Here is a 113,623-nt window from a genome sequence, read left to right as displayed (position 1 = left end):
ATGTTCGGCCTGAGCATGCTGGCGCTGGGCCAGACGCTGTCCAACCGCCTGTCGGACCGCCCGCGTCCCGGGGCGGCGTGACCGAAGGCCGGGCTGATCGTTTCCTTGGGTGCCGTTGTGCCGTGCCGTGCCGTACCGGATTGGCCGTGGGGGGATAGGAATCTCCGTATCGATGCAGGGCATCTTGCCAGGAGGGCACAGCAGCGGCCTGGAAGTGAGTAGCATCCCGCAGCAACAACGCGCGGTACGAAGAAAGCGAGCCCGCAATGGCCAACGAGCCCGACACCACGACCATCCAGAACGTGTACGCGGAGCGGTTCGCCGCAGACCTTGAGACCAACCGCAAGGAACAGGACGTCGTTTCCTCGCAGATCGCGGAGCTCGGGGAACGCCTGAAGCAGCTGAAGACGGACGAGAGCTGGCTCTCCGGCATGCAGAGCGGGCTGCCCCCGAAGGCGGAGGACAACGCCGTTGCCGCCGACGGCGATGGCCAGGAGCCGGCGGAGGCGACGCAGGCGCAGGCACCGCAGGCGCAGACGCCGGCGGAGACGACCGGGACCGTCCCCCGGCCCCGGCGCGGCAGGAAGGCGCCGCAGGCCAAGAAGGCCGCGAGCGCCCCCACTTCCGGGACGAAGGCCAAGGCGGCCGTGCGCAAGCCCGCCGTGAAGACGGCCAAGAAGACCGCCGGGGCCGACGGGGACTCGAAGCCGAACGCGACTGCGAACGCGACTGCGAACGCGAAGGCGAGCGTCACGGAGCCCCCGCTGCGTGAGCTCGTCCTCGCCCTCCTGGTCGGCGCGTCCGAACCCCGTATGGTCAGCGAGGTCGCCACGGAACTCGCCCAGACCCACCCCGGCCGGACGCCCTCCACCCAGGTGGTGCGCAACACCCTCGAAAACCTCACCAAGAAGGGGGCGATCGAGAAGGAGCACAAGCAGGGCTCGGTGATGTACACCGCCCCTGTGACGGCGGCCGACCAGCCGGCCACCGCCGTCGCCGCGACTCCCGGGACCGCCCCCGCCGTCGAGAAGGCCACGGAAGTCTAGGACCCCGGCCGGGCGGCCCGTGGAGCACGTTCCCGATGCTGCCGTACCGCCCGGCGGCCGCTCGCGGCCTGCCGCTGATGCTGCCGGGCGGCGGCCGACCGAGGTGACTGCCGCCGCGCGCACATGACATGATCGACTTTCGAGTTACTAACGAGTAACACCTCCCCCCATCGAAAGTCACACCTCAGTGCGCACGTTCGCCACACGCCTCTTACTTCCCGGCCTGACCACACTGGCCCTCGCCGCCACCGGCTGCGCCTCGACAGCGCACACCAACGCCGCCGAACCGGGCAGCCCCGCGAGCCTGGCACCGACGGTCGAGGGCACGCAGCAGCTCGACGTGGCCGCCGCGCCGCAGGGGACGCCCACTCCCACCGCCGTCGCCCGGACCCGTACCGGCAAGGGCCCGGAGAAGTCCTCGCTGAAGGTCGCCTCCTACGACAAGGCCAACGGACGGGCCGTCATATCCTCGGCTCCGCAGAGCAGTTCGGCCGCAGCGAGCCCCTCCCCCACCGCCGGGCAACCCGTCGCGGTGGGTGACGTCATCGCCAGCGCACCGGCGCCCGGCGCCCCCGACGGCCTGCTCGCGAAGGTCACCGAGGTACTCGGCAAGACCGACCGCGGGACCGAGGTGAAGACCGCCTCCACCACGCTGACTTCCGTCCTCAACGACGACAAGGCCGACGGCAAGGTACCGGTCGACCCGGCCTCGGTCACCGTAGAGCCCCTGATGAAGGGCGTCACCTTCTCCTGGGCGAAGGGCCAGGGCGTCCAGTTCGGACCCAAGGGCGCGACCCTCCCCCTCGGCAACCTCCGGCTCGACGTGGACGCCTCGGTGGACACCGCCCAGGACGCCCCCGCGTCGGCAGGGGCGTCGGTGTCCGGCTTCGTCCAGCTGGCCCCCGAGGTGGAGTTCTCGTACGACGGCAGCTCGGGCGGCGGCCGCGGCCCGGGCTCCGCCTTCCTCGGCATGAGCGGGGACTGGTCCTCGCAGTGGGAGCTCAAGGGCCGCGCCGCCGCGAGCACCGGGGCGCCCAAGCGGATCCCGTTCGCCAAGCTGCACAGCGCCCCCGTCATCCAGGTGGGCCCGGTGCCCGTCGTCGTCAACCTCGACCTGACCTGCTACGTCCAGGTGGAGGCGGACGGCCGCGTGACCCTCGACGTCCAGCAGGACGTCAAGGGCGACTTCCGCGTCGGCGGCAGCTACACCTCGGGACAGGGCTGGACCCCCGTCAGCACGTCGGCCGTGCAGAGCTCCCCGGTGAAGGCGAGCGTCACCGCCGCCGGACGGGTCAAGGGCGCCCTCGGCGCCGAGGCCTCCGTCGGCCTGTACGGGGCCGTCGGCGTGACGGCCGACTTCGCCCCGTACCTGCGCGGCGAGGCCGACGCCAAGGCGAGCGCGTCGACCGACGGCAAGACCGCGGTGGACGGCTCCTGGGCGGTGCACGGCGGCTTCGACCTCAGCGGGCAGCTCCACTTCGAGCTGTCCCTGTTCGGCACTCCGGTCATCGAGCGCCGCATCCCGCTGGGCACCCTCAACCGCGAGTGGCTCCTCGCGAGCGGCCGCACCGCGCAGTAGCAGCACGTCATTTCCGCGTCTGCCGGAGGCCCTGGGACCGAGCGTCCCGGGGCCTCTACGCGTCCGTGGGCGGTTCGAGCCTGGTCAGCCAGGCGGCGAGCAGTGATTCGAGCTGAGCCGCCTCCTGCGCGGTGAGCAGGTCGAGCAGGTTGCGCTCGTTGCGCATGTGGTCGGCGAACGCCGCGTCGATGACCTCGCGCCCGGCCTCGGTGAGCGCGACCACCCTGCCCCGGCCGTCGGCGGTCGAGCGGCGGCGCGTGACCAGGCCGCCGCGTTCGAGCCGGTCGATCCGTTTCGTCATCGCGCCGGTCGTCACCATGGTGTGCTCAGCCAGCTCGCCGGGCGCACGCTCGAAGGGCTCGCCCGCACGGCGCAGTGCGCACAGGACATCGAACTCGCCCTCACCCAGTCCGTGCCGCCGGTACACGAGGCAGAGCCGCTCCGTCAGCAGCGGTGCGAGGCGGTGCAGCCGCCCGATCACGCCCTGGGGGCTCACGTCCACATCGGGGCGCTCCCGCTGCCACTCAGCCTGGATGCGAGCGACGTGGTCCATCGTCTGGTCCTGATCCTGGTGCTGATCCTGGTGGTTCGCCTTCACCGGTCCATTATATCTTCCCGGGAAGATATAATAGCTTCCATGGAAGCCAATCTCCGATGGTCGGTGGTCACGGCTGTCGCCCCGATAGCGTGGGGTGCGAACTACTACGTCACCCGCGAGTACCTGCCCGCCGAGTACCCGCTGTACGGCGGCGTGCTGCGGGCCCTGCCCGCCGGCCTGCTGCTCCTGGCCGGGTGCCGGAAGCTGCCCACCGGCTCCTGGTGGTGGAAGTCCCTGCTCCTCGGCGTGCTCAACATGGGCGGGTTCTTCGCCCTGGTCTACGTGGCCGCGCAGCGGCTCCCGACCAGCGTCGCCTCGATCGTGATGGCGACCGCCCCGCTGGTCCTGATGCTGATCGCCTGGGCGGTCCTGGCCGAGCGGCCGGGGGTACGGCACCTGGCCGGCGCCGTCGTCGGAGTCGGCGGGGTGAGCCTGATGCTGCTCACCGCGAGCGTGGAAGTCGACGGGTTGGGACTCCTCGCCTCCGCGGGCGCGATGCTCATGTCCTGCCTCGGCATGGTGCTCGCCAAGCGGTGGAGCGCGGAGGCCGGAGTGCTCGCCTCGACTTCCTGGCAGCTCGTGGGCGGCGGCCTGGTGCTGCTGCCGCTGGCCGTCGCCGTCGAGGGCGCACCGCCGGCCCTCGACCTCCCGGCCGTGCTGGCCTTCGGATACGTCGTCGTCGTGGCGACGGCACTGTCCTTCGCCGTCTGGTTCGCGGGCATGCAGCGACTGCCCGCGGCCACGGTGGGCCTGATCGGCCTCCTCAACCCCGTCACGGGCGTACTGCTGGGCACGGCCATCGCCGGCGAACCCCTCACACCCCAGCAGGCCTTCGGGCTCGTGCTCGCCCTGACCGGCATCCTCCTCGGCCGCCCGACCCCACCCCGCCCCGTACCCAAGGAGCCGACGACGCTGCCCGAACCGGCCGACGGACTTAAACCATTCCGATCGCTTCCTTAAGCGGAACCTAAGACTCACCCACGGGACCCCGAAACGAACGAATGTCCGTTTCGGGGCGGCTAGCGTGCTGCCGCACCCCAACCCCCGGCAATGCAGAGGCAGGCACGCGATGGGCAGCACGACCGGTCACCGGCGCAAGGCGAGTACGAAGGCGAAGGCCGCGGGCGGGCTCGTGGTGGCGGCGGTGATCGCCGGCACGGCCCTCGCCTTCACCGGCGCCGCGCAGGCCACCTCCGTCGGAGCGGTGTACACCAAGGCCAGCTCCTGGTCTGGCGGCTACACCGGCCAGTACGTGATCACCAACAACACCGCGCAGACACAGACGGGTTGGACCCTGGAGTTCGACCTGCCGGCGGGCACGGAGATCGACTCCCTGTGGAACGGCACCCACACGGCCGACGGCCGGCACGTCACCGTCAAGCCGGCGGAGTGGAACAAGGAACTGGCGCCCGGGGCCTCGGTCACGGTCGGCTTCGTCGCGAGCGGCACCGGCAGCCCCGGCGATCCGACGGCATGCCTCATCAACGGGGCCAAGTGCTCGGTGGACCAGGGCGCGACTCCCCCGCCCGGCGGCCGCCCCACCGCCACCCCGACCGCCGCGCCCGGTACGAGCGCTCCCGCGACGTCCTCGCCCACCGCGCAGCCGACCCGAACCGCATCACCGTCGGCTTCGGCGACGACTACGGTTTCGCCCGCGCCTCCCACCGCTCCGGCGGGCGCCGCGCGCTTCGCCCCGTACGTGGACACCTCGCTGTACCCCGCGTACGACCTGGTCGACACCGCGGACAAGACCGGCGTGAAGGAGTTCCACCTCGCCTTCATCACCTCCGGCGGCGGCTGCACCCCGATGTGGGGCGGCGTCACCGACCTCGCGAGCGACAAGGTCGCCTCGCAGATCGGGGCCCTTCGGGCCAAGGGCGGCGACGTACGGGTCTCCTTCGGCGGGGCCGCGGGGCACGAGCTGGCCCTCAACTGTGCGAACGCGGACCAACTGGCCGCCGCGTACGGCAAGGTCGTCGACCAGTACCGGCTCACCAAGGTCGACTTCGACATCGAGGGGGCGGCGCTGCCCGACACCGCGGCCAACACCCGCCGCGCGCAGGCCATAGCGGCGCTGCAGAAGTCGCACCCGGGCCTGGACGTGGCGTTCACCCTCCCGGTGATGCCCGAGGGTCTCACCCAGCCGGGCGTGGCCCTGCTGGCCGACGCGAAGCGGGCGGGGGTGCGGGTGGACGGCGTCAACATCATGGCGATGGACTACGGGCCCGCGTACAGCGGCGACATGGGCCAGTACGCCATCCAGGCGGCGACCGCCACGCAGGCACAGATCAAGGGGGTGCTCGGGCTCTCCGACGCGGCCGCCTGGAAGGCACTCGTCGTCACACCGATGATCGGCGTGAACGACGTCGTGAGCGAGATCTTCACCGTCGCCGACGCGTCCCAGCTCGTGGACTTCTCGAAGTCCAAAGGGATCGGCCGCCTGGCGATGTGGTCCGGCGCCCGTGACCGGCAGTGCCCGGCGGGCGCGGTGAACTACGCCGACGCGACGTGCAGTTCCGTACTCCAGCAGCCCCTGGCCTTCACCAAGGCGTTCGCCGCCCTCCGCTAGGGAGTGTCGTCAACGTGGCGTCGGCCGCCCGAAGGGCGGGGCAGGCCCCGCCGGCCAGAAGGGACTTTGACGACACGACCTAGCCGACGGGGCCGGTCACCGCCAGGCTGCCGTCGGGGGTGCGGTGCGCGCGGGCGCCCGTACGGAAGTGGCCCTCGGCGGTGAAGGAGCGTGCGTTGTGGCCGGGTGCCCGGTAGTAGCCGCGTACGGTGTGCGGACCGCGGGCGAGAAGTTCGCCGGCCTCCCCGTCGGGCACGTCCTTTCCGTCGGGGCCGATGATGCGGAACTCGTCGTCGGGCGAGAGCGGGCGGCCCTGCGTGGTGAGCACGGTCTCGTCCGGATCGGCGGGCCGGGTGAGGGTGAGCGGCCCCTCGGCCATGGCGAAGACCTGTTGCAGGCGACCTCCCAGTTCGGGCCCGATCCGTTCGGCGGTCGCCCTGTCCAGGGGCGCACCGCCGCCGATCTGCACGAGGCGCAGACTGGTCAAGTCGGCCTGGGACCCGGGAAGTGCGTCGAGCCAGAGCCGGGCGACGGCGGGCACCACCGAGGTGATGGTGACCCGCTCGCGCCCGATGGCCGCCAGGCATGCGGCGGGTCCCGGGTCCTCGGCCAGGACGACGGTGCCGCCCACGGAGAGGGTGCCGAGGATGCCGGGGCAGCCGAAGGTGAGGTTGGATTCGGCGGGCAGCGCGGCGAGATAGACGTCGTTCTCGGTGAGGGACACCAGCTCGGCGGCGGCCCGCGCCTGGTGGACGTAGTCGTTGTGGGTGCGCGGCACGAGCCTGGGACCCTCGGCGGCGTCGCCGGAGAGCAGGAAGAACGCCACCTGGTCGGCGCTCTGCGCGAGCGGCCGCTCGGGCGGGGCGTCGACGGAGCCCAACGGCCAGTGGTGGCAGCCCGACGGGTCGATCGTGAAGCCGCCGTACGGGGATGAGGTGCCCGGCGGCTCGTAGGTGAACACCTGCCGCAGGAAGGGCCCCCCGGCCGCGATGTCCGTGGCCATCGCCGTGTGGTCGAAGCCCTGGTACACGGAGGGGCCGACGTAGCCGACGGCCTGGGTGATCCGTACGAGTTCTGCCACCTCGGACGTGCGGTGCGAGACCGGGCAGAACACCGGGACCACGCCTGCGCGCATCAGCGCGAACGCGGTGATGACGAACTCGGGGACGTTCGGGAGCTGGAGGACGACGCGCTGTCCGGGCCGCAGGCCGCGAAGCCGGATCCCGGCGGCCGTGCGGTCCGCGCGCCGGTTCAGGGCCGCGTACGTGATGCGGGTGTCGCCGTGGACGAGGGCGGTCCGCGGTCCGTACTGCTGGGCCCAGCCCCGCAGCAGGTTGTCCAGGGTGTTGCCGCGCCAGTGTCCGGCCGACCAGTAGCGGTCGACGAACTCGTCGGGCCAGGGCGTGCAGCCGTCGAGCATGGGTGTCATTCGCTTCCTCCGGCCGCCGTGTGATCTTGGCAAGCCAATCCGCCGAGACCCCCATGTGCAATGTGTCTTCCCGACCATGGACGCCGAGTTCCCTCAGCAGAAAGCCCAATGGGCATCGCTGACCAGGGGAAACGGCCGGAGGTCTTGGCCCGGGGCACCTCAGCGGACATGATCCGTACTACCGGCCCTGGCCCCGGCCACCCGCTCCCGGCCACCCCGACGACGAAAGGTCACCGCGATGCCCCCTTCGGCCCCCGTCCCTTTCCCCTACGCCATCACCGGCGCCCACACCGAACTCGGCCCGGTCGTCACCATGGACGAATGGGCCAAGCGCGCCCGCGTCCCCCACCGCCACGATCCCGACGGCCACCTGGACGGCCCGGAGATCACCCGGCTCCTCGGTGTCGAGGGCAAGAGCTGGGGGCCGGAGCGGTTCGCCTCCCTCGACACGGTGGCCGGTGCGGCCCGCACGGCGCTCCTCGGCTCCGGAACCCGGTCGAGCGAGGTCGACGCCGTCATCGTCGTCACGTGCACCCCCTACCAGATCCTGATGGACCAGGACGCCTTCGCCCTGATGCGCGTCTTAGGCATACCGGACCACGTGCTGCCGCTCCAGCTCGGGGCCGGCTGCGGGGGCCTGGCCCGGGCCGCGGCGCTCGTCGCGCGGCTGGGCGCCGAGCGCGCCCTGGTCATCTCCTACAACATCGCGAGCCGCATCGTCGGCTTCGACGAGGACGGCGCCCTCCCGAAGGCCTACCGGGACAACTCCGTCCACCCGTACGGCAAGGGCGTGTGGGCCAGCCCCGCCCTCTTCTCCGACGCCGCGGCGGCGGTCGTCCTGGAACGCGACGAGGACGCCGCGGGCGTGCTGCTGTACTCGCGCGACAGTCAGTCCTTCGACGACGGTCCGGGAGTCACCGACCCGCTGATCCACATCCTGGGCGGCGGCAACGACCGTGCCGTGGGCCTCCCCGGCTCCGCGGAACTGACGTGCTTCGGCATGAACGCCCCCGAGATCACCCGCTATTACAGCCGGGGCATGACCCTCAACCACCGGGCCCTGAACGAGGCGCGCCCCGGTTACCTCGACGATGTGGCCCGCTTCTACACCCACCAGGCCAACCCCACCCTGGTCGACGCCTTCATCCAGGAGATGGGCCTGTCCCCGCAGACGGCACCGAGCAACGTCCGGCAACTGGGCAACACCGTCTCGCCCTCCACCCTGGCCCTGCTGCACGCCGACCACGCCGCCGGCAACCTCGCCTACGGCGACCGCGTCTGCTTCTCGGTCGTCGGAGCCGGACCCGAACGCGGTACGTTCATCGCCCCCGTACGCATCCCCGCCCTCTCCCGGCGCGCGGAGCCCCGGCGGCAGGGTGCCGGGGGCTAGCCCCACCTGGATCCGGCGGGTAGCACGATCGTTGCGGGCGGCCGTGTCCGGACAAGCTGGGACCGGCACAAACCACTGGTTTCCCAACGATTCTGCAGGAGTTGACTCGTGCGTCAGCAGACAGAGCGCAGGTTCCGTTCTTCCGGGCGGCAGGGCGTGCGGCGCGGTCGCAGAGCGGTGTCGGCCGCGGCTGCCGTGGTGGCCGTCGGCCTCGCCGCGGTGGGCGCCCTGGCTCCGCCGGCGGCGTCGGCGGCCGTCGGGCCGGACCCCGTCCGGCAGGGCCTGACTGCGCTGGTGGACACCGATGGCCTGCCGGCCGCACTGGCGAGCGTCAAGGGCCCTGATGGACGTACCCGCAACTACACCGCGGGGGTGGGCGACCTGGCCACGGGGTCGAAGGTGCCGACCGACGGTCAAGTGCGGATCGGGAGCAACACCAAGACGTTCACCGCGGTGGTCGTGCTGCAACTGGTCGCCGAAGGCAGGCTCAGCCTCGACGCCAAGGTCGACCACTACCTGCCGGGCCTCGTCCGCGGGGAGGGGATCGACGGAAACCGCATCAGCCTCCGCGAACTCCTCCAGCACACCAGCGGACTTCCCGATTACGAAGACCTCGTCACCGAGGACATGCTCCGGCAGCGGTACTTCGAACCCCGCGACCTCCTGGACATCGCCTTCCAGCGCAAGGCCGTCTTCGAGCCCGGCAAGAAGTGGGCGTACAGCAACACGAACTACGTGGTGGCCGGACTGATCGTGCAGAAGGTCACCGGCCGGCCCCTCGGCGAGGAGGTGGACCGGCGCGTCATCAAGCGCATCGGCCTGCGCCACACCTATTTCCCCACCCCCGGTGACATGACCATCCGGGAACGCCACCCGCGGGGCTACCACCGGGACGCGGCGGGCGCGCCGCTGCGCGACGTCACGGAGATCGACCCGTCCGCGGGCTGGGCGGCGGGTCAGATGATCTCCACCAACTCCGACCTCAACCGCTTCTTCACCGCGCTGCTGGCCGGCGATCTCCTCCCCCCGGCCCAGCTCGCCGAGATGCGCACCACCGTCCCCATCGGGGACTCCGGCGCCGGCTACGGACTGGGGCTCATGAGCCGGCCGCTGTCGTGCGGCGGCGTCTACTGGGGCCACGGCGGTGACATCACCGGATACGAGACCCGGGGCGGGGTCACCGACGACGGCCACGCCGTCAACATCGCGGTGACGAGCATCCCGGTCGGCGGGGCGGCCACGAAGCGGCTGGACGGCGTCGTGGACACGGCGCTGTGCAGGAGCCGGGCCGAGTAGCCGACGCGGGCCGGGGCTCGCCAGCCCCGGCCCGCGTCCACGGTGTCGGCGCCGGTCTACGGGCAGAGCCGGTTCGGGGTCGGGGTGCACTCGGGGTCCCCGGGGTCGCCGGGGCCCGTTCCGGGGTGGACGTTGGACCACCACAGCGGGGTCGAGCCGTAGTACACCACCAAGTTCCCGGAGTTCTGGATGGCCAGGTGGGCACCCGGGTGGTAGTGCGTGCCGCTCCACCACACCGGGCGCATGGCGGCGTCGTAGACCACCAGGTTGCCATCCGCCTGCATGTAGAGCGTGTTGCCGACGCCGTAGGTGCCGCGGGCCGTCCAGACGGCCGCGCCGTCGTGGTAGAGGACGGCGTGGCCGTCGGTCTGCATGGCGAGCATCGTCCGGCCGTCGGGCGAGTACCAGGCCTGGCCCCGCGTCAGTTCGCTGGTGCCGCGGATGATCGTCTCGCCGGTGTCGGCGGTGGTGCTCGCGGCGGAGGCCGGCGTGTGCGGGCCCGACGCGGCCGGACCGGCGTGTGCGGGTCCGGCCAGCAGGCCGACGGCCGCGAGCACCGCGCCGAAGGCGACACCTGCGCGCGGGACGAACGGGCGTAAGGACTTCATGACGGCGTCTCTTCTCATCTCGTCTAGGTGCGGCGTGCGGCGTGCGGTCGGCCGAGGCCGTGGCGTTCCCCCCTGCTCCCCCGTTCCAACGACCTCGGCCGGCCCAGTGTCACCGTGCGCGGAGGTGGTGGACAACGCCCTTCGACGTATCCCGAATCCGGACAGAACTCCGCGCCACGCGCAGCGTCCCGGCCAGATACGGGCTCGGCACCGCGGCCCCGGCAAGGCGGCGACTAGCGTGCTCCCGAGACCTGACACCCTGTCCGATCGCCGTACCGCCGGCGCGCGGCCGACCCTGGAGAAGAGACGGTGCTGCGCGTCCACTTCGCCCCCGACGACCTCGCACGCGTACGCATCGCCCGGTCCCCGGACCCGCTCGCGGAAACGATCCTGAGCCTGCCCGTACTCCAGGGCGGCGGGCCACACGGGGTCGCGCTGGCGGGCTGGCGCGCGCGGACGCGCGCAAGCCTTCGGCCCTCGATGCGGCCGTTGCTCGAACTGGCCCCCGCCGGGGCCGGGGAGTACGTACCGGAGGTGTTCACCCACGCCGCGACCGCCACGCTCCCGGACAGCCTGGACCACACCTGGTCGCTGCCGCGTCGGCAGTGGACGGCCGACTTCCTCGCCACCGAGCACTTGCGTCCGCACGCCCCGCGCTGGATCCACGCGCTCCACCACGGTGACCGGGAGTGGGGCGCTCTCGTCCGCAACGCCCTGCTCAAGTACCACGCCGTGGCCGTGGCCCCCTGCTGGGCCCAGATCCTGGCGGCCGCGCACGCCGATCGGACGCGGCGTGCGCTGGCCACGGCCGACTCGGGGGTCGACGGGCTCCTCGCCACCCTGCATCCCGAGGTGCGCTGGGCCTCGCCCGTGCTGCACGTCCCGTGCGACAACGACGCCGACCTGCGGCTCGCGGGACGCGGCCTCCTCCTCGTCCCGACGTTCTTCTGGCCCAAGCCCCTGGCCCTGCTCGACAACGCGGATCCCGGCCGGCCGCTGGTGCTCCGCTACCCGATCGCGCTCGACCTCGCCGACTACGCCTCGGTCTGGGCGGCGGCGCCTACGTCGCGCGCGCCGTCCGGCCCGGGCGGCGCCCTGGCCGCGCTGCTGGGCGCCACCCGCGCACGGGTCCTGCGGGCCGTCGAGACCCCGGCGAGCACGGGCGAGTTGGCCCGGCGCACCGGCACGTCCCCCGCGACCGCCAGCCACCACGCCACCGTGCTGCGCACCGCGGGCCTGCTGACGACGGAGCGAGAGGGCAGCGGGGTCCGCCACGCCCTCACCCCGCTGGGACGGGTGCTCCTGGGCGCAGCGGCAAGGTAAGCGCCTGCGCGAAAGGCGGTCGCGGAGGCGTGCGAGCGTGTGTGATCGTTCGGTCCATGGGCAACTCGAGGGCATATGCCGTTCTGCGGACCACCGACGCGGCCACCGTTTCGTAGCTGCCCTCGGCGGGGGCACGGCCGCCATGGACTGGCACGGCAGGTGGCCGGACGAGCTGGAGGCGGGCCGCTACGGGTCACCGAAGTACGACGGGGTGCAAGTCGTGTTCCACCGCGACAACGCCCAGTGGGACCACTGGGCCGAGCACCACACCGTCTTCGTCCACGTGGGCAGGGTCGGAGACCTGCCCCGGGCCCGGGAGCTCGCCGCGCACATCGGCGGCGAGGTCCTGGGCGAACCGCAGATCGGGTGGTGAGGCGCCGGACGGGGAGGCCGACGGGGAGCCGGACGGGTGCTACTCGGCTTCCAGTGCAGCCACCAGCTGGGGCAGGGCTCCGCCGGCCACGATGAGGGCGAGGTGGTCGTGGTAGTCGCGGCTGCTGACGATCAGGCCGTCGCGGACCCGCAGTACCTGGATGTTGGCGGCTTCGAAGGTCCGCCCGGTCGACCGGTGGAGCACGTGGTAGTCGAACTCGGCGATGACCACCTCCTCGTCGTCGGTTTCCCGGACCACCACGTTCGCCGGGGTCAGTTCCACGGGCGAACTCGTGGCGACCAGGGCGAACCGCTCCCTGAGTGCGGCCCGGCCCTCGATCCGGCGCGGACCGACCGGTTCGAAGACGGTCTCGACGACGGCGTCCTCGGCGTAGAGGTCGGCGAGCTCCGTGAACCGCCCCTTGCCGATGCCCTCGATGAGCTTCTGGAAGACCTCGCGCGGTGACAGCGTTTCGGGCATGACCAACCTCCAGTGGGATCCGGCGGATAGAATCGGACCAGGGACTCCGTTTAACGATACGGACTGGCAACTCCGGTTGTCCACAGGGTGGTTCGGCCATCGACGGCGAAAGGCGGAAAAGGATGGGTGGCGCTGGGGAGCGCCCGCTGCGGGCGGACGCGGCCCGCAACCGGGCCAGGCTGCTGGATGTCGCCACGGAGGTGTTCACCAGCCGTGGCGTCGGCGTGCCGACCGAGGAGATCGCCCGGACCGCCGGGGTCGGAGTCGGCACGCTCTTCCGGCACTTCCCGACCAAGGAAGCCCTGCTGGAGGCGGTGATGGTGCGCCGACTGGAGGAAATGGCGGCCCGTACGGCGCAGTTGGCCGCCGAGGCGGGTCCCGCCGAGGCCTTCTTCGCCTGCTTCCGCCTGGTGGTGGAGCAGTCGGAGGGGAAGAACGAGTTCGCCCAGGCCCTCGCCGCCGCCGGGGTGGACGTGCACGCGTCCTTGCAGGGGCCGGCCCTGGAGATCCAGGACCGGCTGGCCGGTCTGCTGTCCGGGGCCCAACGGGCCGGGGCGGTACGCCCGGAGCTGGGCCTGGCGGAGTTCATCGCCCTTCTCGCCGGTACCGGCCGGGCGTTGGAACAGCTCGGAACGGATCCGGCGCCCCGGGAGCGGATCTTCGAGGTGGTCTTCGACGGCCTGCGGCCGCGCTGACCCCGTCCGTTCAGGCAGCTGAACGGACGAGGTCCGGGGCAGTTCTACGGGTGTCCTGCGGGGGCTCTTCGCCGCCTCAGCGGGACTCCGCGTCCTCCCGGTGCACCTGGCTCAGCGCTGCCTTCAGGGCCTCTTCGAGCGCCTGATCGGCCGCTACCGGGACGTCCGGAACCACGCCCACGCCCTCCCAGTTGGTACCGGTGACGGTGTTGATGGAACGCGCCGCCGGCACGGTGACGAGGACGTGCTCGGCGACCGCGTGGCGGGCCGTCGGATGGGCACCGCCCCGCGTCGTCTCACCGACGGCGACGGCCCGGCCGTGCGCCTGCAAGGTGTACGCCACGTCCTCCCCGCCGGAGAAGGTGTCCCCGCTCGTGAGCACGTAGACCGGGCGGTCCGTGTAGCGCGGCGCGGGAAGGTGCCCGGCCGTCCAGTACTGGCGGGTCGTGTCCGACTTCCGGTCGTAGATGTCGTTCAGGTGCACCTGGTCGTCGCCGAAGAAGTAGCTGCACCACATCGCCGCCCCCTCCGGCGACCCGCCGCGGCACGCCCGCAGGTCCAGGACGAGCGCGGAGGTGTGCGCGACCAGTTGCATGGCCGCGCCGATCGCGGTCGCGCCCTCGACGGCGGTCGCGATGCGCCGGACGTCGATGAGCCCGACGTTCCCTTCCAGCCGCTCGACGCGGTGGATCCCCTGCCCCTCCGCCCTGAGCAGCGCGAGGAACGCGGCCTCCCCGCCGTCGTCCTCCACCGGCTCCAGCGACTGCGGCTCCTGCGACCAGAGCAGCCGCAAGTGCTTGTCCGGGCACGCCTCCTGGAGGTCCGCCGTCACCGTCTCGCAGAGCTGCCGGTCGTCCAGGCCCTCGTACGCACCCTCCGCGAGGCGGCCCCGTAGGGCGGCCTCGATGACAGCGACCTTCTCGGGGAAGACGTAACCCGCACGGATCCGGCCCAGGGCCTGCTCAACTATTTGTTCGTTTGTCAGCATGGCTGATCATGCTAGGGGGTCGACACCCTGATGACCAGCAAGTTTTCCCGGGGTCGCACCCGGTCCGGCTCAGCGCCAGATCGCCTGGAAGGAGTCGAGCTGGACCCAGGTGATCGGGTTGCCCGCGTTGCCGCCGTAGACCGACACCGCGCCGGACGTATTGACTTCCAGGCGGCAGGCGTTGATCCCCTGGCTGTTGTTGCGCGGGACGGCGGCGCGCACGTACCAGGTGGGCACGAGGCCGTTCGGGAGCGTACCGATCTTCGCGTCGGCGGTGAGGTTGCAGGTCACGGCGCCGCGCGCCTGCAGGAAGACGGTACCGGCGATGGTGATCAGACGGACCTGCGGGGTCAAGCCCGCCTGCACGGTGACGCCGGGGTCGAGCACGATGTCCGCCCAGGGCTGTACCTCCACGCCGCCCGCGCTCTCCGCAGCGGCGGCCGGGGCCGAGGTGAGGAGGTTGCCGGCGGCCAGCGCGGCGGGGAGGGTGAGGGCGGCACCGAGAATGCTGCGGCGGTTGCGGGACATGGCGGGAGCGTCTCCTTGACGGGGTGAAGGGGGCCGGGGGAAGGGGGAAGGAAGGGCGAGGGAGCCGGTCAGCGCCAGATCGCGCTGAAGCTGTCCAACTGGGCCCAGGTGATGGCGTTCGTGCTGCGGCCGCCGTAGAGCCAGAGTTCGCGGCTCGTATTGGCCTCGACCCTTGCCACGCAGTAGCCGCCGTTGTTGTTGCGCGGCACGTTCGCGCGGACCACCATGCTCGGTGCCAGTGCGTCGGGCAGGGTGCCGAGCTTGGCGTCAGCCGTGAAGGTTCCCTGGACCCCGCCGCTGAGCTGCAGCGTCGTCGCACCCCCGATGCTGATCAGGCGGCCGCGCGGGGCGTTGCCGTCCACGGCCACCCCGCTCGCGAGCTGGATCGGCTGCCAGTCGGTGAGCACCTTGACGCCATCTTCCTCCGGCGCCGCGGACAGCGACAGGATGGTGCACGTACGCGGAGCCGGATCCTCGCAGGCGAAGCCGAAGTGGAGGTGCGGTACGCCGCCGCGCACCGATACGGCCATGCCCTCCGGCTCCCGGTACTCCAGACCGGGCCCAGCCGTGACCAACCGCTGGTCGAGGACGGTGCCGGTAGGCCACTCGACCGAGGTCAGGTAGGTGTTGCCGGGCGCCGGATTGCCCGTGGCCGTGGCCTCTCCGGCCAGCATGTAGACGACCCCGCCGACGGCGGCGTATCCCTGGAAGACGCCCTTGGGGTCGGGCTGCGACATCCGGGCGAGCGGCTCCCACACCCCGGTGGCGGCCTTGGCCAGGTCGTACGCCTCGAATTTCATGCCCCCGCTCTTGAACCGGACGATGAGCCGGTTCGTCGTGGGGTCGATGGTGCACGTGACGTTGGTGGCACCGGCCACGGGCGTGTACGGCGCGGCGTGCAGCGGGGATCCGTAGTCGAGCACGGAGCCGTCGCGGAACTCGAAGTGCGTGACGGCCGTGCCGTATCCGTCGTTCTCGTCGCCGGTGGGGACGGAGGCGGTCTCCGTCCACAGGCGGGAGACGCCGGAGCGGTGCTCCACCCCCATGGATACGCCGTGGCCGAAGCCCCGCAGCTCCATGGACCCGGTGATGCCGCCCGCCCCGTTGAGGCGCGTGACCGTCAGATCGCCGCGGCCGGCGCCGCCCGGGAACACCTGGAGGACGAAGATCTCGCCGGTGACCGGGTCGATGCCGAAGGACTGCATGACGGTGGAGTTCTTCAACGGCCGCCGGTGGAGCAGTTTGCCCACCGGACCGGCGATGTCTATCTGCCCCTCAACACTGATTGCCAACGCTGCGCCCCTGTTGTCCGAAAACGGAGCCCTCGGCTCCGACCGGCGGCCAGTGTGGCATGCCGCGCGTACGTGACGGCAACTGCCCCAAGGAGTGGGCCAGGGCGTAACCCCGTCCGGGGTGAATCGTTTCTCTCTACGTCGCAGATATACAGACCCGCGTCCCCCGCGGCATCCGCGACTCGAGGGCCCGGGAGACCCATCACTCCCCGGGTCCTCGAACACCCCGGTCGGCGGGGCCGGACGCCTGGTTGGGCCCGCCCGGCCCTCGCCTCGACCGGCGTCAGGGCGTGGCCGTCGGCGGGGACTCCGACGTCCTTGGCCGGGGCGCCGCGCCCGTACGGCGCCAGCTTCACGGCGCAGCTCGACGAGGTGGCCAACTCGACGTACTTGCTGCCGAAGCTCTTCGCCACGGCCAGGCCCCGGTCCACGTAGGACCGCTTGCTCGCGGCCATGTCCGCGACTCCCAGCACTAGGTCCGGGACACCGTGAGCCCCAGGGCGAACCCGCGGAACCCGGCCGTGGGTTCTCCGAGGCCCGCAGGCGCACCTGGGTGCCCAGCCCGGGCGGCGGCGCCTCGGCGGACACGACTCCCCCGCGGCCCGCCGCCCGGTTGCGTACCGGGGCGCTGGGTCAGCAGCGCGGGCAGGCGTCGCGGATCACGCGCCAGGTGAAGGTGGTGCCTGCGGTGGCTCCGGCCGCGTCCCTGGCGGTGACGGTGACGGTACGGGTTCCGCTGCCGCGGAGCAGGCCCGTGATCAACCCGGTGGTGGGGTTGATCACGGCGCCCGTCGGCAGGTTGACGGCCGACCAGGTGTACGGGGTCGTGCCGCCGGTGGCGGACATCTGCAGGTGGGCGGCGTCGTACTGAAGGCTGACCTGATTGCCGGGGTTGGCCACGGCCAGGGCTGCGGCCGCCACGCTGTGGGATGCCGGGGCGGCGGCCGTTGTGGCGGCGACGGCCGGGACGACGGGGGCGGCCAGTAAGGCGGTCAGACCGAGGGCCAGTGCTGCCATGCGGCGCGGGGTGCGTGCGCTGCGCGGAATGCGCGGGAGTGTGCTCAATGGAACCTCCGAACTCAGCGGGGCGGCAGCGTTCCGGTACGGGTTCCGGAGACCGCCGATCCCCTGCGTGGGTATGTCCGTTCGAGGTGCTATGGGGCGTCGGAATCATAGGCTGCCGGGAGTTCCGCGTCGACGGCGCCGACGGCCCGGACGGCCGGTGTCGGAGGCCGCTGCTACGGTCCGGGCATGACGCACCGTGACCGCACCTTGCATCTGTTGCGCGCCCGCCCCGACCTCGCCGGCCTGGCCGCGTACCCGTTCGGCTTCGACATCGGGCGCACCGAGCACGTCGAGGAGGTCGAGCTGGCCTCCGGCGCGGCGCTGACGCCGATAGCGGGCACCGACACGGGCGGTACGTATTTCCTGTGCGCGGGCGGCGAGGTGCTGTTCGCCGGTTCCGAAGGCGAGTACGCGCTCTTCGGGGACAGCCTCGACGAGGCGCTGGAGAACATCGTGGGGCTGCCCGGCGGCCTGTGGTGCGAGGAGCTCGATCCGGCGCTGGACGGCCCCGCACTGGCCGCGCTCGTGGCCGCGGCCGACGAGGAGGAGCAGGAGTACTACGAGGGCTCGCTCGCGGCCGACCGCGCGGCGCTGCTCGCCGGGCTCGGGCTGCGGCAGCGGCCGGTCGCCGAGTTGGCGGCGCGGGTCCGCCGGGCCCTGTTGCGCACGGAGCCCGACTTCCTGCTGCTCAACTCGGCCGAGGGCGGGGTGTACCGGCTGCTGCACGAGCTGCCGCGGCCGCCGCTGTGGGAGACGGTGCTCGGTTCCGGCCGGTCGGACCTGGCCCGGATGCGGGCGGACGAGGGCTGCTGGGCGGAGGTCATGGCGGACGACCCGCGCCGGGCGACGGTGACGGGCGCCGCACGGTACGACCGGCGGGCCGCGGATCTGCCGCTGCTGCGCGCGCTGTTGCGGTACGAGGCGGCGAACGGCGGCACCTGGGACTTCCTGCAGGCCTGCGTGCTGGTCGGGGTGCACGGCGAGGCGGCGGACCACGCCCTGGTGGTCTCGCTGCTGGAGGCCGAACCGCACCAGCGCGCAGCGCTGGACGAGCAGGGGTTCCCGCAGTCCGCCGAGGGCTGGGGTGGATGGGCACGGGCGCTGGACGCGGCGGAGTTCGGGGACGACCCCGAGCGGGTTCCCGCCCTGGAGTGGGCGCAACTGGCCGCGTTCCAGGGCCGGGAGCAGCTGGCCCGCGCCACGTTCCTGAGGCTGCTGGACGGCGCCGGGCCCCGTGACGGGCGGCTGTTGGGCGCGCTGGCGTCGGAGCTGGCGGAGCTCGGGGACTTCCGCCACGCCACCAGGGCCCGTCGGCTGTACGCCTCCCTCCAGGACGAGCCGTACGACCGCGGCGCGGCCCTGGCCGACCTCGCCGCGCTGGAGCGGCGCGCGGGGGCGCCGGAGGCGGCCCGCCAGGCCCTGTACCAGGCCGTCTACGTGCTCGACGGCGGCCTCGGCCCGCAGTTCCCGCCGCCGTCCCGGCCGACGGCGGGCTGGCGGCGGGGCGCCCTCGGCGCGACGATCCGGGCGGAGCACGCGGAGCTGGCCCGGGCCGCGGAGACGGCCGGGCTGCCCGCCCTGGCCCGCGAGGTCCGCGCAGCCGCCGCCCTGCTCGGGCCGAGCGCCGACGCCGCGGCAGAAGCCGGCGCGGACGCTGACGCTGACGAGGAACCCGCCGAGCACCGGCGCTACGCCGACTGCCTCCGGGCTCTGGAAGCCGTCGCCGAGGCGGACGAGACCGCCCTGCTCGCCGCCGTGCTGCGCGACCCGGACACGGGGATGGCCGAGAGCGCGGTGTGCCACCATCTGGACCGCCGGGCCTCCGATCTCCTGGCCCGACCCGGCTTCCCGGCCTGGGCCGAGACCATGGCCGAGGTGATCGCGGACCGCGGCTTCCTCACCCGCCGCCTGCGCGAGTGGACGCTGCTCCGGACCCTCGTCCTGGGCGAGCCGTGGGCCGCCGAGGAACTGACCGGCGCGACCGACTGGTTCCAGCGCATGGTCGCGACCACGCAGATCGTGAGCTCACCCGAGGCCCTGGGGCTGCTCGCCGAACGCGGTCGAACCCGCCGCGTTCGAAACGCGGCCGACCGCCGGCTGCGGGACCTGCACCGGACCGACTGACGCGCTGCGCAGGGGCGCCACGGCGGATCAGAGCGGATCAGGTCCGATCACGGCCTCATCGACCGGTGGCGCTCCGCATGGCGGGCCACCCGGGCGCGGTTTCCGCAGGACGGCTTGCACCAGGCCTGACGGCCATGGCTCTGCACGAAGTAGCGTACGCAGCGCGGCGCTTGGCAGGAGCGCAGGTGCGCGCGCTGCGGGCCGGCGAGGAACTCCACCGCGGCCCGGGCCAGTGCGGCGAGCAGCCGCGCGCGGGTACCCGAGGAGGCGTCTTTGCCGTCGGGGCCTCCCACCGGTACGAGCCGGGCGGTGGGGCCCGCCTCCGGCAGCCAGGCCAGACGGGGGACGACGGGGTCGAGCGCGGCGGTGGCGTTCAGGAGGTCCAGCGCCTCGCCGACCGGCATGAGGCGGCCCGCGTCGGCCGGGCTGGGCGGGGCCGGGCTGACCGCGCGCGCGAACAGGGCCCTTACCGCCCGGCGCAGCTCCGCGACCGCCGTGCGCAGCTGTTCGTCGGCGGTGGCGCCGTGGGGGTCCAGGAGCTCGGCCGCCTCCATCTCCGCGAGCCAGTGGGCGAGCCCGTCGACCGTTTCGAGGTCGTCGGCGACGCCGCCCTCACCGTCGTGGCGGATGGTGCTCGCCAACTCCAGGGCCGGCCACCGCTCCATGGTCTGCCGCCTTTCCGCTCCCGCTCCGGTGCACGCGGGCACCGTCTTGCCCCCATCTGCGGAATCAGTCTATGGTCGGCAGCGCTAACGGTAAAGACGGAGTAACCATTAGGGGGAATCGTGACTCTGCTGCTCGCCCAGATCAGCGACCTGCACCTGGACGGAACCGACAGGTCCACCGAACGGGCCGCCCGGGTGATGGACCACCTGAAGTCCCTGCGCCGCCCCGTGGACGCCCTCCTCGTCACCGGCGACATCGCGGACCACGGCACCGAGGCCGAGTACGAGGAGGCCGCGCGCCTCCTTCAGGCCCCCTTCCCGGTACTGGCCTGCCCCGGCAACCACGACAGCCGGCCCGCGTACCGCAAGGCGCTGCTCGGCGAGGCGCCCGCGCAGGGTCCGGTGAACCGGGTGCACCTGATCGGCACCACGGCGGTACTCATGATCGACAGCACGGTCCCCGGCGAGGACCACGGCTTCCTCGACGACGAGACCGCCGCCTGGATCGACTCCACGCTCACCTCGCTCCCCGACGGCGACCCCGCACTGCTGGCCTTCCACCAGCCGCCCGTGGATCTCCACCACCCGCTGCCCGACTCCTTCCGCCTGCGGAACCCCGAGCGCCTGGCGGTGCTGCTCAGCGCGCACCCGCGGGTGGCGGCCGTCATCACCGGCCATGCGCACACCGCCGCGTCCACCACCTTCGCCGGACGCCCGCTGATCGTCGGCCCGGCCGTCACCTGGACCCTGCGGCTGCCCTGGGAGGGCGAGCAGGCCGCCGACCGGGGACAGCCCCCGGCCCTCGCGTTCCACGTGCTCGCCGACGACCACCGCCTGACCACGCACTTCCGTGTGATCCCGTGAACGCGGCGGGGGTGAGCCCCTACGCCGCGGCCGGATTCCTGGCGGCACTGCTGCCGCTGACCGCCACGCCCGGGGCCAGCCTGGCGCTGCTGATCCGGCACGTCGGGGAGCACGGCCGGCTACGGGCGCTCCCCGTGGTCCTCGGCACGGTCACCGGCCTGTACGGGCACGCGGCCCTGGCGATCGCAGGCCTGTCCGCGCTGGTGATGAGCTCCAGCCGGGCCTTCGCGCTGGTGCGGATCGCAGGCGCGGCCTACCTGGTCGGGCTCGGGCTGTGGACCTGGTACACCGCCCCCGGCCGGCCGCGCGCGGGGAGCCCTCCGCCGCGGATCGCCCCCGACTCCCCCTACCTCCAGGCGCTGCTGGCGAACCTGCTCAACCCCAAGGCGGCGTCCATCTACCTCACCCTCGTGCCGCAGTTCCTCGCCCCCGGACGCCCCCTCGGCGGCCAGATCACCGTGCTGGCCACCGCCCACGCCCTCCTGGTCACGGCATGGCTGCTCGCCTGGACCGCGGTCATCAGCCGCACGGCCCGGGTACTGCGCCCCGGCTTCAAGGTGGCCATGGCCAGGGGTACGGCGGTCGTCCTCGTCGCCCTCGGACTGCGCAGCGCGGTGGCCGCCGGCTGACCGGGGGTGCCGGAATTCGCTGCCGTGCCGCAGGGAAGGCGCCCTAATGTGGCGGCGTGACGACTCAGGTGATCATTCTCAACGGTGGTTCCAGCTCGGGGAAGTCCGGGATCGTACGGTGCCTGCAAGCCGTACTGCCCGATCCGTGGCTGGCGTTCGGGTGCGACTCGTTCGTGGACGCCATGCCCGCGAGGATGCAGGCCTCGGACGAGGGGATCGTCTTCGCCGCCGACGGCGGGGTGAGCGTCGGAGCGGAGTTCCGGGCGCTGGAGGCGGCCTGGATGGAAGGCGTCGCGGGGATGGCCCGCGCGGGCGCCGGCGTCATCATCGACGACGTCTTCCTCGGCGCAGCGGCGTCCCAGCAGCGGTGGCGCAAGGCCCTCGGCGACCTGGGCGTGCTGTGGGTCGGCGTCAGGTGCGAGGCCGCGGTCGCCTCGGGCCGTGAGGTCGCGCGGGGAGACCGGGTCCAGGGGATGGCCGCAGCGCAGGCGGAGGCGGTTCACGAGGGGGTGCTCTACGACCTGGAGGTGGACACGACGCACACCGAATCCCTGCTGTGCGCGCGGACGATCGCGGCCCGCGTCCAGACACCCCTAGGGAGTGTCGTCGAAGTGGCGTCGGCCGCCCGAAGGGCGGAGCCGGCGGGGCCTGGTGCGTGCGCTCGCAAGGCGGATGAGGGAATCGACGCGGAGCGTCGGTGACCGACGAAAACGCGGCGAGCGTGCGCACCAGGCCCCGCCGGCCAGACGGGACTTTGACCTAGGTGAGGCGCGGCGTGTCGTCCGTCGAGCCCGTGACCGCGGCGAGGGCTTGGTGGAGGGTGGAGTCGCCCGATGGGCGGTCGTGCCAGCGGGCGCCGATGTGGCCGTCGGGCCGGACGAGCAGCGCTCCGCGCGGGGAGAGGCCGCAGAGGTCGGCGTGCTCGTCGGCCAGGGGCTCGATGCGCAGCGGCCACGGGACAGCGGCCCGCGGCTGCCACCGGGTGGGGTCCGGGGTGAGCAGGGTGAACCATTCGCCGAAGGCGTCGAGTGTGGAGCGGTCGGGCGTGAGCCAGAGGTGTGGCATGCGGTGGCCCGGCTCCGCGGTGGGGACATAGTCCGTGGCTCCGTCGGACGGCTCGGGCGGGGCGCCGCCGTCGGCGAGGACGGCGGCGGACCTGTAGACGGCGCCGAGTACGAGGCCGAGCTGGGCGAAGTACCGGTCCGACCAGGGCAGTTCGACCTGCGCCGGCGCTTCCTCGGCTGTTCGGAGCTGTTCGCGGCGCAGGGTCTGCGCCTGGAGCATGAGCTGGGTGTTGGCCACCGCCTGCCGCAGGGTCCGGTGGGCGACGGGGTGCCGTTCCGTCTCGTAGGTGTCCAACAGGGCCGGTCCGGCCCATCCCTGGACGGCGCCCGCCAGTTTCCAGCACAGGTTGTGCACGTCGGCGATACCGGTGTTCATGCCCAGGCCGCCGGTGATGGGGATCGCGTGCGCGGCATCCCCGGCCAGCAGGATCCGGCCGTGGCCGAGGCGTTCGGCTACGAAGGCGTTCATCACCCAGTGCTGGACCCGCAGCACCTCGGCCCGTACGCGGGCGCCTTCACCGAGGGCGCGCGAGACGATCCCAGGCCAGTCGGCGCGCTCGGTGTCCTCCGGCGTGGGACCGAACCAGGCCCAGCCTCCTTCGGGGTAGAGCGGGAGGAACGACCCGTGCGCGGTGAAGTAGACCCCGGCGGGCTGGTCGGCGCACCAGCTGCCGAGGTCCGCGTCGAACACGACGGTGGTGATGGCAGCCATCGCTCCGGGGCCGGTCGTGCCGATGCCCAGCCGCTGCCGGACGGTGGAGTTCGCGCCGTCGGCGGCGAGTACGTACCGGGCGTGGACACGGCTCTGCACACCGCTTCCGCGGTCGACGAGCAGGGCCACGACGCCCTCGGGGCCTTCGTCCAGGCCGATGAGCTCGACCCCGAACCGCACCGGTGCGTCCGCTGCGCCGAGCAGGGTGGGCTCCAGGCGGTCCTGCGAGGTGACCACGCCGATCACAGGGCTCTCGGGGATCGGCGCGTTGACCCCGACCATGGCCGCCGTGGCGAAGTCGCGGTCGTACAGGGTGTCGCGGAAGCGGATGCGGCCGAACTCCGGCGGGAACGCGTTGGCCGCGATCTCGGCGGCGAGCCCGAGACGGCGGAAGATCTCCATCGAGCGCGCGTTGACCAGCCGGGACCGGGGGAAAGGGGACAGCTCGCGGCGCTTCTCGACCAGCAGGGTCCGCACACCCCAGCGTTCCAGCAGCGCCCGGGCGGTGAGCCCGACCGGGCCACCGCCGACGATCAATACCTCCACCTCGGCGTGTGCCACGGGCATGTCGGGTCCTCCTGCTCTGCGACGGACGGCCGGACGACCACGATAGGCATGTCACCGACCGGAGGGCCGACGCATCGTCAGGCGTCGAGGGTGAGGTCGGAAGTGGGGATCGACTGGCAGGTGAGGACGTCGGTGTCGGGGAGGTCGTCGGGCGGCGTGACGAGGTGGGCGGCGGTTCCCTTCAGGACGGTGCAGGCACAGCTTTCGCACTGGCCGAGGCGGCAGCCGCTGGGCATGGCGATGCCCGCGGCCTCGCCGAGTGCCAGGAGCGGCCCGCCGTCCTTGCGCCAGGTGGCCGTTCTTCCCGTACGGGCGAAGGTGACGGTGAAGGCGGCGTCCGCGGGGACGGACACGGCGCGCGGGACGGGACGGAACTTCTCGCTGAAGACTTCGAAACGCGGGACTCCCCGGGCCCTGAGGCCTCCGGTGAGGGCGTCGAGCATGGGCTGCGGCCCGCACAGGTAGAAGCGGGCACGGCGGTCGATGAGTCCGGGGTCGATGTCGTCCACGCCGATGCGGCCCGTGCGGTCGTGGTCGCGGCCGAGCCGGTCACCCGGAGAAGGGGCGGTGTAGTGGTCCACGATCCGAAGGACCGGGATACGGGCGGCCAGCTCGCGCAGGCGGCCTCGGAAGGGGTGCTCGGCGGAGTTGCCGTTTCCGTGGTGCAGGACGACCTCGGGGACGGTGCCGCCGGTGGCCGCGAGGGTCTCCAGGTAGCTGAGGAAGGGGGTGATGCCGATGCCACCGGCGAGGAGGACCACGGGGTGGTCGGTGTGGGTGGGGATACGGAACACGCCTGCGGGTGCCGAGAGGTGGAGGCGGTCGCCGGTCTGCAGCCGTTCGTGGACACCTGTGGAGAAGGCGCCGCCGGGGACGTGGCGTACGGCGAGTTCGTAGGCGGTGCGGCCGCTCTGCACGGCGGGGCCGGTGAGGGAGTAGCTGCGGCCCGCCGCCGGGTCCTGGAGCGTGCCGTCGGGGTGTTCGGCCCGGAGGGTGAGGTGCTGGCCGGGAAGGTGGTCGGGCAGGGCGCCGCCGTCGCAGGGCTCCAGTCGCAGGCCGCGGACCCCGGGGCTCACGTCGGTGAGGGCGGTGACGGTGAAGGCGCGGGTGCCGGTCCAGGAGCCGTCGGCGGGCGCGGGGCGGATCTGGCACACGGAGGAGCGCAGCGGCGCCGAGCCGCTGAGCGGATCGGTGCTGCTGTGGTCGACGAGCCGGTTGAAGTTGCTGCCGGTGGGGCCGGTCGGGTCGGCTCCGGGCAGGGCGAGGTCGGGGGCGTCCTGCCACCAGCCGTACTCGCCGACGACGACCGAAGGGTGCAGGGAGTCGTCGAAGCGGGCGCGCAGGCGGATGGAGCCGAGGCGGGTGGTGAGTTCGACCCACTGGCCCTCGCCGATCCCGCGGGCGGCCGCCGCCCGGGGGTGCAGGTCCACCGAGGGGTCGGCGGCGCGGCGGCGCAGTGAGGTCAGCGAGCGCTGCTGGCTGTGGACGAAGTAGCCGTGCTTGGCGCAGGTCAGCACGAGCGGGTACACCGCGTCGGTGGGGGCGGGGTCGTGGTGTTCGGGCACCGGCGGGTAGCCGTGGTCCAGCAGCCGCTCCGAGTAGAGCTCGACGCGCCGGGTGGGGGTGCCGAAGCCGGTCACCGCGGCTCCGGCTCCGCCGTCGGATGCGGGCGCCGCAGCGGGTGCGGCGTACTTGCGGTGGGCGAGCGGGCGGGGCACCCGTACCCCGCCGGGCCGGTCGCGCAGCGAGCGGACGGTCAGGCCGAGGGGTTCGAGCTGCCAGTTCCAGGCCGCTTCGATGTCCCCGCCGAAGAACTCCTCGCCCAGGCCCAGGCGGCAGGCGAGGTCGAAGACGAACTCGGTGTCGCTCCGGGACTCCCCCTGCGGTTCGACCATTCGGGGCCGGAGCTGGACGTGTTCCTGGGCGCGGTGGTCGATCTCGAAGCCGAAGCGCAGGGCCTCGTGCTCGTAGGCGCTGTTGACCGGCAGGACGATGTCGGCGCTGGCGCTGGTCGGGTTGTGGAACAGGTCGAGGTGGACCTGGAAGTCGAGCTGTCGCAGGGCGCGGGCGGTGCGGTCGGAGTCGGGCTGCGCGACGACGAGGTTGGAACCGAAGCCGATCAGGGCGCTGACCCGGTACGGGTGGCCCGTCTCGATGGCCGTGCACAGGTCGCCGGCGTTGATGTACCCGGAGGCGGGCGGGCCCAGGGGGTGCTTGTCGAGGCCGAGGGCCTTGGCGCGCTGTTCGGGGGCGAGCTGGGCGGAGGAACTGGCCGGGTTGAAGGGCGGGGCGGGGGCGACGTGGTTGCCGCCGGGGCTGTCGTAGGAGCCGGTCAGGGCGTAGAGGGTGGCCAGGGCGCGTTCGGTCTGGGTGGCGTTCGCGCTCTGTCCGACGCCGGTCCAGCCGTAGTACGTGACCGACGGCGCGGCGGCGATCTCCGCCGCCAGGGCGCGGATCTCGCGTTCGGGGATCCAGGTCGTTTCCGCCACGCGGGCGGGCGGCCAGGCGGCGCAGGCTTCGGCGTACCGCTCGAAGGCGGGCGCGCACGCCACGAGGGAGCCGTCCCGGAGGGTGACCTGTCGGGTGCCGCGCAGCGCGAACCGCTCCGGGCGGCGAGCGGCGCGCGTCGTGTCGTGGGCCTCGGCCCGGCCGGTCTCGTCGTCGAAGACGGCGAAGGCATCGGCGGTGGTGTCGGCGGTGGCGGCTGAGCCCCCGGAGCCGTCGTCTTCGGCGGGCAGTTCGTCGGCGCGCAGGAAGCGTCCGGTGTCGGTGCGCACCAGCAGGGGCCCGTTGGTCCAGGCCCGCACGAACGCCTCGTCGTAGCCGCCGGTCTCGATCAGCAGGTGGGCGAGTCCCAGCGCGAGCGCGGCATCGGTGCCGGGCCTCACCCGCAGCCAGTGATCGGCCCGCAGGGCGCTGGTGGAACGGCGCGGGTCCACGACGGCCAGCTTCGTGCCGTTCGCCTGGGCCTCGGACAGCGCGGCGGACTGGGCCAGCCAGGTCTTGGCCGGGTTGAAGCCCCACAGCAGTGCGAGCCCGGCGTGCGCGTAGTCGGGCGGCGGGATGGGCGATCCGAAGGTGAAGGCGTGCGCGAAGTCCTTGTGCCAGTTGCAGATCTCGGCGCTGTACACGGTGTTCGGGCTGCCGAAGCGGCGTACGAAGCGCTCGATCCACTCGGTGGCGTCCGAGACCATCGTCCCCGAGGGCGTGGCCACGCCGAAGGCGACGGCCTCGGGCCCTTGCTCCTCGGAGATCGTCCGGAGCTTGGCGGCGATCTCCGTCATCGCCTCGTCCCACGAGACGGCGACCCAGCCCGGATCGGGGTCCGACTTGGGATTCGTACGGCGCAGCGGGGTGGTCAGGCGCCGGGTGCTGTGCGCGATCTCCGGGGCTGAGCGGCCCTTGGGGCACATCGCCGCCCCGGTGGGGTGGTCGGGGTCGGGCCGCACCCCGGTGAGCCGCCGACCGTCCTCGATGGTGTAGATCGCGCCGCAGCGCGACTTGCAGAGGGTGCAGTACCCGCGCTTCTCCTCGACCGCCATCAGGACCTCCGCTCGCGCGCGGCTCCGTCGCCGCTCCCTCCATTGCACGCCCGTTCCATCGGCCGTCCCACCGCCATCGGTCCCCTTCTTGCAGGTCGGACGTCCCGGCCGTGGCAGGATCCGTGATCATGAGCATGAGCATTGATCGAGCGGATCGGCCCGTGGCCCTGGTCACCGGGTCGACGTCGGGCATCGGGGAGGCCGTCGCGCGCAGGCTCGCCGCGGACGGGGTGCGGGTGGTCGTGCACTCGCGGAGCAGCGTGGAGGCCGGCGAGGCGCTGGCGGCCGAGCTCGGCGGGGCGTACCTGCGGGCGGATCTGGAGGTGGAGGAGGAGGCCCGAGGGCTGGTCCGGGCGGCGCTCGGCCGGTACGGGCGGCTGGACGTGCTGGTGAACAATGCCGGCATCAGCTGGCCGATCCCCCACGACGACCTGGCCGCGGCCACGCCCGCGGACTGGCGCCGGCTGCTGGAGGTCAACCTGATCGCGCCCTGGGTGCTGTGCACGGAGGCACTCCCGGCGCTGCGCCGGTCCCCTGAGGGCGGCAGCATCGTGAACGTCACCAGCCATGCCGGGGTGCGGCCCAAGGGCTCGTCGGTGCCGTACGCGGCGAGCAAGGCCGCTCTGAACCACGTGACACGGCTCCTCGCGGCCGCGCTCGGTCCCGACGTACGGGTCAACGCCCTGGCTCCGGGGCTGGTGGACACGCCGATGACGAAGGACTGGGTACAGGCGCACGAGCTGTGGCGGGACCGCGCGCCCATGCGCCGACCGGCGCAGCCCGCCGACGTGGCCGAACTGGTGGCTTCGGTGATCGCCAGCAGCTACCTCACCGGCGAGGTCATCGTCTTCGACGGCGGGCTGAACCTGACCTGAGGCCCCGCCATCGGAAGAGGGCGGGGCCTGGCCGGCAGTCCTGTGGGGTCCGCTACTTGACGGTGACGGTCCCGGTCAGGATGCGGTGGTCGGAGCAGAGGCCTCCGGGTACGTCGGTGCAGCCGGCGGAGATGCCCAGCGAGTCCGCGCTGTACGGGCCGGCGAGGGCCGACTCACGGACGAAGATCATGTCGATCTTGGCATTCGGCCCACAGGGCGGGGTGTTGGATCCGGAACCCTCGACGGTCCACTCGCCGTACCCGAGGCACTGGCCCTCGTCGTTGTCGTCGAGCTCGCGGTACTCGCCGGTGTTGTTCGGGTTGTTGGCCGTATTCGCGCTCGCCGCGTAGAAGGTGTTCAGCCGGCCGTAGTCCGGCTGGGCGTTGAAGTCACCGGCGATCAGCACCGACTCGCTGCTGTGCGCCTCCAGCTCCGCGTGTACGGCGTTCAGCTGGGCGGTGCTGAAGGCGAGCTCCTTGGTGATGTGCGTGGTGCAAAAACGGGTGCCCGACCCGTCGATGAGCGCCGCGCACAGCATGTTCCGCTTCTCGGCGGTGCCGTCGTCCGGCAGCGCGATCCGGTCGGCGGCGCCCAGCGGCCGCTTGCTGAAGATCGCGTTGCCGTAGGCGCCGTTCTTGCAGATCGCCGGGTTGCCGCCCTGGCGGCTCGGCTCGAAGCGTGCGAAGTTGGTCGCCAGCTGCGGCCACTGCTTGTCGCGCAGCTTCGTGACGAGGTCGTTGTACTGGCTCTCGCAGAGTTCGTTGAAGGCCGCGAAGTCCGCATTGCGGTAGACGATCGAGCCGACCGCCGCGTCGACCATGCCGGTGTCGGTCCGGCCGTCGTGAATGGCGTCCCCGGCGACGTTCCACTGCCAGACGTTGTACGTCTTCGGGGTCACGGTGTCGGCCTGGGCCGTCGTGACGGGCAGCAGCAGCGCGCACAGCGCGCCGGCCAGCGAAAGCTTGTGGCGGAGTTTCATGAGCGGGTTCCCTCCCGAGAGTGTGCCGCCTCGGATCGGGCAGATCACCGGCGGAGATCGTATCGACCGAACCCCGGATTCATCAATTGGAGTTGATATCGGTTCAACTGTGATTAATCCCGCTGCTTCACTTGCCTCACCCGGCCACGGTGTCGCCCTGGCGATGGGCCACCTTCCACTCACCCTCCTCGCGGCGGTACACCTGGGTGGCCCGCAAGGTGTAGGTGCGCGGCTGTCCGTCGACGGAGGCGGAGGTGTGCTCAAGGCCTGCCGTAAAGGCCATGTCACCCACGACGTCGAACGCCCGCAGTTCGAAGACGTACGACGTGCAGTCGGAGAAGCTGTCGCCGAGGCCGGCGAAGAGTGCGTCGATCTCCCGCTGGCCGTTGGCGCTGCGCCATGCCCCGAGGACGCTCACGGGCTCGTTGCGCGACCAGAGCGCCCGGCGGGGGGCCGCGTCGCCGTTGTGGAGCGCCAGTTCTGCTTCGTACAGGGCCGTCTTCACCCACACCAGGAAATCGTCACGGTCGCTCATGCCCTCATGCTGCACCCGCCGTCGCCACGAACACCGGGCGGCGCGCCTGCGCTCCGGGCCCTGGCGGAGCCCGGAGCGCAGGTCTGCCATCGCCTTACGAGCCGGCTCGGTCGTTGTCTTCGCCGTCGCCGCCGCCGAGGAGGGCGCGCAGGTATCCGATCAGATCGTCGAGCGACTCGGTGACACGCGCGGTCCGCAGCTCACCGACCGTTGTGACCTGATAGCGGTGCTCCCCGAGGTGATCGACGACGAACTGCCGGCTTTCGAAGTCCATCGGGTCGACGCGGAGCCGGAGCTCGCCGTGCGTGAACGTCGGGAACAGCGTGCGCAGCCGGTCGTCCGCGTGAATGCGGCTCAACAGGCTCCGGTGGGCGGCATGGAAGTCGGATCCGAGCAGCTGGGACCACTGCTGGGGAGTGACGTCCCCGATTTCGACCGCCCGGGCGAACTCGTCGAGCCGCACGAAGGCGAAGTTCGCTTCGAACTCGTCGAGCGACATCCCGGAGCACCAGGCGGCGACCGCGTCCACGAGCAGCCCCAGCTCACCTGTCGAGCCGGTCGCCCAGGTGAAGCCCGGGGAGTGGATGCCCAGGAGGAACAGCCGCTCCTCGGGCGCGAGGCTGACGGTGACCGTTCCCCTGTCCGTTGCGATCCTGATGCCGTGGAGCGAGGCTGCCACCGGCCCGATGGGCAGGCCTCGCAGGTGCGCCAAGGTACTCATCGCGATCGCGAGGCCGCCTGCCGCGGAGATGTCCGGGTACAGGGGTTGAAGCTGTGGATCCATGCGTTCCCTCATCCGATGCAACTGCAGTGCGAGAAGATTCCGCCGACGACGGGGCCCAAGTCCCCCACCCGCCCCGACAGGTCCGGCATTTCGCCGAGGGGCAGCTGGATCACGCCGCCCGCACCGTCCGGCTCGTACCGGCGGATGGAGTCCCCTGCCCGCTGGCCGTTGCCGGCCTTCACCGCCGCGTCGGCGGCGTACGCGGAGGCGGCGCGGGCCACCTCGGAGGAGGCGCCTGCCCCGTCGACCGCGAGAGCGGTCAGGTTCGCGGCGCGGGCGGCGGAGATCGCGGCCTGAGCCGCCGGGGCGGCACGGCGGGTGGACTCGGCGGCACGGCCGGCGTCGGCCTTCGTCGCCGGACCACCGGACCTCCAGAACGGCGCGGCGGACACCAGCGTCGACGCCTCCCAGCGTGTTCGACCTATGCTGCGGCGCACTGACTCTCCCCCTCTGCCAGCCGGCACTCACCCGGACCGGCGTACATGAGGCCCGGCCGAGCCGGGCATGGGCGGCTCCCGGCCCCCGAGGACCGTATGGGGGAACCCGCCGGATTTCAACCAGCCTTGATCGAAATCAAACTATGATTGATAAGAAGGCTGTAAACGGCTACCGTCTCCCCCCGTACCGCCCGCCGCAAAGGAACCAGCGTGATACACCGCGCCCGCAGAGCCCTCGTCACCGTGGCCGCACTCGTCCTCACCGGACTCGGCGTGGCGACCTATGCCGCCGCTCTGCCCGCCGGCGGTGAAGCGGCGGCGGACACCGTGCCGCCGTACGCCGTCGAGGACTTCTCCCACAGCCTGCAGGCGAAGACCGGCCCCCTGCGGGTGGTCACCTGGAACATCTGCGGAGACGCCGGCGGCGCACGCGGCGACGAAGGCTACTGCCCGCAACGCAACTTCCCGGCGAAGAAGATCCAGGCGCTCACCGATCTCGTCGCGAAGCACGACGCGAACGTGATCATGCTCCAGGAGGCCTGCGGATACACCGCGCACCCCGGGGAGCCCACGGCGAACGAGAAGTTGAGCCACATGTGGCTGCTCGACCAGGTCCTGTCGGACGACTGGCAGCTGATCCACGCCCCGGGCACGCGGGCAGACGGCAACAAGTACTGCCGCCCGGGCTCGGAGCCGGGTCTGGAAGGGCCGTTCCTGGGCGGCGACATCGGCGTCCTGATCGCCGTCAAGGGCGGCTTCGCCCAGAGCCAGACCCAGATCATCGAAAGCCTGCCGCGCGACCTGACCGCGGCGGACTTCGCGCAGTTGCCCGCGGCGGAGAGCGGCGACGTCCTGACTCAAGAGCTGCAGAAGCTGGCGAAACGCAAGAGCCCCGTACTGTGCGTCCGCCCCACCGCGTGGGCCGAGAAGCTGTGCACGACGCACCTGGTTCCGGGCGTGTCAAAGAAGAAGTTCCCCGACATCGTACGAACCCTGCAGACGCAGCTGATCAAGACCGAGCTCGCCACCGACTTCCGCAACGGCATCGTCATCGGCGGTGACCTCAACGCCTCGGCCAAGTCGGCCACGCTCGGCGGCATTTCGGGCGACCTCGACCGCTGCGCCACCGACCCGGCCCTTCACACCCATCAGACCTGGTCCGGCGCCACTCCCAGCACCTACACCCTGGACCACCTGTTCACCGACCGGCGCCCCGGACACCACTTCACCGGCTGCCAGGTGGACCAGACGCTGATGGACATGACGCACCAGACGCCGGACACCCAGCCCACGACCGGCGTCTCGGACCACGCTCCCGTCATCGCGTACTTCTGAGCCGCTCGGACGGGACCTTGCGCGGCCGGGGACCCGCATACTGCTGCGGTGAAGAGCAACCACGTGGTTCTCGACTGCGCCCTGCCCATCGAGGACCGGATCAAGCATCTCGTCGAGCTGTGGATCCGCGACGGCCGCGGCCGCGACCACCTGGTGACGGGCAAGGCCTTCTACGCCGTGTACTGCTGGCACCTGCGCCACCGGACCGATCACGACACGGCTCGGGCCGACTTCGTCGCCGCCTCCTACGCCTCCATCGGCGGCAGAGACGGCTGGGACGCCGCCCTCCGCGAGCGGACCACCTGCGCGGGCTGCGGGGACAGCTATCTGATGGAGAACATCGGGCTGTGCACCGGATGCATGCGGTACACCTGCTACTCCTGCGGCCCGCACGGATCCTGCGCCGCCGAAACCGTCTGACTTCCCGGGCCGGAGCTTGCGTCGGTGTCGTCGGCAGTGTCGATGCCGACCGGGCCTCGGGGAAGCAGCCGGTCCAGCCACGTGGGCAGCCACCAGTTGGCCCGGCCGAGGAGTGTCATGGTCGCCGGTACCAGCACCATGCGTACGACCGTGGCGTCGATGAAGATCGCGGTGGCCAGGCCGAGCCCGAACATTTTGGCGGAGGGGTCGTCGGCGACGGCGAAGGACAGGAAGACCGCCACCATGATGAGGGCGGCCGACGTGATGATCCGGGCGGTGCCGGAGACGCCCTCCACGATCGCCGTGCTGTTGTCACCGGTGCGCACGTACTCCTCACGGACGCGCGCGAGGAGGAACACCTCGTAGTCCATGGACAGGCCGAACAGGATGGCGAAGAGGAACATCGGGATGAACGACACGACCGGAACTGTCGCTTCCAGTCCGATCAGCGCGCCTCCCCAGCCCCATTGGAAGACCGCGACCATGACCCCGTAGGCCGCGCCGATGCTCAGCAGGTTGAGCATCACCGCCTTGAGCGGTACGACGACCGAACGGAAGACCGGCAGCAGGAGAAGGAACGAGAGCGCCAGCACGGCGGCGATGAACACCGGCAGGCGCTGGCTGGTGCGTTGGCCCACGTCGGACAGGCTCGCGGCGGCGCCGCCGACGTGGGCCCTGGCCGGGCCCTCCCCGATCGCCGTGGGCAGCACCTCGGTGCGCAGCCGGGCGATGGTGTCGGCCGTGGCCTTGTCCTGAGGGCTGGTGGTCGGGAACACCACGAGGGTCGCGATGCCGGTGGCCCCATCGATGTGTGTCGGCGCGACGGATGCGATGCCCGGATCCGCCGCGACCGTGGTGACGAGACGGTCCACCACTCCCCGATCGCCGGAGGGGTCCGCGGCGATGACGAGGGGCCCGTTGGTGCCCGGGCCGAACCCCTCGGCGACGAGGTCGTAGGCGCGGCGTTCAGTACGGCTCTGCGGCAATGAGCCGTCGTCGGGCAGGCCGACGCGCAGGCCGAGAACGGGCAGCGCCGCCGTCAGCAGCAGCCCCGCCGCGCCGACCGCGTACGGCACCGGGTGCCGGCTGACGTGGCCGATCCAGCGCCGCCACCCGGCGGCGGAGGCGGCGCCCGCCGCCGGGTCCCGCCGTCGGTCGATTCGGCCCGACCGCCTGGCCCGAAGAGCCCGGACGATCCGGCCGGCCTGGCCCAGCCGCGGGCCGGCCGCGCCGAGGAAGGCCGGCAGTAGCGTCACCGACGCGAGCACCATGGTCAGGACGACGATCGAGACTGCCAGGCCGCCCACCGTCATGAACGGCACGTTCGCGACCGCCATGCCGAGGATCGATACGACGACGGTGCCGCCGGCGAAGACCACGGGCCGCCCCGCCGTGGCCACCGCCCGTCCGGCTGCCTCGTGTGGATCGAGCCCGCGCGCGAGGTACTCCCGGTGTCTGGCGAGCACGAACAGCGCGTAGTCGATGCCCACTCCGAGCCCGACCATGCTGCCCAGGACCGGTGCGAAGGCGGGGACGTCCATCACGCCCGCCAGTACCGTCATCGTGGCAACGCCGACGGTCAGCCCGAAGACCGCCATGCCGATCGGGAGCGCGGCGGCGACGAGCGAACCGAATGCCAGGAACAGGATCGCGGCGGCGGCAAGGAGCCCGATCAACTCGCTTGCGCCGCCGTCGGGGTCGGAGAAGGCGTAGAAGAGGCTCCCGCCCATCTCGATCCGCAGGGGCAGCTCGGCGCGCAGCCGGTCGCCGAGATCGACCAGGGCGTCGAGGTCCTCGGCCGACAGTCGGCTCTGGTCGGGGTACTGCACCCGGACGACCGCGATCCGTCCGTCGGCCGAGACAAGTCCGCCGCGCACGGCGCTGTCCCGGCCTGCGTCGAGTGCCCCCGCCGGGTCGCTCGTGCCGAGCACGTGCGGCAGCCGCTTCACCTCGGTCTGCAGCCGCGTGAGAGCGGTGCGCGCGCTGCCGCCGTCGAAGAAGGTCGCACCGCCGTCGCGGGGGGTGACGACGACCTGGGCGGTCATCCCCTCCTGACCCGTGCCGGCCCGCTCGATCAGTGCCGCGGCCCGTTGGGAGTCCAGTCCCGGAGCGGTCATCGAGTCCGCGGTCCGCCCGCCGAAGGCGAAGGCGGCGAGGACGGCAAGCATGGCGGCGAGCAGCCATGCCGCGATCATCCGCCAGGGATGGCGGGCGGCGCTTGTGCCCAGGCGCAACAGGGCTTTCGAGAGCATCGGGTTCTCCAACCACCTCGTCGGCCGTCCTTGTACGGCCGCCGATGCCGAGGCTCCTCGCCACGGCGCTCTGCGGCATCGGCTCGCGGGCCGCGGATCCATCGGCCTCAAGTCGGAGTGAGGCCCCGTCCTTTCGGCCGATGCGCGGCACTGCGCGGTGCCTAGGCTGGGAACGTGCTGCGAGACGACCTGCGAACCCTGTGGACCGAGCCCCGGCCGCCCGACAGTCCCGCCCGGGTGCGGAGGGACTGGGTGCTGCTCGCCGCGGGCCTGGGCGCTGCGGTGCTGGAGGCCACCTTGCGCGAGGACGTCGTGTGGCGGCCGGTGGCGGTGGTGTTCGCCGTAGGGATGTGCCTGCTGCCCCTGTGGCGCCGGACCCGCCCGCTGGCGATGGTCACTCTGGGGTTCGGCTCGGTGATCCTGCTCCAGGTGGCTTCGCTCGTCGCCGCGACGCGCGAGCCCGTCGGCCTCTACACCGGCGGCGTCGCGCTCGTGCTGGTGTACGCACTGCCCCGGTGGGGATCGGGACGGGAGATCGTACTGGGCGGCGCGGTGATCCTCGCAGCCTTCGCGGTGTGTGCCGTCACGGACGACACCCCGGCCCTCGAACAGGGCGCGGGCCTTGTCTTCCTGCTGCTGCCCGGCTTGATCGGGGCTGCCGTACGGTTCCGGGTGGCCGCTCGCGAGCGGGAGTGGGAGCAAGTACGCTCCCGCGAGCGTGAGCAGCTCGCCCGGGAACTGCACGACACGGTGGCCCACCACGTCTCGGCCATAGTGATCCGCGCCCAGGCGGGCCGGGTGCTCGCGGGCACCGACCCGTCCGCCGCCGTCGAGGCGCTGGAGGGGGTCGAGGAGGAAGGGGCTCGCACGCTCGAGGAAATGCGAGCCATGGTCGCCGCGCTGCGCGGCCGCGGGGTCGGCGCCGAGCTGGCGCCACCTGCCGGCGTGGCGGACCTGGAGCGCCTGGTGCGCGCGCCGGGTGGTCGCCTCAGGGTCGACCTGGGGCTCGACGGCGAGCTGGACGCGCTGCCCCCGGCCGTGGACGCGGCCGTCTACCGCATCGTGCAGGAGTCGGTGACCAACGCGATGCGCCATGCGGTCAGTGCGACCGAGGTCGTCGTCCGGGTGACCGCGGAACGGCGTACGGTACGGGTGAATGTGCGCGACAACGGTCAACGCACCGGCCGATGTCGCGACGGATACGGACTTACCGGACTGCGCGAGCGCGCGGCTCTGCTCGGCGGCACACTACAAGCCGGCCCGGGCGCCAACGAGGGCTGGCATGTCGAAGCCGAGCTGCCGAGAGCGAGGAGGGTGAGCGATGGCCATTCGCGTCCTCGTCGCTGACGACCAGACCATCATCCGCAACGGGCTGCGCATCATGCTGAACGCCCAGCCCGACATCGAGGTGGTCGGCGAGGCCGCCGACGGACAGCAGGCGGTCCGCCTGGCCCGCGAACTGCGCCCCGACGTCTGCCTGTTCGACATCCGCATGCCCGTACTCGACGGGCTGGAGGCCACCCGTCTGATCGCCGGCCCGGGCGTCGCCGATCCGCTGGCCGTGGTCGTCATCACCACCTTCGACCTCGACGAGTACGTCTACGGCTCACTGCGTGCCGGCGCCCGAGGATTCCTCCTCAAGGACACGGGGCCGGACCTTCTGGCGCAGGCCGTACGGTCGGCATCCGACGGTGAGGCGCTCATCGCGCCCAGCGTCACCGTCCGTCTGCTCCAGGCCTTCTCGGACCTGCCCGCCGGCCGGCCCGCGGCCCAGCCGGTCTCCCCCGTCACCGCCCGCGAGGAGCAGGTGCTCCTCGCCGTCGCTCGCGGGCTGACCAACACCGAGATCGCCGATGCGCTGCACATCAGCCTCAGCACGGTGAAGACGCATCTGGCCAGCCTGATGGCGAAACTCGGCGCCCGCAATCGGGTCGAGATCGCGATGTGGGCCTACGAGACGCGCCGCATCCTTCCCGGAACCTGAGCCGGGGCACCGGGCACCGGGCACCGGGCACCGGGCACCGGGCACCGGGCACCGGGCACCGGGCACCGGGCACCGGGCACCGGGCACCGGGCACCGGGCACCGGTCCATGAGCCCCCGCACGGAGTTGCGGCCGGCTCACGGAATGACGAGGACCTTGCCCCGGATCCGGCCGGCCTGGCTGAGGCGGTGGACGTCGGCGAGGTCGGCCAGTGGGCGTGTTGAGCCGATGTCGAGGGTGAGCATGCCGGCGTCGACGAGTTCCACGAGCGCCCGCAGGTCCGCGGCGTCGTTGCGGGCGACCACGTGCGTCGCGCTCACCCCGGCGTCGCGCGGCGGCTCGATCGGGGTGGCGATCGACACGATCCGCCCGCCCGGCCGCACCAGGGGCACCAGGGCCGCGGCGCCCTGCAGGCTGACCGGGACGAGGTTGAGCAGGATGTCGACCGGGCCGTCGAGGGCGGTGGTCACCGGTCGGGCGGTGTAGTCGATGACGTGGTCCGCTCCCTGCCGCAGGACGGCCTCGGTGCTTCGCGGGCCGGCCGTGGCGGTCACCTCGGCCCCGGCGTACTTGGCGAGTTGCGTGACGAAGCCTCCGACGCCGCCACCAGCGCCGTTGACCAGTACCCGCAGGCCCCTGGCCACCTTCCCGTGCTCGAACACCGCCTGCCACGCCGTCAGACCGGCAACGGGAAGCGCCGCGGCGTGCGCGAGCGGGACGGATCCCGGTGCTGCGGTCAGCTCGGCGGCGGGCGCCCGGACGTACTCGGCGGCCGCGCCCCCGCCGTCGAGCCGTCCGATCACCCGGTCGCCCACGGCGAACCCTTCCACCCCCGGGCCGATCTCGGCCACGGTGCCGGCGGCGTCCCAGCCGAGCGTGTACGGCAGGTCCACGGGGAGGAACGCCTGCAACAGCCCGGCGCGGAGCGCGGCTTCGGTGGGGTTGAACGAGGTCGCGGCGACACGGACGAGGACTTCGCCGAAGTCGGGGCGAGGACGGGCAACGTCGTCGTGGCGGATCACGGAGGGGTCGCCGAACTCGTGGATGCGAGCGGCCTTCATCGTCGTCATGCCCTGAATCTATGAGCGCGGATGAGGACGATCCATGCGTGAGACCGCCTCATTCATGCGCGATCGTCTCGCACCCGCACGTACTCTCGGGGCATGGATGTGCTCAGCGACGTGGTCGCGGTGACGCGGACCGGCCGGCCTCGGTCGGCGTGTGTGCGGTGGCATGCACCGTGGGGGCAGGAGTTCGCCTCCGTACCGGGGTCGGCGGGCTTCCAGGTGGTCCTTCAGGGTTCGTGCTGGCTCCTGGCCGGGGACGCGGCACCCGTCCGACTGGGCACGGGGGACGTGGTGTTCCTGCCGCACGGCAAGGGGCATGTCCTGACCGACAGCCCCGAGACCTCGGTGGAGGCCCCGGCCTGCGGCCCGGACGGACCGGCTGGACCGGATGACGTGGATGGCTCGGGGCGGTACGACGCGTACGCCTTGGACAGCGTCGACAGGAGCGGGGACGGTGGTCCGGTCACCGTGTTGCTCTGCGGGGCCTACCGACTCGACCCGTCCCGCGCCCACCCGCTGCTGCTCACCCTGCCGGATCTGATCCACCTGCCGGCGCGCCCCGACCGCCGTCCCGAACTCGACTCGGCGGTAAGGCTGCTCGCCGCCGAGCTGGAGGCCCCGGGGCTGGGCACGGACGCGGCCGTTCCCGCGCTTCTGGACACGCTGCTGCTGTACATCCTGCGCGTCTGGTTCGCCGAACAGCCCGGCGGAGCAGCCACCACCGGGTGGGCTGCCGCGCTGAACGACCCGCAGGTCGCGGCGGCCCTCCACGCCATCCACCGCGATCCGGCGACCCCGTGGACCGTGGCGACGCTCGCCACGGAGGCCGGGCTCTCCCGGGCACCCTTCGCCAGGCGCTTCACACGGCTGGTTGGCCGGCCGCCCCTCGGCTACCTGACCTGGTGGCGGATGACCAACGCGGCACGACTGCTACGGACATCGGACGCACCACTGCGATCCGTGGCCGTCCAGGTGGGCTACACATCCGAGTTCGCCTTCGCCCACGCCTTCAAGCGCGCGCACGGGATACCGCCGGGCGCTTACCGGCGCGGGAGCTGAACGGGAGCGACAGCCACCTCACACAGGCCCTAGTGGGCCCAGGGCGGCGTGACGGTGGTGCCGTCGGCCAGTTTGGCCGTGAGTCCGACGCTGGTGGTGACCCACATGTGCGCGGGCAGGTCGGTGGTGTTGGCGACCCCGAGCTCGGAGCCCGCCGGGGCCACCGCCGCGTCGCCTACGCCGAGTTCGGCGCTCTCGCCGTCGATGGTGAGCCGGAGGCGGCCGGACAGGACGTAGAACGTCTCCTCGTGGCTGATCGTGTGGGCCGGGCCGACCATGCCGGCCGGGATCTCGGTGCGCCAGGCGGCGAGTTCCCGGCTGCCCGTGCCGGGACGGACGTAGGAAACGAAGCGGCCGCCGTGGATCTCGTGCGCGACGGCCTGGTCACTGCGGATGAACGGCATACCAACCTCCATATGGACAAGTAGCTTGTCCATTAAGACAAGCAGCTTGACGAGTTATAGTCAAGCCCATGGACGACGCCCTCGCCTTCTCCGCACTCGTACTGGCTCTCTCCGGGCAACTGGTGCAGGAGATCCACGCCCGCGTTTCCCAGCAGGGATTCGAGGACCTGCGGCCCGCCCACGGCTTCGCCTTCGCCCGCATCTCCCTGGGCGACGCCACCACGGCCCAACTCGCCGAGCACCTGGGGGTGACCAAGCAGGCCGCCGCCCAGCTGGTCGAGGAGCTGGTCCGCAAGGGGTACGTCGTACGGCGCCCGCACCCCAACGACGCCCGCGCCCGGCTCCTGGAGCTGACCGAGGCGGGCTGGGCGGCCACCCGCGCCGCCGACGAGGCGGCCAGGGACGCCGTCGCGCCGTGGCGGGAGGCGCTGGGAGAGGCGCGCTTCAGCGAACTCGTCGCCGACCTGACCCGGCTGACCCCGCCGGGGCCGATCCGCCCAGCCTGGTGAGCCGCAACCCTCGCTCGCGCATTTATCCCCTTGATCTTGCTCGCCGGAACGGCCAGGCTGGCGAGTGCACAGGTCACAGCGCCGGATATGCTGGCGTGTTCTGACCCCGCGTCTTCTGCGGCTCGCGCTCACCCGCGCGCTCAGACGGGGGACCGCGTCACACTGCTACCACCTCAAGGCCTCATAAACGTGATGAAACGTTCCACCACCCTGAGCCTCGCCCTCGTCGGCGGGCTCTGCACACTCGGCCTCGACACCACTGTCGCCACAGCGGCGCCGCAGCCGCCCCGGCCCCTCGTCAGGATTCTGCCGCTCGGCGATTCCATCACCGCGGGCGCCGGCAGTTCGCACGGCGCCGGGTACCGGGCGCACCTGTGGGACCTGATGGCCGGCCAGTCCCGCTTCACGCCCGACTTCGTCGGCTCGGGCACCAGCGGGTCCGTCGCGGACCCGGACAACGAGGGCCACCCCGGTTACACCGTCGACCAGATACGTACCAACATCGACCGGTGGCAGACCTCGGCCGACCCCGATGTGATCCTCCTCCACCTGGGCATCAACGACCTCACGTGGAACCACATCAGCCCCGCCGACACCGCGCGCAGTTTCTCCACCCTCGTGGACCGCATCGTGGCCAACCGTCCCTCGGTCACGGTCGTCGTCCAGGGCCTGCTCCCCGACACCACCGGACTCGCGGGCGAGATCGAGCACGTCAACACCTACGTCAGCGACCAGGCAGCCGCCCGGCGCAGCCGCGGCGAGCGGATCCTCTACGTCCCCCCGCCGCGCCTGGAGGCGGCCGAGCTGCCCGACCAGCTCCACCCCAACGACTCCGGCTACCGCAAGATGGCCGAGTCCTTCAACGCCGGCCTGGAGCAGGCCGTCACCAACGGCTGGACCGTACGTCCGCCGGCTCCGCGGGCGGGTTCCGAGAACGGCGGCAGCGGGGCGGCGCGGTGGGCCGACTTCGACGGTGACGGCCGCCTCGACCTCGTGACGATCGCCGACAACGGCGAGGTGCGGGCCCGGCTGAACCGGGGCGGAGACCCGGCGGGGGCAGCCGGCTGGAAGGACCGCGGCCTCGTCGCGGGCGGCATCACCAACGACCGCGGCCGGGTGCGCCTCGTCGACTTCGACGGCGACGGCAAGGCCGACTACGTCGTCATCGACACCGACGGTTCGGTCAACGTCTGGCTCAACCGCGGCGGGGACAACGGCGGCGGCTGGCAGGGCATCGGCCGGGTCGCCGGCGGCACCACCAACCGGCACGAGCAGGTCCGCCTCTCCGACTTCGACGGCGACGGCAAGGCCGATTACGTCACCATCGCCGACAGCGGCGCCGTCCAGGCCTACCTCAACCGCGGCGGGGACAACGGCGGAGGCTGGTACGGCATCGGCCAGGTCGCCGGTGGCACCACCACCGACCGCACCCGGGTCCGCCTGGCCGACTTCGACGGCGACGGACGCGCCGACTACTGGACCGTCGCCCCCGACGGCAGCGTCACCGCGTACGTCAACCGCGGCGGCGACTCCCACGGCGGCTGGCGGCCCGTGGGGCAGATCGCCACGGGCGTGACCACGGACCACAACCAGGTCCACATCGCCGACTTCGACGGCGACACCCACGCCGACTACCTCGTCGCCGGAACCAACGGCAGCATCACCGGCTACCTCTTCAACGGCGGCGACCCCAACGGCGGCTGGACCTACATCGGCACCGTCGCCGGCGGCGCCTGACCGACACCGGTACGGAGAAGACCCCGGGGCATGCGCCCCGGGGTCTTTTGCATCTACACCACTCGTTGTAGAGCGGGACCGACCCCGGGGTGAGTCCCGCTCCGGCCACCACCTTGGTACCGGACAGGGATCAACCCTCCGTCGGTCGAGGCCCGTTCGGTCCTCTCGTTAGTTTTCCCCTGTCAGAACAACCGGACGCAGAACCTTCAGGGGAAACCATGACGCACGGAACGAAGTTCAAGGCCGCCGCACGGAGTCTGGCGGTCGCCGCCGCCGGTGTGGGGCTGGTCGTGGCCTTCGGCGGCTCCGCACAGGCCGCGGGCGGCACCTACAAGGCCCAGACGGCCAACGGCTGCGCCGCCGCGGAAGGCACTTACCACTGGTACGCGACCACCAAGTACAACAACATCCAGGCGTACAAGACGGACTGGGACTTCAAGGTGTCCGACAAGTGCTCCACGAACGGCCGCCAGGTCAGCCTCTACACCAAGTTCTCCAAGTGGAACAAGACCAGCGGCTCGTGGAACAACGACGGCAAGTACCACAAGATCAACGCCAAGGGCAATGGCGCGGACGTCGCGGATGTCCGCCTGTTCATCTGCGAGGTCAACCACGCAGAGACCTGCGTCCAGCTCTGACGGCAAGGCGGCCGCCGGACCGGTTCACACCGCGGCGAGTCCGGTCTCGTAGGCCACGACGACCGCCTGCGCCCGGCTGGTCAGTGACAGTTTGCTCATGCAGTGGTGGACGTGGGTCTTGACGGTCGCAGGGCTGAGCACGAGTTGCTCGGCGATGTCGGCGTTCGACAGTCCGGCGCCGACGAGGGCAAGGACCTCCACCTCCCTCTGGGTGAGTGCCTGGAGGCCGGGATGGGGTCGGGGCGCCGGGCGTTGGGGAGTGAAGGCGCCCACGAGCCCCCGGATCGCCGCCGGACTGAAGAGCATGTCTCCGCCGTGCACGGCGGTGATGGCGGAGATGAGCCGGTCCGGCGGGGTGTCCTTGAGCAAGTAGCCGCTGGCGCCGGCCCGAAGGGCGTCGTAGACGTGCGTGTCCAGGTCGAACGTCGTCAGGACGAGGACCTTGGGCACCGCCTCCGGGTCGGCCCGCGCGAGGATCTCCCGGGTCGCGTCGAGACCTCCCATGCCGGGCATGCGGATGTCCATGAGGACGACGTCGGGCCGGGTGGCGGCGGCGAGCCGCACCGCGGCTTCGCCGCTGTCCGCCTCGCCCACCACGTCGAGGCCGGGTGCTGCCCGCAGCAGAGCGACCAGCCCCGAGCGCACGAGGATCTGGTCGTCCACGACAAGGATCGTAGGCATACGCGGTGTTCTCTCCCCCTGGTACGGCGCCTGGTACGACGCCTGGTCAGGGCGTCGTGATCATGTACTGGCGACGATCTTCACCCCTGCCCTCCCGTCGATCAAGCCCGGACGGCCCGCCCGGTCGCACGCCCCGTTGACGGGGCACTCATCATGGACGGTATGACGACCGGATCCCGTGCTCGTTCGTTCAGCGCCGCGGCCGCACGGTACGCCGCCTACCGCCCCTCCTATCCGTCCGCATTGCTCGACGCCGTGGAGGAGTCTGCCGGCTTCCCGCTGGCCGGTGCGCGCGTCGCCGATGTCGGGGCGGGCACCGGCATCGCGACCGCCCTCCTGCACGCGCGCGGCGCCCGGGTCCTGGCCGTGGAGCCGGGCGACGGAATGGCTGCCGAGTTCCGGCGCCGCAACCCGGGCGTCCCCCTGGTCCGCGGCGACGGCAACCGCCTTCCGCTGGCCGACGCCGGCCTGGGCCTCCTCACGTACGCGCAGTCCTGGCACTGGACCGACCCCGCGCGCTCGGTCCCCGAAGCCCTGCGCGTCCTGCGGCCCGGCGGCGCACTGGCCGTCTGGTCCAACGACCCGGACACCGGCGTGGGGTGGATCGCCGACCAGCAGGCCCGCATCGAGGACCGCTTCGGCCCCGGCTGGTACATCAACGAACGCACGGGACCGTATCCGGGTCTCGCCTTCACCAACCGCCGACTGCGCTGGTCACGACGCATCCCCGTCGACACTCATCTGGCCAAACTCGCCACGCAGTCGCTCTTCCTGATCGACAAACCGGGAACGCATGACTTCCTCACCGCCGAGCGTGCCCACCTGACGGCCCTCTTCCCCGACGGCTGGATCGAGGAGCACTACGTCGTCGACCTCAACCTCGCGACCCGCCGCCCTTAGGGGGTGTCTGACGGATGTCGACGGGCGTCGCGACGCCCGTCAGCCACCCCCTAGGGCCGCGAACGTACTCACTCCACCACCAGGTCGGCGCGGCTGCGGCCCGGGGCGACGAGGCGGGTGTTCGCCTCGTCCGACCGGTTCACCCACTGCGCGGCGTACGACTCCTCCTTGCCGTGGCGGACGTGCCGGGCGATCAGCCGCCGTACGCGGAGCGTGTCGTCGGGCGCCAGGAACCAGGCCTCGTCCAGCAGCGGCCGCACCGCGGCCCACTCCCCCGCCTCGTACAGGAGGTAGTTGCCCTCGGTGATCACGAGCGGAACACCGGGGTCCACGGGGATGCTCCCGGCGATCGGCTCCTCCAGCGCGCGGTCGAAGGCCGGCGCGTACACCACCCCGCCGGGCTCCCGCAGCCGGCGCAGCAGGGCCGCGTACCCGGCGGCGTCGAAGGTGTCCGGCGCTCCCTTGCGGTCGGCGCGTCCCAGCCGTACGAGTTCCGCCTGGGCGAGGTGGAAGCCGTCCATCGGCACGACGGCCGCCAGCCCGGGGCCCAGCGCCCGCGCGAGGTCGTCGGCCAGCGTCGACTTCCCGGCGCCGGGCGGCCCGGCGATCCCCAGGATCCGCCGCCCGCCCTGCGCCGCCAGCTCCCGCGCGCGCCGTTCCAGTTCTTTCCTCTCCATCCCCCCATCCTGCCCCGGCCGGGCCGGTCCTCCGGAGCCCGGGGCCGCGGGGTCAGCTCCCGCAGCGGCCGAGGCAGACCCTCGGGTTCCTGCCCGGGGCCTGGGTGTCGATCAGGTAGTCCCAGTCGTAGGCCCTCGCGCCCACCGACGCGTCGGCCCAGCCGTCCCGGTAGCGGGCGAAATCGTAGGCGGTCGCCTTCCCCTGCCACGCGACCGTCGTGCCGGCCGTGCAGTCGACCGACTCGCGGAGCCAGCCGGTGATCTTCTGGTCGCCCTGCTGCTGGACCACGTACGCGTACACGTTGACCTGCGCGGACTTGGTGCACCGCAGGGTGCCGTGGAGCACCGCCTCGCCCTCGGGGGTGACGCTGCCGATCCGGGCGCCCGTCACGGCCAGGGCCAGCACCGGCGGGGCCGGCGGTGCCTGGACGCGGACGGAGCCGCGGGAGGCGGCCGTACTGCCCTGGCAGCGCTGTTCGAAGCTGGCGTCGAGGGAGTTGAGATGGCCCTGCGGGGTCCAGTCGATGCTGTGCACGGTGAAGCTGCCCGTGACGGCGTTGCAGTAGCGGCCGTCGCCGGAGAAGTCGAGTCCCGGCGTGCTCTCGTGGAACGGGAACAGGGTGGCTCCGGAGTAGGTTCCGGCGGTGAGCTTTCGGCCCGCCGGGGCGCCGAAGGCCGCGTACCACCAGGTGTCGCCGTCCTGGACCCGGATCTCCGCCATGTTGCTGCCGGTGCTGCGGTAGATGAAGAAGTTCTGCATGGGTGTGCCGAAGGACTTCGAACGGCCCTGGGTGACCTCGTCACCGGGGTCACCGCTGAAGCTGAACGTTCCTTCGGACACGGGCTGTTGGATGCCGGGCAGCTCCGGCATGTCCGGCAGCTCCGCGCTCGCGGCCGTCCGGGCGTAGCGCGGGCCGTGCTCCGCCAAGGCGGAACGCTGCGCCGCGGCGGGTCCCGTCGCCGCGGCGGGTGCCGTCGCCGCGGCGGTCGGCGTGGCGGCCTGCGCGGTGCCGGGCGCGGCCACCGCCCCGGCCGCGACACCCGCCAGCAGTGCTGCCGTAGCCAAGGCCCGTACGACTGCGAGCCGCATCGTGCTCCGTGCCATGCGTATCCCCCCTGGATGCCGCTGTCATGGTCGGCGGCAGCCTAGCCAGTACTGCGGCCGGCCGGGGGAGGTTCGCCGGGTCGAGGCGCTCAGAGCCAGCCGCGCTGGGCGGCCTTCAGGCCGGCCTCGAACCGGCTGGTCGCGTCGAGGCGCTCCATGAGCGCCGACATCTGCCGTCGTACGGTCCGCAGGGAGACGCCCAGCCGCTTGCCGGCCGCCTCGTCGGTCATCCCCGCCGCAAGCAGCTTCAGCAACACCTGCTCACCGGGCGTGATCCCGTCCTGAGGCGCCTGCGGGAGGGCCGCCCCGAGCGGGACGGCCGCCTCCCAGGTCCGCTCGAACAGGGCGACGAGCGAGGCCACGATGCCCGGGGACGTGGTGCAGAGGGCTCCGAGCCGGGAGTTGGCGGGATCGATCGGGACGAGCGCGGTCTCCCGGTCGAAGATCAGCATCCGGGGCGGCAGCACGGGGCTGGTGCGCACCTGCGCGCCGAGCTCCGTCTCCCACTGGAGGTGGGCGAGCGTCGCCGCGTCGTTCCTGACGCTGTCCTGGTACACCGCCCGCAACTCGATCTGGCGGGCGAGGGCGTCCTCGTCCAGCGGCCGGGAGGCCTCCAGGCTCGCGGGGGACTGGGCGCCCCCGGGCTTGATCGCGAGGCACTCCCGGGTCAGCCCCTTGGTGAGTACTTCCAGCCGGGACTGGATCGCGTCGAGGCCGACGAGCCGTTCCGCGCCGTCCGTCCCCGTGTTCGGCCGCAGCTCCGCGAACTCCGCAACGGCGCGGGCCACGGCCGCCTTGCTCAGCGCGAGTTCCTGCTGCCTGCGGGCGAGGTCCTGCTCCTGACGCCGCAGGAGCTGTTCGAGACCCGCCTCGGGGCTGACGGCGCGCAGTTCGCCCGGCGTGTCCCGGGAGCCGGTGAGCAGGCCCAGATCGACCAGCCGGTCGAGGGCGTCCCGCACCTGGAACTCCGTCAGGCCGAGCCGCTGCGCCAACGTGGCGACCCCGCCGTCCTGTTCCGTCAGCAGTCCGCGGTACACCGCCTCCGTGTGCGCTTCCACGCCCAATACCTGCAACAACGCCCTCAGCCCCCGCTGTGACACCTCATCGAGGGTCGGTCGGCCCTCGGGAAGATGATCTTAATGGGTGGACCGGTGGGGTCCGGGCACGGCATCAAGGTGCCAGGCCCCTTGGTGCCAGGCGCCGCCTCTTCCCCGAAGGACCCCGGGTCAGCAGGATGTTGATCACCGGGACGGCGGGGCAGGAGCCCCACCCGAGGCCAGGGCCGCGAGGTCGGACCGGTGCAGCGCCGCTGATCCGCCTGTCCGCACCACTCGTACCTGTCCCAGGAGTTCCTCATGTCCCGTCGCGTCCGCTGCCGTTGCTGCTGCCCCCGCCATCGCTCCGCCCTCTCTCGGGAACGGGTCCGCGGTGATCGGCCGGGACCCGTCGCGGCCGCGGACCCAGGGGGTGTCGGCCGGGACGCGCCGCAGGCCGGCTACGCCCGGACCGCGACGCACGTCACCGGCTGGGACTGACCGCATGCGGGTGATCCACGCCTGCCTGATCTCCTCCGACGACAGCCCGCCCACCGCCACCGCCGTACCGCTCGTCCATGACCTGGTCTGGGCGCACGCCAGGCCCTGCGACGGCCTGGAGCACCTGCGGGCGCGGCCCGCCCCGTACGGCGGTCTCGACGTCGTCCTCTTCGTCCGCGCCCGCTGCGACCGGACGGCACGGGACCAGATGCGCGCCCTGCTGGGCCGTGTGGCGGGTCCCGCCGCCACCCACGGATTCACCATCCGTATCGCCTGATCGGTCGGCACCGGCCGTTCCTTCGGCCTGCCCGACACCACTACTGGAGAACTCCCATGTCCCACACTCAGCGCCGTACGTCCGCCATCGCCCTGCTCGCGGCGGGCCTGGCCTCCGTCGTGCTGACCACGACCGTCCCGGCCCAGGCGGCGCAGCCGCCGGCACCGCAGTCCACGGCCGCCGGGGCGGACCAGGGCACGATCACCCCGTTCACCCCGACGGTCCCCAACCCGACGACCGCCACCCGGGCCCAGCTCGACGCGGCGGCCTCCGCGGGCCGGAAGAAGGCCTCGCCCTTCCTCGCCGCGCCGCAGGGCCTGGCGGCCGCGTCGAGCGTGGCCGGCCCGATCAGCCGCGCCGAGGTCATCGCCCGGGCCAGGACGTGGGTGGACGCCGGCGTGCCGTACAGCATGACCAACTACCGCACCGACGCGAACGGCCGCTACCGCACGGACTGCTCCGGCTTCGTCTCCATGGCCTGGCACCTCTCCTCGTCCTCGGCCAACAACTGGGGCGAGACCACCGGCACCCTCCTGGAGTTCACCTCCTCGATATCCAAGGAGTCCCTCAAGCCCGGTGACATCCTGCTCAACCCGAACCCGGGCGCCAGCGGCCACGTGGTCATCTTCAACGGCTGGGCCAACGCCGAGCACACCCGCTACGACGCCTACGAGCAGGCGGGCAGCGTCGGCGCGGTGCACCGCGAGATCCCCTACCCGTACTGGTCCGGGCACGGCACCTTCAGCCCGCGCCGCTACGACAACATCATCGACTCCACCCCGCCGGCCTCCACCGGTGCCGCCCGGACGGTCGGTGCGGACTTCGACGGGGACGGCAAGCAGGACATCGCCGGCATCGACGCCTACGACAACCTGAAGCTGTACACGGGCGACGGCGCCGGCCACGTCTCCGGCGGCAGCAACATGCTGGGTGACAACGGCCTGTGGAAGAACTTCAAGTCCATCGCCGCGGGTGACTTCAACGGCGACGGCAAGCAGGACATCGCGGGCATCGACGCGTACAACAACATGAAGCTGTACACGGGCGACGGCACCGGCCACGTCTCCGGCGGCGGCGACATGCTCGGCAACAACGGCCTGTGGGTCAACTTCAAGGCGATCACGGCCGGCGACTTCAACGCCGACGGCAAGCAGGACATCGCGGGCATCGACGCCTACGACAACCTGAGGCTCTACACCGGCGACGGCGCGGGCCACCTGGGCGGTGGCAGCGAGATGCTCGGCGACAACGGCCTGTGGGTCAACTTCAAGGGCATCACGGCGGGTGACTTCAACGCCGACGGCAAGCAGGACATCGCCGGTATCGACGCGAACGACAACCTGAAGCTGTACACCGGCGACAACACCGGTCGCGTGGGCGGCGGCAGCGAGATGCTCGGCAACAACGGCCTGTGGAAGGGCTTCCGTTCCCTGCTCTCGGCCGACTTCGACGGCGACGGCAAGCGCGACATCGCCGGCATCGACGCCAACAACAACATGCGGATGTACACGGGCGACAACGCGGGCCACGTCTCGGGCGGCATCGACATGCTCGGCAACAACGGCCTGTGGGCCGGCTTCTAGAGCACCGCCACCCCCCTCGACCATCCACCGACACAGCCCACAGGAGACCTCGGCATGCCCATGCCTAAGCCCACGCTCACGCCCGTATCCGCGACCGCCCGTCGTCGTCTCGCACGAACCACCCGTACCGCTCTCGCGGTCGCCGTCATCGCCGCCGGCGCCGTCGGTGCCACGCTCGCCGCCGAGCCCACCGCCTACGCCGCGACCACCGCGGCCACGTCCACGGTCGGCGGCAAGATATCCCGTACCGAGATCATCGAGCGGGCCAAGTACTGGCTCGACAAGGGTCTCGTCTACAACCAGGGCGGCTCGTACACCGACTCGAGCGGCAGGTCCTACCGCACCGACTGCTCCGGCTACGTCTCCATGGCCTGGCACCTCAGCTGGTCGCCTAACACCATCACCCTGAACGACGACTCGTACGCGATCGACTTCAACGACCTGAAGCCGGGCGACATCCTCAACAGCGTCGACCACGTCTTCCTGTTCGCCAAGTGGGAGGACGCCGCCAAGACGAGGTTCTCCTACTACTCCTTCGGCTCCACGCCCGTGAAGTACCGGACGGTGTCCACCGGCGACGCCAACTGGGACGGCCACCCCCGAGGTACGTACACCCCCCGCCGCTACCGCAACGTCATCGACGAGCCCCAGCTGACGAACGCGGTGCACCTGCAGCGGATCGCGCCGAACGGGGAGCTCTTCAATGCGGAGGGCGACTACGCCGCGGGCCGCTGGAGCGGCTGGAGCAACCAGGGTGCCTCGCAGCTCAAGGAAGTGACGAGTACGGGAACCGGTGCGGTGAACCGGACGTTCGCCGTGGGCGGTGACAACCGGATCTACGAGAACGACGGCGACTACACGACCGGCAAGTGGTCCGGCTGGTACGCCCTGTCCGGCTCGCCCGAAGTGAAGGCGGTCTCGGCGGCCTCGGACGGCAGTACCGTCCACCTCGTCGCCATCGGCCTGGACGGCAGGCTCTACAACTCCGATCGGGACTTCGCGGCAGGCGACTGGAACGGCTGGACGGACCACGGGGGCAACGGCCTCAAGCGCCTCACCAGCGCCACCACCGCCGACCACGTGAACCACATCATCGCCGTCGACGCCAACGACCAGCTGATGGAACTCGACGCGGACTACGCGGCGCGCAAGTGGTCGGACTGGCAGGCGGCCGGCCCCGCCGGCGGCTTCCGCGCGCAGGATGTCACGGCCACCGCGTCAGGAAACACCGTCCACCTGGGCGCGATCGGCCTGGACGGCAACTGGTACAACACCGACGGCGACTTCGACCGCGGCTCCTGGAACGGCTGGTGGAACGGCGGCGGCGGCAATCTCAAGCGAGTGACCAGCGCCATGGCGGACAACGTCAACCACGTCTTCGCGGTCCGCACCGACAACACCGTGACCGAACGCGACGGGGACTACAACACCGGCCAGTGGAACGACTGGGCCACCCCCGCGGGCGGCGGAGACGCCATCGCCCTCACCGCGAGCTTCACCCGATAGCAACCGCCCGGTCAGGGGCCGATGAACCGGACGGACACCCAGAGGGCCGCTACGGCGGCGGCGAGGGCGGCCGGCGTGCTCATCAGCCCGAGGCGGGTGAACTCGGCCAGCCGCACCCGGTCCTCGTGTTCGTGGACGATGCGCCGCCACAGCAGGGTGGCGAGGGAGCCGGCGTAGGTCAGGTTGGGGCCGATGTTCACGCCGATCAGCACGGCGAGCACCGGCCCCGGCCCGGCCGGTGCCGCCAGCGGCAGCAGAGCGAGCACCGCCGGCAGGTTGTTGATCAGATTGGCCAGCAGCGCGGCCACCGCGGCGATGGCCAGCAGCGCCAGGAGCCCGCCGCCGGCCGGCAGGACGCCGGCGAGGGCGTCGCCCAGACCGTGGTCGACGACGGCCCGGACGACGACCCCGAGCGCCAGGACGAACAGGCAGAATCCCGGTGCGGCCGAGCCGGCGAGCCGCCGCAGGCTCGTACGGCGCCGGCGCAGCGCGCGCACCGCGAGCACCCCGGTCCCGGCCAGCGCCGCCCACGCCGGGCTCGCTCCGGCGAAGGAGGCGACCGCGAATCCGGCCAGGGTCAGCAGGAGCACCGCCAGGCTGAACCGGGACACGGCCGCCGCAGGCTCCGTATCGTCGTACCGGTCGACCGGCTTGGCCAGGTCGGCCCGGAAGAAGCGGCGGAAGACGGCGTACTCGACGGCGATGGCGGCCAGCCAGGGCAGGGCCATCAGCGCGGCGAACCGGGTGAAGGACAGGCCGCTCGCGGTGAAGGCCAGCAGGTTGGTCAGATTGGAGACCGGCAGGAGCAGCGACGCCGAGTTCGCCAGGTGTGCAGTGGCGTACACGTGCGGACGGGGGGCCGCGCCGAGGCGGGCGGCGGTCGCGAACACCACCGGCGTCAGGAGCACCACCGTCGCGTCCAGGCTGAGCGCCGCCGTGACCACCGCCGCCACCGCGAAAACGCCGCCCAGCAGCGTCCTCGGGCTGCGCCCGCAGCGCCGGGCCACCGCGTCACCGGCCGCTCGGAACAGTCCCTCCTCGGCGCACAGGTGCGCGAGCGCCAGGATCACGGCGAGGAACCCGACCACCGGCAGCAGCTCGCGCGTCTGCTGCCAGGCGTCGTACGGCGAGATCACCCCGGCCGCGATGAGCAGGCCGGCGGCCGGCAGCGCTGCGACGGCCTCGGGCAGCCCGCGCGGCCGTACGACGGCGAAGGCCAGCACACCCAGCAGCAGGACGACCGACAGTGACTCGGCCATGACGGTACTCAGCGCGCGCTCCCGGCAGACAGACTTCCTCGGCCGGACGGCGGCCCCGTACATCCCCTCCAGGATGACACCCGAATGGCCGAGTGGCAGACCGGCCCTGCCGAGCGCACCATGAGAAGCGGCGCGCCGTGCCTACCCACCACCTCCAGCTCCGGGCCCCTCCGTGTCCGGTACGCGGGAGAGGAGGGAATCTCCATGAGAATCCGTACTCCGCACGGCCTGCACGGTTCGCACAGCCCGCACGGCCCGCGTGGTTCGCACGCCAGGGCCGCCGTCTCGGTCGCCGCCGCGGCCGTCCTCTCGGTCACCCTGCTCCCGGCGGTCGCCACTCCCGCCGCCGCCCAGCAGGTGGACTGCACCCAGATGGGCCCCGAGGCCGACGACCTCGTCCCCTCCACCGCCCCCGGCCGTTTCGGGTTCGGGACCATGTTCCAGACCCTCGCCACCGTGTGCCTGATCAACGACGAGCGCCAGCGCCTGGGGCTTTCGGAACTGTCCTTCGACTCCGATCTGACGACGGCCGCACGCACGCACCTGGACGCCTCGCTGGCCCAGAAGTGGTGGGGACCGGGCCGTAACCCCCACCAGAACCCGCAGGTCTCGGGGAGCGGCGACGAACAGATAGGGCGCCGCATCAGGAACGCCGGGTACTGCTCGGACGGCAGCTCCTGGCAGGGCCGCGAGATCGTGTACAACGGCTGGGGCGGAGCCGGCACCCCGAAGGCAGCCGTCAACTGGTGGCTGAACATCAGCACGCAGGGCCACGACAAGATCATCCGCGACCCCTCCCTGACCGACATCGGTGCCGCGTCCAGGGGCGGGGCGGCCGACCGTGCGGGAGCCGGCCGGAGCGACTCCGGCACCTACGTCGTCACCTTCGGCAGGTGCGAGAGGTAGGGACACCGCGGCGCCCCTGCCCGGCCGCCCCTACCCGGCTCCCCCGGCTCCCCCGGCTCCCCCGGCTCCTCCCTGCCGCTCCACGGACTGCGACGCACTGCCCTCCCTCACCCCTGCCCGGGGCGGCGGAGGGCAGTCCGGCGTCCGTTTCCGCGGAGAGCCGCCCGTTGCCGCTCCCACCGGCGAGGGGCGCATCCGCCTGCCCGCGCCCCGTTCCACGTACGTCACTGCCGTGATCGTTACCCCGGGCGGGCGGTTCTTCCGGGGATCTTGGTGAATTCCCGTGTCGCTGTCCCGGTGGCCCCGAGCCGTGATCGGCGCGGTGCCAGAGTCCTCTCGAACAGCGCGCGGGGCCGCTGATCAGATGCGGCCGCTTGGCTGGAAGGAGAGGGATGTACCGAGCCAGAGAGCGGGACGCATGCTGAGCAATCATCTCCATAGGCGTGCCTTCACCATCGTCAGCAGCATTCTCCTCGTACTGCAGTCGCTCGTGGTCCTCGGTCCCGCCGCCTCCACGGCGTGGGCCGGGGACGATCAGAGGATCGCCGCCGGCGGGTTCGAGCCCCACAACGCCACGGCCAATCCCCGCAGGCCCGGACACGTCGCCGTCATGCAGGGATGCACCGTCCACATCGACCTCAACTTCGGCCGGGACGGCTTCCCGATCACGCGGACGTCGACCGTCACCCCGTGCAACGGCGACCCTTCCCTCGCCTTCGACGCCCAGGGACGCCTGTTCGTCACCCACCTGTCGCGCGGTCTGAACACCACCCCCAACCAGCTCGGGGTCGGCGTCGCCCGGATCAACGACACCACGACGACGGGGAACCAGACCTACACCCCCGTCCGGGTGAGCAACAACGGCGCCATCGACAACGACAAGCAGTGGCTGGTCGTCGACGCCAACCCCACCAGCCCGTACGTCGGCAACCTCTACATCGTCTGGACGGAGTTCGGCACCGGGACGCGGGTCATGTTCTCCCGGTCCACGAACGCCGGCGCGACCTGGTCCGCACCCTCCGTCATCTCCGCGGCCGGCGAGGGCTTCGTCTGGCCCGCGCACGCGGCCGTCGCCCAGAACGGTGACCTCTACGTCGCCTACCACACAGACACCTGCGGCACCGCGGGCACGGGCACCGTACAGCTCCTGCGCGACGGGTCCGGCGGCGTCGACTTCGCGGCCGGCACCGTCACGCAGAAGAACGCGGCGTTCACGGCGGGACAGGCCACGGTCACCTGCAACGTGCAGTCCGGCGCCGGCACGATCCCCGGCACCGACTTCTGGCTCCAGGGCACCGTTCAGCCGTGGATCCTGCCCGACCCGGCCCGAGCCGGGAACGTCTACGTCGTCGCCAACGACGACCCCAACGACGTCTTCGGCAACGGCGACGACGCCGACGTGGTCATCGCCCGCTCCACGGACAACGGCCAGACCTTCACCCGCGGCCGGGTCGACCACGGTCCGGGCCAGACCTTCGCCGTGATGCCCACCGCGCACATCGACCAGGACGGCAACGCCGTCGTCACCTGGTACGACAACCGCAGCGGCCGGCGCAACAACGGCACCGGGCCCAACGGGGGCAACAACTTCCTGCTGGAGGTGTACGGCACCACCAGCCGCGACGGCGGGCAGACCTGGACCCAGGACTTCCGGGTCAGCGACTCCGCCTTCGACCCCGACCTCAACGCCCCCTGCCGCTTCGACTGCGGAGCCGGCTCCACCAACCAGACCCTGCGCATCGGCGAGTACAACGGCCTGTGGTCGGTCGACGGGATCGGCTACGCCACCTGGACCGGCAACACCACCCCGCCCACGGGCACCAACCCGGCGCAGGGCAACCAGGCCACGTACTTCGACGTGTTCTCCATGGCGGGGGCCTTCCCCGACGCCCACGAGCCCAACGAGTCGATCGACCACGCCGTGGCCGCCGACCTCGGCTCCAACGAGCAGTTCAACCGGCGCGGCCTCAGCCTGCACACGGCGACCGACGTGGACTTCTTCCGCGTCACCCCGCGCCACACGGGCCACCTCACCACCGAGATCCGCTTCAACGAGGTGACCGCCCCCCTCGCGGTGCGCGCGTACGACAAGTACGGCAACCGCGTCGCCACCGGCGCCGTCACCACCCGGGCCGGCACCTCCACCGGCCGGCTCGGGATCCCGGTCGTCCAGGACGAGCCGTACTACGTCGTGGTCAGCGCCGCCGGGGTGGCCGACCCGACCCGGCCCGGGGACTCCTCGCCGACCGACCCGCCGCAGGGCACGTACGACCTCGTCGTCGTCAACCGCGCGGCCCCCGAGCCCTTCGCCCTCGACCTCAAGCAGCAGTCCGACTCGGGCCGCTCCGACAGTGACAACGTCACCAAGATCGCCGGACCGGACCTCTTCCTCCGCGTGAACGACGCCGAGCTGCGCGCAGCCGGGATCCAGCTGTCCCCGCAGAACGCCTCGCCGGACCTCGGCGACGACAACCCGGGCTTCAAGGTGGCCGTGGAGCGCGACGGGGAGCGCGTCGGCTTCGCCACGCCGGTCGACCCGACGAACAAGCCGGGGCTGTACCAGATCCGCCTGGCACCGGTCCTGCGCGAGGGCGAGAACCAGATCACCGCCGAGGTGATCATCGTCGACCCGTCCGACAACCCCCGCGTCGCCGGCACCGCCCACGTCACCGGCTCGGGCGCGGAGAGCTCGCACGCACTCGTGATCACCCTGGACACGACCGCGCCGGCCCGCCCGGCCGCGGCGCCCGACCTGCTGGCCTCCAGCGACAGCGCGGGCAGCGACATCGACAACATCACCACCATCGGCAAGCCCGCCTTCCAGGGCGCCTCGGTCGAGCCGAACGCACTGGTCCGGCTGCGGACCGCCCCCGCGGGCGGCGGACCTGCCGTGGTCGGCAAGGACACCGTCACCCCGGCCGGTGAGTACCAGGTCGTCAGCTCGGCACTGCGCGACGGGCGGTACGACGTCACCGTGCTCCTGGAGGACCTCGCCGGCAACGTGGGCCCGGCCTCTCCCTCCCTCGCGGTGACCATCGCCCAGCACTCGCTCAGCCTCACCGGCGCCACGGCGAACGTGCTGGTCGACATCGACCAGGGCCGCGTGACGGGCTACCCGGGCATCCCGGGCGGCTTCGCCGGCATCCGCGGGATCCCGGTCGTCAACCTCGACGCGAACGGGCACGGCGCGGCCGTGGCGGGCGGGTCGGGCGACGACCGGCTCACCTTCACCCCGCTCAGCACCAACAGCGGCCGCCTGACGCGGGCGGACTCCCCGCAGGTGCTGAACTTCTCCGGTGTCACCGGTGACGTGGCGGTCAGTACCGACGGCGGTGACGACGAGGTCACCATCGTGGGCACCACCCGGGGCGACCGGATCCGGGGCCTGGTGGACACCTTCACCACGCTCCGCGTCGACGCCCTGCCGCTGGTCCGCGATCCGGCGTCGCTCGTGACGCTGCTCGGCCTGCGGATCACGACGGCGCAGACCGAGCGGATCGGCGTCCTCGCCCGCGGCGGCCAGGACACGATCGACCTCCTCGTCAAGGACACCGTCAGCACCCAGCTCTCCGTCGACGGCGAAGACCCGTCCCAGGTGAAGCCGGAGAAGGGCGACGAGCTGATCGTCCGCGCCGGCTCCCCCAAGGGCTTGCTGAAGGAGGAGTACCCGGGCAAGAAGGGGACGGGCTCGGTCCTCGTCGCCTACCCCCACACGACGCAGGCCAAGACGCGGATCGACTTCACGGACACGGAGGACATCACGCTGAAGGAGCACGCACACAAGGACAAGGACAAGGGCAAGGGCCGGGACTAGCTCCGGCCCGGACGCCGAAACACCGCGGCGCCCCGTCCCGGGATCACCCCGGGCACGGGGCGCCGTCATGTCAACTGGCAGACTCGGGTGCCGGGGTGGCCTCGCCACATCCCCACCGGCACCGACACGAACGACAGGCAGTCGCATGACGCAGAACACGGAAGCGGCGCCGCTCCCACGCCCCTTCGACGACTCGTTCGCGAAGGACCCGCACGCCGTTTGGGCCCAGCTGCGCCGGGCCGGGTCCGTGCACCGCGTCGCGCTGCCCGACGGCCTGGAGGTGTGGCTGGTGACCCACGAGCGGGACGTGCGCGCCGGGCTCCTCGACGCCCGCTTCTCCGTGAACAAGAGGCATTCCAGCACCGGTTTCAGCGGCTTCTCCCTGCCCCCCGCGCTCGACAGGAACCTCCTGAACGTCGACCCGGACGATCACCTGCGGCTGCGCCGCCTGGTCGCGAAGGGATTCACCCCCCGGCACGTCGACATGCTGCGGGAGAGCATCCAGGCGGCCGTCGACGGCCTGATCGACGGGGTCCTGGAGCAGATCCAGGCGTCCGGCGAGGCGGACCTGGTGGCCGCATTCGCCAAGCCGCTGCCCCTGCGGGTCGTCGGAGCGCTGCTGGACGTACCTGCCGCGGGCCAGGACCGGTTCGCCGGCTGGGTGGCCGGCATGCTCGCCCCCCGCTCGCGGGAGGAACTGGTGGCGGCGATCGGCGCAATCCACCGCTTCCTCATCGACCTCGTCGCGGAGCGGCGCGTACGGCCCGGTGAGGACATGCTGTCCGGCCTGATCGCGGCACGCGACGAGGAGGACCGGCTCAGCGAGGACGAGCTCGTCTCGCTCGCCTTCCTGATCCTGATGGCGGGGAGCGAGAACGTCCAGCACGTCATCGGCAACGGGATGCTCGCGCTGCTCACGCACCCCGAACAGCTCGCCGCCCTGCGGGCGGACCGCGGGCTGCTGCCGGAGGCCGTCGAGGAACTCCTGCGGTACGCGCAGCCCGTCCAGACGGCGATCCGCCGCTTCCCGACCGAGCCGGTCGACATCGCGGGCCGGCGCATCCCGGCCGGAGAGACGGTGCTCTTCAGCCTCGCCTCGGCCCACCGCGATCCGGCCCGCTACCCGGAGGCCGGGCACTTCGACATCCACCGGGCGGACAAGGCCCACCTCGCCCTCGGACACGGCATGCACTACTGCCTGGGCGCGCCCCTGGCCCGGCTCGAACTCACCCTCGCGCTGGGCACGCTCCTGGACCGCCTGCCCGGGCTCCGGCTCGCGCGCCCGGCCGAGGAGCTCGCCTGGGGCACCACGTTCCGCTCGCACGCCGTACGCGCCCTTCCCGTCGCGGCGGACGTCGTGGCGTGAGCGGGAGGCGAAGGCCCCGCGCCACCCCCGGCTGGGGCCCGTGTGACGATGACCCTCGGCACACCGCACTTCATGGGGGGACCATGCACACCCGCACCACCACCGCCGCGACCGGCTTCGTTGCCGCACTGGCGGCGCTGCTCGCCCTGACCGGCTGCTCCGCACCGGGCGAGAAGCACCCCGCAGCGGTGAGCCCCGCGGCCTCATCCGCCCCCACGCAGAGCAGCGGGACCGCCTCAGGCTCCGGCTCCGGCTCCGGCTCCGGCTCCGGCTCCGGCTACGAGGGGCCCCGGCCGCAGGACCAGAACCTCCTCGCGTGGACCGGTGACCCCAACGACGCGGGACACGTCACCGCCCAGTCGGCCTCCGGGGTCGGCGGGCGGGTCACCCTCGTACGGATCGTCCTGCGCGAGCAGATCACCTGGTCGAACATCTGGCTGGGCCTCGCCGGCATCGACCCCAATGCCCAGCTCGCCAACTGCTACCTCGGCGTGTACGACGCCAACGGCAACCGGGTCGCGGTCACCGCCGACATCTCGCCCCAGCTCATGACCGACGCCATCGCCAAACCCCTGCCCCTCGCCAAGCCGTTCACGGCGGCCCCCGGAACCTACTTCATCGCCCTCCTGCTCAACGGCAATTGGGCCACCAACGCCCTCACCCTGAAGTCCACGGGGGCCGGCATCTCGGTCAATGCCGGCCTGACGCCGCCCAAACTCCGCTACAGCACCGTCCTGACGGGCCAGACCTCGCTGCCGGCCACCGTGAACCTCGCCGACCAGTCCACCAGCACCATCAACACCGGCTGGGCCAGCCAGTGGTACGCGATCTCCTGACGCGGCGCACAGAGGTCACTAGATGAGTCATTCCGAAGTGACCAGTGGTCGTAGGCGATCAGGGACCGTGTGATTGGCTGTCCGGTCTTGTGGTTGTGCCAGATTGCTGCGGCCAGCGCGAGGACGCGTTGGGCGACGCGGACGGCGACGCCCTCAAAGCTCCGGCCGCCGTGTTGTTCCAGGTCGAGCTGGCCTTTGAGGGTGTCGTTCACCGACTCGATCAGTTGCCGCACCGATTTCAGCAGTGACTCGCCCTTGCGGCGCTTCTCCCGCTTGAACGAGGGCCGCAGCAGCTCTGCCCCGCGCGTGGCCAGATCGGTCTCGAATTCCTTGGAGGCGAAGCCCTTCCGTACTCACCAGCAGGCCGGGGCGGTCGGTGACTGTGTCCGGCTCACGATCCAACATCGCCGTCAGCACCTCGCGCTCGTCCAGCTTCGGGTTCGCAAGGGACCACAAGATCGGCATACCGGTTGGGGTGCACACCAGGCATAGCCGCAGGCCCCAGAAGAATCGGGAATGGCTGGCGCAGTACCCGTATCCGGCCCAGCCGGCCAGGTCCGACCGCTTCACGGTGGGGCGTGACCGGCCGCACTCGACCGGGGTGGAGTCGATGATCCAGTGGTTGTCGAACCAGAAGTCGGTGTCCGTCGCAAGGAGCCGTACAGCCCGCTTGACCAGCGACAGCGCAGCCCGCAGCCGCTTGTTCCAGCCCGGCTGCTTCGGCACGAAGGGGAACATCTTGCCGAGGCGGGAGTGGACGAACCGCAGCCACCGGGTGTCAGTGATCTCGTCGTCGATCTTCACATACAGTGCGGTGAGCAGGGCGTCCAGGTCATTCGTCACAGAACGATCTTGGCCGCCCTGTCTGTCTCTCCGGCCGCCGGCAGGGGGCTGCCCGATTGCCCGGCTTCACGCTTGAGCAGGCCGACAAGACACGGGAGACCGGACGCCACCTCATGCCCAGTACCGGACCTCCCGGTCCGCGCTGTGGCCAAGAGCGCCCAGGGCAGCGCGAAGATCTCAGACTTCCGCCGTCTGCTGCCCGCCGTTGTCGAAGGCTGCGACAACCTGGCCGTCTGCGCGTCCCGGTCCCGGTCCCGGCCCGATATTGCCCGACCCCCGTGCCGTGTTCATGCCATCGATGTCATAATCGGACGTTGTGTGGACAACGCTTGCGCCGCTCATCGGCGTCCTGCTCGGCGGGCTCATGTCGATGCTGGCCCAACGCTCGGCAGGACGCGCCTTGGAACGCGGCGAGGCGCGCCGCAGTGTCCGTGAACTTGCCGAGGCGCGCCGCAACGAGCGTCTCACGCACCTCATCGCATTTCTGTCTGCGGTGCAGGAAGCAGAACGAGTCGCGGTGGACCGGTATCACCACAACCTGGCTGACGAGCAGTGGCAGGCCCGGGCAAGGCAGGTCCTTGACAGGGTGTGGGTGACGCAGAAGACGATCCACGTACTGTGCGCGTCCGAGGTCAGCGAAGCGGCACGCAACCTCGCGTGGGCAGTACAGGAGGTGATCAGGAAGGGCCCCGAAGACTCGGGAGAGCCACAGGATGAGAAGGTCTGGGCGCACATCCATCCGAGCCGACAGGCATTCCTTGATCTCGTGCGCGACCAGCTAAGTTGAAGCCCCGGGGAGGGATTCGGCAGCTGCCGTGAGCGGCCCGGGAAAAGCAGCACGCTCCGGCCTCCATTGTGCGGCGAGCGTCATCTACTTCGCCGGCTTCTCGAGGGACGCAAAGCCCGCCTCGGCGCAGGCAGCATGCATGTCCACAGGCCAGCAGCACGCCATCGAATGGCCCCCTGGCCCATCGGCAAGCTGAGCACGATCACTTCGGAATGACTCGTCTAGAGGTAACTTGATGGCATCCCAGGAGCGTTGGCGGAGGTAGCAGGCCCGTGACAGCAGACCCCGAACCCATCGGCTACACCGGGGGCACGTTCACCCATGACGGGGCCACCCGCCGGGTGCTGCGCCGCGGCACCGGCCCCGCGGTGATCGTCATCGCGGAGATCCCGGGCATCACCCCCAAGGTCCTGGAGTTCGCCGACAGGGTGGCCGCGGCAGGCTGTACGGCCGTCCTCCCCGTTCTCTTCGGCGAACCCGGCCGGGATGCCGATCCCAAGACCCGCGGCTGGCCGAGCGCCGGGCGCTACCTGGCGTCGTCGCTGTGGCAGGTGTGCGTGAGCCGCGAGTTCACGCTGCTGGCCACCGGGCGGACCTCGCGCGTCGTGGGGTGGCTGCGTGCCCTGGCCGCCGCCGAGCACGAGCGCTGCGGCGGCCCCGGGGTCGGCGCCGTCGGCATGTGCCTGACCGGCGGGTTCGCGCTGGCCATGGCCACGGACGAGCGCCTCCTCGCCCCCGTGCTGGCCCAGCCGTCGATGCCGCTGGCCTGCACCGCGAGCCGCGCGCGCAGCATCGACATCAGCCCCGCGGACCTCGCGGTCGTCCGCCGGCGCTGCGAACGCGACGGACTCCAGGTCCTGGGGATGCGGTTCCGCAGTGACCGGCTCGTACCCGGTGACCGGTTCGCGTACTTGCGGCGCGAGCTCGGCGACGCCTTCGTCGCCATCGAGCTGGACGACAGCGCGGCGAACCCCGACAGCGCCCTCGCGCCGCACTCCGTACTGACCGAGCACCTCATCGACGAACCAGGACAGCCCACACGGCAAGCCCTGGACACGGTCCTCGACCTGTTCCGCACCCGACTCCTCGGGGAGCCGTCCGGCGGCTAGGCCCCCGCGGCGTCCAGACGGGCGAGGTGCTCCGGCGAGAGTGCGCAGTCCAGGGCGGGCAGCGAGGACTCGTACTGGTCCAGGGTGCGCGGGCCGATCAGCGGTACGGCCCGGGGCGAGGTCTGGTGCAGCAGCCAGGCCAGTACGAGCTGGTTGGGGGTCACCCCCAGTTCGGCGGCGATCTCGCCGAGCACGCTCAGCCGGGCTTCCGCGTCGGGCCCCGCGTACCGCTCCATCATCCAGTGCCCGCGGCGCTTGGCCGCGTCGTCGTAGATGCCCCGGAGGATGGGCGAGTACGCGACGAGGGTCAGGTCGTCGTGCGTGCGCAGGTAGTCCAGTTGCTCGTGGTCCACGACCGAGACCGAATCCAGGCCCGGGCGGGGGCGCAGGTACGAGTGCTGCTGCTGGAGGGCGACGGGGGCGGGCCAGCCGTACCGCTCGCACAGGGCCCGGATGCGCTCCATGCGCCAGGTGCGGACGTTGGACCAACCGATGTGGCGGGCCTTGCCGCAACGGACGATGTCGGCGAGGGCCTCCAGGGTCTCCTCCAGCGGCGTGGCGCGGTCGTCCACGTGGACGTAGTAGAGGTCGACGTGGTCGGTGCCCAGTCGGCGCAGGCTGTCGTCGATCGATGCGTGCAGCGTCTTCGCGCCGGCGCCGTCGAACCGGGCCCTGGCCCAGTCCGCCCCGCCTCCCTCGGCCCGCGCCTCGTCCGGGTTCACGACGAGCGCGGCCCCCTTGGTGGCCAGGAACACCTGGTCGCGCCGCCCGGAGCGGGCCATCCAGCGGCCGAGCAGTTCCTCGCTCTCGCCTCCGTGGCTGCCGGGGCGGTCCCACCAGCAGTAGCAGTTGGCAGTGTCGAGGAAGGTGCCACCCGCCTCGGTGAAGCGGTCGAGCATGGCGACCGATGTCGTCTCGTCCGTCGTCGTCCCCATCAGCATGCAGCCCAGCCCGACCTGGCTGACGAGCTCACCGGTACGCCCCAGTTCGACGCTTCTCACAGGAATCCCCCTCACGGTCCGCGTGGTCCCGCGGACAGCCGATGTGTTGACGGCCCAGAGGCTAGGTGTTGAAGTGCACGCGAAGGCAAGACCGCGCCGAGGCATGCCCGATGGAGCGGCGGTCCGACTCCGGGTGGACGATCACCGGCCGGGTCGCTTCTGTACGATGGCCGGGCTGTCGGGGCGATGGGGGACCAATTGCTTTTCGAACGGTTGGGCGCGGAGTGGGCGCACCACTTGACGCCCCGGGCTGTCGCCCCGGGCCGGGTGGCCGAGGAGACCGTCCAGGGCGCACTCGATGCCTTGGCGCAGGGGGAGTTGGCCGCATTCCTGGATCACGAGCGCCAGGAGGAGCTGCTCCAGGACCTGCCCGGACTGATCGACCGCGGGCGCGCTGACGTCCTGTCGGGCAGCCGGGAGACCGAGCACATCGGGCGAATGCTCATCGCCCTCGGCGCCCACTCGACCGAGGGCCTGGCGGCGGGGCACTTCCTCATCGGGTACGCCCTCCGGTTCGACCGGAAGGACGGCCGACGGCAGTTCGAACAGGCCCGACTCGCCTACCGCGACCTGGGCTCACGCACCCTGGAGTGCCTGTCGGCCCTGGCCGCCGCGGCCGCCAGGGCGGAGTCGCGAGCGGGCGACGCCTCCGACGGCGAACTCTCGGCGGCGTTCGAGAGTTTCGACGCTCTGGAAGTGGTGGACGGGGACTGCGCACGGCGATTGGCCCCGTACATCGCCCGGTTCCGGACACTGCTGCGGCTCACCCGTGAACTGGCCGAGGGAGCTGCGCCGGTCGCCGAGCTGCCCGGTGTCACCGGCGACGAACTCAACACGCTCAGAACCGCCATGGTCTCCGCCAGGCACACGCCGGAGCGGCTAGCGCCCATCGCGAGGTGGATTCAGGCCCTGCGCGGTCTACCGGCCGACTCAACCGAGGAACTGGACGGCATGGCTGCGATGTTGGGCGAGTTCCATCACTGGGAGCCCCGCATCCACCTGCTCCGGGACATGATCGCGCACGGTGACCGCCGGCCCGAGACCGTGACGCAGCTCGCCCTCTCCTTGCTCGACGCCGGCAACTGGAGCGAGGCGAAGGCACTCCTGACGGCGCGCATCGGCGACCGGCCGGGACCGGAACACCTCGAACTGGTGAAGTTCCTGGTGATGTGCTGCTTACGCACCTCCGATCCGGACGCCGCCGCCTGGGCGACGACGCTGGAGGCACTCGGCGGCGAGCTCCCCGCGTCCATGATGCCGCCGCCGTCACAGGTCCAGGAGTTGGCGGTCCGGGCGGCGGGGCCCCCTTTGCTCGCCCGGTACGAGAACGGCAGTCTGACGATCGATCCGAGCCTCGGCACTCTGGGGCCGGAGGCGATGGCCGCGCACATGCGGGCGGCGATGATCATCGGCCTCGGCCCCGTGGACGGGGCGCGGCTGCGCGACGACGTCGCCGCGAAGGAACCGGGCCTCTTCCCCAAAGTCGTCGAGCTGCTACCACCGCACCTGCGGCCGCAGTCCTCGGCCGACCGGCACCTCGCGATGGCCGAGGAGCACTTCACGAACAGTGAGTTCCGAAAAGCCGTCGCCGAGTACCGCAAGGCGATCGAGGCCGATCCGAAGCTGGAATACGCCCACCTCGGTCTGGGCGACGCCTATTACATGCTGGGGGACTTCCACCTGGCTGCGGCGCACTTCACCGAGTCCATCGCCATCAGGCCGACCCCGCAGGCGTACCGCTTCCTCGGAGACGCGCTCCTCAAGGGCCAGGGCGATCGCCGACGGGCCAGGCAGTGCTACGAGCAGGCCCTCGCGCTGGACCCCGCATACGGCGGGGCCAGGGAGGCACTCGCGCAGCTGACCGGCGACTCCCGCGAAGGCCCCGCCGGTGGCCGCTGACTCCGTCGGGGACACGCTCCTGCGCAAGTACCGCAGCGATCCGCATCATGCGGGGTTCTTCGCGGGCGGGTTGGAGGCCAGGCCGGAGGCCTGGGGGCCGTGGCTCGACGCGACCGAACCGGACTGCCGGGAACCGGTCATCATCGCGGCTCAGGGGTTGTCGATCTGCTACCGCGACCGGGACCGGAACATCGACGCCGCGCTGTTCTGGGCCGAGACCCACCTCCGGCTGACCCGGACGCTGCCGACGTGGTTCGCTCCGGGCCACAGCCGCGTGGGCCTGGGCAGGGACCACTACGTCGGCGCGGCCCTCATGGGGCTCGCCAAGGTGGAGACGATGCGGGGCGCCGTCGAGCGCGCCTACGACCTGCTCCGGGAGGCGGAGCGGCACTTCGACGCCGAGCGGGAAGTCCGCGCCCGGGACAGGGCCACAGGGCGTCCCGCCGCGCAGCGGCTCCTCGGGATCGGCGACGGCCGCGAACAGCTCTACCGGACCCTGTCCAGGGCCGCGTGGCTGGTGGGGGACAAGGGGGAGGCGAGGCGCTACCACCTCCTCGCCATAGATCACCGCGACGACGACCCGACCGTCTACGACGAGATCGACGACCTCCTCCTGCGAGGCGAGTTCCACCTGGACATGGACCGGCCCGACGCGGCGTTGCGCCACTTCCAGCAGGCGCTCGCCCTCGCCGAGAGCGAAGAGGTGCAGCACCTGCCCGCCCAGGTCGCGAGCAACGCCCACCGGCGCATGGCGGAGGCCTACGGCAGGCTGGGGACGCCCCGGACCGCGCTGGCCATGCTGGACAAGGCCAGAACCCTGATGGCGGACAGCGGAAAACAGAGCTTCCTCGCCCTGATCGAGGTCTCGGCCGCACAGGTCCTGCGCCGCAGTCCCCGGCTGGGCGACCCCCTGGACCACCTGCTGCGGGCCGTGGAGTACTACAGCCTGCCGGCCGCGCCGGGCGACCCGCACACGTGGGTGGCCGTGGACGGGCGCCGGCTGCGCGTCGCGGACTTCAACGCCGCCTGGCCGGTCGTCCTGGATGCGGCGGGGATCCTGGAGGAACGCGGGCAGCTCTCCGACGCCTGCGAGCTGCTCCACCTGGCGACCGGTATCGCCGAGGAGGTGCGCAGCGGGGCCGTCGACGAGACGTCACGGATCGCCGTACAGGAGCAGCGCAGCGAGGCGCTCCTGGCCCTCGCCCGCAATCAGCTGGCCCTCGCCCGGGACTCGGGCGCGCCGGACCTCGCCGACGCGGCCTGGAAGACCGTGGAGACGCTGCGCGCGCGTACCTTCCTGGACATGGTCGGGGACGCGGCCCTGACTCCGCCCGCGGACGTCCCCGCCGACCTCGCCGAGCGCGAGGCCGCCCTGCTCGCCCAACGGCGCGGTCTGCGCGCCACGGCCAGGGGCGAGGCCGAGTTCTGGTCGTCGCACCGGTCCGTGGAACGGCAACTGGCCGAGGTGTGGCGGACGATGGCCGCCCTGTCGCCGGCCGGCGCCGAGTACGCGGCCGTCCGGCAGGCGCGGCCGCTCGCCCATGCGGAGGTCGCCGAGCGGTTGCGTACGCGGCCTGCGGCATCGGGCGGCCGGGTCGTCGCGGTCAATCTGCTGTTCCCCGACGACGAGCACCTCGTCTTCCTCGCGGCGGACGGCACCGGCCGCCACGTACGCGTCGCCGGCTCACGGGTCGACCGCAGGCGGCTGGCCAGGTTCGCCGCCGCGAACTTCGGCTCGGCCTCCCGGGTCCGCGAGCTCGCTGCGGACCTGGAGGACCTCTTCCACCACGAGCTGTCCGAGGTCGTCGCACCCCTGGCGGACCTCTGCGAGCCGGGGGACACCCTGGTCGTGTGCCCCGCAGGGCCGGTGCACAACCTCCCGCTCGGTGCGGTGCGACTGGGGCAGGACGTACTGCTGGCCCGCAACCCGCTCGTGATCAGCCCGAGCGCGTCCGTGCTGCGCTCGCGGGCCGTCGCGGAAGGCAGGCGCGGCGGGCAGGTGCGCGCGGTGTTCGGCGACCCGACCGGAGACCTGGCCGGGGCCCGGAGCGAGGCGCGCGAGCTGGCCCAGCGGTGGGGCGCGGCGGCCCGCATCGGCGAGCGGGCCACGGCCGACGCGCTGCTCGAAGCACTCGGCTCGGCCGGGACGGTCCACGTCGCGGCGCACGCGGCCTTCACCGCCGAGGATCCGCTGGCCTCGGGCATCCGGATGGCCGACCGTGTGCTGACGGCGCGGGAGATCCTCGGCGTACGGGCCACGGACCTCGACCTGGTGACGCTGTCGGCCTGCGAGAGCGGCGTCTACCACGCGGGCCTCTCGGAGGATCCGATGGGGCTGCCGCGCGCCCTGCTGTTCGCCGGGGCCGGCTCCGTGCTGGTCAGTCTGTGGAAGGTCCCGGACAGCGCCGCGTACCGCTTCATGACGCACTTCTACACCGGGCTCGAAAGCACCGGGTCGAAGGCAGCGGCCCTGCGGTCCGCCGCGCTGGCGGTCCGCGAGGAGGACGGGCGGCTCGACCGCTGGGCCGCCTTCGTCCTGGCCGGCTCCCGGCTCTGACGACGCACGATCTGCCGCACGGTCCGACGTACGAGGGAAACGGGAAGAGCACACGTGGACGATGACGATTTCACCCTGGTCGAAGAGTTCGCGCTCGACGTGGACGAACAGGAGGACGCACGGTCCGAGTACACCGCCGCGGACGAGCGGACCCTGCGGCTGCTGGGGCACGACAACCGCATCGGGGTCGCGGTACGGACACCGGCGCCCGCCGACCCGCCCGGCCCCGGCCGCGCCGCCTATGACATCGGCCTGATGCTCGTGGTGCACGCCCACCCCGAATGCCGGTTCGTCTGGTCGCGGCTCGTCGTCGATCTGACGGCCACCCCGGGCGCGGTCATCCACGACATGTCCCCCGACCAGGTCGAGGACACCGCGGTCGAGGTGGAGACGCGGGTCGGTGCGGGGCTGAGCTTCGCCACCGTGTTCAGCGCCGTCGACATCTCGGCGACGCCGGAGGTGACCCGCAGGCGGACCGTCCACTTCCCGACCGTGACCGCGTCCGGGACCGGCTTCCACAAGGCGTACTGGGACTTCGCCGCGAAGGGGGGCAGCTATCTGCACTCCAACCGGGAACTGCGTCTCCTGGTGAGCGTGCCCGCCGGGGCGCCGGTCGTGGCGTCCTTCGGGGTACGGGCGCGCCTGCGCATGCCGGGGCTGAAGAACCTCGTACCCGTCCGCAAGAAGGGCGGCCTGGACTCCACCGTGGTCCTCGTTCCCGGGACGGACGCCTAGGGCAGGCGGCCCGTCCAGGTGTGGCCGTCGTACACCGCCAGGCCCGGGGAGATCTCGAAGGTCAGCTCCTGCGCGCCCGGGCCGGTGCGGAAGCCGAAGGCGGCCGTCGCGGTGGCGCCCGGGGCCAGGGTCCCGTCGAACGGGCGGGGCAGGGCCTGGTCGTGGATCTGCCAGAGGCGGTCCGAGCCCAGGTCGTCGGTCGCGGTCGGCACGGCGGAGCGCAGGTCCAGGGTTTCCGCGGAGCGGTTGACGATGACCACGGTCAGGCTGACCCCGGGCGGCAGCGGCCGGATCTCGGTCGGGGCATCGACGGGCTGGTGGCGGGCGAGGTCCCGCACCGTCACCTCGACGCCGTTGCCGTACGTGAAGGTCGCGCCGAACGGGGAGGCGCCGGCCGCGGCCGGGAGCGACGGGGAGGATTCCGGGACCGGGCGCTTCGCACCGGCGGGCGGGCCCTCCACGGGGGCGGATTCCCGGCGGCCGGACCCCTCCCAGTCCGACACCGCCGCCAGCCCACGGACGAGGCCCACGGCCGACAGGGTCAGCGCGAGGATTCCGACGGCCGTGGCGACCATCGCCGGTGCTCGGCTCGGTGCGTCGTGCCAGGACCGCTCCAAGGCCCGGCCTCCGAGGGCGGTGGCCGCCAGGCCCAGCGGGAAGCCCACCCAGAACAGCATCGTTTCCACGCCGGCGAGGGAGCCGAGGACGCCCAGGACCAGGGCCAGTGACGCGTCGGCGTCGATCCACCGCGCCGACGCCGGCGGCTGGGGCTGCGGCTCGGGATCGTGGTCCGCGGGCCAGGCCGTCTTGTCGACGGACGGCGGGGCGAAGGGGTCCGGGGTCTTGCTCATCTTGGCGGGAAGCCCTCCGTGGGTGCGTGCTCTGATCGGTCCTGGTCCGCCGGTGGAGTGTCGCAGATGAACCCGCGCAGTTGTTCGGCCAGGCCCTGGGCGTTGTCCAGCGGGACCAGGGTCCCCGCTCCGGGGATCTCCACGTATCGCCCCCGGGGCAGCAGGTCGGCGAGCCGGCGTCCGGTCCGCGCGGGCATCATCCGGTCCTCCGCGCCCCGGGCCACCAGGGCGGGCCGGTCGAACCCGCGCAGTCGTTCGGCCGCGCGGAGGCAGGTGTCCTTCTCGGTGGCCGTCAGGAAGCGGGCCAGATCCCTGCGGATGGCCCGGTCCGTGGGCAGTGGCCCGTACCAGTGGCGTACGCGCTCGTACGGGATCCCGCGCGCCGTCATACCGCCGAGCGAGCTGCGCATCGCCGCGAGGAACGGCACGCGGAAGGACTGGAGCAGCAGGAACAGACCGCCGGGCAGCCGGTTGGCGGCCACGAGTGTGCGGCCCTGGATCCCGGGCGGATAGTTCTCCACTGCCTCGCAGGAGGTGAGCACCAGGCGTGCGATGCGCTCGTCGTGCACGCCGACCATCAACTGAGCGGTTCCCGCGTCGTTCTGAATCACCGTCACCTGCCGCAGGTCCAGGCGTTCCATGTATTGGCCAGCAGGTTCGCGACGCCCTGGGCCGACAGGTCGGCGTCCGGCCGCATCGGCCGACGGTGGCTGCCGAGCGGGAGGGTCGGGACCACCACGCGGTAGGTAGTCGTCGCGCAGGAGGGCCACGAGTTCGTCCCAGACCGTTCCGTCGAAGGCGAGCCCGTGGACGAGCACGATGGTCTCCCCCGCGCCCCCGGTCGTTCCCGTATCGGTGTGGTCAATGCCTCCGGCACTCAACTCGACTTCCGGCACGCGCCCTCCCCCGGCAGGTACTTGATAGATCGATCTAGTGAGAAGCTGGTCCACATGAGAGTCACCGGCGATACAAAGGCGCGGATCGTGACGGCCGCCACGGAGCTGTTCCGGCGGCAGGGCTACGCCGCCACGGGCATGAAGCAGATCGTCACAGCGGCCGGGGCGCCGTACGGCTCGGCGTACCACTTCTTCCCCGGCGGCAAGGCGCAGCTGGGCGAGGAGGTCGTGCGCACCTCGGGAGCCGCCCATCTGGAGCTCATCGGGCAGCTCTTCGCGGACCCCGCCGCCGATCCGGCGCTCGCGACCGCCGCGGCGTTCGAGGGGGCCGCCGAGACGCTCCGGGAGCTGGAGTTCACCGACCCGTGCCCGGTCGCCACCGTGGCCCTGGAGGTCGCCAGTACGCACGAGGGGCTGCGCCTCGCCACGGCGGAGGTCTTCGCCGCCTGGACCGACGCACTGGCCGCCTTCTACACGGGTGCGGGCATGGCCGCGGAAACGGCCCGGGCCACTGCGAGTTCCGTGATCGCACTGCTGGAGGGCGCCTTCATGCTGGCCCGCGCGGCGCACGACACGACCCCGGTACGCACCGCCGCCCGCGCCGCGGCGGCCATCGTCCGCGACGCGCTGACGGCCGGCTGAGTCAGGGGCCGGGCCGGCCCGCCGCCCCTACGGACAGTGCGTCGCGGGCCGCGTCGATGCCGTGGATCAGGTCCAGGTGGTAGGCCTCGTGCGCGGCGAAGTCCCGGGCCATGTCGACGTACACACCGTCGGGGAGCGTCGACTCGGCCGCGGAGAGGTCACTGCTCAGCGTCCTCAGCTGCACGATCACCCGCTCGGCGTCGAAGGCGCAGCGGCTCAGCGCCTCGGCCAGTGCGGAGCCCTCGCCGCGCCGCGGGGAGAGCGCCTGGAGGGCCAGGTCCAGGGACCGCCGCCGGAACTCGCCCAGTGCCAGGGCCAGGTCGATGCCGTCGTGGGCGATCTCGTTCGTGTGGGGGTCGTCGCGTTCCAGGCTCGACGCCAGGTGCTGCGCCCGGCGTACGGGGTCGGAGCGGGTCACGGCGCCGAACAGCGGAGCGGCGCACGCGAGGTCCCGGGCCAGGGCGCGGGCGAAGGCGCGGGCGTCGACCGCCGTGAAGTCGCGGCCGGAGTTCGGGAAGCCCGACCGTTCGGCGTCGCGCCGGAAGCGGTCCGTGTGGAAGGCGAACAGCGCACCGAGGCGGACGGCCGCCAGCTCCGCCACGGGAAAGCGCGCCCGCTCCACCATGCGGTACGGGATGTCGCGCGCGGCCAGGCCTGCGGCGTAGGCCCGTAGTCCCGAGCCCGGCGCGTCGACCCCGCCGGGGCGCGGGGCGGCGGGTTCGGGAGCCCCGTACGGCGGGACCGGGAGCCGGGAGCCGATGGCGCCGCTCAGCTGGGCCAGGCCCGCCTCCACGTCCAGGACGGGTTCCAGCGCGGCTGCCAACTCGGCCCGCAGGGTGCCGAGCCGGGCGTCCAGCGCGCCCCGCGAGGCCACCCCGAGCAACTCGCCGGCGTGGCGCAGGGTCCGGTGGACCTCGTGTGCGGGCAGGGTCAGTTCGTAGCCGATCTCGCCCGGGGGGACGGACTCCATCGTCAGGGCGACCACCCGCCGTTGCCGCGGGTCGAGTTCGGCCAGTGGCGCGAGCGCGGCGGCGATCCGCTCCGGCGCGGGTCCGCACGCGCCCCGCGCGTTCAGCAAGGGGCTCTCCGGCGCGCCGGGCCCCCGCGAGCCGCCGGCGGCGGCGACCCGGTACGTCCACGTCCGCAGCTCCGGAACGCGTCCCGTCCAGCAGCGGGCGGCGGCCATCGCGTCCTGGGCGGCGCAGGCGGCGGCCGCCGGCCCGGCGCCCCGCACGCACAGGAACGCGACCAGTGGGGCGGCCCGAGCCCGGTAGAAGCCCGCGAACTCCGCACCCGGACCCGGACCCTGCCCCCGACCCCGCGTCGTCATCTCGGGCATCGCCACCGACCTCCCCCATCGCCAACACCCCGACCGGCCAACGGATGCGGCTCACGGTAGCCGCCTTCGACCCTCGGCACGACGAAGACGAAGCGGCCCCCTGCGCTCCGGGCACGCGCCGCCGGACATCCGGGTGCACCGACGACCCGCCCCGGACGACCTGCTCGTCGAGCTCAACGGCGCGGCCGACCAGCAGAGGATCATCGCACTCCTGCGGAGGTACCGAGCTCTGAAACGCTGAAGGGCGGCGTACTGCACGTTGCCGCACTCCTGCGCAATGCTGCGTGCTTCGGCCTGGTTTCGAGCATCTCTTGACATGCCTTCAGCGCTGCGCTGCACTTGTGCCCCCTTAGGGGGTGTCTGGCCCCCACTCATGACTCGGGGACACTCCATGCGCCTGCTGAGATTCCTGCTCGCCACCGCCTGCGCGGTGTCCGCGCTCGCCTTACCTTCCGTCACCCCGGCCGAGGCGGCCGCCGGCCCGCCGCAGACCGTTCCGGCGCTGCGCCAATGGACCGCCGGCTCCGGCACGTACACCTTCTCCGACACGAGCCGTATCGTCATCGACCCCGCCCACGCCGCCCAGCTCGGCGACGAGGCCGCCACGTTCGCCGAGGACCTGGGCGCCCTGACCGGGCGCAGCGTGGCCGTCGTCACCGGAAGCGCCTCGGCCGGCGACATCGGGCTCGGGCTCGGCGAGACCACCCTGCCCGCCGAGGGCTACCGGATGACCGTCGCGGCATCCCTCACCGTCCGGGCGGGCACCGACGCCGGCGCCTTCTACGGCACCCGCACCGTCCTGCAACTGCTGCGCCAGTCAGCCTCGGTGCCGGCCGGCACGGCCGTCGACTGGCCCACCAAGTCCGAGCGCGGGCTCATGGTCGACCAGGGGCGCAAGTTCTTCACCGTCGACTGGCTCAAGCAGCACATCAAGGAGCTGGCCTACCTCAAGCTCAACTACTTCCACTTCCACCTGTCGGACACGTACGGCTTCCGCCTGGAGAGCTCCACCCACCCGGAGATCGTCTCCACCGACCACTACTCCAAGCAGGACATCGCCGACCTCGTCGCGCTCGGCAACAAGTACCACGTCACCATCGTCCCGGAGATCGACACCCCCGGGCACATGAACGCGGTCCTGGCCGCGCACCCCGAACTCAAGCTCAAGAGCAGTTCGGGCACGGTCAGCCCCGACTTCATCGACCTCTCGCTCCCCGCCTCGTACGCGCTGATCAAGGACCTGGTCAACGAGTACCTGCCGCTGTTCCCGGCCCCGTACTGGCACATCGGCGCGGACGAGTACGTCACCGACTACGGCAAGTACCCGCAGCTGCTCAGCTACGCCCGCTCCCACTACGGGGCGAACGCGACGGCCAAGGACACCTACTACGGGTTCGTCAACTGGGCGGACGACCTGGTCCGGGCGGGTGGCAAGACCACCCGGATGTGGAACGACGGCATCAAGTCCGGTGACGGGACGGTCAAACCGAACGCCGGCATCCTCGTCGAGTACTGGTACAGCTACGGGCTCACGCCCCAGCAGCTGGCCGACGCCGGCCACGTCGTCGCCAACGAGTCCTGGACGCCCACCTATTACGTGCTCGGCGGCGCGAAACCCGACACCAAGTGGATGTACGAGACCTGGACCCCGGACCGCTTCGAGGGCGGCGCCACCCTGTCCGACCCGGCGAAGAACCCCGGCTCGCTGATCCACGTCTGGTGCGACAATCCGAACGCCGAGACCGAGGCCCAGATCGCGGCCGGCATCATGTACCCGCTGCGCGCGCTGGCCCAACAGACCTGGGGTTCGCCGAAGTTGACCTCGACCTACGCCGGGTTCACTCCGATCGCGGCGGCCATCGGCCACAACCCCGCCTGGCCCGGCCTCTCGCAGCCCGGCAACCTGGCCCTGGGCCGTCCGACCACCGCCTCCAGCACCGAGACGGCGAACTTCCCGGCGGCTTCGGCCACCGACGGCGACCCCGGCACCCGGTGGTCCAGCGCCTACAGCGACCCGCAGTGGCTCCAGGTCGACCTCGGTTCCGTCCAGAGCGTCAACCGGGTGGTGCTGCGCTGGGAGGCGGCGTACGGGAAGGCCTTCCAGATCCAGCTCTCGGACGACGCCACCACCTGGCGCACCGTCCACTCCGCCACCGCCGGCGCCGGCGGAGTCCAGGACCTGACCGGCCTGACCGGATCGGGCCGCTTCATCCGCGTGTACGGCACCCAGCGCGGGACCTCGTACGGCTACTCGCTGTACGAATTCGAGGTGTACGGCGGCCAGTTGAGCGGGGTCCGGACGCTCACCGCGGGCGGCAAGGCGCTCGACGACCCCGCGAGCTCCAGCACCTCCGGCACCCAGTTGATCACCTGGACACCGCACGGCGGCCCCAACCAGCAGTGGCAGCTGGTCCTGGGCAGCGACGGCAGCCACACCATGGTCAACGGCTCCTCCAAGCTGTGCGCGGACGTCTCCGGCGGTTCGACCGCCGCGGGCGCGGCCGTGGTCCAGAGCACGTGCACGGGCAGTGACAGCCAGCGCTGGAAGATCACGGCAGTGGGCGCCGGCGGCTACTCGGTGGCGAACAAGAAGAGCTCGCTCCTGTTGACCACCGCGTCCGGCGCCGACGGAGCCCTGGTCACGCAGCAGCCGGCCAACGGCTCGACGTACCAGCAGTGGCGCATCGCCTGACCTCCCGCCCGACCTCCCGCCCGGCCTCCCGCGTGGCCGTCACTCCCCCGGTGGCGGCCAACGGGAGGCCGGCTTCCCGGAGGAGAGCTGGTCGACGACCTCGGCCAGGTCCAGGCAGGCCTGCTCGATCCTGAGCCGGATGGAGTTCTGCTCGGTGACGAGCGCCGACAGCAGCAGAGAGGTCAGGGCGGCGCTGCCGTTGAGCGCCTGGAGGTTGGCCATGCCCTCGATCAGGGTGTGGTGGAAGAAGGGGCCGCGCTGGTCGATCGCCGCCGCGTTCGCGAGCACGGACACGAGCAGCATGCACGGCGCGCTCCCCGCCGTCTGGAAGCGCAGGGCCGCCCAGATGAGGAGCGGGAAGACGAGGAAGAGGAGCGCCAGCTCGCTCCTGGTGGCCAGCAGGGTGATCGCGACGGCCGAGACGAGCAGTACGGCGGCCTCCGCCCACCGGTAGACGTCGTCGGACAGGCGGGCCCGTCGCAGGACCAGGAGCAGCGGCGTGATCACGAGCACGCCCATGGCGTCACCGGCCCACCACGTCCACCACACGGTCCAGAATCCGCCCCCCGGCAGGCTGCCGGTCAGTTCCAGCAGCCAGGCCCCGACGGTGGCACTGATCAGCATCGGCAGCAGGCCGCCCAGGAAGACCAGCGCCAGGCCGTCCCGGAGCCGGTCGAGCGCCGTGCGGAAGCCGACCGCGCGGAGCATGAGGCAGGCGCACACGGGGGCCAGCGTGTTGCCCGCGACGATCCCGAGGCCGACGGGATCCATCGGGCTGATCGACTGGATGACGAGGAAGGCGCCGATCGCGATCCCCGGCCAGACGCGGAGCCCCAGCCAGAGCAGGCAGGCGACGGCGATGCCGCTGGGCGGCCACAGGGGTGTGACGTGGGCGCCGTCGAGCACGACCTGCTGGAGCAGTCCGATCCGTCCGCCCGCGAAGTAGCCGGCGGCGACGGCAAGGATCCAAAGCCCTGTGAGGCACAGATGTCGGAAGCCCTCGGTGCGCATGACCTCATCAGACGACAATCCGCACCCGTCACGGGTGCGTGACACGCGTTACGCCGCACTCCGCGTCACCCGCGGCGGACCGGGAAACGCCTCGTGGCGCAGGACGAGCACCGCGGCGTCGTCCTCGTGGCCGGTGGAGTCGGCGACCTTCATCACCTCGGCCGCGAGGTCCCCGGGGTCGGCGGCGGCCCCCGCCCGGACCGCCTCGGCCACGCGCTCCAGACCGGCTTCGATCGGAAACCTCGGGCCTTCGACCACCCCGTCGGTGACCAGGATGAACGAGCCCTCGGCCGTCAGCCTGCGCCTGGTCACGGGGTAGCGCGATCCCGGAAGCATGCCGAGCGGCAGGCCGCCCTCGTCCTCCACCACGCCGTACTGGCCGTCGGTCGTGGCCCACACCCCCGGTACGTGGCCGGCGCGGGCGCTCTGGATCTCCCAGGTCTCGGGGTCGAACCGGACGAAGGTGCAGGTCGCGAAGAGGTCGCAGTCCACGGAGAGGAGGAGGTCGTTGGCCCGGCTGAGCACCTCGCCCGGGTCGGCGGCGGCCGCGGCGACCGCCCGTACGGCGATCCGTACCTGCCCCATGAAGGCGGCTGCCTCCACATCGTGGCCCTCCACGTCGCCTATGGAGAAGCCCAGGGCCCCCTCGGGCAGCTGGAAGCCGTCGTACCAGTCGCCGCCGATGCTCAGGCCGTGACGGGCGGGCGCGTACCGGGCCGCGGTGCGCAGTCCGGGCAGGGCCGGCAGCGTTTTGGGCAGGATCTCGCGCTGCAACGCCTCGGCCAGCTCGACCCGGGCCTGCTGGAGCTCGGCCCCTTCCCTGGCCTGGGCGGTGAGCCGCCCGAGCCTGGTCAGCAAATCGTCCGCGGTCGCCGACCGCGCGGACCTGTGGGGGGTCATGGACGGCTCCGGGGTACTGCCGCTGCTGGGCTCTGGCGCACACGCACGCCCAGTGTATTTCGGCGGCCCGGTGATCACATCAGGAGCGCGGTGCGGTCAGTCCAGGTCGAGGTAGTACGCACCCGCCTTGGCGTCGGCGAAGAGCGTGAACTGGACCTCGGGTCCGCCGTGGGCGGCTTCCTCGTCGGAGGGGTCCAGCTCCACCGGTTCCGCGTTGACCAGGACGAACTCTCCGTACCCGGCGAAGTCGCCGGGACCGTCCGCGACGCCGATGTGGATCGGGGTCTCGTCGGGGAGACCGGAGAGGGCGTCGCGCAGTTTCGCCGCGGTCCACACCTCGGGGGTGTGCTCGAACGTGTCAGCCATGAGCCGAGGCTAGAGCGCCCGGACGGCTACCGGACCGCGCCGCGCCGAATCGAGCCAAATGATGCCAGAGCGAACCAAAGGTGCCGGCGGTGCGTCCTGATTTCCATACGGACCTCGGCAGGAGAGCAGCCGAAGATCATCGGAAGGGGAGATCGCATCGTGGAGACCTCAGGAGCCCGGCCGTCCCGCCGTGTCGTACTCGCGGCGGGAGCCGGAGCGGCGCTGACCGGGATGTCCCTGGGCGGTACGGCGCACGCGGCGCCGGCACGGCAGGAGGGCATCCTCCGCGAGCTGCGCACGCTGGAGGCGGACCACGCGGCCCGGCTGGGCGTGTACGCCCGCGACACGGCCACCGGGCGCACCGTGCGGTACCGGGCGGACGAGCTCTTTCCGATGTGCTCGCTCTTCAAGACCCTCGCGGTCGCCGCGGTCCTGCGCGACAAGGACCGCAGCGGCGAGTTCCTGGCCAAGCGCATCCACTACACGCAGCAGGAGGTGACGGATTCCGGACACGGCCCGGTCACGGGGCTGCCCGAGAACCTGGCCGCCGGCATGACCGTCGGGGAGCTGTGCGCCGCCACGATCTGCCAGAGCGACAACGCGGCCGGGAACCTGCTGCTCCGCGAGCTGGGCGGGCCCGGCGCGATCACCGGCTTCTGCCGTTCGGTGGGGGACGGGGTCACGCGGCTCGACCGCTGGGAGCCCGCGCTGAACTCCGCGGAGCCTGACCGGGTGACGGACACCACCAGCCCGCACGCCATCGGCCGGACCTATGAGCGCCTGGCTCTCGGCAATGCGCTCGCGCCCCGGGACCGGGCGCTGCTGCGGGGGTGGCTGCTGGCCAACAAGACCAGTACGGAGCGCTTCCGCAAGGGCCTGCCGGCCGATTGGGTCCTGGCGGACAAGACCGGTGGCGGCAAGTACGGGACGAACAACGACACGGGCATCACCTGGCCGCCGGGCCGGGCGCCGATCGTCATGGCCGTCCTGACGACCAAGCACCGGCCCGACGCCGCCGCGGACAACGCGCTCGTCGCGAAGACCGCCGCCCTGCTGGCCGCGGCGCTCGCCTGAGGCGGGAGCCGGCCCGGGGCCTCAGGCCCCGGGCGGGCCGTCGGCGACGGGCGGCGGGGCGGCCGCCGGGTCCAGGATGCGGTTGAGGAAGTTCCTCGTCCGCTCGTGGCTCGGACGGCCGACCACCTGCGCCGCGGGCCCCTGTTCGACGATCACTCCCCCGTCCATGAACACGACCCGGTCCGCGACCTCGCGGGCGAAGCTCATCTCGTGGGTGACCACCATCATCGTCATCCCCTCGCCGGCCAGCACCCGCATCACCGACAGCACCTCACCGACGAGTTCGGGGTCGAGCGCGGAGGTCGGCTCGTCGAAGAGCATCACCTCCGGGTCCATGGACAGGGCCCGGGCGATGGCCACCCGCTGCTGCTGGCCGCCGGAGAGCTGCGCCGGATACGCCTGCGCCTTCTCGGCGAGGCCCACGCGCGCGAGGTTCCGCCGGGCGACCTCGGCGGCCCGGGTCTTGTCCCTGCCCAGCACCCGCCGCTGCGGCAGGGTGAGGTTCTCGGTGACGTTCACGTGCGGGAACAGGTTGAACTGCTGGAAGACCATGCCGATGCGGCGGCGTACGGCGTCGATGTCGACGTCGAGGTCGGTGACCTCCGTACCGCCGACGAAGACTTGGCCCTCGGTGGGTTCCTCCAGCAGGTTCACACAGCGCAGCAGCGTCGATTTGCCCGAGCCGGAGGGCCCGATGACGCACACCACCTCGCCGCGGGCGATGTCCAGGTCGATGCCCCGCAGGACGTGGTTGTCCCCGAAGGACTTGTGCAGGCCCCGGATCTCGATCTCCGGGCGGTCGGTGGCCGTCGTCTCCAGCGGTCCTGTCTTCTGTGGCATCTCGTCCTCACGTGGCCTTGTCCGCGCGGGCCTCTAGACGGCGCACCACGAAGCTCAGGGGCACGGTCACGAGGAGGTAGCACAAGCCCGCGACGAGGATCGGGGTGGAGTTGGCGGTCTGGCTGGCGAGGTCCCGGCCGAACTTGGTCAGTTCGCGCTCCTCCAGCGTCACTCCCAGGAAGAGCACCAGGGAGGAGTCCTTGAACAGCAGGACCAGTTCGTTGGTGAGCGGTGGGATGACGATGCGGAACGCCTGCGGGATGATCACCGACACCATGGCGCGGCCGTGCGAGAAGCCCAGCGAACGCGCGCCCTCCATCTGGCCCTTGGGGACCGCCTGGATGCCGGCCCGAATCGTTTCAGCCATGTACGCGGCGGCGACCAGGCCGAGGCCGAGCGCGACCTTCCCGTACGTGCCCCCGGGGATCTCCGTACCGGGGAACGCGAGCGGCACGGCCACGCCCACGAAGATGAAGATGAGCAGGGCGGGCAGGCCCCGGAACAGTTCGATGTAGACGCCGGCGACCCACCGGTAGGGAGCCACCGACGACAGCCGCATCATGGCGATGACCAGGCCCAGCACCAGGCCGAAGACGAACCCCGAGAGCGTGTACACGACGGTGTTGCGCAGGGCGAGGGTGATGATCTCCGGGAAGAGCCGCAGGGCCAGGTCCTTCTGCGCGAACTGGTTCTGCAGCCGGTCCCAGTCGGCGAGGACGCCCAGTACGACCAGCGCGGCCGCGAAGACCGCGTACTGGACGCCCTGCCAGACACGGCGCCGCTGCCGCCGGGTCAGCCGAGAGGTCACGAGGCGGCCTGGGGCAGCGGGCCGATCCACTGCTCGTAGATCTTCTTGTAGGTGCCGTCGGCCTTGGCGTCGGTGATCGCCTTGTCGATCGCGGCGCGCAGGGCGGTGTTGCCCTTCTTCACCGAGAAGCCGTACTGCTCACCGGTGTCGATGCTCTGCCCGAGGGCGAATTCAGCGGCGTTCTTCTGGTCCTTGAGCCAGCCCTGGACGACCGGGTAGTCGATGACGACCGCGTCGACCTGACCGGTGCGCAGACCGTTGAGGACGGCGTCCGAGCTCTCGAAGGCGACGGGGTTGAAGCCCTGGGCCTTGGCGTAGCTCTCGCCGGTGGTCTCGGCCTGGGCGCCGAGCTTCTTGTTCTTCGCCTTGACGTCGGCGAGCGAGGTGATGCCGCTCTTCTTGGTCGCGAGGAGCGCCTGGGTGGCGTCGAAGTAGGGGATGGAGAAGTCGACGTTCTTCTTGCGCTCGTCGGTGATCGTCATGCCGGCCGCGGCGAGGTCGCACTCGCCGGAGTTCAGGAAGGCGCCGGTCTTGAAGTTCTCGAAGGGCGTGTCGAGGATCTTCTGCTCGACCTTGAGGTTCTTCGCGACCAGGTCGATCAGGGCCACGTCGAAGCCGACGACCTTGCCGTCCTGCTCGAACTGGAAGGGCGGGTAGGGCAGATGGGTGCAGGTGGTCAGCTTGCCCTTCTCCACGACGGGTACGCCGCCGGCCGCCTCCCCCTTCCCGGCGCCGCCGGAGGAACAGCCCGCGGCGAGGAGCACTCCCGCGGCTGCCGCGGCACCGGCCGCGGCGCGGATGCGGGTGCGGCCGCGGGGGGTGCTGCGGTGACTGCGGTGTCCTTCGGCCGTCCTGAACACGGGTGACCTCCACTGGGGCAGGATGGGCGGCGGTCGCAGGACGTGACCGTCCGCCGAGATCGTAAGCCACCGGGTGCGCCGGGTGGGGGAGCGTTGGCCATGCGGCGTCTCAATTGGCCGGTCCGCACCGCCGCCGGTAGTAGGAATAGGTCAGGGCGAGCACCAGCGGGCCCCACAGGACGAACAGACCGCTCACCGTCGCGGCCAGCGCGCGCCACCAGCCGTTGGTGTACCCGACGTCCGAGAACCCGGCGATGCCGAGGATGCTGAGCACCCAGTCGACGGCCAGCAGGGTCAAGGCGAGCCCGGCGACGGTCGCGGGCACGATCACGGCGGCCGGCGGGATGCGCCGGCCGCCGAACACAGGGACGGCGTCGGGCACGACCTCGCCCCACCGTCTCACCAGGCCGGAGCAGAGCAGTCCGAACGCCTCGGACAGGAGGCTCAGCGTGAGGACGTAGGGCACCGTCAACCACAGCGGCTGCGGTGCGCGGGGGACGTCCATCCCCATGAGGAAGCCGAATCCGATGGGCAGCCGCCACAGGCACACCGGGAGGCCGATCAGGGGGATGAGGCGGGCGACCGTCACGGCCCAGCGCGGGACGGGCCGCGCGGTCTGCGTGCGTGCCGTTGCCGTTGCCTTCGCCGTTGCCGTGGCCCTGGCCGTCGCCGTGGTCTTCGCCGGGTGCATCTCGTTGATCGCCATGCGACAAGCCTGTCCGGCTGCCCGCGGTCGGGGATCATGCACGGGCGTGATCCGTATCCCCCGCTCGGGGGAGACGGGGTTCCCGCGGGGCGTCCGGCTCGTTGGGCTCCGTATGGAGAAGACAGGAAACGTTTCTGCCGAGGCCGAGGCCGCACCGGGCCCGCCGGCACCGGGCCCGCCGGCACCGGGCCCGCCGGCACCGGGCCCGCCGCAGCAGGCGTCCGACTCGCCGATCTACGACGCCCTCGCGCACCTGTGGGCCCAGCAGGGCCGGGAGCCTCCCGGGCCCCCTCGACAGCAGTCAGTCCCGGCGGAAGACCTCTTCCACCGGGACTGAGTCAGCGCTGGGGCCGGGGCACCCGGCCCCGGCCGGACCGGCCGCCGCGAGGCCGCGCCTCACCCGAGTCGGGCGAGGAAACGGTTCTGCGCCCATCGGACGGACGCGGCGGGCCGGCCTGGGGTTACGCGGGGGTGATGTTCTCCGCCTGCGGGCCCTTCTGGCCCTGCGTGATGTCGAACGTCACGGCCTGGCCCTCCTGGAGCTCGCGGTACCCGGTGGCGTTGATCGCCGAGTAGTGCGCGAACACATCCGGGCCGCCGCCGTCCTGGGCGATGAAGCCGAAGCCCTTTTCCGCGTTGAACCACTTCACAGTTCCCGTAGCCATGTTCATGCCTTCCAGTCGATGAAAGCCCCCAGCACTGCGCGGGAGGCAGAGGTGATCGCCTTGGTCCAACGGCACAACACAGCAAGACTGCCCGCACCGAGAAGACGCGGGCAGAAGGCACTTCGAACCACGACAGCTACCGTCACGCTACACGGGCGACACGCACCGTCACCAGAGGAAAAGATCACCCAAAACGTCGCGGATATTCGGCCGAGGCACCCCGCGGGCCCGCTCCGCGGCCTTCCCCGGCGGTGCCCGGGCGTCCGGGGGCCGTGGGGGGCGTACGGAGGGACGATGGGAGGTGGCCCGCGACCCGGCCGGAAGGGAGCTCGGCGATGGATGCGTCCGATACGCACGGCACGCCGCCCGACGCCGGGCCCGGCGGGCCCCTCCAGGCCGGGGTGTCCCCGCCGAGCGGGCTGCTCGACGTACTGAACGTGGCAGCCGTCGTACTCGACTCGAAGGGCCGCATCGCCCTGTGGAGCCCCCAGGCCGAGCAGCTCTTCGGCTGGACGGCCAGGGAGGCGCTCGGCCGGCCCGCGGCCAAGCTGCTGGCGGCCAAGGAGCACGTGGGGCTGGTGCTGGAACTGTTCGCGCGGGTCATGGGGGGCGCCGGGGACTGGGCCGGCGCGTTCCCGGTGCGGCACAAGGACGGCAGCAGCCACCTGGTGGAGTTCCGCAACATGCGGCTGCTGGACGAGCACGGGGACATGTACGCCCTCGGGATCGCGACCGACCGCACCAGGCTGCGGGGCCTGGAGCGGGACCTGGCCCTCTCGGCGCGGCTGGTGGCGCAGTCGCCGATCGGGCTCGCCGTACTGGACACGGACCTGCGCTACGTCCTGGTCAATCCGACCCTGGAGCGGATCAACGGGCTGCCCGCGGCCGACCACATCGGGCGCGGAGTGCGCGAGGCCCTGTCCTTCCTCGACGACGCGGGCGCGGTCGAATCGGCCATGCGCCAGGTCCTGGCCACGGGCACGCCGCTGGTCGAGCAGTTCACCGCGGGCCACACCCACGGCGACAAGCACCACGAACACGCCTGGTCGGTGTCGTACTACCGACTGGAGGACGCCGCCGGGCAGGTCCTGGGCCTGGCCACCTCGGTCGTGGACGTGACCCAGAGCCATCAGGCCGCCAAGGAGATCGCCCGCAGCCGCCGGCGGCTCGCCCTGATCGCCGACGCCACCGTGCGGATCGGCACCACCCTCGATCTGGACCTCACCGCCCGCGAGCTGGCCGACGTCGTCGTGCCCGAGCTCGCCGACATCGCCGCGGTCGACATCCTCGACTCCGTCCTCGACGGCCGCCCGAACCTGAGGTCCTCCGACCACGAGCCGGCCGTGTTCCGGGCGCTCGCGGTGGCGTCCGCCTACCCCAGCGAGGCCGTGCGCGCTGCGGATCCGCCCGGCGACATCGCGCGCTACGAGGCCGACCGGCTGGTCACGCGGTCGGTGACCACGGGCCATCCCGTGCTCGTGGCCCACGTGAAGGCCCAGGACATCTCGCGCATCGCCCGGAACGAGGAGGCCGGCGCCATGCTGGCCCGCGCCGGCCTGCGCTCCTACCTGGCCGTGCCGCTCATCGCCCGCGGCGAGGTACTGGGCGCCCTCGACCTCAAACGCACCCGCAACCCGCTGCCGTTCGACGAGGACGACATCATCCTGGCCGGCGAACTCGCCGCCCGGGCGGCGGTCTGCATCGACAACGCCCGCTGGTACCGCAACGCGCACCACACCGCACTCGCCCTCCAGCACCACCTGCTCCCCCACCACCCGCCGCACACCCCGGGTCTCGAAGTCGCCTCCCGCTACCGGCCCGCCGCGGCCACCAGCGAGATCGGCGGGGACTGGTTCGACGCCATCCCCCGCCCGGACGACACCACCGTCCTGGTGGTCGGAGACGTCATGGGCAGCGGCATCAACGCCGCCGCCGGCATGGGACAGCTGCGCACCGCCACCCGTACGCTCGCCGAACTCGGCCTCGACCCGGCCGAGGTGCTCCGCCAGCTCGACCGCGCCACCGCCACGCTGGAGGAGACGATCGCCACCTGCGTCTACGCCGTCTACGACCCGCACTCCGGCGAGTGCCGGATAGCCGTCGCCGGACACCTGCCGCCCGTCCTGATCCGTGCCGGGCAGGCCCCCAAGCTGCTCGACCTGCCCACCGGCACACCGCTCGGGGTGGGCGGCGTACCCTTCGAGTCCACCACGGTGCGGATGGAGCCGGGTGACCAACTGGTCCTCTACACCGACGGGTTGGTCGAGGTGCGCGACCAGTCCATCGACGACCGCCTCGCCGTGCTGCTGGAGCTGCTCGCCGAGGCCGGCCGGCCTCTGGAGGAGACCTGCGACCGGCTGCTGAACTCCCTGCGCCGGGTGGACGACCACGACGACGTCGCGCTGGTCATCGCCCGCGCGAAGGGCCTGGCGCCGCCGTGAGCGGCCTGGGGAACGGATACCGGCACGCCGGCCGCACCGACTGAATAGAATCGGGTCCCATGTCGAAGCCTGACGAGCTGCTCGTTGACATCGCCACGACCGTGGAGTCCGAGCGCAGCAATCAGATGTCCCTGACCGTTGTCGTAGGTGGTGCGGTGATCACCGGGCGGCTGGCTCCCGAAGCCGTCTGGAGGCAGCGCGTTTCGGACGTCCTGACGGATTCGGAGCACCTGGGGCCGTTCTCCGGGGTCTTCGCCACGGCCCCGACGGCGGACCGGCCGGACCGGGCCGGGCCGCCCACGCACCTGCACTTCCACGTGGCGCGGATCCTCCAGGGCAGCATCGGGATCCCCGAGACGGGCGGGATGTACCGCGTCGCGATCGAGGACGTCAGCGCCTGGACCATGGGCGACTTCAGCTACTCCGACCACTGAGCCGGGCGCTGCCGGGTTCGGGCCGACCGTCCCGCCTCAGCGGGAGTGCCGCAGTACGGCCAGCACCTGCGACGTGATCGCGCTCTCGTTGTGCTCGAAGTCGGCGCCGGTCAACTGGGCCTGGTCCGCGGGCAGTCCGGAGAGTACGGGGGTGTGCAGGTGGCCGCCTGGCAGGTGGGGGCGCAGTTCGAGGCGGAGCCGGTTGGAGCGGTACGCGACCTCGTTGGAGAGGTAGCCGCCGCCCCCGCCCGCCACGGCGCGCGAGCCCGGGGTGGGTCCGTCCTCTCGGTCCACCGGGGCCTGCTGCCCGGCGGGGATCTCGGTGACGGCGGTGTTCAGCCGCACCGGGTACGGGCTCTGCACGGCGGTCATGGTGTCCGTGGGCAGGCTGGTCCGGAGGAACTCCGCGCCCGGTCCCATTCCCGGCGCGGTGACGGGTCGGTCGTAGGTACCGCCGGAGAGGGCGCGCGCGTTGTCCGGGTACGGATCGGCCGAGCGGGCCCGACCCGCCCAGGCCTCCAGGGTGAACAGGCCGGGGTAGCCCTGGCTGATGCTGGTGATCATGTCGGCGCCGCGCGGGCCTGCCGCCAGGCGCGGGCCGTAGGCGCGCTCCACGATGCCGGCGTCGAAGTCGGCGTAGCGGACGGGCAGGACGACCGCCCGGAACTCCGCCACCGTGCCGTCGGCGAGGGTCATCCGGCGGCCGTTGAGCTGGAGGGCGGCGGAGCCCGAGGGGTTGGCCCGGCGCAGCTCGGCGTCCAGTCCGAACGGGTCGAATCCGCTGACGAATATCCGCCGTACGCCGGGCGCGGCGCGGAACTCGTTGGCGGTCAGACCGCGGGAGGCGTCCTCGAACCTGCTGCGCATGGCCTGCCGGTCGACGGGGAACGCCGGCTGCCAGCGGGCGAGCTGGACGGTCATCGCGAGCCTGGCCCAGTACAGCGGCCGGTCGTCCCCGGCGGCCAGGTCGCCGCCGGTGCGCCGGCCCTGCGCACGGTTCACCGCGGCCTGCCACAGCCCTTCGCCCCACGCGTCGAGGAGCCGCTCGGCCTCGGCGGCGTTCCTGACGGCGCACAGGGCGGCCGGGAAGCGGCGTACGAAGGCGTCGAGCGCGGCCCGCTCCGGGAACGCGGCGGTCCGCGGGTCCGCGAGGCGGCCCTGCTCCGGGTCGGGCGCCGGTGCGGCGGTGAGGCAGGCGGGCGCGGTGTCCGCGTGTGCGGTGACGGGCGGGAGCAGGACGGCAATCCCGAGCATGGCGGCGGCGAGGGCCGCACGGCGTAACGGCATCATCATGCGATGTGACATTACATAGAAGGTTCATTCCTGTCAGGAGCACGTCGGCCCGGCCGCATCCGTGGATGCGGCCGGGCCGACGGTTCTTTTTCGGCTACCGGTGGTGATTCAGCCGTTCAGGAGCTTGTCCCGGTAGGTGGCGAGGACCTTCGGCCACGCGTGCCCTTCCCGGAAGTCGTCGTCCAGCGCGAGCACCGTGGGCTCGCCCTGCGCTGCGACTCCGTAGAGGGTCCGCGCGACGCTACCGGTGAGCAGGTGGTCGTAGTGGAACGAGCCCTCGAACCCGAGCCATGCCACCCGGGCCCCCTGCGCGCGGACCTGTTCGAGGCACCCCTCCAGGTACGGCCCGAGCTCGGTGGGCAACTCGTGGAAGGCCAGGTCGTATTCGACCACCTGGAGACCGGTCAGGGTGTTGTCGACGTCTTCGAGATGGTAGGTCTCGATTCGGTCCGGAGTGGATCCGCCGATGTCGAAGGTGAGATCGAAGGGCTCGGCGGAAGGTGCTGCCACGAACAGGCTGACGACCGCCTCGGAGCCGCCCCACCGAAGAGCCTCGACGAAGTCACTCACTACAGTCCCCATTCGATGATCTGGTTCGCGTCGGGAATGTAGGACGTCAGGACCTTCCCCGCGTGCGGGCCCTCCTTCGCGACCATCACCACGACGTGCTTGCCGTCGACCATACCGGCGAATGCCCTGGCCGCGGTGTTGCCCGTCTTCCAGTCGAAGGTCTTCGTCGGGCTCGTGAGGATGTGGCTGGTCAGCTTCTTGAACTGCTCGACGCGCTGCGGGAGGCTGCCGGCATTCGGGATGAGTCCGTCCCGGATGAGGTAGCGGATGGCGTGTCCGCCGCCCTTGTTCATGTTCTCGTAGGCGGTGCCCACGGTGTCCGCGGAGAACCCGCAGAACCCGTCCTCGTTGTGGACCAGGACCGGCGCGGTGCCCGCCAGCACGTAGTACGTGTGGAGGTCGTTGACGGTCAGGTTGTACGCGGGCTGGAGGGTCTTCCAGTGCCGGACCCCATCGATCCGCGCGGAGTTGCCGTCGGCCGTGCGCAGGGTGTCCCCGGCGTTGAGGTCACCCGCGTTGGTCCAGGCCTTGGCGTTCTCGGACCAGAAGGGGTGGTGGTCCGTCGTGGTGACGGAACCGCCGCCGACAGCGGCATCGAGGGTGATGTCGGTGAAGTCGCGGTCGTCCGGGGTGTAGATGGTGGCATCGACGCGGCGGGAGCCGGTGGTGCCGGATTCCGGATCGGTCGCGAGGACCGAGTCGCCGACGGCTATCTGCTCGATCGGGCGGGCCGATCCGTCACCCATGAGGACGCTCGTGCCCGCGGGGAAGCTGTGCTTCGCACCGGGAATGGGGCAGGTGAGGGCGCGCTGGAGCTTCCTCGCGTCAACCGCTGCCTCGACGCCCTCGGAGCCCCACTTGACGACCTTGAGGGCCTTGCCCCAAGGCGTGACGCCGGCGATGGCCATGGCACAGCCGCCCCAGCTGGGCTCTTCGATGCACCGCTGGATGTCGGCGCCGCCGGACAGTTCCCAGGCGCCCTTGAGGAGCAGCTTGGCCAGGTCGGCGTCCGGCTTGCCGAAGACGACCTGGTCGGGGTCGGCGCCCATCATGCACGGGGGCAGACTGTCCCGGTTGTAGGGGACGATGCACTTCGGCTTCTTCTTCTTCTCCTCCTCGGCCTGCTTCTTGCGGGCTTCCTCGGCCAGGCGGCGCCTGGTGGCTTCCTCGGCCTCGAACTTCTTCTTGACCTCGGTCCAGGCCTCGCCCGCGAGGGCATCGGCCTCGTCCCGGCTCTTGCCCGCGGCGAGGGCCGATGCACGGGCATCCGCTGCGGAGGCGTCCGCCTGGGCGGCCGAGTCGCGTGCGTACTGCGCGGAGAAGGCGGCCTGGGCGGCCGACTCCTCGGCGGCGTCGGCGTCCTGGTCGGCGGCGGCCGCCGCGTTGCGGGCGGTGGCCGCGGAGTTCTTGGCGGCGGCGGCGCTGGCCTCGGCCGCGGTCGCGGACTTGTTGGCGTCCTCCGCGGACTTGGCGGCGGCGTCCTTGGACTTCTGCGCCTCGGCCGCTGCGATCTCCGCCTCGGCCTGGGCCGCGGCGGCCTTGGCAGCCGCCTCGGCCGCGCGCCAGCGGTTCTCGTTGGCCTTCGCGGCGATCCCCGAAGCCTCGGCGATCAGACGGTCGACCTGGTTCTTGTGGTGGTCGGCCAGCTTGTCCTTGTGTGCGGCCATGTACTGGCCGAGGGCGACGAACTCGTGGAGCTGGTCGGACGGACCGGCAAGCGCGATCTTGGCTGCTGCCTTGACCTCCGGGCCACCGGTGTTGACGAGCTGGGAGGCGATGACCTGCTCGTCGCTGTTGCGCGCCGAGTACTGGCCGACTGCCAGGAAGGCGGCCAGTGCCTTGCCGCTGCCGTCGGCGAGGGCCGCCTTGGAAGCGTCCTTGACCCCGGGGCCGCCGACGTTGTTGTACTTCGATACCTCGACCGCGAGGTCATCGGCGCCGGCCGCGTACTGGCCGGTGGTGTAGAAGCCGTTCACCTGCTCGGGCGTGCCCACGAGTGCGTTCGCAGCCGCGGTGCGCACCGACGGGTAGGGGCTCTGGCCGCTGAGCTGGAGGACCCGCTCGCGCACCTCGTCCTGACCGGCCTGCTTCCAACGCGTCCGCAGGTAGGTCAGGACCTCCTCGTCCGTACCGCCCAGGGCGGTGACCGCGGCCTCCTGGCTCCAGGGACCACGCAGCTTCAGGGCCTTCATGGCAAGGGCACGGCCCTTGACCGCGGTGGCCTTGACGTCCACGTCCGGCTTGGCCGCCTCGGCGGCCAGCGTCGCGGCGGTGGTGTCGAGGCCGACGGCTTCGAGCTGCTGGGCCGCGGCGTCGGAGACGAACTTGTCGATCTGCGCCTTGGCGGACTTGGCCCGCTCGATGGAGGCCTCGGTCCGGGTCGCGAGGTCGGTGGCCTCGGTCTCCCGGGCGATCTCGACGACCTTCTTCGCCGTGGCGACTGCGGCGTCGGCGGCTTCGGCGGCCGTCTTGGCCGCGTCCGCGTGCTTCTTCGCCTCGGCGGCGGCGTTCGCCGCCTCACCCGCGTGGGCGGCTGCCTCGTCGGCCGCGTCCGCGGCGGCGCGGGCGTGCCGGGCCGCGGAACGCGCGGAGTCGCGCGCCTCGTAGGCCGCGTTGGCGGAGCGCACTGCCAGCGCGGAGGCCTGGTCGGCGGCGCGGTTGGCGGCGTTGGCGTGACGGCGGGCCTCGGCCGCGGCCTGGCGGGCCTCGGCGGAGGAGTTGCCGGCCGCGTCCGCGTAGTTGTTCGCCTCTTCGGCGGCATCGGCCGCGGCGTTGGCGTTGGCGCCCGCGTTCTGCGAGGCCTTGGCCGCATTGCCGGCTGCCAGCGAGGCGTGACCGGCCATCTCGGCGGCGAGGGCGGAGGTCTCGACGAGAGCTGCCGCCTGGCGCGCGACGGCGGCCATGTCCCTGGCGGCGGACGCCTGTGCGGCGTCGGTGCCCGCGGCGATGGCCGCGTTGTACGCGTTGTTCGCCGCGTTCGCCGCGGCGGCGGCCGCATTGGCGGTCTGCGCGGCGGCCAGGGCGGCGACGCGCGCGGCGCGGCTGGCCGCGTTCGCCGAAGCGATGGCCTGTTGGGCGGCCGCGGCCGCGGCGCGGGCCGCGTCGGCAGCCTGCTTGGCCTTCACCGCGGCGCGGTTGGCGTCGTTCTTGGCGAGGTTGGCCTCATAGGCCGCCTTCTGCGCGGCCTCCTTCGCCTTCACGGAGGCGGCGATGGCACGGGCCGAGGCCTCTTCGGCCGCCTTCGTGGCGTCCTCGGCCTGGATGCCGGCCTGCTTCGCGTCCTCCGTCAGCTGCGCGACGGTGGCGTACTCCTGGTCCCGGTTGCGGGCGGTGAACTGCCCGATCTCCAGGAACTCCCGCATGTCCTCGGGAGTTCCGCGCAGAGCGATCTTGGCGGCCGCCATCACATTGGGACCACCCGAACCGGCGAGCTTGGAGACGGCGATCTCGTTGTCCATCTCGCGCGCCGCGTACTGGCCCTCGTTCAGGAACTTCTCGATGTCCTCGGGCGTGCCCCTGAGGGCGGCCTTGCCCGCGTCCTTGACCCCGTTACCGCCCAGGTTGATGATCCGCGAGACCTCGACCTGGCGGTCCTCGTTCAGCGGGGCCTTGAAGCCCTTCTCCAGGAAGACGTTCAAGTCCTCCGGCGTACCGGCCAACGCCTGCTTGGCCGCGGCCCGCACCGCGGGTCCGCCGATGTTGAAGACCCTGCTCGCCTGGACGTAGTCGTCGTCGTACTTGATGCCGTTCTTCTCGTCGAGGAACGTCCTGATGTCCTCGTCCGACCCGAGGAGCGCCCGCTCGGCCGCCTCCTTGATGCCGGCTCCGCCAGCCACCCAGTAGTCGACGACCTGGGACCGCTCGGATCCCAGGACGTCCGCGTCGCTCGGCTCCACGGCCGCGGCGGGCATCGCGCCCAGCAGGCCCGCCACGAGCGCCGCGGGCAGAACCAGTCCGCCGACGACGCGCCGACCGGATATGCCCCGTCGCCCGAGGTGATCGGAGCCGGGGCTCTGCGCCCCGGTGAAGATTGTGCGCCGTCTCATGCGGCGATCCCCCTTGTTGGTGTCGCCCGGGCACGGCTGTCGCCCGGCCTCAGGACCGTACGCACCAACTCGCTTTGAAATCAAGCATGGCTGATAACAGTTCAACTGTGGTTGATTGATTCCGCTTTCCCCGATACCGTCCCCCACGCCATCCGAGATCGCCGCCCGTGGGAGCCGGGATGCAGGGGCTAGGCTGCGCGTCGCAAGGGGATACGCAGAGACAGACAGGGTGAAGATGTTCGAGCCGGCGCAGGAGAATCCGTACCCCGACAGCCACACCCTCGGCGAGGGCCCCGAGCCGCACCCCCTGTTGCGGCCGGTACTGCCGCTGCTGGGGCGCTGGCACGGCCGGGGACAGGGTCAGTACCCGACCCTGGAGCGGGACTTCCGGTACGAGCAGGAGATCACTTTCAGCCACGACGGCCGCCCCTTCCTCCGGTACGAGGCGCGCGCATGGCTGATCGACGAGGCCGGGGCCCCGGTGCGCCCGGCCGGGCGTGAGGCGGGATGGTGGCGCGTGACGCCCGACGCGTCACTGGAGGTCGTACTCGCCCACCCCACCGGGATCGTCGAGACCTACGTCGGGCAGGTGTCCGACGGGGAGATCGAGATCGAGACCAAGGACGTGGCCCTGACCCCGCTGGCCAAGGAGGTCACCGCCACCCGGCGCCGCTACACCCTGGGCCCCGGGGAACTGACCGTCGTCCACGACATGGCGGCGGTGGGGCAGCCCCTGCAGCACCACCTCACCACGCACTTGAGGCGGCGCACGTCCTGATCCGGGCGCCCCGGCGTCAGGAGGTCGGGGGCCGGCTGTCGGCCCACGGGCGGGCGGCTTCGAGCTGGGCGGCCACCTGCAGAACGGTCGCCTCGTCGTGCTGCCTCCCCACGAGCTGCACGGCGAGCGGCAGTCCGTCGCTCCCCCGGCCGGCCGGGACGGAAGCCGCCGGGTTGCCGGTGACGTTCCACAGCGCCGTGTAGGCGATCATCGGGAACGAGCGCAGCATCGCGGTGACCATGCCCGCACCGTCCAGCACGCCGACAGCGCGCGGGCGCTGCGCGATCGTCGGGGTCAGCAGCAGGTCCAGTCCCGAGCCAGAGCCGGATCCGGAATCCGGGTCGGTGAACACCCGGTTGGCGCGCACGGCCATCCGCTCGCCCGCACGGACCGCCCATTCCACCGCCGCCTCGGGCGCCAGTCGCGCCACCCGCAGCGTCTGGCGGGTGCGCCGCTCCAGCAGCTCCGGCCGCTCCATGGCCGCGGCCTCGGTACGTACCCCGCCGCAGAACTGCGGCAGGAACGCGGCCGTGGTGTCGGGGTACCGGGGATCGACCTCCCGTACGTCGTGGCCCAGTTCGCGCAGCGCCCGGGCGGCCTCGCGCATGGCCCGTACGTGCTCCGGGTGCGGACGTACCCCGCGCACCGCGGGTTTGGCCGAATACCCGATCCGCAGCCGGCCCGGCGTCGTGGCGACGGCCCGGACGAGGCTCGTCCCGGCGGGGCGGGCGGCCCAGCGGTCCCCCTCGGCCGGGCCGCTGAGGACGTCGTAGAGGAGGGCGCTGTCCAGCACGGTGCGGGTGAGCGGTCCCACCGTGCCCAGGGCGTACCACAGGTGCGGGTGCGGGGCGGTGGAGACGCGGCCGCGCTGGGGTTTGAGCCCGAGCAGCCCGCAGCAGGCCGCCGGGATGCGGATGGATCCGCCGCCGTCGCCGCCGAGCGCGGCTCCGACCATGCCTGCCGCCACCGCGGCGGCGCTGCCCCCGCTCGACCCTCCGGTCGTGCGCGTGGTGTCCCAGGGGTTGCGGGTGTATCCGTGGGCGGCGGACTCGGTGAACGGCCACTGGCCGAACTCCGGCATCGTCGTCTTCCCGATGATCACCGCGCCGGCCTCCCGCAGGCGCCGGACCGCCTCGGCGTCCTGCGCGACCGGCGTCCGGTTGGCCGCGCCGCCGAACGTCGTGACCTCGCCCGCGACGTCGAGCTCGTCCTTGACCGCGATCGGCACGCCGAGCAGGGGGCCGTCCGCACCGGACGCACGTGCGGCGTCGCGGGCGTCGGCCTCGGCCAGGGCCCGGTCCGCGAGCACCACGCGGAAGGCGTTCAGGCTGGGATCGAGCAGGGCGATGCGCCGTAGCGAGGCCTCGGTCAGCCGGCGGGCGGACACCTTGCCCGTGCGCACGAGCTCGGCCTGCCGGGCGACACCTTCGAACATCAGCTCCGCGTCTTCCATACCGACTGGTAATACTCGGTCGGCATGCACAAGGGTTCGGCCATTTGCGATCTCTTTGCCCAGCGGGAGGCAAGACTGCCGCGAAGTCCCGGCCCGCCTTCGGGCTAATGTGCCGCCGGGCGCGTGAGGCGGGCGGGGGCGCGTGGTACCTCGTAGGCACCACACCCGGGAGGCCGTCCATGACCAGGCGCTCCGCGCGCTCCGCCGCGCAGTCCGCACGCGGGTCCACCGGCCGGCCCGGGGAGGACGGGCGCGCCCGTATCCGTACGGCGGTGCGGCGGGCCCGCGCCAGGCCGTACGTCCCGTCCGTGGCGCGGGACCGGGACGCACCGCCGCACGTGTCGCCGATCCTGTGCACGGTCGCCGCGTACGCCTGGCGGCTCCTGGTGGTGGGAGCCGCCGGGTACGCCGTCTTCGCCGCACTGGGCCGGTTCCACGAGATCGCGATCGCCGTCTTCCTGGGTCTGGTCGTGGCCGCGATGCTCCGACCGGTGACGAACCTGCTGGCCCGGCTGGTCCCCCGTACGCTCGCCGTGGCCTGCGCCCTGATCGGCAGCATCCTCCTGGTCATGGGGGTACTGGCGCTCGTCGGCGAGGCGGTGGCCGGCGAATGGGACACGCTCGTCCAGGAGTTCAGGGACGGCCTCGACCGCATCCAGCTGTGGCTGGAGCGGCCGCCGCTGCGGCTGGACCCCCGGCTGCTCAGCGACGTGCAGGCCAAGATCGGGTCGTACCTGTCGAGCCACCGCGCGATGCTGCTCAGTACGGCCGTCAGCGGAGCCGGCCGGGCGGTGCAGGTCCTCACCGTCGCCGCCCTGGGCCTGTTCTGCGCCGCCTTCTTCACCCACTCCGGGGACCGGCAGTGGGGCTGGTTCTGCGCACAGCTGCCGCGCGGCGCACAGGAGCCCGTACGGGTCGCCGGGCGGGCGGCGTGGCGGACGTTCACCGGGTACACCCACGGCATCGTGCTGGTGGCCGCCACCAACGCCGTCCTGGTCGGGATCGCCCTCTTCGCCCTCGGCGTGCCGCTGGCCGTGCCGCTGGCGCTGCTGGAGTTCTTCGCCGCGTTCATCCCGCTCATCGGCTCTCCGGTCGCCCTGGGTGTGGCGGCCGTGGTCGCCCTCGCCACCAAGGGCCCCGTCGTCGCGGCCCTGGTGGTCGCGCTGATCGTGGTCATCGGACAGATCGAGGGCCATCTGCTGCATCCGTTCGTGATGAGCTGGGCAGTACGCCTGCACCCGGTGGTCGTGGCGCTGTCGGTGATCGCGGGGGCCGTCGCCGCAGGAGTGGTGGGCGCGGTGGTGGCGGTCCCGCTGGTGTCGGTCGTCTGGTCGGTCCGCCAGGCACTGCGCGGGGCGTTCGGCAAGGCGTGACGGCGCGGCGATGACCGGCGCCAACTTCGTTGGTCCATATATCAGTTGAAGGACCCTGCGGAGGGGTACGATCCGTGCCGTGGGGGGACATGTGACACATAGATGGGGCTTTGCCCTGCGTACCTGCGGCTGCGTACTGGCGGGCTTGTCCGTGCTCGCGGCCTGCTCCGACGGCGGAGAGGCGGAGGGCGGGCCGAGCCCGACCCAGGCCTCGCCCGCCACCCCGGCCTCCGGCTCCGGATCCGCCCGTCCGACCGCCTCGCCCAGTGCGGCCGGCGGCGCCACCACGTCGCTCGTGCCCGCGCTCGACGAGGCCAAGCTGCCGAAGAACGCCGCCGAGGCCCGCGCCTCGCTCGGCCGGATCATCGCCGACCAGGAGGTCTTCGGTCCCGATGTCACGCGCAGGGTCCCCTTCGAGAGCGACTCGCGCCGCTGGCCCGTGCTCGGCCAGGACTGCGCCTGGCAGACCTCCGGCCTGCCCGCGGACGTCCTCGCCACCAGCACCCGTCACTTCCAGATCGCGCCGAAGGACGGCCACGGCCGGCTGAAGCTCGACGTGACGGTGACCGTGCACCACAACCGCGAGGAGTCGGGCTGGGAGACCGCCCGCGCCATGGAAGAGGTCCTGCGCTGCCCCGACCAGCGGCTGCGCGCGAACGAAGAGGTCAAGGGCCTGTGGGGCGGCGCCCTCTTTCTGGGCGAGCAGGGGAACGGCTGGACCGAGGACTCGTTCAACGAGATGGGCAAGTACGTCGGTGAGGACGGCGGCGGGCCCTACCACTACATCTGGAACCAGGCGCAGTTCGGGCCGGTCACGGTGGCCGTCACCGGAAAGGGCGCGGCGGGCTTCACCAACGAGGCCATCAACTCGCTCGTCATCACGGGCACCAGCCGCATGATGCTGAACGCCAAGCAGGAGTTCGGAAAGGCTGCCGGCTGATGGATCCACTTCTCCCTTCGGACCCCTCGCGGATCGCCGGCTACCGCCTCCTCGGCAGGCTCGGGGCGGGCGGCATGGGCGTCGTCTACCTCGGGCGCACCGACGACGGTGAGCTCGCCGCGGTCAAGGTGATCCGCGCCGAGTACGCCGACGAGGCGGACTTCCGGGCGCGTTTTCGCCGCGAGGCCGACATCGCCGCCCGGGTGGACAGCCCCTGGGCCGTACGGGTCACCGGCGCCGACCCCGACGCCGCCGAACCGTGGCTGGCCAGCGCCTTCGTACCCGGACCCTCCCTCGCCGAGGCCGTCGCCGTCCACGGGCCGCTCCCGCTGCGGGCCGTACGCGTCCTCGGCAAGGCATTGGCCAAGGCTCTGCGGGTGATGCACGAGCAGGGTCTCGTGCACCGGGACGTGAAGCCCGGCAATGTCCTGCTGGGCATGGACCGACCCCGCCTCATCGACTTCGGGATCGCCCGGGGCGGCGATCACACGGCCCTGACCTCCACCGACGTCGTCGTCGGCACCCCCGGATTCCTCCCGCCCGAGCAGGCCGGCGGGCTCGGCGCCGAACCGGCCGGCGACGTCTTCTCGCTCGGCTGCCTGCTCGCGTACGCCGCCACCGGCCGGCTGCCCTTCGGTACCGGCGCCGTCGACGCCGTGCTCTACCGCACCGTCCACGACGAACCCGACCTCGGCCCCGAGGTCCTGGCCGATCCCGAGCTCACCGCGCTGCTGCGCACCTGCCTCGCCAAGGAGCCGGACGCCCGCCCCACCGCGCAGGAACTGGACAGAGCGCTGACCGAGGACACGCCGGACGCGGGCACGGCCTGGCTGCCCGACCCCGTCGTGGCCACCATCGCCGAGCGGGCCGCGGCCCTGCTGGCCCTGCCCGGCATCGACGAGACCGTCGCCGACCCCGCCGCCTCCCCCGCCGTCGGCAGCGGCGGGCAGGAGCCGTCCCGGCGCCGGTTCCTGGCCCTCGCCTCCGGTGGGGCCGTGCTCGCGACCGGCGGCGGCCTCGCGGCGTGGCTGGCGCTGCGCGACGACGGCAAGGGGAAGACCCCCGCCGGGGCGGCCCCGCGGAAGTGGGTGATCGGCGTACACGGCGACCTGTCCGGCCCGCGGAAGGCCGCCGGGCTGGCCCAGGAGCGCGGGGTTCGGCTGGCCGTCGAGGCCTTCAACTCCCGTAAGGACAAGCCGTTCACGCTCAGCGTGGTCACCGCCGACGACGGCGGGCAGGCCGACCGGTCCGCGGCTGCCGCCACCGAACTCATCGCCAACCGCGATGTGCTCGCCGTGATCGGGCCGACCGTCAACGCGTCCGTGATCCCCTGTCTCGAACTGTACGGAGAGGCCGCCGTCCCGCTGATCACCGTGTCGGCCCTGGCGACCACCTTCGCCACCACCGACCGGCGCAGCTTCTTCCAGAGCTGCCCCGTCTTCACGGCCCAGGTCGCCGCCGTCAACATGCAACTGGCCCGGAACCAGGGCGTGCGCCGCCTGGGCGTCCTGTGCGACCGCGACGGCGACACCGACACCTGGCAGGCGGTACTGCTCGCGGACCGCACGCTGAGCATCTTCGCGCCCGACGCCACCTCCTACGGGCGGGTCGTCCCGCGCGGCACCCGGGACCTCTCCCCCGTGGTCAACGACATGCTCGCCCACGGCATCGACGGCATGTTCTACGCCGGGACGCCGACCGGCGCGGCCAAGGTCGCCGGGGCGCTCGCCGCAGCCGGCTTCAAGGGCCCGCGGGCCGCCGACTACTCCACCGCCGGGGAGGAGTTCCTCACCGCGGCCGGTCCGGCCGCCGAGGGCTGGCAGTTCCTCACCCCGTACACCGGCCCGGAAGCCCCCGAGGTCGCGGACCTGGCGCGCGCACACCGGGCGGCGTACCGCACGGCCCCGGAGATCTGGACGGCCGAGGCCTACGACGCGACCGGCCTGGTCATCGACCGGCTGGCGACGGCCGCGCGCGGTGGCTCCCGGCCGGCCCGGGCCGACCTGCTGACCGCCCTCGCCAAGGGCACGTACCGCGGCCTGACGAGGGAGTACACCTTCGACGACATGCGGCAGGTCAAGGGCAACCTGTACTTCCTGCACCGGGTGGAGGGCGGCCGGATCAGCTACGCGGGCCCGATCGCCCAGCCGACGGCGGCGGGATAGCGGGCGCATGCGTCCCCTGACCCCCGCCGATCCGGCCGCGATCGGCGGAAACCGGCTGCTCGGGCGGCTGGGTTCGGGCGGCATGGGCACGGTGTACCTCGGCCGTTCCCCGGCGGGCACCCTGGTCGCGGTCAAGGTGATCCGCGCCGACCACGCGGCGGACCCCGCCTTCCGGGCGCGATTCCGCCGCGAGGCGGAGGCCGCCGGACGGCTGTCCGGCCGCTGGGTGGTCCCGGTGGTCGCCGCCGACCCGGAGGCGCACGAACCCTGGCTGGCCACCCCGTTCATCCCCGGGCCCTCACTGTCCGAGGCGGTGGAGGGGTACGGTCCGCTGCCCGCCCGTACGGTACGGGTGCTGGGCTCACGGCTCGCCGAGGCGCTGGCGCAGGTGCACGCCACCGGGCTGGTCCACCGCGACGTGAAGCCGGGCAACATCCTGCTGGCGCCCGACGGGCCCCGGCTGATCGACTTCGGCATCGCGCGGGCGGCCGGGGCGACCACGCTGACGGCCGTGGACGCGGTGGTCGGCACTCCGGGGTACCTGCCGCCCGAGCAGGCCCGGGCGGGCGGACCCCCGCCGGGCCCGGCGGGTGACGTCTTCTCCCTGGGCTGCGTGCTGGCGTACGCGGCGATCGGGCGCGGCCCCTTCGGCGGCGGCCACGCGGCCGGGGTGGTCTTCCGTACGGTGCACGACGAGCCGGAACTCGACGGCCTGGTACCGGAGTTGCTGGAGGTGGTCACCGCCTGCCTGGCGAAGGACCCGGATGCCCGCCCGACGCCGGACCAGTTGCGGGCCCTCCTCGGCGGCGAACCGTACGCGGTCGAGGCCCCGGACTGGCTGCCGCCCCCGCTGCCGCGCCTCATCGCCGAACGCTCCACCCGGGCACTGGAATTGCCCGCCCCCGAGCCCACCCGGCTCGACGCGCCCGCGCAGGTCGACAGCCGCTCCAGCCGATTCAGCCGCAGGAGGCTGCTCGCGGCGGGCGGAGCGCTGGTCGTGGGCGGCGGTCTGACGATCGCCTGGTTCGGCAGGCCGCCGTCCGGTGGCGGTGGTACCCCGCCGCCGGGCGGCAGCCTGCCCACCCTCACCCTTGCCCTCCAGGCCGATCTGACGGGGCCGGGCAAGACGGTCGGCCAGGCTCACGAGCGGGGCATGCGACTGGCCGTGGCCCGGCACAACGCCCGGACGGACTCCCCGTTCCGGCTGGCCCTGCGCGTCGCCGACGACGGCGGGACGGACCCGGCGCGCGCCACGCGGACGGCCAAGGAGCTGGCCTCCGACTCCTCGGTCGTCGCGCTCACCGGCCCGACCTGGGACGCGGCCTTCCCCGAGGTGGCCGCCGCCTGTCTCGCCGCGGACCTGACGATGCTGCTGACATCGGCGAGCGGCCCGAACACCGCGCAGACCCAGTGGCGGACCCTGTGCGCGACCTGCCCGGCCGGCGACAGGCTCGCGCTGCCGCCGCTCCACTATCTGTCGCGGGTCCGGCCCTCGCGCCGCACGGCCGTCGTGGAGGACACCGAAGCGGGTGAGCCCGCGTGGCAGCTCACCCGTGTCATACAGCAGACGCCCCCGGCCCAGGGCACGGTGAGCGTCCACCGGATCCCGGTGGGCGGTTCGGACTTCGCGGGCGCCGTGCGCGCCCTGATCGAGGCACGTGCCGAGTCCGTCGTCTTCGCCGGCACCTCACCGGAGCGCGCGGCCCGGTTGGCCCGCGCGCTGACCGATGCGGGGTTCCAGGGCCCGCGCCTCGCCGTCCAGTACGCGATGGAGCCCGCGTTCCTCGCCGCGGCCGGGGCGGCGGCCGAGGGCTGGCTGTTCGGCACCGTCTTCACGGATCCGCTGGCCCTGCCCGCCGCAGCCGAGTTCGTCGCCGCCCACCGCGCCGCGTACGGCGAACCGCCCGCCCGCTGGGCGACCGAGGCGTACGACACCGTCGGGCTGCTGGCAACGGCCTTGACCGGACTGGACGGGGAGGGCCGCGGCCGCGCGGGCCTGTCCCGTCGGATCTTCCGCACGACGCACCAGGGCCTGGCCAAGCCGCTGGCGTTCGACGTCGGCACGCACGTCCTGACCGGCGAACGCGGCGCGTACCTCTACCGCGTCGAATCCGGCGCGTTCCGGTTCCTGGGCCCCTATCCGGACGTGCTCTCCGCGACGTGAGCGCAAGGGCACCTCACCGATGGCTCCCCTGTTGCCATCGGTGAGGTTCCTGCTTCCGGGACCGTATGCGCAGCCCCGGCAAAAATCAACCTCGGTTGAGTGTGATGCAACGCTGGTTGATCGACTTCGATTCAGTCGCTACCGTCTCCCCCGAAACATCAAGATCACATAAGGTTGATGATCTTCATCCGTTCCCGGGCAGGGGACGGACACCCACCTCCACCACCCAAGGAAAACCATGGCAATCAGCCGTGCCCGCAAGGCACTGTTCACCGGTCTCATCGGGACCGCGACCGCGCTCACCGCGGTCACCACGCTCGGCGTCGCCTACGCCGGCCCGCAGACCGCCGGCACCGCCACCGCTGGCGAAATGCCCACCGCCATCGAGGACTTCGCCTACCCCGACGCCGCGAAGATCCAGGCCGAGCAGCAGATCATCCTCAAGCGCGGCGACGGCCACATCACCCTCACCACCTGCGAGGGCACCCCCGACATCACCGTCAAGTCCCGCACCGGCCAGAAGCTCTACTGCTTCGACGTCAACGCCCCCAAGGGCTACGTGACCCTGGAGCTCCCCGACGCCTTCGGCATCTGGACCGAAGCCTTCCCCGTCAAGGCCACCATCACCGCCGACGGCACCAACAAGACCGTCATCGACGCCCCCGCCAACGACTACAAGCCCTTCGGCGAAGCAGGCGACACCGGCGAGCGCTCCATCCTCCTCGAACTCCGCGTCGGCTGACCATCTGACTGAACCATCCGGTTGGCCACCTGGACGACCACCGGCTCCACGCCCTGCGCCCGAGCCCGCTCCACCTCGCTCCGCTCTCTGTCACAAGGAATCATCCATGTCTGCTCTGCGTCCGCACACCAAGCGGATGACCGGTCTGCTCGCCACCGCCACCGCGGTCACCACCGGCCTGATAGCCGCCGGCCCCGCCCAGGCCCTCGCGGGCCCCGAGGCCCCGGTCGGCCAGCACGCCTACACGGCGAAGCTGACCATCGGCGACGACGCGAACGGCCGCGGCTGCACCGCCGCGATCGTCGACCAGTGGTGGGTGGCCACCGCCGCCAGCTGCTTCGCGAGCATTCCGGGCGAGCAGGTCCCGGCCGGCCAGCCGGCACTGAAGACCACCGCCACGCTCAGCAACGGTCAGAGCAGCGCCATCGTGGAGCTCGTGCCGCGGGCCGACCGCGACCTGGTCCTGGCCCGCCTCGCCGCCCCGGCCACCGGCATCGCCCCCGTCAAGCGCGCGACCGCCGCGCCCGCCGCCGGAACCGACCTGACGGCGGCCGGGTTCGGGCGTACGAAGACCGAGTGGGTGCCGGGCAAGGCGCACACCGGCACGTTCACCACGAACACCACCGACGCCACCACCCTGACCATCACCGGCAAGGGCACCGACGTGCTCTGCAAGGGCGACACCGGCGGCCCGCTGCTGAACGCCGCCGGCGAACTCGTCGGCATCAACAGCCGCTCCTGGCAGGGCGGCTGCTACGGCGGCAACCCTGCCGAGACCCGTACCGGCGGCGTCTCCGTACGCACCGACGACCTCGGCGCCTGGATCGCCGCGACCGCCGACCCGCTGCTCATCCGCCCCGGCCAGACCATCGCCTCGGGCACCACCATCGTCGGGCAGCACCTGAAGCTGACCATGCAGGCCGACGGCAACATGGTGATCTACCACAAGAGTGGCGGCGACGGTAAGGGCGCGGCGCTCTGGTCGACCAACACCTACGGCAACCCGGGCGCGTACGCGATCATGCAGGAGGACGGCAACTTCGTCGTCTACAAGAAGGACGGCGGCGACGGCAAGGGCGGCTCGATCTGGTCGTCCAACACCTACGGCAACGGCACCGAGAACCGCGGCTCCTCCCTGCGCTTCCAGAACGACGGCAACCTCGTCGTCTACAAGAAGGACGGCGGCGAGGGCAAGGGCGGCGCCATCTGGTCGACGGGCACCTGGAACCGCCCCAACAAGATGACCGGCGGCTGGGTGTACGCGGCCCCGTTCTGGGTCGACGCCGGCAACAAGATCTTCATGGCCGACCGGGGCGGCCGCCTCATCATCTGGGACAAGAACCAGGCCAAGGAAGTCTGGACCTCCAACGTCTACGCCGGTGAGGGCGGCCACCTGGACATGCAGAACGACGGCAACTTCGTTCTGTACAAGAAGGACGGCGGCGACGGCAAGGGCGGCTCCGTCTGGTCCACCAGCACCTTCGGCAACCCCGGCGCCTATGCCCACTTCCAGAACGACGGCAACCTCGTCGTCTACAAGAAGGACGGCGGCGAAGGCAAGGGCGGCGCCATCTGGCACACCAACACCTGGCAGTGACCGCAGCCCGGTGAAGTCCTCGGCCCGTGCTGCGTCGAAGCAGCACGGGCCGTGGGCCTACGGCGCGTCGGCCGCGGCGAGCGGGCGCCGTTGGCCGGCGGAAGCGGGCGAAGCGGCCAGGACCCGGGCCATGCGGGTCATCAGGTCCCGGTCCTCGGCCTCGGCCGCACGCAGTTCGAGGGCGGCCCGGGAGCTGCGGGGCTCGGCCGCGGGTGACTTGCGTACGCGGTCGGCGGCCGCCACCGCGAACATGGCGGTGAGTCCGGTGGCGACAGCGTCCCGTTCGGACGCCCCCTGGGCCACGGCCTCGCGGTAGCCGACCTCGCGTACGTCGTCGTCGCAGTACGCGCGCAGTCGGAGCATGCCGTCACGGATGTTGGTCAGGCGGTACATCAGCAGTTGCTCGGGGCTGGAGTACCAGGGCGTGGTGAGGGACATCTGCTTGCCGGGGACCCCGCCGGGCGGGCCGACGAGAACGCTCAGGGGGCGCAGGGCCGCGAAGGTCCGCCAGGGCCGCCACACGCGCTCGACCAGCCAGGGTCCGAACACCGGCAGCAGGAAGCCGCACATGCACACTCCCGCGTTGAGGGAGATGAAGGACCCTGCCATCCTGTTGACCACGTCCCAGTCACGGCCGGCCCAACGGGCGCCGATGGCGGTGAGCTTGGCCACACCGAAGACGACGTTGACGAGGAACCCGACCACCAGGAAGACCAGTCCGATCTTCAGCGACCGGCCGACCGAGGACACGGTGGTCTCGCGGGTGTCCCTGCTGATGTCGAGCGCCCACCTCCAGCACACGACCGTGGTGGCGAAGGCGGCGACCGTGTGCGCGAGCAGGTAGAGGACGAGCATCTCGCCGATGAACGGGGTGGTGGCGTAGTAGGTGTCGAAGTCCGTGGGCCGCTCCACCGGTGCCTCACCCGCGATGAAACACCCGATGATGGCCACGATCACGAGGCCGTAGGCGAGGACCCAGTTGAGGACACGACGCCTGGTACGCGTCTCGACCCTGGAGTCCTCGCGCCAGTTCTCCACCAGCACCAGGCAGGCACAGGAGTAGGCGCACAGGATGCAGTACACCAGTGGCGCCGAGAAGTTGCTGATGCCGGTGAACCGGTTCACCACCGCGATCGTGGGCGGCGCGGAGAAGGCGAATGCGGCGCAGGCCAGGGCGAGCAGGGCGTTCACGGCCCGGACCATGGGGCTGCGCCAGCCCCTCACCAGTGCGGGCAGCTTCGCCAGCAGGACGACGCCCAGCGCGACCGCGGGCACGTAGAAGTTGACCCCTTCCCCCATGATCAGCCTTCCACGTTCTCGTCCACCGGATACGTCGTTCCATCGCACCGTCCCCCGACAGCGCGACAGTAACGATCTCATCAAGAGTTATCAAATACAGCAGCGGCTGCCGAAAGTAACGGGGCGACATGTATGAGAATCAACTACAGTTGACCCTTCCTCACTCGCGGTTGAATGATACGGACTGAGCGGCTACCGTCTCCTCCGGAAGATCGAGGCCACGGACCATTCGTACCGGCCTTCGCCCCGCGCATCACTCCCGATCCCGTCACCACGGGACCGGCCGCAGAGCTGCGCCCGCGGTGGGGGCACGTGGCCAAGGGCTGACCACTCCGAATCTGAATCAGAGGGCTGCGCGCCGCGCTCGGCCCTTCCTGCACCAGGGGGATAAACATGGCGATAACCCGTGCTCGCAAGGCACTGTTCACCGGTCTCATCGGCACCGCCACGGTGCTCACCGCGGTCACCACCCTCGGCGTCGCCTACGCCGGCCCGCAGACCGCCGGCACCGCCGCCGCCGGCGAAATGCCCACCGCCATCGAGGACTTCGCCTACCCCGACGCCGCGAAGATCCAGGCCGAGCAGCAGATCATCCTCAAGCGCGGCGACGGCCACATCACCCTCACCACCTGCGAGGGCACCCCCGACATCACCGTCAAGTCCCGCACCGGCCAGAAGCTCTACTGCTTCGACGTCAACGCGCCCAAGGGCTACGTGACCCTGGAGCTCCCCGACGCCTTCGGCATCTGGACCGAAGCCTTCCCCGTCAAGGCCACCATCACCGCCGACGGCACCAACAAGACCGTCATCGACGCCCCCGCCAACGACTACAAGCCCTTCGGCGAAGCAGGCGACACCGGCGAGCGCTCCATCCTCCTCGAACTCCGCGTCGGCTGACCACCGGACCCACGCAGCCCTCTCCGATCCGCGCGTGTCACCATGCGCTGAGTCACGTTCGTAAGGAAGATCCACATGTTCGCTCCCCGTTCGCACGCCCTGCGGATAACCGGCCTGCTCGTCGGCGCCACGACCGTCACGGCCGGCCTGTTCTCGGCCGGTGCCGCCCAGGCCGTCTCCGGTCCCGAGGCCGCCGCCGGTCAGCACACCTCCACCGTGAAGCTGACCCTCGGTGACGAGACCAACAGCCGCGGCTGCTCCGGCACCCTGATCGACTCGTACTGGCTCGCCACCGCCGCCTCGTGCTTCGCGGCCACCCCGGGCGAGCAGGTCGCGGCCGGCAAGCCGCTGCTGAAGACCATCGCCACGCTCACCGACGGCAAGGCCGTCGAGGTCACCGAGCTGGCCCCGCGCACCGACCGCGACCTGGTCCTGGCCCGCCTCGCCGCCCCGGCCACCGGCATCGCCGGTGTCAAGCGCGCGACCGCCGCGCCCGCCGCCGGAACCGACCTGACGGCGGCCGGGTTCGGCCGTACGAAGACCGAGTGGGTCCCCGGCAAGCTCCACACCGGCACGTTCACCACGAACACCACCGACGCCACCACCCTGACCATCACCGGCAAGGGCACCGACGTGCTCTGCAAGGGCGACACCGGCGGCCCGCTGCTGAACGCCGCCGGCGAGCTCGTCGGCATCAACAGCAAGTCCTGGCAGGGCGGCTGCCTCGCGACCGACGCGGCCGAGACCCGTACGGGCGCGGTCTCGGTGCGCACCGACGACCTCGGTGGCTGGATCGACCAGGTCCGTTCCGCGGTCGCCGGTTGGAAGGCCGAGACCGTCGTCCAGGCCGGCAGCACCCTCTACCAGGGCATCCGCATGACCGGCGGCGACTGGACCGGCTTCACCGACGTCCAGACCACGCAGGCCGGCAGCATCGGCGGCATCCGCACCGCGGCCGTGGCCGGCATGGGCAGCGACACCCACGTCGTGGCCCTTGCCACCGACGGCTCCCTGCGCCACACCGTCCGCAAGGCGGACGGCACCTGGAGCGCCTTCTTCGACATCGGCTCCGTGGCCAACTCCCTGGGCAGCCTCACGCAGGTCTCCGCCGTCTCCATCGGCAACGACCTGCACGTCGTCGCCGTCGCCGACGGCAAGGTCTTCCACACCATGCGCTACGCCAACGGCACGTGGGCCAAGTTCGGTGACCTCGCCCCCGTCGTCGGTCCGATCGGCACCGTGACCTCGGTCGCCACCGCCAGCGCCGGAGGCCAGCTCCAGGTCATCGCCGTCTCCGGCGGCAAGGCCTACCACACCATCCGCAACACCACCGGCAACTGGGCGAAGTGGGGCAACGTCACCGACGCCGCCGGCACGACCGGCCCGATCACCTCGGTGAGCATGGCCGGCACCGGCAACGACGCCCACATCGTCGTCGCCACCGACAACGGCGCCCGCCAGTACCACGCCATGCGCAAGGCCGACGGCAACTGGGAGCGCTTCGGCGACCTGAAGGACGTACTCGGCACCGTCACCGCCAAGTCCGTCGCCGCGGGCAGCGTCGACGGCGAGCTCCAGCTCGCGGTCACCACCGCCGACAACAAGGTCCTGCACACCATCCGCCACACCGACCGCACCTGGAACACCACCAGCACGGTCAACCTGCAGGGCACCAGCGGCACTCTGGGCGCCATCTCCCTCGCCGGCACCCTCTAGTCCCGCGCACTAGCTCCACTCCTGGCGCCGCGGGGCCGACTCGCAGCCATCCCTTCCCAAGGAAGATCCATGTCTCTCTCCCGTCCGCGCTCCGCGCGGAGGACCAGCCTCCTGGTCACTGCAACCGCGGTCACCGCAGGGCTGATCTCCGCCGGTCCCGCGCAGGCGGGTGTCGGCCCCGAGGCCCAGACCGGCCAGCACGCCTACACGGTGAAACTGGACATCGGTGACGAGGCCAACAGCCGTGCCTGCACCGGTGTCCTGGTCGACGCGCGCTGGGTGCTGACCGCCGCCTCCTGTCTCGCGGCGGCCGGTCAGCAGGTCCCGGCCGGCAAGCCCGCCCTGGCCACCACCGCCACGTTCGGCAACGGCCAGACCCGCGGCATCGTGGAGCTGGCGCCCCGTACCGACCGTGACCTGGTCCTGGCCCGCCTCGCCACCCCGGTCACCGGCATCGCCGCCGCCAGGCTCGCCGCCACCGCTCCGGCGGTCGGCAGCGACCTGACGGCCGCCGGCTTCGGGCGTACGAAGACCCAGTGGGTCCCCGGCAAGCTCCACACCGGCACCTTCACCACCAACACCACCGACGCCACCACCCTCGCCATCACCGGCAAGGGCACCGACGTCCTGTGCAAGGGCGACACCGGCGGCCCGCTCCTGAACGCCGCCGGCGAGCTCGTCGGCATCAACACCAGGTCCTGGCAGGGTGGTTGCCTCGGCACCGACCCGGCCGAGACCCGTACCGGCGCCGTCTCCGTACGGACCGACGGCCTCGGCGCCTGGATCACCACGGTCCTCTTCGCGGCCGCCGACGGCGCTCCGCAGTCGACCATCGCGGGCGACTACAACGGCGACGGCGTCAGCGACCTGTTCACCGTCGTCAACGGCACCCTCAGCGTGCGGACCGGCGCCAAGCCCGGCCTGTTCTCCGAGGCGAGGGCGCTCACCGGCGGCTGGAAGTACACCGAGACCGTCGCGGCCGACTTCACGGGTGACGGCCTCGCCGACCTGATCGCGGCCAACAGCAGCGCAGAGCTGTTCCTCTGGGCCGGGAACAGCAACGGCGTCTACACCCCTGCCAAGAAGCTGAGCGACGGGTGGAAGTTCACGCAGACCGTCGCCGCCGACTTCACCGGCGACGGCAAGAGCGACCTCATCGCACGCGACGCCGCCGGAGACCTGTACCTCTGGGCCGGCGAGGGTACGGGCAGCTTCATCCGCCCGCGCAAGCTCACCGGCGGCTGGGACTTCACCCAGACCGTGGCGGGTGACTTCACCGGCGACGGCTTCGCCGACCTCGCCGCCCGCAACAGCGCCGGCCAGCTGAAGCTGTGGCGCGGGGGCAAGGACGCCGCGTTCGCGCTTCCCACGGCTCTGACCGGCGGCTGGGACTTCACCCAGACCGTCGCGGGTGACTTCACCGGCGACGGCAAGAGCGACCTCACCGCCCGCGACGGCTCCGGGCTCCTGCGGCTCTGGGCCGGCGACGGCAACGGCGTCTTCAACCGCCCCGTCACGCCCGGCAGCTAGTCACACACATTCTCGCGGACCACACCGCCGGACCCCGCAGTGCCCTTCGGCGCTGCGGGGTCCGGTCTGCAGTCCCGTCTCCATCCTGCTCCAGAAGGAAGTCCATGTCTGTTCTCCGTTCGCGCTCCGCGCGGATGTCCGGCCTGCTCGTGACCGCCACGGCGGTCGCCGGCGGCCTGATCTCGGCCGGCCCCGCCCAGGCCCTCAACGGCCCCGAGGCCCAGGCCGGCCAGTACGCGTACACCGCGAAGCTGAGCATCGGCGACGAGGCCACCAGCCGCGCCTGCACCGCGACGCTCGTCAACGCCCGCTGGGTGCTGACCGCCGCCGCCTGCCTGGCCGTCAAGCCCGGTGACGCGATCACGGCCGGACAGCCCGCGCTGGCGGCAACCGCGACCTTCGCCGGCGGCCAGACCCGCGAGATCGTCGAGGTCTCCGCGAGCGCCGCCGACCGCGACCTGGTCCTGGCCCGCCTGGCCACGCCCGTCACGGACATCGCCCCCGTCAAGCGCGCCGCCACCGCCCCCGCGGCCGGCACGGACCTGGCCTCGGCCGGGTTCGGGCGTACGAAGACCGAGTGGGTCCCCGGCAAGCTCCACACCGGCACCTTCACCACCAACACCACCGATGCCACGACCCTCGCCATCACCGGCAAGGGCACCGACGTCCTGTGCAAGGGCGACACCGGCGGCCCGCTCCTCAACGCCGCCGGCGAGCTCGTCGGCATCAACAGCCGCTCCTGGCAGGGCGGCTGCCTCGGCACCGACGCCGCCGAGACCCGCACCAGCGGCGTCGCCGCCCGCACCGACAACCTCGGCCAGTGGATCGACCAGACCACCGGCCCCCGCAACAGCTCGCAGGTCTCCGTGCTCGCCGGTGGCGGCGGCACCATGTGGTCGCAGTCCGGGGACCTCGGCTACGGCGAGTACGGCGCGGCCTGGGGCAAGGTCGACGGCCAGGACATCTCCCGCGTCACGAGCGCGCGTTCCGGCGAGTACCTGCGCGCGTACGGCATCGCCGGCGGCAAGGTATACGGCCGCGACCTCAACACCCGTACGAACCAGTGGACCAACTGGGGCGAGATCCCGGGCGGCGCGGCCGGCACCCGGGACATCACCGCCTCGATCGTCAACAACGTCGTCTACCTCCAGATCGCGGGCGCGGACGGGTCCCTGTACACCCAGGTCGGCGACTACAACGCGGGTCGCTGGAACAACACCTGGACCCAGGTTTCCGCCTCCGGCCTGACCAGCGTCACCAGCGTCGCCGCCGGCACGGGCGTACGCCTCTACGCCGTCGCCGACGGCCGCGTCTACGGCCGCGACCTCAACACCCAGAACGGCTCCTGGACCGGCTGGGGCGAGCTGCCCGGCGGCGCTGCGGGCGTCAAGGACATCGCGGCCAGCCTCGTCGGCAACAACGTCGAGCTCCAGATCATCGGCGCCGACGGCGCGGTCTGGATGCAGTACGGCAACTACGACACCGGCTACTGGAACCAGGCCTGGACCCGGGCGGGCGGCAGCAACCTCACCCGCCTGAGCAGCAGCCCCGTCGGCAAGAGCGTCAACGTCTACGCGGTCGGCGCGGGCGGCAGGATCCAGAACGCCACCCTCGAAAGCGGCCCCGGCACCTGGACGGCGTGGAAGGAACTCCCCGGCGGCCTCACCAACTCGGCCGACGTGAGCGCCACCGCCTTCGCGGCGCCCACCAAGGTCTCCCTCGCAGCGGGCAGCCAGGGCACCCTCTGGAGCCAGAACGGCGACCTCGCCACCGGTTCCTACGGCGCCCAGTGGGCCCAGGTCGGCGGCGTGGAGGTCACCCGTCTGACCAGCGTCACCGCCGAGAACCACGTCCGGTACTACGGCATCGCCGGCGGCAAGGTCTACGGCCGCGACCTCGACGTCCGCAACAACAGCTGGTCCAACTGGGGCGAGATCCCCGGCGGCGCCGCGGGCGCCCGCGACATCACCGCCGCGCTCGTCAACAACGTCGTCTACCTCCAGATCGCGGGCTCGGGCGGCTCGCTGCACACCCAGGTCGGCGACTACAACGCGGGCCGCTGGAACAACACCTGGGCCGACGTCTCCGCCTCCGGCCTGACCAGCATCACCAGCGTCGCCGCCGGCACGGGCGTACGCCTCTACGCCGTCGCCGACGGCCGCGTCTACGGCCGCGACCTCAACACCCAGAACGGCTCCTGGACCGGCTGGGGCGAGCTGCCCGGCGGCGCCTCCGGCGTCAAGGACATCTCCGCCAGCCTCGTCGGCAACAACGTCGAGCTCCAGATCGTCGGCGCGAACAGCGGCCTGTGGCTCCAGTACGGCAACTACGACAGCGGCTACTGGAACCAGGCCTGGACCGACGGCGGCGGCACCGGCCTCACCCGTGTGACCAGCACCGCGTCCGGCAAGAACGTCCACGTCTACACGGTCGGCGCGGGCGGCAAGGTCCAGGGCTCGATCCTGATGAGCGGCCCCGGCACGTGGACGGCGTGGAAGGAAGTTCCCGGCGGCCTCGCCGGAACGACCGACGTCACCGCCACCACCCGCAAGTAACGCCCGAGCAGCCCGCGCCGCCCGCACCAGGACGCACGCGTCCACGCGGGCGGGGCGGGTCTCGGCAGGTCGCCGTACTAGACGGTGCCCTCCCGCTCGACGGCCGCGGCAAGGGGGCACTCCAGCAGGTCCGACCGGTCGGGTGCGGTCGGCAGGGCCCGGGAGATCGCGACCAGGAGGCCGCGGTACTCCGACTCGGCGGCACGCAGGGCGACGGCGGCCAGGACGCTCTGCTCCTCATCGGCCGGCGAGTTGCGCGCGCGGTCGTGCGCTGCCGCCTTGAACATGGCGGCAAGCCCGATCGCCACGGCTTCGCGCTCCGTGCTGCCGCTCTCCTTGGCCCGGTGGTGGGCGAGAGCGCGCACCTCGTCCGTGCAGTAGGCGCACAGTTCCAGCATCCAGTCGTGGATGTTGGTCATCCGGTACACCAGGACCTGTTCGGGGCCGGAGTACCAGGGCGTGGTCAGGAGCATCGTGTTGCGGGAGGCGGTGTCCGCGTGCCGGACGAGCCGCCACAGCGGCCGCAGGGCGAGGATCAGGCGGAACGGCTGCCACACCCGCTCGATCAGCCTGGGGCCGAAGACCGGCACGAGGAACCCGAAGCCGATCATCATGCCGCTGACCGACATGAAGGGCGCCAGGCTGTCGTTGAGCACGTCCCAGTCCCGGCCGGCCCAGCGGGCGGCGATGGCGGTGAGCTTGAAGACTCCGAAGATGATGTTGGCCACGGAGGCGATGACGAGGACGAGCAGTCCGACGCGCAGCGAGCCGTCGACCGTGCTCTTCTGCCCGCGCCCCTTGTTCCGGCTGATGTCCAGGGTCCAGTTCCAGCACATCGCTGCCGTGGCAACGGCGGCCACGACGTAGGCGAGCAGATAGAGGACGAGCATCTCGCCGATGTAGGGGGTGGTCGCGTAATAGGTGTCGAAGTCCCGCGGCCGCTCGACCGGCGCCTCCCCCAGGAAGAACAGGACCACGATGGCCGCGATCACGAGGCAGCAGCCCAGGATCCAGCCGCGTACCCGCTGTTTGGTACGCAGATCCGCCCGCGAGTCCCCGCGCCAGTGCTCCGTGAGCACCAGGCAGGCGCAGGAGTACGCGGTCAGGATGCAGTGGACGAGGAGCGCCGAGAGGTTGCTGATTCCGGTGACCCGGTTGACCAGGGTCACCGTGGGCGGAGCGGACAGCACGAAGCCCGCGCACGGCAGGAAGATCACCAGGTTCACCGTGCGGACCATCGGGCTGCGCCACCCTCGCAGGAGGGCGGGCAGTTTCGCCGCCAGGGCCACGCCCAGCATGGCCGCGGGGATGTAGTAGTTGACGCCTGACTGCATGGTCAGCCTTCCAGGGAGGCCCAGATACGGCCGGCCACCCCGCCCTGGGGCGTACTGCTGTGGGTGCCTTCCAGGTAGGGCCGGAACTTCGCCGCCAGCAGGCGGCCGAACTTCTCGGCGCGCCGCTCCTCGTCGAGGGCGGCGTCCGTACGCGCTGCGGCGACGTACGCGACCGCGTCGCTGAGGCTCCACCGCGCACCGAGGGTGCGCGCCGCAGCGGTGGCCCCGGCTCCGACGCCGTGATGGCCGCAGCGTCCTTCCTTGCGGTGCCACAGCTCGTGCCCCAGGATCACGATCTGGTGCAGCGGCGAGGTGTTCACCTCCACCGCGATCAGGTCGTAGTCCCCCATGTCGAGCCAGAGTCCGCTGACCGTGTCGGTCGGGAAGGACTCCATCATCAGACGGACTTCGCGCCCGCTGCTCTCGGTCAGATAAGTGCATATCGCTTGGAACAGCTCTCGCGGGGCGTCCGGTATCGGACGCATCACCCCCGTGAACAGCTCGTCCCGATGCCGCTTCATTTCGCGGGAGATGCCCACCGCGTCCCACCCGTCTTTCCCACCGGACGCACCAGTTCCCCCTGGCGCATCGAGTTACTTGCTCACCCCACCGCGGGCCACGGGTCCCCCGAACCGTGGCCCCCTGTCATTGCGATGCCGCACTCCCGTCCGCGGCGGCCCGGGCCTCCCGCGCACGCTCCTCGCGCGACCGCCGGGCAACCGATTCGATCAAGGCGATGATGGGCTGCGCCGTGTCGGCGGGTACGTCGGCCAGGGCGCGGGCGGCGTAGCCGACGACTCCGAGCTCGGACTCCAGGTAGGCCGCCGGGTCGGTGTTCTTCAGGCGCTGGAGGTCTTGGTCCTGACGCTCCACGGTCCGTTCGAGCAGGTCCTTGTGGATCTGCTGCAGGACCCGGTCCAGGGCTTCGGCGGGCGGGGCCACCAGGAACTCGATCTTCTCGCCGAAGAAGCCCGCGATGCCGGCCGCGTGGTCGAGGTTCGGGGCCTTGCCCGTCTTGATCATCTTGTCGAGCCACTGTGCGCTCGTACCTGCGCCGCCCGCGATCTCCGCCAGCGAGTACACCCGGCGGCTGCCGTCCGGGGAGGAGCGCAGGCGTGTGGCGCGCAGGAAGAGGATCCGGTCGACCACCTGGCGGTGGCGCTCCTCCACCGGGTCGGACGCGACGGCACCGGCCGCGGCGGGCGGTACCCGCTCTCCGCGGAGCAGCGCCTCCACGTCCGCGGCGGGCAGACCCGACGCGAACGACAGCCCGCCCTCGCCCTCGACCCGCAGCACGTCCTCGCGTTTGAGTCCTGCACGCTCGAGGAGCGGGACGATGCGGTTCACGGTCTCGGTGGGGTCCGCGAAGGGCTTCTCACTCACGCATACTCCCGCTGGACTCTGGCTGTTACGAACGCTGCTGCGCTCGCGACAGTAACCACTCCGTCAAGGGGAAGCAACCAAGGATTGGGTCCCGTCAGCCCGGGTTGAAGCGGGCCGGGGGCCGGGGGCCGGAAGTATGACCGAATGGTCACAGGATGCGATACGCGGAACGGTGCTGGTGGCGGCCGCATCTACCGGGTCGGCGGGCCGCGCTTCGGCGCACGCGCCGGACGGAATCGGCTAGAACCGGCGCACGGCCGCCGGGTGTGAACAGCAAGGCGGCGCAGGGATGAATGCGGTATCGGTGACGGGCGGCCCCTCCGAAAACGGAAAGCCGGTGACCTCGTCCGAGCCCGGGGCCTCGGCCGGGGCCGGGGTCGGGACGCGAGCCTCGGCCGAGGCCGGGGCCCCAGTCGGGGCAGCGGCCGGAGCCTCAGCGGAGCCCGGGACGCAGGCCTCAGCCGAGGCTGGGGCGCAGGCCTCAAGCGAGGCCGGAGCAGAGGCCGGAGCGGAGGTCGGGACGAGGGCCTCCGTCGGGGCGGCGGCCGAAATCGCGTCCAGGACAGCGGCCGAGATAGGGGTCGGGCCCGCGGTCCAGGGCGCAGCCGAGCCCGAGGCCGAGCATGTCGAGGCTCCCCGGTCGGATGCCGGGGCCACCCTCGCGGCCGGTGCCGGTGCCAGCCCCGAGGCCAGTGCCAGCCCTGATGCCATTGCCGGGGCACAGCCCGGCACCTGGGCACGTCCCGGGGCCGGTGCCGGTCCCGAGGCCGGGACTGGACCCGAGGCCAAGGCCGGTACCGAAGCCGGTGGCAGTGCCAGGCCCGAGGCCATAACCGGGGCGGCGGCCCGCATCGCGGCCGGTGCCGAGTCCGAAGCAGGGACCGGCACCAGCAGCGCGGCCGGAGCCCGTCCCGAGGCCAAGGCCTTGGCTGAGGGCGTGGCGGGACTCGGTGCCGGGCCGGGGGTCGGAGCCGGGACACGTCCCGGGACCGGAGCCGCCGCCGGTGCCCGGGCTGACGACGTAGCGGGACTCGGTACGGGGACCGAGGTCGAGGCCTGGGCACGTCCCGGGGGCACGCCTGAGGCCGGAGCCGGGGTCGGAGCCGGTGCCGGGGCCGGGTACGCGGCCGGAGCTGGGGGCAGTGCCGGGGCCGGGGCCCCGGTCGGTGCCGAGTCCGAGGCAGGGCCCCGTGGGGGCCGGGGGACGGAGGGGGATGCTGAGCGGACGAGCCAGTTCGTGGCGTTGAAGCCGCTCGACGTCCCCACGCGCCCCGCGCGGCCGGTGTACGAGGCGGCACCCGCACCCGCCCGGCCCGTGCACGAGACGGCACCCGCACCCGCCCGGCCTGCGCACGAGACGGCACCCGCACCCGCCCGGCCTGCGCACGAGACGGCACCCGCACCCGCCCGGCCTGCGCACGAGACGGCACCCGCACCCGCCCGGCCG

The 113,623-nt window shown here is 72.0% G+C and carries 94 protein-coding genes and 3 pseudogenes (1 of these 97 running past the window's edge); 53 read left to right on the top strand and 44 right to left on the bottom strand.

Translation table 11 applies throughout. The features are described from left to right. The 3 genes from ACZ7GJ_RS10415 to ACZ7GJ_RS10405 form a co-directional block, all read left to right on the top strand. On the top strand, positions 1–81 hold the 3' portion of the coding sequence (locus ACZ7GJ_RS10415; RefSeq protein ID WP_470750734.1) for a hypothetical protein. Its footprint begins 327 nt before the window's first position; 81 of the gene's 408 nt are visible here — the last part of the coding sequence; the start codon falls outside the window, past its left edge; the stop codon is at positions 79–81. Between the two features lie 185 nt (positions 82–266). Further along, positions 267–1,046 carry a hypothetical protein gene (locus tag ACZ7GJ_RS10410; RefSeq protein WP_470750733.1) on the top strand — a complete coding sequence of 260 codons (780 nt, stop codon included), beginning with the start codon at positions 267–269 and terminating at the stop codon, positions 1,044–1,046. Positions 1,047–1,233: 187 nt separating this feature from the next. Further along, complete coding sequence (locus tag ACZ7GJ_RS10405; protein ID WP_470750732.1) at positions 1,234–2,625, top strand: hypothetical protein; 1,392 nt, start codon at positions 1,234–1,236, stop codon at positions 2,623–2,625. Between the two features lie 55 nt (positions 2,626–2,680). Here ACZ7GJ_RS10405 and ACZ7GJ_RS10400 read toward each other — a convergent pair whose 3' ends face one another. Continuing rightward, entirely contained in the window at positions 2,681–3,178 is a 498-nt protein-coding gene (locus tag ACZ7GJ_RS10400; protein ID WP_470750797.1) for a MarR family winged helix-turn-helix transcriptional regulator, read from the bottom strand. A gap of 84 nt (positions 3,179–3,262) precedes the next feature. Between ACZ7GJ_RS10400 and ACZ7GJ_RS10395 the strand changes: the two genes are divergently transcribed. Continuing rightward, complete coding sequence (locus ACZ7GJ_RS10395) at positions 3,263–4,183, top strand: EamA family transporter (protein ID WP_470750731.1); 921 nt, start codon at positions 3,263–3,265, stop codon at positions 4,181–4,183. Positions 4,184–4,292: 109 nt separating this feature from the next. Beyond that, complete coding sequence (locus tag ACZ7GJ_RS10390; protein WP_470750730.1) at positions 4,293–5,792, top strand: cellulose binding domain-containing protein; 1,500 nt, start codon at positions 4,293–4,295, stop codon at positions 5,790–5,792. A gap of 79 nt (positions 5,793–5,871) precedes the next feature. Here the strand turns inward: ACZ7GJ_RS10390 and ACZ7GJ_RS10385 are convergent, their stop codons facing one another. Beyond that, positions 5,872–7,221, bottom strand: coding sequence for a (2,3-dihydroxybenzoyl)adenylate synthase (locus ACZ7GJ_RS10385; RefSeq protein ID WP_470750729.1), 1,350 nt, complete (start codon positions 7,219–7,221; stop codon positions 5,872–5,874). Positions 7,222–7,459: 238 nt separating this feature from the next. Between ACZ7GJ_RS10385 and ACZ7GJ_RS10380 the strand changes: the two genes are divergently transcribed. Together ACZ7GJ_RS10380 and ACZ7GJ_RS10375 are read left to right on the top strand one after the other, a co-directional pair. Continuing rightward, on the top strand, positions 7,460–8,611 hold the full coding sequence (locus ACZ7GJ_RS10380; protein WP_470750728.1) for a 3-oxoacyl-[acyl-carrier-protein] synthase III C-terminal domain-containing protein: 1,152 nt from the start codon (positions 7,460–7,462) through the stop codon (positions 8,609–8,611). A gap of 108 nt (positions 8,612–8,719) precedes the next feature. Then, positions 8,720–9,907, top strand: a complete 1,188-nt coding sequence (locus tag ACZ7GJ_RS10375) for a serine hydrolase domain-containing protein (protein WP_470750727.1) — start codon at positions 8,720–8,722, stop codon at positions 9,905–9,907. A gap of 56 nt (positions 9,908–9,963) precedes the next feature. Here the strand turns inward: ACZ7GJ_RS10375 and ACZ7GJ_RS10370 are convergent, their stop codons facing one another. Next, the gene (locus ACZ7GJ_RS10370; protein WP_470750726.1) at positions 9,964–10,515 is read right to left on the bottom strand and encodes a hypothetical protein; all 552 of its coding nucleotides are present in this window, start codon (positions 10,513–10,515) and stop codon (positions 9,964–9,966) included. A gap of 309 nt (positions 10,516–10,824) precedes the next feature. Here ACZ7GJ_RS10370 and ACZ7GJ_RS10365 point away from each other — a divergent pair, with 309 nt between their 5' ends. Next, complete coding sequence (locus ACZ7GJ_RS10365) at positions 10,825–11,838, top strand: ArsR/SmtB family transcription factor (RefSeq protein ID WP_470750725.1); 1,014 nt, start codon at positions 10,825–10,827, stop codon at positions 11,836–11,838. Positions 11,839–11,980: 142 nt separating this feature from the next. Beyond that, positions 11,981–12,211: a hypothetical protein gene (locus ACZ7GJ_RS10360; RefSeq protein ID WP_470750724.1), complete on the top strand. Its 231-nt coding sequence runs from the start codon at positions 11,981–11,983 to the stop codon at positions 12,209–12,211. A gap of 39 nt (positions 12,212–12,250) precedes the next feature. Here ACZ7GJ_RS10360 and ACZ7GJ_RS10355 read toward each other — a convergent pair whose 3' ends face one another. Beyond that, complete coding sequence (locus ACZ7GJ_RS10355) at positions 12,251–12,691, bottom strand: nuclear transport factor 2 family protein (protein WP_470750723.1); 441 nt, start codon at positions 12,689–12,691, stop codon at positions 12,251–12,253. Between the two features lie 122 nt (positions 12,692–12,813). Here ACZ7GJ_RS10355 and ACZ7GJ_RS10350 point away from each other — a divergent pair, with 122 nt between their 5' ends. After that, complete coding sequence (locus tag ACZ7GJ_RS10350; RefSeq protein ID WP_470750722.1) at positions 12,814–13,386, top strand: TetR/AcrR family transcriptional regulator; 573 nt, start codon at positions 12,814–12,816, stop codon at positions 13,384–13,386. A 76-nt stretch (positions 13,387–13,462) separates the two neighbouring features. Here ACZ7GJ_RS10350 and ACZ7GJ_RS10345 read toward each other — a convergent pair whose 3' ends face one another. From ACZ7GJ_RS10345 to ACZ7GJ_RS10330, 4 genes are all read right to left on the bottom strand, one after another. Then, positions 13,463–14,374, bottom strand: coding sequence for a S41 family peptidase (locus ACZ7GJ_RS10345; RefSeq protein WP_470750721.1), 912 nt, complete (start codon positions 14,372–14,374; stop codon positions 13,463–13,465). Positions 14,375–14,443: 69 nt separating this feature from the next. Continuing rightward, positions 14,444–14,902: a hypothetical protein gene (locus tag ACZ7GJ_RS10340; protein ID WP_470750720.1), complete on the bottom strand. Its 459-nt coding sequence runs from the start codon at positions 14,900–14,902 to the stop codon at positions 14,444–14,446. Between the two features lie 68 nt (positions 14,903–14,970). Then, on the bottom strand, positions 14,971–16,194 hold the full coding sequence (locus ACZ7GJ_RS10335) for a phage baseplate protein (protein WP_470750719.1): 1,224 nt from the start codon (positions 16,192–16,194) through the stop codon (positions 14,971–14,973). Positions 16,195–16,827: 633 nt separating this feature from the next. Continuing rightward, complete coding sequence (locus tag ACZ7GJ_RS10330; protein WP_470750718.1) at positions 16,828–17,211, bottom strand: Ig domain-containing protein; 384 nt, start codon at positions 17,209–17,211, stop codon at positions 16,828–16,830. A 234-nt stretch (positions 17,212–17,445) separates the two neighbouring features. On the opposite strand from ACZ7GJ_RS10330, the gene ACZ7GJ_RS10325 reads away from it, so the two are divergent. Further along, on the top strand, positions 17,446–19,383 hold the full coding sequence (locus ACZ7GJ_RS10325) for a hypothetical protein (RefSeq protein WP_470750717.1): 1,938 nt from the start codon (positions 17,446–17,448) through the stop codon (positions 19,381–19,383). 47 nt (positions 19,384–19,430) lie between these two features. On the opposite strand, the gene ACZ7GJ_RS10320 is transcribed toward ACZ7GJ_RS10325, so the two are convergent. Continuing rightward, the gene (locus ACZ7GJ_RS10320) at positions 19,431–20,048 is read right to left on the bottom strand and encodes a CGNR zinc finger domain-containing protein (protein ID WP_470750716.1); all 618 of its coding nucleotides are present in this window, start codon (positions 20,046–20,048) and stop codon (positions 19,431–19,433) included. A gap of 126 nt (positions 20,049–20,174) precedes the next feature. Between ACZ7GJ_RS10320 and ACZ7GJ_RS10315 the strand changes: the two genes are divergently transcribed. The 3 genes and pseudogenes from ACZ7GJ_RS10315 to cpt form a co-directional block, all read left to right on the top strand. Then, on the top strand, positions 20,175–20,912 hold the full coding sequence (locus ACZ7GJ_RS10315; protein WP_470750796.1) for a phosphodiesterase: 738 nt from the start codon (positions 20,175–20,177) through the stop codon (positions 20,910–20,912). An 11-nt stretch (positions 20,913–20,923) separates the two neighbouring features. Continuing rightward, complete coding sequence (locus tag ACZ7GJ_RS10310) at positions 20,924–21,541, top strand: LysE family translocator (protein WP_470750715.1); 618 nt, start codon at positions 20,924–20,926, stop codon at positions 21,539–21,541. Positions 21,542–21,597: 56 nt separating this feature from the next. After that, positions 21,598–22,125: pseudogene (cpt, locus tag ACZ7GJ_RS10305) on the top strand (chloramphenicol phosphotransferase CPT); the annotation flags it as partial. A gap of 175 nt (positions 22,126–22,300) precedes the next feature. On the opposite strand, the gene ACZ7GJ_RS10300 reads toward cpt, so the two are convergent. After that, positions 22,301–23,884 (bottom strand): FAD-dependent monooxygenase, encoded by a 1,584-nt coding sequence (locus tag ACZ7GJ_RS10300; protein WP_470750714.1) that lies wholly within the window; start codon positions 23,882–23,884, stop codon positions 22,301–22,303. Between the two features lie 77 nt (positions 23,885–23,961). Then, on the bottom strand, positions 23,962–27,426 hold the full coding sequence (locus ACZ7GJ_RS10295) for a molybdopterin-dependent oxidoreductase (RefSeq protein WP_470750713.1): 3,465 nt from the start codon (positions 27,424–27,426) through the stop codon (positions 23,962–23,964). A 134-nt stretch (positions 27,427–27,560) separates the two neighbouring features. Here ACZ7GJ_RS10295 and ACZ7GJ_RS10290 point away from each other — a divergent pair, with 134 nt between their 5' ends. Then, entirely contained in the window at positions 27,561–28,301 is a 741-nt protein-coding gene (locus ACZ7GJ_RS10290) for an SDR family NAD(P)-dependent oxidoreductase (RefSeq protein ID WP_470750712.1), read from the top strand. Between the two features lie 52 nt (positions 28,302–28,353). On the opposite strand, the gene ACZ7GJ_RS10285 is transcribed toward ACZ7GJ_RS10290, so the two are convergent. From ACZ7GJ_RS10285 to ACZ7GJ_RS10270, 4 genes are all read right to left on the bottom strand, one after another. Beyond that, positions 28,354–29,280, bottom strand: a complete 927-nt coding sequence (locus ACZ7GJ_RS10285) for an endonuclease/exonuclease/phosphatase family protein (protein ID WP_470750711.1) — start codon at positions 29,278–29,280, stop codon at positions 28,354–28,356. 136 nt (positions 29,281–29,416) lie between these two features. Then, positions 29,417–29,815: a nuclear transport factor 2 family protein gene (locus tag ACZ7GJ_RS10280; protein ID WP_470750710.1), complete on the bottom strand. Its 399-nt coding sequence runs from the start codon at positions 29,813–29,815 to the stop codon at positions 29,417–29,419. Between the two features lie 94 nt (positions 29,816–29,909). Continuing rightward, entirely contained in the window at positions 29,910–30,599 is a 690-nt protein-coding gene (locus ACZ7GJ_RS10275; protein WP_470750709.1) for a hypothetical protein, read from the bottom strand. An 8-nt stretch (positions 30,600–30,607) separates the two neighbouring features. After that, positions 30,608–31,036 carry a hypothetical protein gene (locus ACZ7GJ_RS10270; protein ID WP_470750708.1) on the bottom strand — a complete coding sequence of 143 codons (429 nt, stop codon included), beginning with the start codon at positions 31,034–31,036 and terminating at the stop codon, positions 30,608–30,610. Positions 31,037–31,246: 210 nt separating this feature from the next. On the opposite strand from ACZ7GJ_RS10270, the gene ACZ7GJ_RS10265 reads away from it, so the two are divergent. Together ACZ7GJ_RS10265 and ACZ7GJ_RS10260 are read left to right on the top strand one after the other, a co-directional pair. Next, entirely contained in the window at positions 31,247–32,371 is a 1,125-nt protein-coding gene (locus tag ACZ7GJ_RS10265; RefSeq protein ID WP_470750707.1) for an endonuclease/exonuclease/phosphatase family protein, read from the top strand. A 48-nt stretch (positions 32,372–32,419) separates the two neighbouring features. After that, positions 32,420–32,791, top strand: a complete 372-nt coding sequence (locus tag ACZ7GJ_RS10260; protein ID WP_470750706.1) for a hypothetical protein — start codon at positions 32,420–32,422, stop codon at positions 32,789–32,791. Here ACZ7GJ_RS10260 and ACZ7GJ_RS10255 read toward each other — a convergent pair. Then, complete coding sequence (locus tag ACZ7GJ_RS10255; protein WP_470750705.1) at positions 32,746–35,043, bottom strand: MMPL family transporter; 2,298 nt, start codon at positions 35,041–35,043, stop codon at positions 32,746–32,748. The two genes, ACZ7GJ_RS10260 and ACZ7GJ_RS10255, sit on opposite strands and share 46 nt — an antisense overlap. A 174-nt stretch (positions 35,044–35,217) precedes the next feature. Here ACZ7GJ_RS10255 and ACZ7GJ_RS10250 point away from each other — a divergent pair, with 174 nt between their 5' ends. Then, positions 35,218–36,390, top strand: coding sequence for a sensor histidine kinase (locus ACZ7GJ_RS10250; protein ID WP_470750704.1), 1,173 nt, complete (start codon positions 35,218–35,220; stop codon positions 36,388–36,390). Further along, positions 36,365–37,027, top strand: coding sequence for a response regulator (locus ACZ7GJ_RS10245; RefSeq protein ID WP_470750703.1), 663 nt, complete (start codon positions 36,365–36,367; stop codon positions 37,025–37,027). Before ACZ7GJ_RS10250 ends, ACZ7GJ_RS10245 begins: the two co-directional genes overlap by 26 nt. A gap of 136 nt (positions 37,028–37,163) precedes the next feature. Here ACZ7GJ_RS10245 and ACZ7GJ_RS10240 read toward each other — a convergent pair whose 3' ends face one another. Then, positions 37,164–38,087, bottom strand: coding sequence for an NADP-dependent oxidoreductase (locus ACZ7GJ_RS10240; RefSeq protein WP_470750795.1), 924 nt, complete (start codon positions 38,085–38,087; stop codon positions 37,164–37,166). A 102-nt stretch (positions 38,088–38,189) separates the two neighbouring features. On the opposite strand from ACZ7GJ_RS10240, the gene ACZ7GJ_RS10235 reads away from it, so the two are divergent. After that, positions 38,190–39,152 (top strand): AraC family transcriptional regulator, encoded by a 963-nt coding sequence (locus tag ACZ7GJ_RS10235; protein WP_470750702.1) that lies wholly within the window; start codon positions 38,190–38,192, stop codon positions 39,150–39,152. Between the two features lie 29 nt (positions 39,153–39,181). Here the strand turns inward: ACZ7GJ_RS10235 and ACZ7GJ_RS10230 are convergent, their stop codons facing one another. After that, positions 39,182–39,556 (bottom strand): cupin domain-containing protein, encoded by a 375-nt coding sequence (locus ACZ7GJ_RS10230; protein ID WP_470750701.1) that lies wholly within the window; start codon positions 39,554–39,556, stop codon positions 39,182–39,184. A gap of 68 nt (positions 39,557–39,624) precedes the next feature. Here ACZ7GJ_RS10230 and ACZ7GJ_RS10225 point away from each other — a divergent pair, with 68 nt between their 5' ends. The 3 genes from ACZ7GJ_RS10225 (at position 39,625) to ACZ7GJ_RS10215 (ending at position 42,440) form a co-directional block, all read left to right on the top strand. Then, positions 39,625–40,065: a MarR family winged helix-turn-helix transcriptional regulator gene (locus ACZ7GJ_RS10225; protein WP_470750700.1), complete on the top strand. Its 441-nt coding sequence runs from the start codon at positions 39,625–39,627 to the stop codon at positions 40,063–40,065. A 192-nt stretch (positions 40,066–40,257) separates the two neighbouring features. Continuing rightward, complete coding sequence (locus tag ACZ7GJ_RS10220; protein ID WP_470750699.1) at positions 40,258–41,802, top strand: FG-GAP-like repeat-containing protein; 1,545 nt, start codon at positions 40,258–40,260, stop codon at positions 41,800–41,802. A gap of 218 nt (positions 41,803–42,020) precedes the next feature. After that, a complete protein-coding gene (locus ACZ7GJ_RS10215) occupies positions 42,021–42,440 on the top strand; it encodes a hypothetical protein (protein ID WP_470750698.1) in 420 nt (139 codons plus the stop codon). A gap of 24 nt (positions 42,441–42,464) precedes the next feature. On the opposite strand, the gene ACZ7GJ_RS10210 is transcribed toward ACZ7GJ_RS10215, so the two are convergent. Further along, on the bottom strand, positions 42,465–43,121 hold the full coding sequence (locus ACZ7GJ_RS10210; protein WP_470750697.1) for a response regulator: 657 nt from the start codon (positions 43,119–43,121) through the stop codon (positions 42,465–42,467). 162 nt (positions 43,122–43,283) lie between these two features. On the opposite strand from ACZ7GJ_RS10210, the gene ACZ7GJ_RS10205 reads away from it, so the two are divergent. Beyond that, positions 43,284–44,021 carry a class I SAM-dependent methyltransferase gene (locus ACZ7GJ_RS10205; RefSeq protein WP_470750696.1) on the top strand — a complete coding sequence of 246 codons (738 nt, stop codon included), beginning with the start codon at positions 43,284–43,286 and terminating at the stop codon, positions 44,019–44,021. A 68-nt stretch (positions 44,022–44,089) separates the two neighbouring features. Here ACZ7GJ_RS10205 and ACZ7GJ_RS10200 read toward each other — a convergent pair whose 3' ends face one another. The 3 genes from ACZ7GJ_RS10200 to ACZ7GJ_RS10190 all read right to left on the bottom strand — a co-directional run bounded on the left by ACZ7GJ_RS10200 (position 44,090) and on the right by ACZ7GJ_RS10190 (position 46,879). Further along, positions 44,090–44,698 carry a nucleoside/nucleotide kinase family protein gene (locus ACZ7GJ_RS10200; RefSeq protein WP_470750695.1) on the bottom strand — a complete coding sequence of 203 codons (609 nt, stop codon included), beginning with the start codon at positions 44,696–44,698 and terminating at the stop codon, positions 44,090–44,092. Positions 44,699–44,750: 52 nt separating this feature from the next. Then, the gene (locus ACZ7GJ_RS10195; protein WP_470750694.1) at positions 44,751–45,803 is read right to left on the bottom strand and encodes a hypothetical protein; all 1,053 of its coding nucleotides are present in this window, start codon (positions 45,801–45,803) and stop codon (positions 44,751–44,753) included. An 89-nt stretch (positions 45,804–45,892) separates the two neighbouring features. Next, positions 45,893–46,879 carry a helix-turn-helix transcriptional regulator gene (locus ACZ7GJ_RS10190; protein ID WP_470750793.1) on the bottom strand — a complete coding sequence of 329 codons (987 nt, stop codon included), beginning with the start codon at positions 46,877–46,879 and terminating at the stop codon, positions 45,893–45,895. 463 nt (positions 46,880–47,342) lie between these two features. Here ACZ7GJ_RS10190 and ACZ7GJ_RS10185 point away from each other — a divergent pair, with 463 nt between their 5' ends. The 3 genes from ACZ7GJ_RS10185 to ACZ7GJ_RS10175 are packed head-to-tail and all read left to right on the top strand — an operon-like array spanning position 47,343 to position 50,704. Continuing rightward, positions 47,343–47,615: a hypothetical protein gene (locus tag ACZ7GJ_RS10185; RefSeq protein ID WP_470750693.1), complete on the top strand. Its 273-nt coding sequence runs from the start codon at positions 47,343–47,345 to the stop codon at positions 47,613–47,615. 56 nt (positions 47,616–47,671) lie between these two features. Further along, positions 47,672–49,198 carry a C40 family peptidase gene (locus tag ACZ7GJ_RS10180; RefSeq protein WP_470750692.1) on the top strand — a complete coding sequence of 509 codons (1,527 nt, stop codon included), beginning with the start codon at positions 47,672–47,674 and terminating at the stop codon, positions 49,196–49,198. Between the two features lie 54 nt (positions 49,199–49,252). After that, a complete protein-coding gene (locus ACZ7GJ_RS10175; protein ID WP_470750691.1) occupies positions 49,253–50,704 on the top strand; it encodes a PLL family lectin in 1,452 nt (483 codons plus the stop codon). Between the two features lie 11 nt (positions 50,705–50,715). Here ACZ7GJ_RS10175 and ACZ7GJ_RS10170 read toward each other — a convergent pair whose 3' ends face one another. Further along, positions 50,716–51,963 carry an SLC13 family permease gene (locus tag ACZ7GJ_RS10170; RefSeq protein ID WP_470750690.1) on the bottom strand — a complete coding sequence of 416 codons (1,248 nt, stop codon included), beginning with the start codon at positions 51,961–51,963 and terminating at the stop codon, positions 50,716–50,718. 204 nt (positions 51,964–52,167) lie between these two features. Between ACZ7GJ_RS10170 and ACZ7GJ_RS10165 the strand changes: the two genes are divergently transcribed. The 4 genes from ACZ7GJ_RS10165 (at position 52,168) to ACZ7GJ_RS10150 (ending at position 58,885) form a co-directional block, all read left to right on the top strand. Further along, positions 52,168–52,869: a CAP domain-containing protein gene (locus tag ACZ7GJ_RS10165; protein WP_470750689.1), complete on the top strand. Its 702-nt coding sequence runs from the start codon at positions 52,168–52,170 to the stop codon at positions 52,867–52,869. A gap of 418 nt (positions 52,870–53,287) precedes the next feature. Then, positions 53,288–56,683: an Ig-like domain-containing protein gene (locus ACZ7GJ_RS10160; protein WP_470750688.1), complete on the top strand. Its 3,396-nt coding sequence runs from the start codon at positions 53,288–53,290 to the stop codon at positions 56,681–56,683. Between the two features lie 145 nt (positions 56,684–56,828). Then, complete coding sequence (locus ACZ7GJ_RS10155) at positions 56,829–58,049, top strand: cytochrome P450 family protein (protein ID WP_470750687.1); 1,221 nt, start codon at positions 56,829–56,831, stop codon at positions 58,047–58,049. An 83-nt stretch (positions 58,050–58,132) separates the two neighbouring features. Then, complete coding sequence (locus ACZ7GJ_RS10150) at positions 58,133–58,885, top strand: hypothetical protein (protein WP_470750686.1); 753 nt, start codon at positions 58,133–58,135, stop codon at positions 58,883–58,885. 44 nt (positions 58,886–58,929) lie between these two features. On the opposite strand, the pseudogene ACZ7GJ_RS10145 reads toward ACZ7GJ_RS10150, so the two are convergent. Further along, positions 58,930–59,728 (bottom strand): annotated as a pseudogene (locus tag ACZ7GJ_RS10145) (IS982 family transposase); the annotation flags it as partial. Positions 59,729–60,044: 316 nt separating this feature from the next. Here ACZ7GJ_RS10145 and ACZ7GJ_RS10140 point away from each other — a divergent pair. Both ACZ7GJ_RS10140 and ACZ7GJ_RS10135 read left to right on the top strand, forming a co-directional pair. After that, positions 60,045–60,515, top strand: a complete 471-nt coding sequence (locus ACZ7GJ_RS10140; protein ID WP_470750685.1) for a hypothetical protein — start codon at positions 60,045–60,047, stop codon at positions 60,513–60,515. Between the two features lie 272 nt (positions 60,516–60,787). Further along, positions 60,788–61,624: a dienelactone hydrolase family protein gene (locus ACZ7GJ_RS10135; RefSeq protein WP_470750684.1), complete on the top strand. Its 837-nt coding sequence runs from the start codon at positions 60,788–60,790 to the stop codon at positions 61,622–61,624. Here ACZ7GJ_RS10135 and ACZ7GJ_RS10130 read toward each other — a convergent pair. Beyond that, positions 61,621–62,625, bottom strand: a complete 1,005-nt coding sequence (locus tag ACZ7GJ_RS10130) for an aldo/keto reductase (protein WP_470750683.1) — start codon at positions 62,623–62,625, stop codon at positions 61,621–61,623. The genes ACZ7GJ_RS10135 and ACZ7GJ_RS10130 overlap by 4 nt on opposite strands. Positions 62,626–62,862: 237 nt before the next feature. Here ACZ7GJ_RS10130 and ACZ7GJ_RS10125 point away from each other — a divergent pair, with 237 nt between their 5' ends. From ACZ7GJ_RS10125 to ACZ7GJ_RS10115, 3 genes are read left to right on the top strand one after another with little or no spacing between them, the layout of a single operon-like run. Beyond that, positions 62,863–64,524, top strand: a complete 1,662-nt coding sequence (locus ACZ7GJ_RS10125; RefSeq protein WP_470750682.1) for a tetratricopeptide repeat protein — start codon at positions 62,863–62,865, stop codon at positions 64,522–64,524. Further along, on the top strand, positions 64,514–67,081 hold the full coding sequence (locus ACZ7GJ_RS10120; protein ID WP_470750681.1) for a CHAT domain-containing protein: 2,568 nt from the start codon (positions 64,514–64,516) through the stop codon (positions 67,079–67,081). The genes ACZ7GJ_RS10125 and ACZ7GJ_RS10120 overlap by 11 nt, the downstream gene beginning before the upstream one ends. Before the next feature lie 54 nt (positions 67,082–67,135). Further along, positions 67,136–67,816, top strand: a complete 681-nt coding sequence (locus tag ACZ7GJ_RS10115) for a hypothetical protein (RefSeq protein WP_470750680.1) — start codon at positions 67,136–67,138, stop codon at positions 67,814–67,816. Here the strand turns inward: ACZ7GJ_RS10115 and ACZ7GJ_RS10110 are convergent. Beyond that, on the bottom strand, positions 67,813–68,667 hold the full coding sequence (locus ACZ7GJ_RS10110; protein ID WP_470750679.1) for a hypothetical protein: 855 nt from the start codon (positions 68,665–68,667) through the stop codon (positions 67,813–67,815). The two genes, ACZ7GJ_RS10115 and ACZ7GJ_RS10110, sit on opposite strands and share 4 nt — an antisense overlap. Beyond that, complete coding sequence (locus tag ACZ7GJ_RS10105; RefSeq protein WP_470750792.1) at positions 68,664–69,437, bottom strand: alpha/beta fold hydrolase; 774 nt, start codon at positions 69,435–69,437, stop codon at positions 68,664–68,666. The genes ACZ7GJ_RS10110 and ACZ7GJ_RS10105 overlap by 4 nt, the downstream gene beginning before the upstream one ends. Positions 69,438–69,650: 213 nt before the next feature. Here ACZ7GJ_RS10105 and ACZ7GJ_RS10100 point away from each other — a divergent pair, with 213 nt between their 5' ends. Next, positions 69,651–70,205, top strand: a complete 555-nt coding sequence (locus tag ACZ7GJ_RS10100; RefSeq protein ID WP_470750678.1) for a TetR/AcrR family transcriptional regulator — start codon at positions 69,651–69,653, stop codon at positions 70,203–70,205. Between the two features lies 1 nt (position 70,206). Here the strand turns inward: ACZ7GJ_RS10100 and ACZ7GJ_RS10095 are convergent, their stop codons facing one another. Then, complete coding sequence (locus ACZ7GJ_RS10095; protein ID WP_470750677.1) at positions 70,207–71,544, bottom strand: hypothetical protein; 1,338 nt, start codon at positions 71,542–71,544, stop codon at positions 70,207–70,209. A gap of 391 nt (positions 71,545–71,935) precedes the next feature. Here ACZ7GJ_RS10095 and ACZ7GJ_RS10090 point away from each other — a divergent pair, with 391 nt between their 5' ends. After that, entirely contained in the window at positions 71,936–74,236 is a 2,301-nt protein-coding gene (locus ACZ7GJ_RS10090; protein ID WP_470750676.1) for a family 20 glycosylhydrolase, read from the top strand. 39 nt (positions 74,237–74,275) lie between these two features. Here the strand turns inward: ACZ7GJ_RS10090 and ACZ7GJ_RS10085 are convergent, their stop codons facing one another. The 3 genes from ACZ7GJ_RS10085 to ACZ7GJ_RS10075 form a co-directional block, all read right to left on the bottom strand. Further along, positions 74,276–75,247 carry an MASE1 domain-containing protein gene (locus ACZ7GJ_RS10085; RefSeq protein ID WP_470750675.1) on the bottom strand — a complete coding sequence of 324 codons (972 nt, stop codon included), beginning with the start codon at positions 75,245–75,247 and terminating at the stop codon, positions 74,276–74,278. 48 nt (positions 75,248–75,295) lie between these two features. Continuing rightward, positions 75,296–76,147 (bottom strand): PP2C family protein-serine/threonine phosphatase, encoded by an 852-nt coding sequence (locus tag ACZ7GJ_RS10080; RefSeq protein WP_470750674.1) that lies wholly within the window; start codon positions 76,145–76,147, stop codon positions 75,296–75,298. A gap of 96 nt (positions 76,148–76,243) precedes the next feature. Continuing rightward, the gene (locus ACZ7GJ_RS10075) at positions 76,244–76,513 is read right to left on the bottom strand and encodes a DUF6225 family protein (protein WP_365917116.1); all 270 of its coding nucleotides are present in this window, start codon (positions 76,511–76,513) and stop codon (positions 76,244–76,246) included. Between the two features lie 159 nt (positions 76,514–76,672). Between ACZ7GJ_RS10075 and bla the strand changes: the two genes are divergently transcribed. Then, positions 76,673–77,587, top strand: a complete 915-nt coding sequence (gene bla / locus ACZ7GJ_RS10070; protein ID WP_470750673.1) for a class A beta-lactamase — start codon at positions 76,673–76,675, stop codon at positions 77,585–77,587. A 21-nt stretch (positions 77,588–77,608) separates the two neighbouring features. Here bla and ACZ7GJ_RS10065 read toward each other — a convergent pair whose 3' ends face one another. The 5 genes from ACZ7GJ_RS10065 to ACZ7GJ_RS10045 all read right to left on the bottom strand — a co-directional run bounded on the left by ACZ7GJ_RS10065 (position 77,609) and on the right by ACZ7GJ_RS10045 (position 81,466). Then, the gene (locus ACZ7GJ_RS10065) at positions 77,609–78,427 is read right to left on the bottom strand and encodes an amino acid ABC transporter ATP-binding protein (protein ID WP_470750672.1); all 819 of its coding nucleotides are present in this window, start codon (positions 78,425–78,427) and stop codon (positions 77,609–77,611) included. Positions 78,428–78,434: 7 nt separating this feature from the next. Continuing rightward, the gene (locus ACZ7GJ_RS10060) at positions 78,435–79,235 is read right to left on the bottom strand and encodes an amino acid ABC transporter permease (protein WP_470750671.1); all 801 of its coding nucleotides are present in this window, start codon (positions 79,233–79,235) and stop codon (positions 78,435–78,437) included. Beyond that, positions 79,232–80,095 (bottom strand): ABC transporter substrate-binding protein, encoded by an 864-nt coding sequence (locus ACZ7GJ_RS10055; protein WP_470750670.1) that lies wholly within the window; start codon positions 80,093–80,095, stop codon positions 79,232–79,234. Before ACZ7GJ_RS10055 ends, ACZ7GJ_RS10060 begins: the two co-directional genes overlap by 4 nt. A gap of 109 nt (positions 80,096–80,204) precedes the next feature. Then, the gene (locus tag ACZ7GJ_RS10050; protein ID WP_470750669.1) at positions 80,205–80,801 is read right to left on the bottom strand and encodes a hypothetical protein; all 597 of its coding nucleotides are present in this window, start codon (positions 80,799–80,801) and stop codon (positions 80,205–80,207) included. A gap of 461 nt (positions 80,802–81,262) precedes the next feature. Then, positions 81,263–81,466 carry a cold-shock protein gene (locus ACZ7GJ_RS10045; protein ID WP_150521945.1) on the bottom strand — a complete coding sequence of 68 codons (204 nt, stop codon included), beginning with the start codon at positions 81,464–81,466 and terminating at the stop codon, positions 81,263–81,265. A gap of 335 nt (positions 81,467–81,801) precedes the next feature. On the opposite strand from ACZ7GJ_RS10045, the gene ACZ7GJ_RS10040 reads away from it, so the two are divergent. Beyond that, the gene (locus tag ACZ7GJ_RS10040) at positions 81,802–83,907 is read left to right on the top strand and encodes a SpoIIE family protein phosphatase (RefSeq protein ID WP_470750668.1); all 2,106 of its coding nucleotides are present in this window, start codon (positions 81,802–81,804) and stop codon (positions 83,905–83,907) included. A gap of 59 nt (positions 83,908–83,966) precedes the next feature. Beyond that, the gene (locus tag ACZ7GJ_RS10035; protein WP_470750667.1) at positions 83,967–84,341 is read left to right on the top strand and encodes a hypothetical protein; all 375 of its coding nucleotides are present in this window, start codon (positions 83,967–83,969) and stop codon (positions 84,339–84,341) included. A gap of 36 nt (positions 84,342–84,377) precedes the next feature. Here the strand turns inward: ACZ7GJ_RS10035 and ACZ7GJ_RS10030 are convergent, their stop codons facing one another. The 3 genes from ACZ7GJ_RS10030 to ACZ7GJ_RS10020 form a co-directional block, all read right to left on the bottom strand. Continuing rightward, on the bottom strand, positions 84,378–85,634 hold the full coding sequence (locus ACZ7GJ_RS10030) for a pyroglutamyl peptidase (protein ID WP_470750666.1): 1,257 nt from the start codon (positions 85,632–85,634) through the stop codon (positions 84,378–84,380). A gap of 108 nt (positions 85,635–85,742) precedes the next feature. After that, the gene (locus ACZ7GJ_RS10025; RefSeq protein WP_470750665.1) at positions 85,743–86,204 is read right to left on the bottom strand and encodes a hypothetical protein; all 462 of its coding nucleotides are present in this window, start codon (positions 86,202–86,204) and stop codon (positions 85,743–85,745) included. Further along, positions 86,204–90,250, bottom strand: coding sequence for a polymorphic toxin-type HINT domain-containing protein (locus ACZ7GJ_RS10020; protein ID WP_470750664.1), 4,047 nt, complete (start codon positions 90,248–90,250; stop codon positions 86,204–86,206). Before ACZ7GJ_RS10020 ends, ACZ7GJ_RS10025 begins: the two co-directional genes overlap by 1 nt. Before the next feature lie 235 nt (positions 90,251–90,485). On the opposite strand from ACZ7GJ_RS10020, the gene ACZ7GJ_RS10015 reads away from it, so the two are divergent. Then, complete coding sequence (locus ACZ7GJ_RS10015; RefSeq protein WP_470750791.1) at positions 90,486–91,028, top strand: heme-binding beta-barrel domain-containing protein; 543 nt, start codon at positions 90,486–90,488, stop codon at positions 91,026–91,028. Between the two features lie 16 nt (positions 91,029–91,044). Here the strand turns inward: ACZ7GJ_RS10015 and ACZ7GJ_RS10010 are convergent, their stop codons facing one another. Beyond that, the gene (locus ACZ7GJ_RS10010; RefSeq protein ID WP_470750663.1) at positions 91,045–92,481 is read right to left on the bottom strand and encodes an amidase; all 1,437 of its coding nucleotides are present in this window, start codon (positions 92,479–92,481) and stop codon (positions 91,045–91,047) included. Between the two features lie 179 nt (positions 92,482–92,660). Between ACZ7GJ_RS10010 and ACZ7GJ_RS10005 the strand changes: the two genes are divergently transcribed. The 6 genes from ACZ7GJ_RS10005 to ACZ7GJ_RS09980 all read left to right on the top strand — a co-directional run bounded on the left by ACZ7GJ_RS10005 (position 92,661) and on the right by ACZ7GJ_RS09980 (position 101,462). Further along, a complete protein-coding gene (locus ACZ7GJ_RS10005; protein ID WP_470750662.1) occupies positions 92,661–93,854 on the top strand; it encodes an AI-2E family transporter in 1,194 nt (397 codons plus the stop codon). Between the two features lie 145 nt (positions 93,855–93,999). Then, positions 94,000–94,794 (top strand): hypothetical protein, encoded by a 795-nt coding sequence (locus tag ACZ7GJ_RS10000; RefSeq protein WP_470750661.1) that lies wholly within the window; start codon positions 94,000–94,002, stop codon positions 94,792–94,794. Next, positions 94,794–96,959 (top strand): protein kinase domain-containing protein, encoded by a 2,166-nt coding sequence (locus ACZ7GJ_RS09995; protein ID WP_470750660.1) that lies wholly within the window; start codon positions 94,794–94,796, stop codon positions 96,957–96,959. The genes ACZ7GJ_RS10000 and ACZ7GJ_RS09995 overlap by 1 nt, the downstream gene beginning before the upstream one ends. Positions 96,960–96,966: 7 nt before the next feature. Continuing rightward, positions 96,967–99,123 carry a bifunctional serine/threonine-protein kinase/ABC transporter substrate-binding protein gene (locus tag ACZ7GJ_RS09990; protein WP_470750659.1) on the top strand — a complete coding sequence of 719 codons (2,157 nt, stop codon included), beginning with the start codon at positions 96,967–96,969 and terminating at the stop codon, positions 99,121–99,123. A gap of 238 nt (positions 99,124–99,361) precedes the next feature. Next, a complete protein-coding gene (locus tag ACZ7GJ_RS09985; protein ID WP_470750658.1) occupies positions 99,362–99,865 on the top strand; it encodes a hypothetical protein in 504 nt (167 codons plus the stop codon). Between the two features lie 106 nt (positions 99,866–99,971). Continuing rightward, positions 99,972–101,462 carry a trypsin-like serine protease gene (locus ACZ7GJ_RS09980; RefSeq protein WP_470750657.1) on the top strand — a complete coding sequence of 497 codons (1,491 nt, stop codon included), beginning with the start codon at positions 99,972–99,974 and terminating at the stop codon, positions 101,460–101,462. A 57-nt stretch (positions 101,463–101,519) separates the two neighbouring features. On the opposite strand, the gene ACZ7GJ_RS09975 is transcribed toward ACZ7GJ_RS09980, so the two are convergent. Continuing rightward, entirely contained in the window at positions 101,520–102,761 is a 1,242-nt protein-coding gene (locus tag ACZ7GJ_RS09975; protein ID WP_470750656.1) for a DUF6545 domain-containing protein, read from the bottom strand. A 393-nt stretch (positions 102,762–103,154) separates the two neighbouring features. Between ACZ7GJ_RS09975 and ACZ7GJ_RS09970 the strand changes: the two genes are divergently transcribed. From ACZ7GJ_RS09970 to ACZ7GJ_RS09955, 4 genes are all read left to right on the top strand, one after another. Then, the gene (locus ACZ7GJ_RS09970; RefSeq protein ID WP_470750655.1) at positions 103,155–103,658 is read left to right on the top strand and encodes a hypothetical protein; all 504 of its coding nucleotides are present in this window, start codon (positions 103,155–103,157) and stop codon (positions 103,656–103,658) included. Positions 103,659–103,733: 75 nt separating this feature from the next. Then, positions 103,734–105,374: a trypsin-like serine protease gene (locus ACZ7GJ_RS09965; protein ID WP_470750654.1), complete on the top strand. Its 1,641-nt coding sequence runs from the start codon at positions 103,734–103,736 to the stop codon at positions 105,372–105,374. Between the two features lie 69 nt (positions 105,375–105,443). Next, positions 105,444–106,904: an FG-GAP-like repeat-containing protein gene (locus tag ACZ7GJ_RS09960; RefSeq protein ID WP_470750653.1), complete on the top strand. Its 1,461-nt coding sequence runs from the start codon at positions 105,444–105,446 to the stop codon at positions 106,902–106,904. A gap of 104 nt (positions 106,905–107,008) precedes the next feature. After that, complete coding sequence (locus ACZ7GJ_RS09955) at positions 107,009–109,459, top strand: trypsin-like serine protease (RefSeq protein ID WP_470750652.1); 2,451 nt, start codon at positions 107,009–107,011, stop codon at positions 109,457–109,459. Between the two features lie 77 nt (positions 109,460–109,536). On the opposite strand, the gene ACZ7GJ_RS09950 is transcribed toward ACZ7GJ_RS09955, so the two are convergent. From ACZ7GJ_RS09950 to ACZ7GJ_RS09940, 3 genes are all read right to left on the bottom strand, one after another. Then, positions 109,537–110,793: a DUF6545 domain-containing protein gene (locus tag ACZ7GJ_RS09950; protein WP_470750651.1), complete on the bottom strand. Its 1,257-nt coding sequence runs from the start codon at positions 110,791–110,793 to the stop codon at positions 109,537–109,539. Between the two features lie 2 nt (positions 110,794–110,795). Then, positions 110,796–111,314 carry a toxin-antitoxin system, toxin component gene (locus ACZ7GJ_RS09945; RefSeq protein WP_470750650.1) on the bottom strand — a complete coding sequence of 173 codons (519 nt, stop codon included), beginning with the start codon at positions 111,312–111,314 and terminating at the stop codon, positions 110,796–110,798. Positions 111,315–111,438: 124 nt separating this feature from the next. Continuing rightward, the gene (locus ACZ7GJ_RS09940; RefSeq protein WP_470750649.1) at positions 111,439–112,176 is read right to left on the bottom strand and encodes a hypothetical protein; all 738 of its coding nucleotides are present in this window, start codon (positions 112,174–112,176) and stop codon (positions 111,439–111,441) included. A 1,237-nt stretch (positions 112,177–113,413) separates the two neighbouring features. On the opposite strand from ACZ7GJ_RS09940, the pseudogene ACZ7GJ_RS09935 reads away from it, so the two are divergent. Beyond that, positions 113,414–113,623: pseudogene (locus ACZ7GJ_RS09935) on the top strand (hypothetical protein); the annotation flags it as partial.

The sequence above is a fragment of the Streptomyces sp. NPDC037242 genome (assembly GCF_055604165.1).
Note: the sequence above shows the minus strand (reverse complement) of the source record. Positions and strands in the feature narration are given on the sequence as shown.

Coding starts and splice junctions, on each gene's coding strand:
- ACZ7GJ_RS10410 (WP_470750733.1), top strand. CDS start 267: ATGGCCAACGAGCCCGACACCACGACCATCCAGAACGTGTACGCGGAG.
- ACZ7GJ_RS10400 (WP_470750797.1), bottom strand. CDS start 3,178: ATGGACCACGTCGCTCGCATCCAGGCTGAGTGGCAGCGGGAGCGCCCC.
- ACZ7GJ_RS10395 (WP_470750731.1), top strand. CDS start 3,263: ATGGAAGCCAATCTCCGATGGTCGGTGGTCACGGCTGTCGCCCCGATA.
- ACZ7GJ_RS10390 (WP_470750730.1), top strand. CDS start 4,293: ATGGGCAGCACGACCGGTCACCGGCGCAAGGCGAGTACGAAGGCGAAG.
- ACZ7GJ_RS10385 (WP_470750729.1), bottom strand. CDS start 7,221: ATGACACCCATGCTCGACGGCTGCACGCCCTGGCCCGACGAGTTCGTC.
- ACZ7GJ_RS10380 (WP_470750728.1), top strand. CDS start 7,460: ATGCCCCCTTCGGCCCCCGTCCCTTTCCCCTACGCCATCACCGGCGCC.
- ACZ7GJ_RS10370 (WP_470750726.1), bottom strand. CDS start 10,515: ATGAAGTCCTTACGCCCGTTCGTCCCGCGCGCAGGTGTCGCCTTCGGC.
- ACZ7GJ_RS10360 (WP_470750724.1), top strand. CDS start 11,981: ATGGACTGGCACGGCAGGTGGCCGGACGAGCTGGAGGCGGGCCGCTAC.
- ACZ7GJ_RS10355 (WP_470750723.1), bottom strand. CDS start 12,691: ATGCCCGAAACGCTGTCACCGCGCGAGGTCTTCCAGAAGCTCATCGAG.
- ACZ7GJ_RS10350 (WP_470750722.1), top strand. CDS start 12,814: ATGGGTGGCGCTGGGGAGCGCCCGCTGCGGGCGGACGCGGCCCGCAAC.
- ACZ7GJ_RS10345 (WP_470750721.1), bottom strand. CDS start 14,374: ATGCTGACAAACGAACAAATAGTTGAGCAGGCCCTGGGCCGGATCCGT.
- ACZ7GJ_RS10340 (WP_470750720.1), bottom strand. CDS start 14,902: ATGTCCCGCAACCGCCGCAGCATTCTCGGTGCCGCCCTCACCCTCCCC.
- ACZ7GJ_RS10330 (WP_470750718.1), bottom strand. CDS start 17,211: ATGGCAGCACTGGCCCTCGGTCTGACCGCCTTACTGGCCGCCCCCGTC.
- ACZ7GJ_RS10325 (WP_470750717.1), top strand. CDS start 17,446: ATGACGCACCGTGACCGCACCTTGCATCTGTTGCGCGCCCGCCCCGAC.
- ACZ7GJ_RS10320 (WP_470750716.1), bottom strand. CDS start 20,048: ATGGAGCGGTGGCCGGCCCTGGAGTTGGCGAGCACCATCCGCCACGAC.
- ACZ7GJ_RS10300 (WP_470750714.1), bottom strand. CDS start 23,884: ATGCCCGTGGCACACGCCGAGGTGGAGGTATTGATCGTCGGCGGTGGC.
- ACZ7GJ_RS10295 (WP_470750713.1), bottom strand. CDS start 27,426: ATGGCGGTCGAGGAGAAGCGCGGGTACTGCACCCTCTGCAAGTCGCGC.
- ACZ7GJ_RS10290 (WP_470750712.1), top strand. CDS start 27,561: ATGAGCATTGATCGAGCGGATCGGCCCGTGGCCCTGGTCACCGGGTCG.
- ACZ7GJ_RS10285 (WP_470750711.1), bottom strand. CDS start 29,280: ATGAAACTCCGCCACAAGCTTTCGCTGGCCGGCGCGCTGTGCGCGCTG.
- ACZ7GJ_RS10280 (WP_470750710.1), bottom strand. CDS start 29,815: ATGAGCGACCGTGACGATTTCCTGGTGTGGGTGAAGACGGCCCTGTAC.
- ACZ7GJ_RS10275 (WP_470750709.1), bottom strand. CDS start 30,599: ATGGATCCACAGCTTCAACCCCTGTACCCGGACATCTCCGCGGCAGGC.
- ACZ7GJ_RS10255 (WP_470750705.1), bottom strand. CDS start 35,043: ATGCTCTCGAAAGCCCTGTTGCGCCTGGGCACAAGCGCCGCCCGCCAT.
- ACZ7GJ_RS10245 (WP_470750703.1), top strand. CDS start 36,365: ATGGCCATTCGCGTCCTCGTCGCTGACGACCAGACCATCATCCGCAAC.
- ACZ7GJ_RS10240 (WP_470750795.1), bottom strand. CDS start 38,087: ATGAAGGCCGCTCGCATCCACGAGTTCGGCGACCCCTCCGTGATCCGC.
- ACZ7GJ_RS10235 (WP_470750702.1), top strand. CDS start 38,190: ATGGATGTGCTCAGCGACGTGGTCGCGGTGACGCGGACCGGCCGGCCT.
- ACZ7GJ_RS10230 (WP_470750701.1), bottom strand. CDS start 39,556: ATGCCGTTCATCCGCAGTGACCAGGCCGTCGCGCACGAGATCCACGGC.
- ACZ7GJ_RS10225 (WP_470750700.1), top strand. CDS start 39,625: ATGGACGACGCCCTCGCCTTCTCCGCACTCGTACTGGCTCTCTCCGGG.
- ACZ7GJ_RS10220 (WP_470750699.1), top strand. CDS start 40,258: ATGAAACGTTCCACCACCCTGAGCCTCGCCCTCGTCGGCGGGCTCTGC.
- ACZ7GJ_RS10215 (WP_470750698.1), top strand. CDS start 42,021: ATGACGCACGGAACGAAGTTCAAGGCCGCCGCACGGAGTCTGGCGGTC.
- ACZ7GJ_RS10210 (WP_470750697.1), bottom strand. CDS start 43,121: ATGCCTACGATCCTTGTCGTGGACGACCAGATCCTCGTGCGCTCGGGG.
- ACZ7GJ_RS10205 (WP_470750696.1), top strand. CDS start 43,284: ATGACGACCGGATCCCGTGCTCGTTCGTTCAGCGCCGCGGCCGCACGG.
- ACZ7GJ_RS10200 (WP_470750695.1), bottom strand. CDS start 44,698: ATGGAGAGGAAAGAACTGGAACGGCGCGCGCGGGAGCTGGCGGCGCAG.
- ACZ7GJ_RS10195 (WP_470750694.1), bottom strand. CDS start 45,803: ATGGCACGGAGCACGATGCGGCTCGCAGTCGTACGGGCCTTGGCTACG.
- ACZ7GJ_RS10185 (WP_470750693.1), top strand. CDS start 47,343: ATGCGGGTGATCCACGCCTGCCTGATCTCCTCCGACGACAGCCCGCCC.
- ACZ7GJ_RS10180 (WP_470750692.1), top strand. CDS start 47,672: ATGTCCCACACTCAGCGCCGTACGTCCGCCATCGCCCTGCTCGCGGCG.
- ACZ7GJ_RS10175 (WP_470750691.1), top strand. CDS start 49,253: ATGCCCATGCCTAAGCCCACGCTCACGCCCGTATCCGCGACCGCCCGT.
- ACZ7GJ_RS10170 (WP_470750690.1), bottom strand. CDS start 51,963: ATGGCCGAGTCACTGTCGGTCGTCCTGCTGCTGGGTGTGCTGGCCTTC.
- ACZ7GJ_RS10165 (WP_470750689.1), top strand. CDS start 52,168: ATGAGAATCCGTACTCCGCACGGCCTGCACGGTTCGCACAGCCCGCAC.
- ACZ7GJ_RS10160 (WP_470750688.1), top strand. CDS start 53,288: ATGCTGAGCAATCATCTCCATAGGCGTGCCTTCACCATCGTCAGCAGC.
- ACZ7GJ_RS10155 (WP_470750687.1), top strand. CDS start 56,829: ATGACGCAGAACACGGAAGCGGCGCCGCTCCCACGCCCCTTCGACGAC.
- ACZ7GJ_RS10150 (WP_470750686.1), top strand. CDS start 58,133: ATGCACACCCGCACCACCACCGCCGCGACCGGCTTCGTTGCCGCACTG.
- ACZ7GJ_RS10110 (WP_470750679.1), bottom strand. CDS start 68,667: ATGAGCAAGACCCCGGACCCCTTCGCCCCGCCGTCCGTCGACAAGACG.
- ACZ7GJ_RS10095 (WP_470750677.1), bottom strand. CDS start 71,544: ATGCCCGAGATGACGACGCGGGGTCGGGGGCAGGGTCCGGGTCCGGGT.
- ACZ7GJ_RS10090 (WP_470750676.1), top strand. CDS start 71,936: ATGCGCCTGCTGAGATTCCTGCTCGCCACCGCCTGCGCGGTGTCCGCG.
- ACZ7GJ_RS10085 (WP_470750675.1), bottom strand. CDS start 75,247: ATGCGCACCGAGGGCTTCCGACATCTGTGCCTCACAGGGCTTTGGATC.
- ACZ7GJ_RS10080 (WP_470750674.1), bottom strand. CDS start 76,147: ATGACCCCCCACAGGTCCGCGCGGTCGGCGACCGCGGACGATTTGCTG.
- ACZ7GJ_RS10075 (WP_365917116.1), bottom strand. CDS start 76,513: ATGGCTGACACGTTCGAGCACACCCCCGAGGTGTGGACCGCGGCGAAA.
- ACZ7GJ_RS10065 (WP_470750672.1), bottom strand. CDS start 78,427: ATGCCACAGAAGACAGGACCGCTGGAGACGACGGCCACCGACCGCCCG.
- ACZ7GJ_RS10050 (WP_470750669.1), bottom strand. CDS start 80,801: ATGGCGATCAACGAGATGCACCCGGCGAAGACCACGGCGACGGCCAGG.
- ACZ7GJ_RS10045 (WP_150521945.1), bottom strand. CDS start 81,466: ATGGCTACGGGAACTGTGAAGTGGTTCAACGCGGAAAAGGGCTTCGGC.
- ACZ7GJ_RS10040 (WP_470750668.1), top strand. CDS start 81,802: ATGGATGCGTCCGATACGCACGGCACGCCGCCCGACGCCGGGCCCGGC.
- ACZ7GJ_RS10035 (WP_470750667.1), top strand. CDS start 83,967: ATGTCGAAGCCTGACGAGCTGCTCGTTGACATCGCCACGACCGTGGAG.
- ACZ7GJ_RS10030 (WP_470750666.1), bottom strand. CDS start 85,634: ATGATGATGCCGTTACGCCGTGCGGCCCTCGCCGCCGCCATGCTCGGG.
- ACZ7GJ_RS10020 (WP_470750664.1), bottom strand. CDS start 90,250: ATGAGACGGCGCACAATCTTCACCGGGGCGCAGAGCCCCGGCTCCGAT.
- ACZ7GJ_RS10015 (WP_470750791.1), top strand. CDS start 90,486: ATGTTCGAGCCGGCGCAGGAGAATCCGTACCCCGACAGCCACACCCTC.
- ACZ7GJ_RS10010 (WP_470750663.1), bottom strand. CDS start 92,481: ATGGAAGACGCGGAGCTGATGTTCGAAGGTGTCGCCCGGCAGGCCGAG.
- ACZ7GJ_RS10005 (WP_470750662.1), top strand. CDS start 92,661: ATGACCAGGCGCTCCGCGCGCTCCGCCGCGCAGTCCGCACGCGGGTCC.
- ACZ7GJ_RS09995 (WP_470750660.1), top strand. CDS start 94,794: ATGGATCCACTTCTCCCTTCGGACCCCTCGCGGATCGCCGGCTACCGC.
- ACZ7GJ_RS09990 (WP_470750659.1), top strand. CDS start 96,967: ATGCGTCCCCTGACCCCCGCCGATCCGGCCGCGATCGGCGGAAACCGG.
- ACZ7GJ_RS09985 (WP_470750658.1), top strand. CDS start 99,362: ATGGCAATCAGCCGTGCCCGCAAGGCACTGTTCACCGGTCTCATCGGG.
- ACZ7GJ_RS09980 (WP_470750657.1), top strand. CDS start 99,972: ATGTCTGCTCTGCGTCCGCACACCAAGCGGATGACCGGTCTGCTCGCC.
- ACZ7GJ_RS09975 (WP_470750656.1), bottom strand. CDS start 102,761: ATGGGGGAAGGGGTCAACTTCTACGTGCCCGCGGTCGCGCTGGGCGTC.
- ACZ7GJ_RS09970 (WP_470750655.1), top strand. CDS start 103,155: ATGGCGATAACCCGTGCTCGCAAGGCACTGTTCACCGGTCTCATCGGC.
- ACZ7GJ_RS09965 (WP_470750654.1), top strand. CDS start 103,734: ATGTTCGCTCCCCGTTCGCACGCCCTGCGGATAACCGGCCTGCTCGTC.
- ACZ7GJ_RS09960 (WP_470750653.1), top strand. CDS start 105,444: ATGTCTCTCTCCCGTCCGCGCTCCGCGCGGAGGACCAGCCTCCTGGTC.
- ACZ7GJ_RS09955 (WP_470750652.1), top strand. CDS start 107,009: ATGTCTGTTCTCCGTTCGCGCTCCGCGCGGATGTCCGGCCTGCTCGTG.
- ACZ7GJ_RS09950 (WP_470750651.1), bottom strand. CDS start 110,793: ATGCAGTCAGGCGTCAACTACTACATCCCCGCGGCCATGCTGGGCGTG.
- ACZ7GJ_RS09945 (WP_470750650.1), bottom strand. CDS start 111,314: ATGAAGCGGCATCGGGACGAGCTGTTCACGGGGGTGATGCGTCCGATA.